Below are 115,343 nucleotides of genomic sequence, written 5' to 3' on the forward strand. Positions count from 1 at the left end.
AAGTCGAAGAGTACAAAAAACAAATCATCGATGGCGACATCAAAGTCCCAGCGACAGACGACGAGTACAAAGAATACGAAGCGTCACTGAAATAATAATGAAAGCGGGGGTCGCTAGCATTGCGGCTCCCCCTTTTAAACTAAACATGGGAGTGGATTTTCTTGGAATACGTCATTGAGATGCTAAACATCAGAAAAGAGTTTGGCAGTTTCGTCGCAAATGATAACATCACGCTCCAGCTTCGGAAAGGTGAGATTCACGCTTTACTTGGTGAAAACGGTGCCGGAAAATCGACGCTGATGAACGTCTTATTTGGTTTGTATCAGCCTGAGGCTGGAGAAATTCGTGTACGTGGTGAAAAAGTCAATATTACGAGTCCGAACGTCGCGAACGATCTTGGAATCGGTATGGTGCACCAACACTTCATGCTCGTTCAAAATTTCACTGTTACTGAAAACATCATTTTAGGTGCAGAGCCGCGTGCCGGAATTAAGATCGACCGTGCGACTGCACGTGAGAAGGTACGCCAGATTTCTGAACAGTATGGTCTTGCTGTTGATCCTGATGCAAAAATCGAGGATATCTCAGTTGGAATGCAACAGCGTGTTGAAATTTTGAAGACGTTGTACCGTGGTGCAGACATCTTGATCTTCGATGAACCATCTGCTGTCTTGACACCACAAGAGATCAAGGAATTGATTCAAATCATGAATCGCTTGATTGCAGAAGGAAAATCAATCATCCTCATCACGCACAAACTGAAAGAAATCATGGAAGTAGCTGATCGCTGTACGACGATTCGCCGTGGGAAGTATATCGGAACGGTCGATATCGATGAGACGATGACACAGTCGCGTCTTGCTGAAATGATGGTAGGTCGTGAAGTCAACTTTAATGCGGAGTATTCCAAGGCAACTCCACAAGAACTCGTTCTCGACATCAAGGATCTAGTCGTCAAGGACAGTCGCGGTATCAAAGCCGTCGATGGCTTAAATCTCGACATTCGTGCCGGAGAGATCGTCGGAATTGCCGGAATCGACGGAAACGGGCAAACGGAATTGATTGAAGCCATTACTGGTCTTCGTAAAGCGGATAGTGGAGAAATCTTCCTCAACAATAAGTCGATCAAAAACTTGAAGCCACGTAAAGTGACGGAATCAGGTGTCGGTCATATTCCGCAAGACCGTCATAAACATGGACTTGTTCTCGATTATTCAATCGGACATAACATGGTCTTACAAACGTACTACAAACAACCGTATTCAAAAGCAGGCATCATGAACTATAAACAAGTCATGGAAAAAGCGAAAACGCTCATCGAGAAGTTCGACGTCCGAACTCCAAGTCCAGAGACGTTTGCTCGTGCCTTGTCAGGTGGTAACCAACAGAAAGCGATCATTGCGCGTGAAGTCGATCGTTCACCAGACCTATTGATTGCAGCACAGCCGACACGTGGTCTTGATGTCGGAGCAATTGAGTTCATTCATGAACAGTTGGTTCTCGAACGCGAAAAAGGTCGCGCTGTCTTGTTGATTTCATTCGAACTCGAAGAAATCCTTCAAGTATCAGATCGGATTGCCGTTCTTTACGAAGGAAAAACAGTTGCCTTCTTGGATCCAAAAGAAACGAATGAGATCGAGCTTGGCTTCTTGATGGCCGGCGGTAAGAAAGAGGAGGTAGGTCATTCATGAAGTTAGAGCGTTTTTACGGCATCCTCATTCCGATTCTTTCCATCATCCTTGGAATGGTCGTTGGGGCGATCGTCATGCTCATCGGTGGGTACGATCCAATTGCCGGTTTTGATCAGTTATTCTATGGTATTTTTGGCGAACCATATAGCATCGGTGAAACATTACGAGCAGCAGCTCCATTGATCTTTGCTGGTCTTGCTGTCGCGTTTGCTTTTCGTACTGGACTCTTTAACATCGGGGTCGAAGGTCAGGTTCTCGTCGGGTGGATGGTCGCAGTTTGGATCGGGATCGAGTTTGATCTACCGACAGCGATTCATTTACCGCTTGCTCTAATTGGAGCAGGTTTGGCAGGTGCACTTTGGGCATCGATTCCTGGTATTTTAAAAGCGAAGTTCCATGTGCATGAAGTCATCACGTCTATCATGATGAACTATATCGCATTGTATGTAACGAATGATATTTTACGTCACGTCATCGGAATTACGAACGAGCGGACGGAGTCAGTCAAGGAATCAGCATCCCTTGCGTCACCGTTCTTGCAAGAGATCACGGATTTTTCACGTTTGCATAACGGGATTTTCATCGCTGTCATCGCTGCTCTCGTCTTCTGGTTCATTTTGTGGAAAACAACGCTTGGTTATGAACTCCGAGCAGTTGGATTTAACAAAAATGCTGCAGAGTATGCAGGGATGGGCGTTAACCGAAACATCATCCTATCGTTCGTTATCTCAGGTGTGTTTGCAGGTCTCGCTGGAGCGATGGAGGGTCTTGGAACGTTCCAAAACATGACATTGAATGCGTCCTTCACTGGGGTAGGGTTCGACGGAATCGCGGTTGCCTTGTTAGGTGCGAATAACCCGATCGGTGTCGTTCTCGCGGCGTTACTGTTTGCGGGACTTAACATCGGTGGTCTGTCGATGCAACAGATCGGTATTCCGCCTGAACTGATCAAAATCATCATCGCATTCATCATCATCTTCGTGGCTTCAGGTTACGCGATTCGTCTCGTCATCGAGAAGTTCACCGTTAAGAAAGAATCTAAAAAAGCGAAAGGAGCCGGTCAATAATGGGCTTTCTTGAAGTACTTTATATCATCGTGCCAATCGCACTCGCCTATTCGGCTCCGTTAATCATTGCAGCACTTGGCGGCATTTTCAGTGAGCGTTCTGGCGTCGTCAACATCGCGTTAGAAGGATTAATGGTCATGGGTGCCTTCACAGGTGTCGTCACGGCATTGACTCTATCAAAAATAGGCTTAGGTGCTGCGAGTCCTTGGCTTGCGATGCTCATTGCGATCGTCGTCGGAGCGGTCTTCTCACTGTTCCTTGCGATTCCAGCAATTCTTTTCCGGGCTGATCAAACGGTCCTTGGAGTAGCAATCAACTTGCTTGCAGTCGGTCTTGCAATCTTCCTCGTCCGGGCGCTTTACAATAAAGGACAAACGGATTCGATTCCAAACCGGATTTCAAAAGAGAACGTGCCATTCTTGTCCGATATTCCGGTCTTGAAGATGTTCTTTGCGAACGTCTACTACACATCGTATATCGCGATCGTTCTCGCATTCGTCGCATGGTACATCATCTTCAAGACACCATTCGGTCTTCGCTTACGTTCTGTCGGAGAACACCCGATGGCAGCGGACACGATGGGAATCAACGTCACGAAGATGCGTTTCATCGGCGTCATGATCTCTGGTGGTTTCGGTGGTCTTGCTGGTGCTGTCTACGCGACGTCGATTTCATTGAACTTCAGTGTGACGACGATTCTCGGTCAAGGCTTCCTCGCGATTGCGGCGATGATCTTCGGAAAATGGAACCCACTCGGTGCCATGGGGGCAGCCCTCTTCTTCGGGTTCGCTCAAGCGATTTCGATCATCGGTCAGCAATTGCCGTTACTCGATCAAATTCCACAAGTGTATCTGTTGATTGCGCCGTATTTATTGACGATCTTAGCACTCGCTGGTGTCGTTGGTCGTGCGGATGCACCAAAAGCTGTCGGTGTACCGTATATCAAAGGAAAACGTTAAATTTTTACTAATCATAGACCGGATGTTGCCAATTGGCGATGTCCGGTTTTTTTAGATGATTGATAGATTGGATGAGAAAAAGTCCAATAAAAAAAGATGCTTCGCGAGGAAACATCTTTTTTTATTCACTTATTCGAATTTTAACGCATCGCCATCGAACGATTCATCTGCTACTTTGATTGAATCTGTCGGGCAACCTTCGAATGCATCAATCATATCGTCGAATAATGCTTCTGGAATTTCGGCAGTACCATTGTTATCATCAAGAATGACATACGCCAAACCCTCATCATCATAATCATAGATATCTGGTGCCGCTGCTCCACAAGCACCACAAGCGATGCAAGTATCTTTGTCGACAATCGTAAATTTAGCCATTGAACGGTCTCCTCTCTATACGAAAACATTATTGAAACACGCTGTTCTCATCTATATGTCATTGTATCGGACTCATCGTTGCATTTCAATGACGAAGCACAAGTGACAGCAGAAAATGTATATATCATCACATGCCCGCAAACGCTCTCTCTAAAACGTAACGATGAAGCAGGCGTAAAATATCATCTTTGATTTGGAAACGACATACAGCAGGAGGGAGCGTGACATATGGAAATTTCTTTACTCGAGCGTATTTTCCTGGAATCGATCCAGCGCCTTCGAAATGAACGATCTGACCGGAGTCTTTATCATGTTTTTCAAGGAAAAAAATCAGCGACTTCTCTGCAAGATGCTCATTTTTATGATTTAGAGTCGGTATTCGGTACTGTATCAGTCAGTAAACAGCGATTCGAAACAATCTTGGCTGAACTTGCGCAGAAGAATTGGATTGAGCGGCAAGAGACACTGCGACTGACGCATGAAGGTGCGCGACTAGTAGAGCAAACGGATCGTGCGATCATTGATCAACTAGGTGGTGAACTTCGCGGTTATGCTGAGGTGATGTGGAAACGACTCAGCCTTTTGGTTCAAACGATGGTTTGTTTGGAAGCAAAACAACCGTTCATACCTGTGCAACAGGAAACCATTGTTCGTGAATGGGTAAAAAGTGTTCTTCCGACCATCTCGAATCGAGCGGAATGGTTACGTCATATGCAGCAAGAGTTGATTTTTCTCCTTGAGCACTTATCAGAGCGAGATGCGACATTGATTAGTTACCGCTTGTCTGGCGTGCAAGCAGGATGGTCTTATCCGCAATTAGCTCAAATGATGAAAACGGATGTGGAGAGTGTCCAATATGAATTTACGATCGCTTGGCGAAACTGCATCGATGACTTAGAAAAGACACCACTTCTAAAGCAAATAGGCGCTGATCTACACACGTCAAAAATGACGCAATCTGCGCAAACGACATGGGAGTTGTTGCAACAGGGATTAACCGTTGAAGCGGTTGCGATCCGAAGACGATTAAAAAATAGTACGATGGAAGACCATCTTGTTGAGATTGCGATGTATGCTCCTTCGTTTCCACTGGATCATTTTGTCACGCCATCTCAGCAAGAAGAGGTACGACGGATTGCTCAGCGACTTAAAACCTACGCGCTGAAGCGGATCAAGAGTGAGATGCAATCCGAGATATCTTATTTTCAAATTCGATTGGTGTTAGCGCGTAGTAAATGGGAGGGGATTTAATGGAAGCGTTATTGCATCGTCATTTTGGCTACGAAGCATTTCGACCTGGACAACGCCAAATCATCGATTCCATCCTAAACAGAACAGATACACTAGCAATTTTGCCGACAGGTGGAGGAAAGTCTGTTTGTTATCAATTTCCTTCGTATGTACAAAATGAAGGGCTGACGTTGATTTTGTCCCCGTTACTCTCGTTGATTGAAGACCAGGTCATGCAAATCAAGCGCAGAGGAGAGCGATCTGTCGCTAAATTAACTTCTGTCGAGACACGAGAAGAAAAGGAACAGATCTTATCTGTACTCGAACATCTACGATATCTTTACTTATCACCGGAGCAACTGGCGCTGCCGCAGATTCGGGCTCGGCTAAAACAGATTAATATTGCGCTCTTCGTCGTCGATGAAGCGCATTGTATCTCCCAATGGGGACACGAATTTCGACCGGAGTATGCAAGACTTGGTCACATTCGACAAGAACTTGGTCTTCCGCCATGTCTTGCCTTAACGGCAACAGCGACGCGTGCTGTTGAGCAAGATATTCGAACACAATTGCGTATGCACGATCCACAAATCATCCGTCATTCTGTCAACCGACCAGAAATCCAATATGTTGTCGATCGCGTTGATCGAGAAGAAAAGGATGCGGCAGTCAATCGGTGGATGGAACGCATCGTTCGCCCATGCGTCATCTATACGACGACTCGTAAAGAAGCGGAACGAATTGCTGGAATCATTGACGGCGCGACCTATTATCATGCTGGGTTGACGATAGAAGATCGCCAGCTTGTTCAACAGCAGTTTCTTCATGATGAGATTGATTGTCTCGTGTGTACGAGTGCATTCGGAATGGGTGTCGATAAAGGCAACGTTCGGACGGTCATTCACTATACGATGCCTGCGACGATCGAAGCCTACATGCAGGAAGTCGGACGTGCCGGTCGTGACGGTAAAGAGGCGACTGCGATCTTACTCTACGCTGCTCAAGATGAACAACTACAAACGTACTTGATTGACACGCAATATGCACCCGTCTTGTGGATCGATCAATTGCGACAAGGAATGAATCAAGGCGAATCCTATGCCAAAATCGAAAGTCGTTTTCGTTTTAATCCGGAAGATCCGGCATACCGCTTACTCAAATCACAACTCGAGAATGGGTGGTCGAAAGAACGCATCATCCAGTGGCAAACGGAACGTAAACAATTGAAACGACAAGAGATCAACCAGATGATGGACTACGTTCACCGGAACGAATGTCGCCGTTCAATGTTGTTGCATCATTTTGATGAGCAGGCAATCGTACAACCGCGTTGTTGTGATATATGTGGAACGATTGAGTGGGAAAGTCCGGTGCAGAGAAGGACACATCAACCGGTAGATTGGAAAATGCGTTTAGAACAAGTCTTTTTTTCATCACCAGATTCGGTGTAAACTAGACAATATCGTTATATTTTTCAAGAAAAGGTGATGAACATTGAGTAAACAAGATCAGAGACGGTTGCATCAGAACGAAGAGGGTCAGTCACTTCCACCGCGTTCTTCGCGTATCGAACACGTTCGAAACGAGCGATTAAAACAACCATTTCGAAAAAATCCGTTAGCCATCACGCTGACGGTGCTCATGATCACGATCATCATCGCCTTCGTCTCCATCGGTTTCATGATGTAAGGGCACATTGTGAACGGAGATTTTTTTCCTTTCAGCGTATACTAGAAAGGAAGGGGAAGGAGGCACGATGCATGGATCGTGGGAAATATAATATCAAAGCAGTCGCTGCGTTAGTGGGACTCAACCCGACGACCATTCGTGCTTGGGAGCGGAGATATCAGGTGCTCGATCCGGATCGAAGTGAATCCGGACATCGAATTTATAGTGATAACGACGTCGCGAAATTACGCTGGATTGTTGATAAACAAAAAGAGGGATTGTCTGTCTCTAAAGCAATCCAGTTGTATGAGATGCCTGTTAATCGGGCTGAAGTCCCGCACGATTATGGAGTCGAACTGCGAGATCAGTTATTTCAGGCATTGACGAACTTTGAAGAACGACATGCGCACGACATCATGAATAAAGCATTCTCGATGTTTAGCTTCGATAAAGTCATTCAGGACATCGTCGGTCCACTTTTGCATGAGATTGGAGTGAAGTGGGAGTCGGGTGAGATTACGATTGCGCATGAGCATTTTGCGACGGCATTTCTAAGAGCCCGTCTCTCGACATTGTCGTTACAGATGCCGATCAATCCGTTCTTACCACGAATCGTCTGTGTCTGCGCGCCGGAAGAAGAACACGAACTTGGACTACTCTTCTTTACACTTTATTTACGACAATCTGGATTTGATGTCATTTTCCTCGGTTCCGGTATACCGGTTCAGGATTTGGTGACGGTCACACATCAGCTGCAACCGAAAGCCGTTATTCTTTCCTGCACGTTATCGGATCATTTGCCGTTGCTCGATGAAGCGCTGGCACGTTTGATGGCTGATTTTCCGGATCTTGAGATTGGTCTTGGAGGTTATGCGGTCGATCAGTTGCCGGAACGGTATGGTCCACATTTACTCGGTGCAGACGATCAATCTTGGAAAAGTTGGTTAAGTCGACTCACTCCGACAACTGGTGTATAGTATGATTCATAGCGAACGGAGACATCAGGTTTCCGGTTTTGACTGGAGGAGTCTATATGAGGTTTGAACAAATGAAACAAGGACACCTTCGTGTCTTCATCACAAAGCAGGAGTTATCGCTTCACGACGTTCGACCAGAAACGTTGGCTGTCGGGAAGGGACAAGCTTTATTGCGTAATCTATTAGAAGAAGCCGAATCGAATTTTGGTTTTCAAGCAGCGGGAACACTCGAATTTTTCGTTACATTCTTTCCGAATGACGGGATGCTCGTTGATGTACGCCGTGAAGGCGATTTGCCAGAAGAGATGAACGAGGAGTTCGATCAAGTCGAAATCCGTATGACAGTCGATATCGTCCATCATGTTTTATATGCTCTACAATCGCTAGAAGACGTCATTCAAGCGAGTCATGGATTATTGCGACATATGCCTCGTACAGAGACAGGTGGTAGCCTTTACTTCTTCGAGGGAAGCTATTATCTCTATTTCCAAGAACGAATGAATGAGGCGCTTGAGCAGACGGTGACGACGATTTTGTCTGAATACGGTGAACCGAGCCCGAAAAGTCCACTCGTCATGGCGGAGTATGGGAAAACGATTCAGGCGGAACATGCCGTCGCAACGATAGCTGAACAGTTTAATATGTAAAACATCAGGTGCGACATTCCCTCATAGGGGGATGCCGCACCTTTTTGTCTTCTGCTGGAAGTGGCACCATTTTGTATTTTTTCATCGTCAGAAGGATGGTATGATAATCATTGAACGTAAGAAGAAGGAGTGAAGTAGGATGAAAGTGGCAGTATTATACGGTGGGACTTCAGGAGAACGGGAGGTTTCATTAAACAGTGGAAAGTCGATCATGGAAGCATTAAACAGTAAAGGGCATGAGGTCACGGCTGTTGATTTCCACCCTGATCAAGCGCATGAACTCTTCCAGCTGGATGTAGATGTGGCTGTCATCGCTCTTCACGGGAAAATTGGTGAAGATGGACGCGTACAAGCATTGCTTGAACTGGCAGACATTCCATATACAGGTTCAGGTGTTTTAGCGTCAGCGCTTGCGATGGATAAGGCACGTTCGAAAGTTCACTTTGATAAAGCAGGCATTACGATCGCCCGTGATGTGCTCTTAGAGCGTGGAGATGATATCGAAGCAAAAATCGCAGAGTGGAATGGTCAATTTCCTTGTGTCGTTAAACCGGCACAAGAAGGCTCATCAAACGGATTGACGATTGCTCAAGACGAGACGATGTTACGTGAAGGAATCGCGAAGGCCTTTGAAGCGGACGATGCAGTGCTTGTCGAACAGTTCATTAAAGGGCGTGAAGTGACAGTCCCTGTCGTCGGTCATAAAGGTGCAGAAAAAGCACTCCCTGTCATCGAGATCATTCCGAAGAACGCCTTTTATGACTATGAATCAAAATATGCCATCGGAGGTTCAGAGCATATTTGCCCTGCTGAGCTGGATGAAGCAACGACAGAAAAACTTCAAGAATGGGCTGTTAAAGCACATCAAGTACTTGGCTGTGCAGGATACTCGCGATCTGATTTCCTTGTGCCGGAATCCGGAAATCCAGTCATCTTGGAGACAAATACACTTCCTGGTATGACTTCGACAAGTTTATTCCCGGACGGTGCACGAGCAGTGGGAATCGAATATCCGGAATTAGTAGAATATTTCATGGAATTGGCGATCGAACGACATCGTCAAACAAAACAACCAAATTAATAATATCCTGGGAAAAGAAGTGAGAAAGCGCTTACAAATATAGGCGTAACCCCTTTCATTACGTTCGAGAAAAGAGTATACTTTATCCGAACAAGGAAACGGCATAGGGGATGCCACTTATGGGGAGGAACGTTGGAATGATCACTGACCAACAACATGCGAATCACCGCAAGAACGTACTGGAAGCGACACAAGAAATCGTCAAGGAGGCGCTAGGGAAACTTGGTTATCCAGACGAGATGTACGAATTACTTAAAGAACCACTCCGGATGTTGACAGTCCGGATTCCGGTACGGATGGATGATGGTTCGACGAAAATCTTCACAGGATATCGTGCGCAACATAACGATGCCGTTGGACCAACGAAAGGTGGAATCCGTTTCCACCCGAACGTGACGGAAGTCGAAGTCAAAGCATTATCCGTCTGGATGAGTCTGAAGGCAGGTATCGTTGATTTACCATACGGCGGTGGTAAAGGCGGAATCATCTGTGATCCACGTGAGATGAGCTTCCGTGAAATCGAACGTCTCAGCCGTGGATATGTCCGTGCTATCAGTCAAATCGTTGGACCGACAAAGGATATTCCAGCACCTGACGTCTTCACGAACTCGCAAATCATGGCATGGATGATGGACGAATACAGTCGAATCGATGAATTCAACTCACCTGGTTTCATTACAGGGAAACCGCTCGTCCTCGGTGGCTCACACGGTCGTGAGACAGCGACGGCGAAAGGTGTCGCAATCATGATTCGGGAAGCGGCTGCTAAAAAGGGTATCTCGCTCGAAGGCGCACGTGTCGTCGTTCAAGGATTCGGCAACGCTGGAAGTTTCTTATCGAAATTCATGTATGATTTAGGTGCAAAAGTCATCGCGATCAGCGATGCGTACGGAGCACTCCATGATCCAAACGGTCTCGATATTCCATATCTACTCGATCGTCGTGACTCGTTCGGTACCGTGACGACATTGTTCAAAAATACGATCTCGAATAAAGAGTTGCTTGAACTTGAATGTGATATTCTTGTCCCGGCAGCAATCGAGAATCAAATTACAGAAGACAATGCGCACGATATCAAAGCAGCGATCGTCGTTGAAGCGGCTAACGGTCCGACGACGAACGAAGCGACGAAAATTCTTGCTGAACGTGACATCCTGATCGTTCCGGATGTTCTTGCTTCGAGTGGTGGCGTAACGGTCTCTTACTTCGAATGGGTCCAAAACAACCAAGGGTATTACTGGACGGAAGAGGAAGTACACGAGAAACTTGAAAAAGTACTCGTGAACTCGTTCAACCAAGTCTATCAGACAGCGCAGACGCGTAATGTCGATATGCGACTTGCTGCTTATATGGTAGGTGTCCGGAAGATGGCGGAAGCATCTCGTTTCCGTGGCTGGGTCTAATGTTATAATGAACGTCCGCTTCTTCTTTAGGAAGAGCGGACGTTTTGCATTGCAATTTCTTTCGTCTATGGTAGAGATTTGCTAAGATATAAAAAAAGCAACCGGAAGAGGAGATATTCGAATGTTAGATTGTATCGTAATCGGTGCAGGACCCTGTGGGTTATCGGCAGCGATCGAAATGCAAGATCGGGGACTAAACGTCGAAGTGCTCGAAAAGGGAAATATCGTCGAAGCGATCTATCGTTATCCGACGCATCAAACGTTCTTTTCAAGTAGTGAGAAGTTAGAAATTGGTGGTGTACCGTTTATTAATAAAGAATTAAAACCGCGACGTCTCGACGCGCTCGTCTATTATCGAGAAGTCGTCAAGCGAAAACAATTGACGATTCGTCCGTTTGAGACGGTCGAGCGGATTGAACGTCAAGCGGATCATTTTATCATCTACTCGGAGCGTTCCGGGGAAAAAAGAAGCCGAGAAGCTCGCTCCGTCGTACTTGCGACAGGTTATTATGGTTTACCGAACCGGATGGGTGTTCCTGGAGAGGAATTACCTCATGTCTCGCACTACTTTACGGAAGGACATCCGTATTTTGATCAAGATGTCGTCGTGATCGGTGGGAAAAACTCGAGCGTCGATGCAGCGATTGAACTTGAAAAAGCGGGAGCCCATGTGACCGTCCTTTACCGTGGACCGGAGTATAGTCCATCCATTAAACCTTGGGTGTTGCCGAACTTCGAATCTCTCGTTCGTTCGGAAAAGGTCAAGATGATTTTTGGAGCGTCAATCGAAGAAATTACGGAGCAAGAGGTCGTTTATCAAATAGATGGAGATAAACAGACTGTACGTGCTGATTTTGTTTTTGCGATGACAGGTTACACACCCGATGTCGGATTGTTCGCTGACACAGGCATTACGATTGATCGTAAAACAGGCATTCCAAGTCATGACGAAGAGACGATGGAATCGAATGTCCCGGGCATCTATATCGCAGGTGTCGTCGCAGCAGGATATGACGCCAATAAAATATTCATTGAAAACGGACGTTTTCACGGTGCAAGCATTGCCAACCATCTCGTTGAACGGTTACGTGGTGCATCGGTACAAGCCTAAACAAAACCTCTTGATTTGGAAGATAAATTTCCGGATCAAGAGGTTTTTTTCATTTATTCAACGCGGAATGATTCTTCGAGTTCTAGTTGTGAAGCATCGATTTCAAGTTCGACCATCAGTTTAAGGCGCGCTTTTTGTGAATTCAGTCCATTCGAGAAAATGACGCCGAGTTCTTTTAATTGTTGTCCGCCACCCGTATATCCGTAGACGTCTTGAACGATTCCGTTGAAGCAACGGCTGACGATGACGATCGGCATGACGGTAATCAATTCAGCGATGGCATCCACGATACTTGGTGGTACATTTCCTTGACCGAGGACTTCAAGGACGAGTCCATCATAACCGAGTTGTTTCACAGCAAGTAATAGGTCGGGCTCCATACCGGCATAGACTTTAAGAACGGCGACCCGTTTTGAGAGCGAAGTCACCATATGTGTTTGTTTTAAGAGCGGTGTATTGAATAAGTAGACATGATCCTTCGTTACCATCCCAAGATTTCCGAAATGAACGGATTTGAATGTATCGACGGATGACGTATGCGTTTTTGTGACGTTGAATGCCGAATGGATTTCCCCGTTGAAGACGACGAGGACACCTTTTCCGCGCGCAGCTTCACTGACAGCGACACGAAGTGCCGTAATCAGATTAAACTCACCATCGGATCCGACCTCATTGGAAGAACGCATGGCCCCTGTCAAAACGATCGGAACAGGTGCACCAAGCGTCAAATGTAAGAAATAAGCTGTCTCTTCCAGTGTGTCCGTTCCGTGAGTGATGACGACGCCGTCGTAATGTTCCTTCTTGAGCTCACTCTCGATGAAATGGGCTAGACGTAACATGATGTCTGGTGTCATATGCGGCGAAGGTAAGTTTGCGAAGTGACGCGTCGTAATATTGGCAATATCTGTTGCTCGCGGGAGTGAAGCGTCGAGTGGATTGATATCGTTTGGTAAGACATGACCAGAATGATCCTGTGCCATGGCGATCGTTCCACCCGTATGAATGAGTAATAATGATTTCATGCTAAAGGGTCCTTGTCTACAGACAGAAGACCTTCACCTACTTTCTATGACGGATTCGATTCGTTCTCCCATATTGTAACCTTTTTTCCTCTTGAAACAACGAGGACGTTTTCTTTTTTCCAAGAAACCTTTATTCTTATAAATGAGGAAGAAAGGGGGAGAGGAAGCGTGGTTCAAATCGTTTTCTCCGGAGTTGCCCCAGGCATCGCACTCCTAACTTATTTTTATCTACGTCACGAACATGAGTCGGAGCCAGTCGGCTATATCCTTCGAAGTTTCATTTTCGGTATTTTACTCGTCTTTCCCTTAATGTTCATCGACTATATCGTCCAGACCGAATTTGGCGGGCGTGAAGAGGTGCAGTTGATTCGAACAGCTGTCACGGAAGAATTCGCCAAATGGTTCGTCGTCTTTTATACGGTCTATATCCATCAACGGTTTAATGATTATTACGACGGGATCATCTACGCGGTAGCCTGTTCACTTGGATTCGCAACGCTTGAGAATATTTTATATCTGATGGTGAATGGAACAGTCGAACATATGCTGTTTCGGGCGCTCTTACCCGTATCTGGTCATGCTTTGTTTGCGGTCATCATGGGATTCTTCATGGGGATGGCGAAATTCTCGCCTCATCCTTATCGCTGGTTGTCCCTCTCGATTGCGCTTCCGGTATTTGCGCATATCTTATTTAATTTGTTAATATTGGAAAATGGTGGTATATCTTTTTTGCCAATCGTCTTCATGGTCATCTTATGGACGATTGGATTATTTCAAGTACGAGGTGCCAATCGTTTAAATCGACGATTCAAACGAAAAAAACAACATTCAGATGGCATCGAATAGAGAGTAGGAGCGAAGTAGTATGATGGAAATCGGGGATTTGGTAATGCTTTCGAATAGTGAGGATCGACAAGGTCGCTCAAAGGTGACGGCCGTGACGAATCGATTGATTTGGATTGAAGCACCGAGTGAGGTCGCGACACTCAAAACATTCATCTTGTCAGAGCAAGAAGAAGTTTCATTTTATTTCTTTAAGGAAAAAGGCAAATTATTTGGATTTGATACGGTTGTTGTTGAACGACAAAATGATCCACTTCGCGGTCAACGATATGCTTTGAAACGACCGAAGGATGATCAAATCGAACGCATCCAACGACGTCAGTTCGTCCGAGTACCGCAAATACTCGATGTTGCAGTACACCCTCATAAAACGCATTTCGAGCCGTTTACGACGGTGACGCTCGATCTATCGGCTGGAGGAATGATGATCTTGTCGGATCAATTACCGGTTCAAAAAGAGGAAGAGGTGGAAATGACATTCATTTTGCCTACAGGTGAGGGTATATCAAGTACATTAGATGTCATCGCTGAACTCGTTCGAATTGATCGGCGTGAAGAACGATATGAACTAGCATTCCAATTTACGATGATTCCCGACAGAAGTCGCGAACTTGTATTGCGTCACTGTTATCAAATGCAAATGAAAAGTTCAAGAAGGGGCATGAATCCATTCACCTGACCGCATTTTTTTGCTATGATAACGTTCGGAAGAATGAATCCCTATCAATCATAGGGAAGATGGAAGGACAGGATGGATGATGAGAAAGATTCAAATCGCTTTAGATGGACCAGCGGGTGCTGGGAAAAGTACGATCGCAAAACAATTGGCAGCGCGCCTTGACTATGTATACATCGATACAGGAGCGATGTACCGGGCCGTGACGCTGGCAGCACTTGAACAATCGCTTGACCTCAACAATGGGGAAGTGCTCGGAGAATTAATGAAATCGCTTGATATTCGTTTAACACCAGGCGAAAACGGGCAACGTGTCTTTATTGGTGATCGCGAAGTGACGGATGCGATCCGTTCCATCGAAATCACGAATAATGTCTCGTTCGTCGCTCGTCAAAAAGAAGTCCGGGTTGCACTCGTCACGGCACAGCGGAAATTAGCTGAACACGGCGGGATCGTCATGGATGGACGTGATATCGGCACAGTCGTATTGCCGGATGCAGAATTAAAAGTCTTTTTGACGGCAACTGTGGAAGAGCGTGCAGCTCGAAGACACCGTGAAAACATCGCGCGTGGGATGGACAGTGACATCGCGATTCTTCAAGAAGAGATCGCACTGCGTGATAAGCGCGACAGTGAGCGTGAAGTTTCGCCATTGCGCCAAGCTGACGATGCACTATATCTCGATACGACAGAGATGACGATCGATGAAGTCGTCGTCCGATTGATGGAGCTAGCAGAGGGTGTCCTAAAATGAGACGTCAAGATACCATTTACCGGATTGCCCGGTTTGTCGTCTGGGTCATCGCGAAAACAGTCTTCCGATTGAAAGTGACAGGACAAGAGAACATTCCAAAAGACGGTTCCTTACTCGTCTGTGCCAATCACAGTTCGAACTGGGACCCGGTTTTCCTCGTCAGTGCGATTCCGCCAAACCGCGCGGTGCGTTACATGGCAAAAGAAGAACTGTTCAAAGTTCCTGCCTTAAAACAATTAATGATTGCGGCAGGAACATATCCTGTCGGTCGCGGTCAAGGAGATCGTCAAGCTTTGAAACGGACGATTGAACTATTGAATTCAGATGAGACGGTTGGTATTTTCCCAGAAGGAACACGGTCCGCACCAGGTGAATTTACAGCAGCACAACCAGGAGTAGGGTTCTTTGCGTTACGATCGAATGCGCAGATTTTACCGATTGCCATCATCGGATCATACCGCCCGTTCAAACGAATGCACGTCGCGATCGGAAAACCGGTTGATATTTCGGATTTACGTGACCAGCGGGGCGCAGCGAAATCGATTTCTGACCGAATCATGGACGAAATCAAATCCGTCTACTTCAATCACGCTTAATACCTTGACAAATAGTCAGAATTGTAAGAAGTTAGAAGCAGGATAAACGCATTGACACGTGTCAGGCGTTTCTTGTACTCATCGTGAGGAGGTTGTTTTGGAATGGTCGAAGAAATGAAAGATATGCCTGATTTTGAAATTCATCGGGACCAGGTAGTTACCGGAATGGTCGTGAAAATTGAAGACAAGCAAGCACTCATTGATATCGGATATAAAACAGAAGCCATCTTACCGATCAGCGAAGTATCGAGTCTTCATCTCGATGATATTCGCGGCGTGCTGAACGTCGGAGATGAACTACAAGTGAAGGTCAAGAAAATCACGGATGAAGAGGTCGTCGTCTCGAAACGAGAAATCGACGCGCTCAAAGCGTGGGAGCAAGTAGAAGAGAAGTATAAATCAGGTGAGATCTTTGAAGTTGTCGTCAAAGACATCGTCAAAGGTGGACTCGTCGTTGATATCGGTGTCCGCGGATTCATTCCAGCGTCACTCGTCGAACGGCATTATGTCGAGGATTTCTCGGATTACATCGGTCGTTCGATCGAAGTCAAGGTCGTTGAACTCGATCAAGAGAAGAACCGTGTCATTCTCTCGCACAAAGCTGTCGTTGAAGGCGAATTGAACGCGAAGAAAAAAGAGACACTCGAAAACTTAGAAGTAGGTCAAATCCTCGAAGGTACAGTCCAACGTTTAACGGACTTTGGTGCTTTCGTTGATATCGGTGGCGTCGACGGTCTCGTTCATATCTCGGAGATGGCACACCACCGTGTCGAGCGTCCTTCGGATATCGTCACGGAAGGTCAAAAAGTCGAAGTCAAAGTACTTGGTGTCGACCGTGATACGGAAAAGGTCAAGTTGTCGATCAAGGAAACACAACCTGGTCCATGGCAACAGATGGAAGGGAAGATCGAAGCTGGCGATATCGTCAAAGGACGTGTACGTCGTCTCGTCCAGTTCGGAGCCTTCATCGAACTTGCGCCGCAAGTAGAAGGACTTTTGCACATTTCGCAAATCGCGAACCGTCATATCGGTTCACCTTCGGAAGTACTCGAAGAAGGACAGGAAATCGAGGCAAAAGTACTTGAAGTACGTCTTGATGAGCATAAGATTTCGCTATCAACACGTGTCCTTGAAGAGGAAGAATCGTCCGCTGACGATTACTCGGATTATACGAATCAATCAGAAGGATTCTCGGTCGCTGACTTGACTGAGGACGATTCTGATCAGAAAGAATAAGCAATGACACAAAGCGGACACAAGCGTGTCCGCTTTTTATATGCGGTTTGTTATGGTATATGACAGTTTGATTTGATACAATAGAACGGCTATGAAGCGAGAGAAGAGAAAGAAGGTGTTGGGATGGCAATTCCAGTCGTGGCGATCGTAGGTCGCCCAAATATCGGAAAGTCGACGATTTTTAACCGGGTGATTGGAGATCGGGTTTCAATCGTAGAAGACAAGCCAGGCGTTACCCGCGACCGTATTTACGGAACTGGAGAATGGCTGAATCGTCATTTTCATTTGATTGATACAGGTGGAATCGAAGTCGGGGATGAGCCCCTACTTCAAATGATGCGTCATCAGGCGGAGCTCGCCATTGATGAAGCGGATGTCATCATTTTCATGGTGAACGGACGCGAAGGAATCACAGCAGCGGATGAGGAAGTCGCGAACATGTTATTCCGTTCGAACAAACCAGTCGTCGTAGCTGTCAACAAAGTCGATAACTTTGAAATGCGTGATTTAATGTATGAATTTTACTCCCTTGGATTCGGAGACTTGTTCCCGATTTCTGGTACACATGGTCTTGGTTTAGGTGACTTACTCGACCGTGTCCTTGAACTCGCACCAGATAAAGAAGAATTAGAATATGACGAAAGTACGATCAAGTTTGCCTTGATTGGTCGTCCGAACGTCGGAAAATCAAGTATGACGAACTCGATTCTCGGTGAAGAACGCGTCATCGTCTCGAACATCGCTGGTACGACGCGCGATGCGATCGATACACCGTTTACGCGGGATGATCAAGAATACGTCATCATCGATACGGCCGGGATGCGAAAACGCGGGAAAGTCTATGAATCAACAGAACGTTTCAGCGTCATGCGTGCACAAAAAGCAATCGAACGGGCAGATGTCGTCTGTGTCGTGCTTGATGGCGAAGAAGGCATCATCGAGCAAGATAAAAAAGTGGCGGGATATGCGCACGAAGCAGGTCGCGCGGTCATCATTGTCGTCAATAAATGGGATGCTGTCGAAAAAGATGATAAGACGATGAAAAAGATGCAAGAAGAGATTCGGGAAGAATTCCGTTTCCTTGACTATGCACCCATCGTCTTCGTCTCAGCGAAAACAAAACGTCGTTTGCAGACGTTGTTACCGGTCATTCAACAAGCAGCGCACAGCCATGCACAACGGATTCAGACAAGCGTCTTGAACGATGTCATCGTTGACGCTGTCGCGATGAACCCAGCGCCGACGGATAAAGGGGTTCGTCTTCGGATCAACTATGCGACTCAAGTCGCGTCACGGCCGCCAACGTTCGTCTTGTTCGTCAATGATCCAGAATTGCTGCACTTCTCTTATAAACGATATCTTGAGAATCGGATTCGGGAAGCATTTGATTTTACAGGTACACCAATCCGGATTTTAGCTCGTCAAAAACAATAATGAGGTGAGTCAGTATGACCAAAATCGCTGTCATCGGAGCGGGAAGCTGGGGAACGGCGCTCTCGCTCGTCCTAGCCGATAATGATCAGGAAGTCATGCTTTACGGTCGTGAACAAACAACGGTCGACCGCATCAATGAACATCATGAAAATGCGCAATTTTTGCCGGGTGTCATGTTACCACAGTCATTGAAGGCGACGACGGATCTTAAAGTGGCGGTTGAAGGCGCAACACACATCTTGATCGTCACACCGTCCTCTGCGATTCGTTCGGTTTCCCGACAATTGAATGAATTGTTGACGGAACCAGTCGTTCTGATTCATGCGTCAAAAGGAATCGAGCCAAAGACCCATCTTCGGTTGTCAGAATTAATCGAAGCAGAGGTCGATCCTGCGAAACGCAAGGCGGTTTGTGTCTTGACGGGTCCTTCGCATGCCGAAGAGGTCGCGTTACGTAAACCAACGACAGTGACCATCGCATCGGATGATTTAGAAGAGGCTGGTCGTGTACAGGAGCTGTTTACGAATGAAAACTTCCGCGTCTATCTGAATGCGGATATCATTGGAGCTGAACTCGGTGGGGCGCTCAAAAATATCATTGCGCTTGCCGCAGGTATGACGGATGGTCTCGGTTACGGGGACAATGCCAAAGCAGCATTGATTACGCGTGGAATGGTCGAAATCGCACGTCTCGGTACGATGCTTGGAGCTAACCCGATGACGTTCACTGGATTGACAGGAATGGGTGACTTGATCGTTACTTGTACATCGGTTCATAGTCGAAATTGGCGTGCGGGGAATGCCATCGGTCGCGGTGAAAAATTAGAGACGGTGCTAGAAAACATGGGAATGGTCGTCGAAGGTGTTCGCGCGACCCAAGCGGCGTATGATTTGGCGGAGACGAAACAGTGTGAACTCCCAATCACTTCCGCCCTCTACCATGTTCTCTTTGACGGTCATACACCGGAAGAAGAAGTCAAAAAGTTGATGCAACGACCACAGAAAAATGAGATCGAGCATCTCTTCACGACGAAAGATTAACGGAGTGGGGTGGAAACCTTGAGTCCAGGATTAATAAAAATGTGGATCTCGTTCGCTGGCATTGGACTCTTTGCGATCAGTGTCTTGCTGGTCACGGTCAGTCGGACGAAGTTGAAGGGGATATGGCAGGTTCTCGTATCGACTTTGGCATTCGTATGTTTCATCGTTGCGTCGATCATCATGGTATTCATCGTCATGGCGGGGCCAAGCGCATGAAGAAGTGGTTCGTGATCCTCATGCTCATTCCGGTGACGTTGTTATCGGGTTGTCTGTTTCCAGACAGTCAGAAACCGTCGAACCGCGTACCGTATCCGCAACAGTTGCGTACCGTACAGGATGCTGTCGATGCGTATCAAAAAGACACGGGTGTTTTGCCCATCAAGACGATGGAAGCAGATACTCCGCTTATGGAGCGTTATCAAATCGAATTAGGGCGGCTCATTCCGCGTTATATGAGTGATCCACCATCGAACAGTTTTGAAGGTGGCGGAACATTCATCTACCTGTTAGTCGATGTCGACACGAAACCGACTGTTAAGTTGATGGATTTACTTGTTGCAGAAGAGTTACAGAAGCTCCAAGTTCGGATTGATGCATATCGGAAGAAGAACGACAAATATCCGTTTAAAGGATCGTTCGGAAAAAACCAGTTTACGCTTGACTACAAAAAACTATTCATCAAAAAAGAACCGACTGTCCCAAGTCCGTATTCAGATGAAAAGTTGTCGATCTATGTCGATGGTCAAGGACGCCTCTTCATCAACTATTTACCTGAGTTGAAGAAAGCTGTTCAAACTGCGAAGAAAAAGCCGAAAGTCGGTCAAGATATTCGGTATTTGCTCTATGAAGATCAACCTTTTGTTCCTGCCTATTCTCAAAGCTACACGATAAACGAAAAAGGCGAACCTGTGTTTTCAGAGGAATCGATCGAAGAATCTGAAAATTGAACGTTATTTACACGAAAATGTTGTAATAGCAACGTTTATGGGGTATGATTACCCTCGAAGAAGTGATTGGGAGGGGGTGAAAGTAATGAACAAAACTGAACTCATTCAAGCAGTCGTCGAAAAATCAGGTCTTACAAAAAAAGACGTGACGAAAGTTGTTGAATCAACATTCGAATCGATCACTGAGACACTTCAGTCTGGAGAGAAAGTCCAATTGATTGGATTTGGTAACTTCGAAGTCCGTGAGCGTGCAGCCCGTAAAGGTCGCAACCCACGTACGAAAGAAGATATCGAGATTCCAGCAAGCAAAGTACCTGCCTTCAAACCAGGTAAAGCATTGAAAGATGCTGTGAAGTAATCCGGCTACATAGTCGCCCGAGATTTTCTCGGGCGGCTTTTTTGTGGACATTCAGAAGCGTGAAAGCCCGCCGATTATGGTATATTAAAAAAGAAGAACGTCCATCAACGAGATGGCACTGGAGATCGGGGGGTAAAAGCATGGAACAACATGAGCTGCGCGTGGATGAAATCATCACTGCACTCACCACTAAACAAACGACACGATTGGCTCGACATGTGGATTTCCCTTCCATCGATCGTGAACAGATCAGTTGGTTGATTGATGTCGCTCAACATGACACGCTGGATACGGAAGCACTCGTCAAAGCGATTCATTTCGCACAAGTAGCGCTACGTCTGCATGAGCGTGTCAATGAAACGCTACGCGGTTCGAAGGAGCGACAGTTGCTTGTATTAGCAGGGGATTTATTCTCGAGCTACTTTTTCGAACAGCTAGCTGGGCTACCAAAAGAGATTCTCGTTTCACTCGGACGGACGATTCAACGGGTTAACGAGGCAAAGTGTGCCCTTCACGAAATGAATTATGCATCGACGGAAGAACGGGTTCTCTTATGGTTAACAGCAGAGTTCGGATTAATGCAAGGACTCGCGGCAATCACGAAACGAGAATGGCTGACACGACAGGGGCGGCAGATCATTCAACAACAGGCAGAACAATTGGATCTGGTCGCACAGAAATTACTGTTATCGCATCTCGAGCAGATGGCGGTAGCATGAGATCTTGGAAAGGGTGAGCGGTGTGCAGGCAAAAGATAAAGAAAAAAAAGTATATGAAGTGTTTCAATCGATATCAACGAACTATGATCAAATGAATTCAGTCATCAGCTTCCGACTGCATAAACTATGGAGACGCGAGACGATGCGCCGGATGCAAGTCTTCCCGGGCGCTAAATGTCTCGATCTTTGTTGTGGAACAGCAGACTGGACGATTCAACTAGCGAAAGCAGCCGGTCCGACAGGCGTCATCAAAGGACTTGATTTTTCAGAAAACATGCTAAGAGTCGGCGTGGAGAAGGTAGAAGCGCTCGATATGAAAAATATCGAATTGATTCACGGAAATGCGATGGATCTACCGTTTGGTGATAACTCATTCGATTATGTGACGATCGGCTTTGGTCTACGCAACGTACCGGATTATCTACAGGTCATCAAAGAGATGCATCGTGTCTTAAAACCAGGTGGAACGGTCGTCTGTCTCGAGACGAGTCAACCGACAGCACCGATTTTCCGCGAAGCATATTCATTGTATTTCGGAAAAATCATGCCACAAGTCGGACGATTGCTTGCGAAATCATACGATCAATACAACTGGCTACAAGAATCGACGGAAGTGTTCCTCGACCGCGTCGAACTGAAACAACTCTTCGAACAGGCAGGCTTCATGCAAGTGGAAGTCAAGGCATTCGCGGGTGGGGCTGCTGCAATGCACCTTGGGAAGAAGTGGTGAGATGTCACTGCATTCCATATACCGTGATGTCACGAAGGAAGTTAATTTAGTCGATCGTTTTCTGATCAATCATATCGCTTCTGAGGAACCAACGATTGATGCGGCTGGAAAGCAATTATTGAAGGCTGGTGGAAAACGGATTCGACCGGCGTTCGTATTGTTAGCGTCTAAATTCGGTGAGGCAGATCGAGATGAGCTGATTCGTGTGGCTGCCAGTCTTGAACTTGTCCATATGGCGTCACTTGTTCATGACGATGTCATTGATGATGCGGAACTACGACGAGGAAAACCGACCGTCATGCAATACTTTGATGAAGAAGTAGCACTGTATTCCGGGAACTATCTGTTTGGAGAGGCGATTCGATTGATTGGTGAAGTCGGAAAGCCGGAACTTGTCCAAGTGATGGTCCATACGATGCGTGAAATTTGCGAAGGTGAGATTGAACAAATCTATGACCAATATGATTGGGAACAGTCGATTAAACGCTACATCAAACGGATTGAACGAAAAACAGCCATTCTCATCGAAGCGAGTTGTCATCTAGGTGCCATTGTTGCGAACTGTTCTGCAGCCGATACGAAAGCGTTACGGTTGTTTGGACGAGATATTGGACTTGCTTTTCAAATTGCTGACGATTTGCTTGATTTCACAGCGAATCGCACAGAACTTGGTAAGCCCGTAGCAGAGGATTTGCGTCATGGACACAAAACATTACCTGTCTTTTATGGTGCAGAAGATGCTGTCTTTTATGAACGTCTTTCAAAAATCGAGAGTATGCCAACACATGAAGAAGTCGCACCCTTATTGTCGTTTCTTCAAACTTCGGGTGCTCTCGAACGAACGCAACAAACAGTTGATCATTACATTCATCGTGCCATTAAACGTCTCGAACCATTACCTAAATCCTCTGCGAAGCGATCGCTTGAAGAAGTTGCGCGCTACGTTGGAAAACGAAAAGGTTGAAGATTGTCAAAAATTTCTTGCTGTTCTTCTTAAAAGCCAGTAAACTGACTATGTAAGCGCTTTTCTAAAAGCATTTCATAGGGGGAACTAGAGATGGAACAGACATTTTTGATGGTCAAACCGGATGGCGTAGAACGTGGATTGATTGGGGAAATCATTGGACGGATCGAACGCAAAGGATTCATCATTCGTGAAATGAAAATGATGAACGTCACAGAAGAGCTAGCAAAAGCACATTACGAAGAGCATGCGGAGAAACCGTTCTTTGGAGAGTTGGTCACTTTCCTCACATCGGGTCCTGTCGTTGCACTTCGTGTCGAGGGTGCAGACGTCGTTGCCGTCTCGCGTTTGATGATCGGAAAAACAAAACCACTTGAAGCAGCACCTGGAACGATCCGTGGTGATTTCGCGAACACGATGAGTGAGAACGTTATCCATGGTTCAGATAGTGTCGAGAGTGCGGAGCGTGAGCTTGCCCTCTGGTTTCAAGGACAGCCAGTCAACGCGTAATACGTGAATAGAAAGACAACGGGGAAGGGATTCGATTTGATCGAATCCCTTTTGTCGTGTTCTTGTAAAACGGAATGACCCAATTGTCGAATTGCTTTTTGGAATGCCTATAGCTTTATGCTACTATAGAAAATAAGTTGAACCGGTCATGGAAATGACCATTCGATATCGAGAGTGAGCGAGGTGTGCCAATTGGAAGATTATGAACTTTTTATTCAACGATTCAAGACCAAATCAGGGATTGATCTCGGTCAGTATAAAGAAGCACAGATGAAGCGGCGATTGACGGCGTTACGTGACAAAAAAGGATATAGTACATTTGCTTCTTATATGCAGGCAATGGATAAGGACACATCGTTATACGACGAGTTTTTAGACCGAATGACGATCAATGTAAGTGAATTTTTCCGTAATCCGATTCGTTGGCAACAATTGGAACAAGATATCTTACCGATCCTAGAGTCGCGAGCACATGGACGAATCCGGACGTGGAGCGCAGCTTGTTCGACCGGAGAAGAACCATACTCTCTCGCGATGATTTTAAGTGAACGGCTCGATCCATCCGCCTTTACGATTCAAGCAACGGATTTGGACGAACTCGTCCTTGAAAAAGCCAAGCTTGGTCGATACGGAGCTTCTGCATTGAATGAAGTCGTCGAAGCGCGTAAAAAGAAATACTTCATCGAGCAAGAGCAAACGTTCGAAGTCGTTCCGGAAATCAAACGACTCGTTCGTTTCAGTAAACATAATCTGTTAGGAGACCGGTACGATACGGGATTTGATTTAATCATCTGCCGCAACGTACTGATTTATTTTACAGAAGAAGCGAAAGCGCACGTCTATCGTTCGTTCGTCGAGGCCTTAAAGCCAGGCGGAATCCTATTCGTTGGTGGGACGGAACAAATTTTCCAACCCGAACGGTTTGGATTAAAGATGAAACAGAGCTTCTTTTACGAAAAAATCGGTTGAACAGGAAGGGATGAAGCGAATGCGTTACATGACAGCAGGAGAATCACACGGAAAAGGGTTGACCGTCATCATCGATGGGATGCCAGCAGGACTCACGATTGATTTCGAAGCCATCCAGCGTGAAATGACACGTCGCCAAGGCGGATACGGACGCGGACGACGCATGCAAATCGAACAGGATCAAATCGATGCACGTGGCGGGATTCGTCATGGATACACGACGGGATCACCGATCAGTTTATTCATCGAGAATAAGGATCATACGCACTGGACACAAGTCATGCAAGCGGAACCGCTCGAAGAACAATTGGAGCGCCCGCGGACGTTGACGCGTCCACGTCCCGGACATGCGGATCTCGTTGGTGGATTGAAGTATGGTCACCGCGATTTACGCGATGTACTAGAACGTTCTTCCGCTCGTGAAACGGCAGCACGTGTTGCCGTCGGCGCCTTCGCTAAACAATTACTGCATGAACTCGGGATTGAAGTGTTTTCGCACGTACGGTCGATTGGTGGCATCGATGCACCGTGGAAGGATCCCGTCGAACATCAGGAAACGATTGATGCTTCACCCGTTCGATGTGCTGACGAACAAGCAGGACAACGGATGATGGAAGAAATTGATGCGGCCAAAAAAGAAGGGGATACACTCGGCGGTGAAATTGAAGTCGTCGTGACGGGCATGATGCCAGGCGTCGGATCCTTCACCCAAAACGATTTAAAGCTCGACAGCCGGATTGCGCAAGCTGTCATCAGCGTCAATGCGATGAAATCAGTCGGTTTTGGTGACGGATATGAACTCGGTCGTCGCAAGGGGAGTACCGTCCAAGATGAAATCGTCCATGATGCATCCGGCTATCATCGGCGGACGAACCATCTAGGCGGAATCGAAGGCGGGATGTCGACAGGCATGCCGATTCGCGTCCAAATTGCGATGAAGCCGATTCCGACGCTCTATCGTCCACTGCAATCGGTCGATATCGAGACGAAGGAAGCATTCACAGCACAAATCGAGCGAAGTGATGCCTGTGCCGTTCCGGCCGCATCGGTTGTTCTAGAAGCCGTCGTCGCGTTTGAGATTGCGGTCGCTATCCTTGAAATGTTCGGGACATCGACACTCGATCGCCTTCAGGCTGCCGTCGCTGCTTATAAAGAGGAGGTTCGGACGTTTTGATCGAATTTGATATCCGGTTGAACACGTCATATCCAGTACTTATCGGAAATGGGGCATTAGCCCGGTTATCGCATCTTTCCGCGCTGAACGAGGCGGACCGCATCTGGGTCATCACGGATGAAACGGTACATCACTTGCAGATGGATCGATTGCAGGCTGCATTAGCGGATGCATCGCCGTCGATCGATGTTCATATCAGCATCGTTGCGCCTGGGGAGAATAGTAAGTCGCTTGCCGTTTATGGCGCTCTACTCGAAGAAGGGGTTCGGTATGGGATGACACGTCATAGCCTGATCCTTGCGTTCGGTGGTGGAATGATTGGTGATTTAGCGGGATTCGTCGCGGCAACCTTTTTGCGCGGCATCCCGTTCATTCAAATTCCGACGACACTGTTAGCGCACGATTCAAGTGTTGGTGGAAAGGTTGGTCTCAACCTCTCCCTCGGTAAAAACTTAGTCGGTGCATTTTATCAGCCAAGTGGTGTCGTATATGATTTAACGCTCCTTCAGACATTACCAGACCGGGAATGGCGAAGTGGCTTCTTTGAGTTAGTCAAGCATGGGTTCCTTTCGCGACCATCATTTGCGGATTCGTTACTCGATATTTCGCTGGATGCTGTCAAAGGACTCGATTTAGAAGACTGGCTCGCACGGGGGATCAATGTGAAACGGGATATCGTCGAACAAGATGAGACGGAGCAAGGGATGCGTGCGTTCTTGAATTATGGACATACATTTGGTCATGCCGTTGAATATGCAAGTCCTGGTCTTGCGCATGGCGAGGCCGTAGGGATCGGACTTGTCTTCGTCAAGTTCTTGGAAGGAAATGACGAACAGGCGAAGCAGCTCGGGCAATTGCTCCACCGTCTTGGGACGGAATTGCCGGATCGACAATCGTTTAAGACATACCTTGAACTGATGCGTCGTGACAAGAAGAACCACCAAGCAACGATTCGATTCGTCCTTGAAAAAGAAGGACGCTTTATTTTAGAAGCGATCAGCGAAGAACGATTGCGCCAAGCATTCAATCAAACAGTGAGGTGTCTAGAATGGGCTTAAGAGGAACAGTACAAGTACCAGGTGATAAATCAATGACGCACCGCGCATTTCTGTTCGGTGGAATCGCCGAGGGAACGACACGCGTCAGAAACGCACTTGAAGGGGCCGATTGTCTTGCTTCACTAGAAGCGATGCAGGCGCTTGGTGCACAAATCGATCGAACACCAACGGAAATTCGGATCACCGGAACGGATACGTTCCAAGAAGCGACGATCGATTGCGGAAACTCGGGGACGACGATTCGGCTCTTGAGCGGTATCCTAGCAGGCGGTCAAGCGACGTATGCACTCGATGGCGACGCTTCCTTACGTAGACGTCCAATGAAACGAATCACAGAACCGCTTGCCTTGTTCGGAGCGGACATCACAGGTGAGACAGCGCCGCTTCATATCACAGGAACGCCGCTTGTCGGAACGACGTATACGTTGCCAGTTGCAAGTGCACAAGTGAAAAGCGCCGTGTTGCTCGCAGGTCTGCATGCGACGGGTGAGACGACGGTCATCGAGCCGATCCTGTCACGCGACCATACGGAACGGATGTTGCCGCAATTCGGCGTTGACGTAGCGATTGATGAGCGCGAGGATGGTCGGCACATTCGTGTTCAAGGTCCTGTACGCTTACGAGCAACGTCACTCGACATTCCAGGTGATCCATCGTCAGCAGCGTTTTGGTGGACGGCAGCAGCAATCGGGCAGGATAGTCGCATCACGACGACCCACGTCTTGATGAATCCAACACGGATCGGTTTTTTACAGACGTTACGCCAGATGGGTGCAAGTGTCGAAATCAATCATCGCTCAGAAGACGGTGGAGAGGAGACGGCAGATGTGACCGTCGAGACGACATCATTACAAGCAATCACGGTCGAAGGTGATCAGATTCCATCCTTGATTGATGAGATCCCACTACTCGCTTTGCTTGCGACGCAAGCGGAAGGACGAACGATCATTCGCGATGCACAAGAGCTTCGTGTCAAGGAAACGGATCGGATTGAGACCGTTGTGACGGCATTACAGCGCCTTGGAGCGAACATCGAGGCAACGGATGACGGCATGATCATCGAAGGACCGACACCTTTGCAAGCAGCGGAAGTCGACAGTGCAGGTGATCACCGGCTCGCGATGATGTTGACGATCGCGGCGACGATCAATCCAGAAATTATGGTTCATGGACGCGAAGTAGTTGAAGTCAGCTACCCAACGTTCTATGATGATTTAAAGAAACTTCAATCCGACCAATCTGAGTAAGCAATAGGCGGATGACAGAAAGTGGGGCGTTTGCCTTGAATGAACAACTATTGAATGGCATCATCGAAGAATTAGAACATGGTCACACCTCAGAAGCGTTAGCAGCATTAGAAAAACTCGAAAAGACAGGAACGGATGAGGACCGCCTCGCCGTTGCCGATCTCTATATCGAACTCGGTTTGTCTGACCGGGCGGTCGATCTCTTGGCGCCGCTTTACGTCGAATATGCGGGTAACGCGGGAGTCGCCTTGTTACTAGCAGAGTGTTATATCGATTTGGATCGCGAAGAAGAAGCGATCTCCGTCCTCGAACAGGTCGACACAACAGACACGGAACATGGTCCACGTTCTCTCGTATTACTCGCTGACCTCTATCAGTCGCAAGGTCTTGACGAAGTAGCGTTAGCGAAGCTGAAGGAAGCGCGTAACCTTGCACCGGACGAACCGTTACTAGCATACGGTTTGGCTGAGCTCTACATGACGCTCGGTGCGTTTGATCAGGCGGTACCGTTATTCGCCGAAATCGCGGAGCGACCAGAGTTACGTGCTGAATTGCCGCTCGATGCCCTTTACGCGGAATCACTCGCGATGACAGGACAATTTGAAGATGCGATTCCACTGTACGAACGTGCTGTCGCAGAACGCTCCGACCTGCATACGCTGTTTGGTCTTGCGATGACGGCTCACCGTGTCGGTCAACATCAAAAAGCGGTCGAGACATTCCAGCAATTGATTGCACAGGATCCTGACTATACGTCGGCGTACGTACCATACGCGGAAAGCCAAGCCGAACTTGGTTTGACAAAAGAAGCACTGAACGTCATCAAACAAGGAATGGAGCGCGACGATTACAATGATGAGTTGCGGACGATGGAAGCCTTGTTCCTTCTAAAACTCGGCGATCGCGCTGGAAGCGTCCAAGCGCTACGTGAGGCGCTTGCCTTGAATCCGGAATCGATCGTCGCAGCGGAACGTTTGCTGTCGTTACTCGCTGAAGACGAGGACCACGAAGCGATGATCGAGACGATCTCTGCCATCGAAGAACACGTCACGGCTCCGATTCTAACATGGTACCGGGCACGCGCTTTGTATGCCTTAGAGGAATACACACAAGCGATGGAGAATTATGCGATAGTCGAAGGTGCATTCACGGAAGATGCGCTCTTCTTGAAAGAGTACGGATTTGCACTCGTCGAGGAAGGACGGCGTGAAGAGGGACAACGTCTTCTCCGCCGCGCTGCTAAGTTGACACCAGAAGATAACGAACTCGTCGACTATGTTGAACGAATGGATGGATGACTTCACGGGAGAAGGGAGTAGGATTGAGATGATAGAGAGAAAGCAGCGATTCTTACGCCGCATCTTGACCTATTACACGTTAAAGCGACGGGAAGCGAAATGGATCATCGATTATTGGCTGCGTAATGAGGCAAAACTCGAGCAAGTACACTTCGTCCAAAATGCGACCTTCGCTCCGAAGGCAATCATCATGACGACATACGGGTTCGATGCGGAACCGTTTCTCTTCAAAAAAGGGGATGTCACAACGTTAGATCCAGAAAAAGCGTATCATGACATCCGCCTGACCTCGGAAGATATCTATATCGAGTTGAACTTCCAAGGTATGATGATGGATGACGAGTATTTGTCTTTACTAGAAGAAAATCCGTTTCGCCCAGAAGTTGCTGTTGAACCGCGCTTAGCGGATGAAGCGACACATTTCATCGCGGTCACGGTCAATCGGCAGGAAGAAGAACGTTTAGTCCGCTTGATTGATGAAGCGCTGGATGCACGCGATCAACATCGCTTCCACTCTCTTTCCGAACAGTTACGGCTCGTTCGAAGTCAACTTCCTTAACAGAAGGACTCTATTGCCCAGCAGAGGTAGTAGGGTCCTTTCGTATGTGAAGATTTGTGCAAAATATGAAGAAAAATAGAGTGGAATTTCATAAAACGTTCACATTAAGTGAGTAGGAGGAAATGCGGATATGATACATTAAATGTGACGAATTGTAAGTACGAAGAAAGGGGGAAATGACTTGCGTTTCAAACCATCCGACGTACAGCGGACACGAAGCGAGCAAGCGTACATCGATACGCTGATCGTGCCTTTGCTTCCGGTCGGTTTCGATGAGGCGATGCATGCTTACGCGGAATGCGCAGACATGACATTGACGGTGGCGTCCGAAGTCGAACGCCAGCTATCCGGACGGGCGTTGCTCGTTCCTGCTCTGACCTATATCGATGCACCGACGATCGAACAGTTGGAAGGATGGCGTCAAGCGGCTGCTTCCGGGCAATTCCGTTTCATCACCTTCATCACGGCTGATTTAAGATGGAAGGAGACTGCCGCCGAAGAGATTATCTACGTGCCACGTCTAGCTCTTGAGACGATGAGTCGTGACCAACAAGGTCAGATGGTCGGGAATTTTGTAGGACAAGTTCTCGAACAATTAGGAAACCGTTGGACCGCGCTATGAAGCGGTTGACGCAATGATTTTATTAAGATACTATTACCATGTGAGAAATTTGTGTGAAGTACTGTCGTCTTGGGGCACAGCGTACATCACAAGGGGGGATCGAGATGGCTCAAAACGGGTCTAACGTAACACGTCGTCAGTTCTTGACGTATACATTGACAGGCGTCGGCGGTTTCATGGCGGCGACGATGGTCATGCCGATGGTCAACTTCGCAGTTGATCCAGTCCTGAAGAAATCAGGAGCAGGCGATAAAGTAAAAGTAATGAAGTTGTCGGATATCACGACAGAACCAAAACGGGTCGACTTCAAGAAACAAACGCAAGATGCATGGTATGAGTTCGAAGAAACGTTGTCAGCTTGGGTGTTCAAAGATGATAAGGGAGAAATTTTAGCCCTCTCACCAATTTGTAAACACTTAGGTTGCCAAGTCAGCTTCGGTTCAGATCCGACGCACCCGGAGCAATTCTATTGCCCATGTCACTTCGGTCGGTACACGAAGGATGGCGTCAACGTTCCAGGAACGCCTCCGACGAAACCACTCGATGGTTATGAAATGCAGCAGAAAGATGGTTTCCTCTACCTTGGTAAACCAGTCGAAAGAGGTGCGTAAGCGATGATGCAAAAAATCTATGATTGGATCGATGAGCGCGTTGACATTACGCCGCTCTGGCGAGATATCGCCGACCATGAAGTACCGGAGCACGTCAACCCGGCACATAACTTTTCAGCTTTCGTTTATTGTTTTGGCGGATTGACGTTCTTTACGATCGTCATCCAGATTCTTTCGGGGATGTTCTTGACGATGTATTATGTACCGGACATCATCAACGCACACGCGTCCGTCTACTATCTTCAAAATGAAGTCGCACACGGACAAATCGTTCGTGGTATGCACCACTGGGGTGCGTCGGTCGTTATCGTAATGTTGTTCCTACATACATTACGTGTCTTCTTCACTGGTTCATACAAGAAACCACGTGAATTGAACTGGGTCGTCGGAGTTCTCTTGTTCTTCGTCGTCTTAGCTCTCGGTCTGACAGGATACCTATTGCCTTGGGACATGAAAGCGTTGTTCGCGACAAAAGTTACGATTCAGATTGCTGAAAGTATTCCGGTCATCGGTGGTATCGCGAAGACCCTCCTTGCGGGTGGAGAAATCGTCGGCGCAAGTACAATCGCTCGATTCTTTGCGATTCACGTCTTCTTCCTTCCTGCAGCATTGTTCGTCTTGCTCGGGGCCCACTTCATGATGATCCGTAAACAAGGGATCTCTGGACCACTTTAAACCGACTATCATCTAGACAACAAAAAAGGGGGAGAACACGATGCATCGTGGTAAAGGAATGAAATTCGTCACCGATTCACGGGTGTCGATCAACAACCGGATGCCGAACAAGTCGAAAGACTACTCGGAATATCCAGGTCGAACGGAAGCGTTCTGGCCAAACTTCTTACTTCGCGAATGGATGGTTGGAGCGGTCTTCTTGATCGGCTTCATGACACTGACAATCGTAGAAGCAGCACCACTTCAAAACATTGCCGATCCGACGAATACGTCGTACATTCCACTTCCGGACTGGTACTTCCTATTCCTCTATCAGCTCTTGAAATACCAATTCGCTGCAGGTCCATACATCTTGATGGGAACGGTCATTCTCCCAGGTCTTGCGTTCACAGCACTTCTCGTCGCGCCATGGCTCGACCAAGGTCTTGAACGCCGTCCTGCGAAACGTCCGATCGCAGTCAGCATGATGCTCCTCGCAGTCGTCTCGATCGTCTTCTTGACTTGGGAATCTGTTCAAACGACTCACTGGGATACAATCCATAAACAAGGTGAGTTGACGATGAACGAAGGACCAGAAATTGATACAGCGGCAAAAGGATACGAAATTTATTCGAATCAGTCATGTGTCAACTGTCACGGTAAAAACCTCGAGGGTGGAGCAGCAGCTCCGGCACTCGTCGGTACGAAGAAGACAGAAGAAGAGATTTATGAAATCGCAGATAAAGGGATCGGTTCGATGCCTGCTGGTCAGTACAAAGGATCAGATGCGGATCGTAAAGAACTCGCGAAATTCATCGCTTCATACGGTGAAGGCGGCGAAAACAATAAATAAGCCAAAAGCCGGGGGAGCAATCCTCCGGCTTTTGTCGATGATGAGGTGAAACGATTGCAAGGTATTTTGACATTACTCCGACATAAAGCCGTACTCTGGATTGTCGGGTTGATCAACTTAACAGGCACATTATACGGTTACTACTGGTATGAACCACAACTTGCGACATCGAAGTGGTATTACTACCCATTTATTCCGGATAGCCCGACAGCATCCCTGTTCTTTACGATCATCGTCTTTCTCTGGATTTTCGGACGACGTTCCCGACTATTTGAAGCGCTCGCGTTCGTGACATTGATCAAATATGGGGTCTGGGCAGTCGTCATGAATGCGTTGATGTTGAATCAACTCGGAACGGAGGATCCAATCTTAACAGCAATGGCACTGATGTTGATGGTGTCGCACGGAGCGATGGCATTCCAGGCGTTGTTATACAGTCCGCTGATGACGTTTCGCGTCAAGGAGCTTGTCCTCGTCGCCATCTGGGTCATTCACAACGATGTCGTCGATTACGTCCTTGGTCAGTGGCCGCGTTACCCAGCGCTTGCAGAGCATATCCAGTGGATCGGCTATGGCTCCTTCTGGTTGACCGGATTGTGTCTTTTGATGGGATATCTGCTTGTCGCGCGCGATTCAATTGACAATAAGATCACTTGAACATAAAATAGACCTATAATCAAAAAAAGAAAGGAACGATGTCTCGTGGCAAACTATTTGATCTATCTCGCGATCATCATCATCGTCCCGATCTGGGCTCAGATGCGGGTGCGGAGCACCTATAAAAAATATCAAGATGTTCCGATTCAGAGTGGGGTGACGGGAGCGCAGGTCGCCGACTTCATCATGAAGCAGAACGGGATCACGAACGTTCGTCTCGAGCCGATCGGTGGAACGATGTCCGACCATTATGATCCAACGAACAAAGTCGTTCGTTTATCGGAAGACGTCTATTACGGTTCGACGGTCTCAGCCGTTTCGATCGCAGCACACGAAATCGGTCACGTCATTCAAGATGCGACGGATTACAATATGATGCGTGTCCGTCACCGGATCGCACCTGTCGCGTCAATCACATCGAACTTATCGTTCCCGCTGTTGTTGATTGGTCTGTTCGCTGGTTTCAGTGGTCTTGCGATGCTTGGTGTTGTCTTGATGCTCGGTGCCGTCATCTTCCAACTCGTCACGTTACCGGTCGAGTTTGATGCCTCGAATCGAGCGATGGCGCAGTTGACGGAGCATGGTATCATTGATGCCGAAGAAGAACGTGGTTCACGTCGTGTCTTGAACGCAGCGGCTTGGACGTACGTCGCAGCAACACTCGTTGCTGTCGCCGAGTTCCTTCGTCTCGCACTGCTCGTCTTCAACCCGTCAAGTGATGACTAAAATGAAAAACACGGATTGCTCGTTTGAGCGATCCGTGTTTTTTTACGTTTCTTTGATTGGGACTCGATTTTCGTCGAACGTGAATCCTTCTCCCGTTACTTCATAGACATCATGCAACGTGATGAAGGCGTGCTGGTCGACACTTTTAACGAGCGTCTTCAAGCGATTGATCTCATTGCGAGCGACGACGACGTACAATACTTCGAGATCTCGTCCAGAGTAACCGCCTTTTGCGATTAGACGGGTCGTGCCACGATTCATCGTCGCATGAATGCCGTCGGCAATCTCCGTCCGGTGATCACTGATGATCATCGCTGCTTTACCGGCATACGTGCCCTCTTGCATCCAATCGATGACGCGGGCACCGACGTAGACGGCAAGTAACGTATACATTGCCTGCTTATAATCGAGATACGTCAAGGATGCGACGATGACGAAGAAATCGAAGATCAAGAATGTTCGACCGATCGACCAACCGAAGTAGCGTTTCGTCAAACGCGCGATGATATCGACGCCACCTGTCGTACCACCGTTGTTGAAGATGATACCAAGACCAACGCCGATGAATACACCGGCAAAGAGCGCCGCAAGCACCATATCGTCGCGCAGATCGATGACGAGTGGGGAATATTTGGCAATCAATCCATACCAGAAGGAAAAACTAAATGTACCGATCAACGTGTAGACGAAGGTCGTCCGACCAAGAATTTTATAACTGACGAAAAAAAGTGGAACATTCAATACTAAGTTCGTGATCGATGGTGATAACCCGAACAGCCCTTTTAGAATCAGCGTGATTCCGGTGAAACCGCCTTCTGCTAACTCATTTTGAACGTTAAAATGATAAATACCAAAAGCAAAGATGAACGATCCGACTAAAATCCAGAGGATGTTCTGGATCCGAATCGGAAATTGGAATGGAGGTGCCATTTCCGTATGCTCCTTTCAAATCAAGACTCTTTCTCTAGGGTAACGGCACGGTCGGAAAAAGACTAGCTTTTCCTATGAAAATCAGTCGAAAAGTGATCAGTATGGTCATTCCGATTGATATTGCTTAGAATAGAGACGAATAGAAGTCATAAAGAGAGTGTGGTTTTATCATGAAAAAAGCAATTGGGATTCTTTGTTATCCATCCGTCGGCGGGAGTGGGGTCGTCGCGACGGAGCTCGGTATGAAATTAGCGGACCGTGGACATGACGTCCACTTTATTACGTCGAGCATGCCGTTTCGCCTGACGGAATATCGACCAAACATCACGGTCCACTTGGTTGAAGTCAACCAATATTCCGTTTTTAAATATCCACCATACGACATTACGTTAGCGTCAAAAGTCGCAGAAATCATTGATTTATTCGATCTCGATGTCATCCATGCCCATTACGCCGTTCCGCACGCGGTCTGTGCAGATCTCGGACGAAACATGGCAAAGAAAAAAGGCGTCGCCGTCGTGACGACGTTACACGGAACGGACATCACCGTCATCGGGCAAGACTTAGAGATGCAACCGGCCATTCGGTACGGTATTGAACGGTCAGACGCGGTCACGGCCGTCTCCGAGAGTTTAGCGCTTGAGACGAATGCGACGCTCAATGCACACTACGACATCGATGTCATTGCGAACTCGATTGATGAGAGTGTCTATTATCCGATGCGGGATGAACGCTTGAAGCGGCATTACGGCATCGAAGCAGACGAAGTCGTCGTCATTCATATCTCGAACTTCCGACCGGTCAAACGAATTGATGATACGCTTGCAGCGTTCGCCATTGCAGCGAAAGACCGGAAGATGCGTCTGTTGCTCGTCGGGGATGGTCCAGAGATGGGACAAACGAGACGTCGCGCAAAGGAACTCGGCATTTACGACAAAGTGATCTTTGCAGGTAAACAGGAACACGTCGCGCAATTGCTCGCCATTAGTGATATTCATGTCCTGTTGTCAGAAAAAGAAGCGTTCGGGCTCGTCGTCCTTGAGGCGATGGCAATTGGGGTCCCGAGTGTCGTCTCGACAGCAGGTGGCTTACCGGAAGTCATCCAGGACGGCGTCACCGGATATATCGTTCCGACTTACGATGTCAAAATGGCTGCGGCACGAATCGGTGAACTCGCAGATGATCCGATGTTACGGGAACGGATGGCAGAAGAGGGCATTCGCGACACGCGTCGACGTTTTGATTCGAATGAGATCGTTCGTCGTTATGAACAAGTCTATGAACGGGTGTGTGCGCGTCATGAACTTGCTTGAAGGGGCACATCATATCATCCAGACGATCGAGGAGGCCGGTGGTGAAGCGTATATCGTCGGTGGTGCCGTTCGTGATATGTTGCTCGACCGGACACCGGGAGACTATGATTTAGCGAGCTCGATGTTACCGGAACAGATCATCGATTTATTCCCTGTCGTCATTCCGACAGGACTCGAGCATGGAACCGTGACGGTCGTTCTCAACCACGTGCCGTACGAGATCACGACGTTCCGCTCAGAAGCAACGTACAGCGATCGCCGGCGACCGGATGTGGTGACGCTTGGCGTTAGTTTAGAAGAGGATTTAACCCGGCGTGACTTTACGATCAACGCGATGGCACTCAGACCAACGGGTCGCGTCGATCTGTTCGGAGGAGCGCATGACATCGAAGAGCGAATTATCCGGACGGTCGGCGAACCAGCTGAACGTTTTAATGAAGATGCGCTTCGGATGATGCGGGCGTTCCGCTTCATGAGCCAACTGGATTTCTCGCTTGACGAAGCAACTGAACAAGCAATCGTTAAACTCGCTCCGCATCTAGCGGCCGTTGCGATTGAGCGGATCGCGATCGAGTTCGAGAAGCTCTTACTTGGTCCTGGAAAACAGCAGGCGTTACAGGCGATGCTCCGGACAGGAATCGAACGCTACCTCCCCGATATGACTTCAGAAATCGTCAAAGGGCTCGCGCAGCAGTCGTTTCAGGGTGTCTCAAAAGATGCCGTCTGGACACTCGTACTCGATGCCGGTCTTGCGAAAGATCAATTGACGCGCTGGAAACGATCGAAACATCAAGTGCAGCTCGCAACGCGTTTAACACCTCTGTTACACCGACCATTACAGGACTGGGATCGTTATCAGTTGTCGGACGAGGAACTGATGATTCTTCAGGAAATGACCGGAACGGATTATCCAGAGCGATCAGACTTACCGATCCGCAGTCGCAAAGAGCTCGCTGTCGACGGAAAAGACATGATCCACCTCGGTCTTCAAAAACAACAGATCAAGGAAGCACTTTTGCATTTGGAATACAGTGTCGTCACGCGTGCTTGCCCAAACGACCGCGTGACATTACTGAAGGAGGTAGATCGATGGCGCACTCAGTCCGAGAACAAATCTTGATCGCACTTCGTCAGCGGACGTGGTACTCCGGACAGGAATTAGCAGAGACGTTAAATATTTCACGTACCGCTATTTGGAAACATATGCAAACCCTAAAGGAAGAAGGGTACCAAATCATCTCGAATAAAAAACAAGGCTATCAATTAGTCGATGAAGGCGACTTGCTGACGCCGATTGCCATTGAACAATGGTTAACGACAGCGCGTCTTGGTCGCCACATCCTTCATTTCGAAGAACTGGACACGACGCAGCGGATTGCACATGAGCAAGCGCAACAGCAAGCGCCGGAAGGAACACTCGTCGTATGCGATCACCAGACGAATGGACGCGGACAGCTAGGGAGAACGTGGCATGAAGCGAAAAATGAAGGCATCGCGATGAGTCTACTCGTCCGACCGGATGTACCGATGCACCAAGCAGGTCAATTAACGCTCGTAGCAGGTATTGCACTTGCCCAGTCTCTCCGGACATTCGATGTTCCGGTTACGATTAAATGGCCGAACGATATCTTGATCAACGGTCGTAAAGTGGCAGGCATTTTGACGGAAATGCAGACCGAGGCGGACCGAATCAGTTCAGTCATCATTGGCATCGGGATCAATGTGCATCACGAGCAGTTTCCGGAAGGGATTAAAGATCGTGCTACCTCGCTCGTCCGAGAATCAGGAAGGAATTTCCGACGTGCGGAGGTCGTCGCGACTTTTTTGAATCGATTTGAACGACTATACACACAATGGCTCGAGCTAGGGTTCGGATCTTTCGTCTCCGAGTGGGAAACACTCGCAGATCGTTTACATGAACGAGTGACGCTACGGACACGTCAGATGACCGCTTCCGGAACATTGCTTGGTATTGACGAGACGGGCACGATTCGGATTGAGACGGAAACGGGGGAGACCCGTTTCCATTCGGCAGAGCTGATTTACTGGGAAAAAGAATAAAGGTTTGAATCAGACGGTTTGCAGAGAGCTTTTCCCGTCATGTATAATAAAGCCACGGATGGTATCCGCTTGCCGGAACCATACCGAATTGACAGGTGCCAGTTTTAGCTGTTTCAACTGCCTTGATCTTAACGGACAGGGACAGAAGGACGATATTCAATTATTCCGCCTTCTTTTCCGCATGCATTTATTTTGGAGAAGAAGGCGTTTTCCTTTTGTCCTCCCTACACACGTAAGGAGAGAACACGATGCACACAATGGGTCCATTACTCAAAAAACAACAAGCTGGAGAGAAGCTCGTCATGTTGACGGCGTATGATTATCCTTCAGCAAAACTTTCGGAGGCAGCAGGAGTTGATATGTTGCTCGTCGGCGATTCCCTCGGGAACGTCATCCTCGGCTATGACTCAACGATTGCTGTCACGGTCGACGACATGGTTCATCATGCGCGCGCGGTACGCCGCGGCGCACCACAGACGTTCATGATCGTCGATATGCCGTTCGCAAGCTATCACGGTTCATTTGATCGCACGCTTGAATCAGCAGCGCGTATCTTCCAAGAATCGCAGGCAGATGCCTTGAAGCTGGAAGGGGCAGGGGAGATTTTAAAGACGATTCGTCGTTTGACGGACGCTGGGATGCCTTGTGTCGCGCATCTCGGATTAACACCACAATCCGTCGGTGTCCTTGAAGGATTCAAAGTCCAGGGGAAATCACTAGAAGCAGCCGAACAACTGATTGCAGACAGTTTGGAAGCAGAGCGTGCCGGAGCGAAGATGCTCGTCCTCGAATGTGTGCCGCATCCGCTCGCGAAACGGATTCAAGAGCTCCTCTCGATTCCGGTCATCGGCATCGGTGCCGGTGCAGATGTCGCCGGCCAAGTACTTGTCTATCACGACATCTTGACGTATGGTGTCGGTCGTTTACCGAAGTTCGTTAAAGCGTATACGGATTGGAATACTTCAGGAACGGAAGCCATCGCTGCTTACGTCAAAGACGTCAAAGCCGGTGCCTTCCCTGAACTAGCACATTCGTTCCAGATGGACGAAGAATTGATTGGTGCGCTTTATGGAGGGACTAAAGAATGAAAATCATCCAGGACGTCCAGACGTTACGCGAATGTTTAGCGGGAGCCGGTTCAATCGGTTTTGTACCGACGATGGGATTCTTGCATGAAGGGCATGCCTCCTTGCTCAAACAAGCACGACAAGAGAATGATGTCGTCGTCTTGAGTATTTTCGTCAACCCGACACAATTCGGACCAAACGAAGATTTGGATCGTTATCCACGAGACGCGGAACGCGATCAGAAGATCGCGGAGGCAGAAGGGGTCGATTATCTGTTCTATCCGACGAACGAGACGATGTATCCGCTGGATATGGCCCGTGTTACGGTCCGCTCCGGTGATGATGTCTTATGCGGTGCATCACGACCAGGACATTTTGATGGAGTCTTGACGGTCGTCAGCAAACTATTGAACGTCGTCCGTCCAACCCGTGCATATTTCGGTTTAAAGGATGCACAACAGCTCGCATTGATTGAAGCGTATGTCGCGGATTACTTCGTTCCGGTTGAGATCGTCCGTTGCCCGATCATTCGCGAAGCGGATGGTCTAGCGAAATCGTCACGTAATGTCTATCTATCGGAAACAGAGCGGGCGCAAGCACCGGGAATCCAGCAGGCGTTGCAACAAGCGAAACAAGCACTCGATCAAGGGGTGCCTGTTGAAACGGTTCTCGAGCGGACGCGCAAAGCACTTCAATTCGAAGGGACGACGATCGATTACGTCGAAGCCGTCGACTATCCATCACTACGACCCGTTACGGAACAAACGACGACGATTCTCTTAGCTGTCGCCGTGCAATTTGCATCGGCACGCTTGATCGATAATTTACTATATACGAGAGGAGCATGACGATGTTACGCACATTCATGCACGCTAAACTACACAAAGCCCGGGTCACCGAGGCAAACTTACACTACGTTGGTTCGATTACGATCGATGAGGATTTACTCGATGCTGTCGGGATCCTTGAAAATGAAAAAGTCCAAGTGACGAACAATCAGAACGGTGCACGGATTGAAACGTATGCGATTAAAGGTGCTCGCGGTTCAGGTGTCATCTGTTTGAACGGTGCGGCAGCTCGCCATTTCCAAGTCGGAGATGAGGTCATCATCATGGCGTACGCGCAACTATCGACGGAAGAAATCGCGACACATGTTCCAAAAGTGGCTGTTCTAAATGAACAGAACGACATCAAACAAATGTTGTCTCAAGAAATCGCCCACACGATCTTATGAAATTTTAGAGACCCGATCATGTCAGCGGGTCTCTTTTTTTGTTAAGATGAAGAATGAGATGCCATCCGGTCATGGAGAGGATGGATAAAAGGTGGAGGATCAGTGTTGAAGAAAAAGTACGTCGTAGTCGACCTGGAAACGACAGGTCATTCCATAAAGGCTGGCGATGAGATGATTGAGATCGGCATGGCGGTCATTGAAGATGGACAGTTGACAGAACAATTGTCTGCCTTCGTGCGTCCGACCCAACCGATTCCTCCATTCATTTCCCAGTTGACGGGCATCACGGATGAGGATGTCAAAGAGGCCGAGACATTCGATGTCATCGCACCGCGTGTCTTATCATTGCTCGATGGTGGTGTCTTCGTCGCACATAATGTGCAGTTCGATTTAAACTTCTTAAACGATGCGTTAGAAGAGGAAGGATACTTGCCATACACAGGTCCTGTCATTGATACAGTCGAACTCGCACGAATCTTACTTCCGACAGCAGAAAGCCACGCGCTGTCGCATCTGTCAGAGTCATTACATCTTGCCCATCAAGAAGCGCACCGGGCAGGGAGTGACGCTTCGGCGACGGCTGAATTGTTGCTTGAACTACTCAAACGACTACATACGTTGCCGCTTGAGACATTGAAGCACTTAAGACGGTTATCACCACGCCTGTTCAGTGCCGTCGAAGAGGAAATCGACCATGCGATTCGCTCGGTCGGTATCGAAGAGGATGGACGATTCGATCGTTTTCGAAAAATCGCTTTGAAAAAGCGCCAGACGATCGAACGCTTGTCGCATCCGCCCGTTCTTGAACCGTTCGGACCATTCGTTGATGAATTGAATGCCGTGACGTTCCCTCGTCTATTCGAAGGATATGAAGAGCGACGTGGGCAGCTCGAGATGATGCGTCACGTCTATCAATCGCTCGATCAAGAAACGCCGTTACTCGTCGAAGCGGGAACGGGAACCGGGAAATCGCTCGGTTATCTTGTTCCGGCAGCGCATTACGCGCTCGAGCATGAAGTCCCAATCGTCGTCAGTACGCACACGATTCAGTTGCAGGAGCAACTGTTCGCCCGTGATTTACCGCTCTTGCGTCAGCTGTTCGATGCACCGGTCCAGATTGCATTGCTTAAGGGACGAAGTAACTATATTGATTTACGGAAATTTGAATTTTTCTTGAATGATCAAGAGGATGCCTATAACTTCACGCTCGCCAAAGCGATTCTGCTCGTCTGGTTGACGGAGACGGAAACGGGAGATTTAGAAGAAGTCAGCTTACCAGGCGGTGCAGCGTAAGGCAATATCGGGATCAAACAGTTGATCCAGTCTGATAGCCAATCGCAGCTCGGACGATTTGATCCGTGGTACAGCCGGGACTTCTTCCAACATGCGATTCGCCAAGCAAAGGATGCGACGATCATCGTCACGAACCATGCCTTGTTGTTTAGTGACCTGCAGTTCGAAGCAGGGGTCTTACCGAAAGGAAGTCCGTTGATTCTTGACGAGGCACACCAAATCGAAGAAGTCGCGAGCCATCATTTTGGTCTTGTCTTTGATGGACATACGTTTGATCGTCTGTTCCGACAACTCGGGTATTCATCTGACAAAAAATTATTACACCGCTTGCTCGATTTGTCGGAAGAATGGGACATCGCTGAGATGGTCGAAGCCCATAGTGAGACGGTCGATGAGGCGCTGACGACGTTGCTCGAAGAGGCAGACGGTCTATTGATGATCATTCAAGCGTATGGGCTTGAACTGGCTTCCCGCAAAGCACGACGGGAAGGAATGGTCAGCATTCGCTTCAAGCGACTCGACCGTTCGATGCGTGCCGTCCAGGAAAGTGCCAAGCGGGTTGAATTGGTGTTGCGGCGTTTGCGTCAAGCAATCCGGGCGATTCATAAACTGTTCCATGAACACCGGGAGCAGATGAGTTATCGCGAGCGTTCGCTCGTCGCAGATTTAAAAGCGATCACGTCACAAATCGAAGAAGCGGAGCTCGCCATCTTCGAGACGATGCTTGCTCCGCACGACGACACGGTATCTTGGATTGAAACGTCCGTTAAGAATCGAAAACTGACACGGGTCTACACACAACCAATCGACATTTCAGAGCGACTGCGTCGCGATGTCTTTTCGAAACGGACGTGTATCCTGACGTCTGCGACGTTGACTGTCTCGAATAAGTTCCAGTTCATTGAGAACCGTTTAGGGCTCGATGCGTTTGAGACACGTCGTTTCGTCGTTCCATCGCCGTTCGGATATGCTGATAACGTGCGATTGATGATTCCGACGGATCTTCCACTCCTACAGGACGTACCATTGCCGGAATTCGCAGAGACGATTGCGGAAGCCATCTTACAAATCGCAGAGGTGACGGAAGGACGGATGCTCGTCTTATTTACCTCAAATGATTTACTTCGACTGACGCATGAAGCGACGAAGCCGTTACTACCTGACCGGTTTACGTTACTCTCACAAGGGGTCACGCAAGGTTCACGGCAACGACTGATGAAACAGTTTAAGCAACTCGACGCCTGTATCTTGTTCGGAACGGCTAGTTTTTGGGAAGGAGTCGATATTCCGGGAGATGATCTCAGTTGTCTTGTCATCGTCCGACTACCGTTCGCGCCACCGGACCAACCAATCGTTCAGGCACGCTCGGAACGGATCGAGAAACTCGGAAAATCATCATTTTTCGAATACAGCTTACCGCAAGCGATCATTCGCTTTAAGCAAGGCTTTGGCCGCTTGATCCGGACGACGAACGACCGAGGTGTCGTCTTCGTACTCGATCGCCGGATCGAGACGACGCGTTATGGAAAACGGTTCGTCACGAGTCTGCCGAAAGTACCTGTTTTATCAAAACCGCTTGATGAACTGACGGCAGAACTAGAATTGTTCTTGAATGATGGCGATTGAGTCTATTCAGATAAACCCTATCGCATTATAATAGATAGAGAAAAATGAGGGAGGACATACAGATGGATTCAAAAATTGAAACACTTGCGACCGTCAAAGTGAACCGCCATGACGATACGTATAAAATCGTCGACTTGTTGAATCGGACACTGAAAACGGAAGATTTAATGTTCGGTCTTGCTCTCGATGAAAAAGACAAGGAGCAGATGGTCTTTACCATCTACCGCACATGAAGTGGAAAATCACGCTTGGTCTGCTAAGTGCACTCATCCTTTTGACTGTACTTGGCACCGCCGTTTATCAGGTGACGATCGCTGAGGCAAAAGACCGGGAACAGAGCGTCGCCGAACAAGCAGAGGCGCGTCTGAAAAAAGAACTCAAACCGACGGACGTCCGGTTCGAATCTGTCTTTAACGGGAAACGTCAATATGTCGTTTTTAAGATGAAGCAGAACGGACAGGCGGTACGGGCGTTCGTACCGAAAAAAGGAACGATTGAGACACGACCAGTTGCTGATGGTATTGCCATCAAAACGGTCATCGCAGATCATCCGGAACTAGGAGACATCGTTTCTGCTAAGTACGGCTTTGAGGATCGTGCTGTCATCGAGATCGTTTCAAAGACGACGACAGGCTATGATTATTCGTATTACACGTATCAAGAAGGTTCTTTCATCAAACGATTACGAATCAAGTAAAGGGAGTGGGCGACATGTTATCGAAACGCGTACGACAATTGACACCATCTACGACGCTAGCCATCACAGCGAAAGCCAAGGCACTACGTGAAGAAGGTCAAGACATCATCGGTTTAGGTGCGGGAGAGCCCGACTTCAATACACCGGAATTCATCATCCAAGCAGCATTCGAGGCAGCAGAAGCGGGCGATACGAAGTATACGCCGTCCGGCGGAACGGTTGCCTTGAAGGATGCAATCATCGAAAAGACACGCCGTGACTTATGGATGCCATACGAACGCTCAGAAGTCATGGTCGCTTCAGGCGCAAAGCATGCACTATCAACGTTGTTCCAAGCGATTCTCGATCCAGGCGATGAAGTCATCGTCCCGGCACCATACTGGGTCAGTTATCCAGAGCAAATTAAACTCAGTGACGGCGTGCCGGTCATTTTAGAAACGGACGAAGCGTCTCGCTTCAAAGTGACACGGGAATTGCTCGAGCAACACATTACCCCAAAAACGAAAGCACTCGTCTTGAACTCACCATCGAATCCGACAGGAATGGTCTATTCGAAAGAAGAGCTCGAGATGGTGGCAGATGTTGCGATCAAGCACGATCTACTCGTCATCAGTGACGAGATTTATGAAAAGTTGCTCTATAACGGTGCGACACATATCTCGATTGCGTCCTTGCCAGAGATGCGCGAACGGACAGTCATCATCAATGGTGTCTCGAAGTCCCATGCGATGACAGGCTGGCGGATCGGATATACAATCGGACCGAAGGAAATCATCTCAGCGATGACGAACTTAGCGAGCCATTCGACGTCGAACCCGACATCGATTGCGCAAGCGGCATCGGTTGCTGCGTATGCAGAAGGTGATGCACCGGTCGAAGCGATGCGTGTCATCTTTGAAGAACGACTTGAAAAAATCTATGCACGACTCATTGAAATCGAAGGATTGACGTGTCTGAAGCCAGAAGGGGCATTCTACTTGTTCCCACATGCAAAGCAAGCTGCCGAGATGTGTGGATTCGATAATGTCGATGACTGGTGTACAGCTGTTTTATCTGAAGCGAAGGTCGCCTTGATTCCAGGTTCAGGATTTGGTGCACCGGACTATGTCCGCCTATCTTACGCGACGGATCCGGCACGTGTCCTAGAGGCACTCGACCGGATTGAAGGATTCATCACGGCACATACAGCCGTTTAATAGAGAGAGGATGTTGACTGTTGAAAGCAATGATTCGAGATGTAAACAAATTTGTAGGAGAAGAAGTGACGATCGGGTGTTGGTTAGCAAACAAACGCTCAAGCGGTAAAATCGCCTTCCTCCAACTTCGGGATGGCTCTGGATTCATGCAGGGTGTCGTCGTCAAAGAAACAGTCGGCGAAGACTTGTTCAAACAAGCAAAAGGCTTAACGCAGGAATCATCACTATGGGTGACAGGTGTCATCAAATCAGATGGCGGTCGGACAGCGATCGGTCATGAAATGGAAATTTCAAAAATCGAAGTCATCCATGAAGCGATCGATTATCCGATCACACCAAAAGCACACGGAACAGACTTCTTGATGGATAACCGTCACCTCTGGTTGCGTTCAAAGCGCCAGCATGCGGTCATGGTCGTTCGGAACGAATTGATTCGTGCGACGTACGAATTCTTTAACCAAGAAGGATTCATCAAAGTGGATCCGCCAATCTTAACAGGTAGCGCACCAGAAGGAACAACAGAATTGTTCCACACGAAATATTTCGATGAAGATGCGTACCTTTCACAATCGGGTCAGCTTTACATGGAAGCGGCAGCAATGGCACTTGGAAAGGTCTTCTCGTTCGGTCCAACGTTCCGTGCTGAAAAATCAAAAACACGTCGTCACTTGATCGAATTCTGGATGATGGAGCCGGAAATGGCATTCCACGATCACGAGATGAACCTCGAAGTCCAAGAAAACTATGTTTCGCACCTTGTGCAATCGGCACTGAAGAACTGTCGTGCAGAACTTGAATTGCTTGGACGTGACTTGACGGTCCTTGAAAACATTAAAGCACCGTTCCCGCGCGTCAAGTACACGGAAGCAATCGACATGCTCAAGGAGCAAGGATTCGACGATATCGAATTCGGCGATGACTTTGGTGCACCACACGAAACAGCAATCGCAAACAGCTTTGCACGTCCTGTCTTCATCACGCACTGGCCAAAAGCAATCAAACCGTTCTACATGAAAGAAGATCCGGAAAACCCAGACTTCGTCTTGTGTGATGATTTGATTGCCCCTGAAGGATACGGGGAAATCGTCGGTGGTTCACAACGTGAAGAAGATCATGAAAAACTCCTCGCAGAGATGAAGAAACATGGTCTTGACGAGACAGGTGCTTATAAATGGTATCTCGAAACACGTCAATACGGTTCTGTTCCACACAGTGGCTTCGGTCTTGGTTTAGAGCGGACAGTCGCTTGGATCACAGGTGTCGAGCACGTTCGGGAAACGATTCCGTTCCCACGTTTGCTGAACCGCCTCTATCCATAAGCAGTAAGGAAAAACATCGACCCATCGTCTCGACGGGTCGATTTCTTGTTTAGACTAGAGAATCGAGGAAATACGATGAATCATAATTTAGTGCAATTATTCGAGGAAGGGACGGTCGTCTTACCGAAACGATTGTTCACCGAGGCAAAACGGTTAGGCATCAGTTTTGTCGAGTTCACGTTGATTGGTCAATTGTTTGCTTGCCGAGCAGAAGGCATGGAGATGCCGTCACCGGAAGAGTTAAGTAATCGACTTGGACTATCCGAGACGGAAACGATCGAAACGACACTCGGTTTATTACAAAAAGGATTACTGGCAATGGAGAACGTCAACGGGTCTGAACGTTATTCGCTTGTTCCGCTTTACGAAAAGCTGATGGCACCACCGGAACAGGAAGCACCGAACTTTGATACGATCAACCCGTCCGTCTTCCAACAATTCGAACGGGAACTCGGGATGATGTCACCGTTTCAGATGGAGCAGATCATTCAGTGGCTGACGATCGAGAACATTTCGGAGGAACTGGTGCTTGCTGCACTTCGAGAAGCGGTCTACCATAATGTCCGCAAAATGACCTATATCAATCAAATTCTGCGGACGTGGGAACGTGAAGGGATCAAGACGCTTGAGGATCTCGCAGGGCGGGGAGGTTAAGGAGATGTTACGAAAAGCAGAAATCGATCGGATTGAAGCAACGTTAGAAGAGATGTTTCCGGATGCATTTTGTGAGTTGATTCATCGTAACCCGTTTGAGTTGGTCGTAGCGGTTGCACTCAGTGCACAAGCGACCGATGTACTTGTCAATCAGGTGACGCCTGGGTTGTTCGCAGCGTATCCGGATCCTGCTTCGCTTGCTGCGGCACCCGGCGAGGAAATCGAGGACAAAATCAAACGACTTGGATTGTACCGAAATAAAGCCAAAAACATCAAAGCGCTTGCGGCACAACTCCTTGCACAACACGACGGAGAAGTCCCGTCGGAACGCGCCGGGCTCGAAGCCTTACCTGGCGTTGGACGCAAGACGGCAAACGTCGTCCTGTCTGTTGCTTTCGATGTACCGGCATTTGCGGTTGATACACATGTCGAACGTGTCTCGAAACGCCTCGGGATCTGTCGCTGGAAGGATAATGTCACGCAGGTCGAAGCGACACTGATGCGTCGCTTCAAACGGGAGCGGTGGTCAAAGCTCCATCACCAATTCATCTTCTTTGGACGTTATCACTGCAAGGCACAACGTCCGAACTGTGAAGCGTGCCCGTTACTCGACATGTGTCGAGAGGGGAAAAAACGGACAAAAGGAATAGCTACACCATAAAAAAAAGTGGATCCGAGACCGGATCCACTTTTTTTTGCATATCATCCATTCCAAGGAGTATCGGACCATTCACGACGCTTTTTCGTGATCGGTACTTTTTTGAAGCCCCAGTTTCGGAAATCTTGGTCCGGACTATCGCGTCGAATGTAAATCTTATCTTTGATGGCTTTAAAAATCCGGTTTTCGTCCCCATAATGGACAAACCGTGGTTTTACCTCGATGACACCACGACGGACGCGAGATAAAGGTAAGCAGACCAAGTCGGCAATCTCAAGACCAGATTGGTAGAGGTCGCTGTCTTTTTCAGCAAAGATGAAGCCTTTGATTTTTTGACGACTTTTTTCGACGTCGAGATGGACCGTTCCCGAATTGAAGATATCGAAGAACGCCTTTTGAATGAGCAAGTTTTGATAATCATCACGGCTTTCAAGAACGACACGCGCACTCGTTGCTTCTGTCTCATCAAGGAAGGAATAAAACGACTTCATCAGATGAGCGAAGGCAACGACATACGGATCCTTCGGTGTCGAGAAGAAGTCTTGTAGCTTCTGTTTATCGACTTCGACGCTGACGATCGTACAATCGATATCAACTAAAAATTCCGGCAAGGCGATCCAGAAATGTCGTAACATATCGATCGTGATACCATCTTCTTTACCATACGGATGCTCAGCTTTTAAAATTTCCTTCAGATGAAGGGGAATATGCGGATCTTCAAAAACTTTTGCCTTAAAATCCATCAAACGTTGACGAAGCGGACTTGGTTCACCGGTCTCGTCCGAATCGATGGCATACTTATATTCCATCAAGACACCCGTTAAATTGAATTGTGTATTACCCTTCGGTGTCCCAGTTTCGTCGACGAACATGATGTATTTCTTCGGGGCAGGGGTTGAATTCTTAGGAAATCCTTTGACGTCAACGCCTTTGACGTTCGATTGTACCCGTTTGTTCAAATGAATCTCCTCCAATTGCACAATAATTACACAGTCTTTTCGAAAGAAATGCTCTTGATGCCACTTTACACGCTAGGCGGCTGAAAAGCCATAGCCTGATAAGTGAAACCGTAGAAACATTCCCTCGTATGATTAGGTGTTCGACTTAAGGAAGATAATTCCTGTTTTTTAATCGTTATTCTTCACCATTCATCAAGCGATCGATATAACGAACGGATTTAATCGTTTCATTGAAGCGTTTCAGACTCGTTTTCGGCTGAAATGCTTGAACGGAAATTTGCTTCAGTTGATCAACGGCGCTTTCGACCATGCTAGGTCGTAAGTAAGGACTATCTTGGGCATTCGTTTGCCACTGTGCAATCAGTTGATCCGCTCGTTCAACGAACGGTACGACGTCTCGATTGAAGTCATATTCGGTTCCGGCACGTCCTTCTTGATAAATACGTTCAATCTCTTGTAATAACGGTTCAATTGTCATTGGTTTTTAACTACTCCTCTCGGCCGATACGGTACAATCACATATCATGGTACAATAAACGCGATAGGAGGGGAATCGTTTTGAATTACCCGAATGGGAAAAAATTTCAAAAGCCACTCGAGTCGCATGGAACCCGAATCAAGAAGGCGCGATCAACCGATTCCACCTTTTCGAATCGAGGGATGACGCTCGAAAAATTATTGAATGAAAGTAATACGTTTTACCTGACTCATAATAGGGCAATCATTCACAAGAAACCCACTCCGTTACAAATCGTCCAAGTTGATTATCCGAAACGGTCGGCAGCGGTCGTCAAGGAAGCCTATTTCAAGCAACCGTCGACAACGGACTATAACGGTGTTTATCGCGGAAAATATATTGATTTCGAAGCGAAGGAGACGACGAATAAAACGTCCTTCCCGATAAAAAATTTTCACCCCCATCAAATCGCACACATGCGTCAATGTGTCGAACATGGAGGAATTTGTTTTGTCATCATTCGTTTCAGTCTGTATAATGTGCAATATGTGCTTTCAGTCGAGCACGTGTTCCCCTGGTGGGATCAGCTAGAAAGCGGACGAAAATCAATTCCGCTGACGGTCATTGAACGAGACGGTATCAAAGTCGAGACTGGCGCGTACCCTGCCATCGATTATTTAAAGGCAGTGGACGAACTATATTTCAATTCAGACACTTTTTGATTGAAGGAGAAGGATAGCATATGGAAAGAAGTCGTGTCGCACGTCGTGAAGAGACGAAGTCATCTGAGAAAAAGATGAAACGGACGAAACGTCCCCAAAAGAAAAAGTCAGGTGGAGGTTCCGGTGGGAAAGGTCCACTTTGGAAAAAGTTATTGCTGATCGCTACCGGATTATTCATCGTCATGATGTTGGTCGGAGGCGGATTTGCCGCTTACGCGATTGCTACGGCCCCTGAGCTCGATGAAACAGAACTTCGAGATGCTTTGCCATTGAAAATCTATGCGAGCAATAAGGAAGAGATTACGAAAGGCGGAACGAGTCGAGAATATGTGTCAATCGATGAAGTACCGGAAGTCGTTAAAGACGCATTCATCTCGATTGAGGACCGTCGTTTCTATCAGCACAACGGAATCGATTTCCGTCGTCTGGGCGGAGCCATCATCGCGAACGTGACGGATGGTTTCGGATCGGAAGGAGCGTCGACGATCACACAACAGGTCGTCAAACAATCATTCCTTAGCTTCGATAAAACGGTCACGCGGAAAGTCCAAGAACAATGGCTCGCAATCCGGTTAGAGCAGGACTACACAAAAGATCAAATTTTAGAGATGTACTTGAACAAAAACTACTATGGTCAAAACTCGTTTGGGATTCAGACGGCTTCAAAAGCTTACTTCAACAAATCAGTTGATAAGTTGAATTATGCGGAAGCCGCGATGCTCGCAGGACTGCCACAACGTCCGACGGCATACGATCCAATTAAAGGAGATCCAAAACTGACGAAATGGCGTCAGACACAAGTTCTTGATGCGATGTTGACGACAGGCGTCATCTCACAAGCGCAACGAGATAAGGCAGTCAAACAACCGATTTCAAAATTAATCAATCCAGCGCCGAAGTCGACGAAGGATGAATCGTACGACAGCGTCATCTTCGATATGGTATCAAAAGAGTTAGAAGATGATTTTGGTTTAGAAGGAAAAGACATTTATGGTCAAGGGTTGAAGATCTATACTTCGATCGATAAACCGATGCACGACTATATGAATGAAGCGATCAAGAAAGACCAAATCGTTCAGTTACCGGAATATGCGGAAACAGCTGCGACAGCGGTCAACACGCAAACTGGAGAAATCCTTGCGGTCGTTGATGGTAAAAATCCAGGTAAAGGCACAGCGCGACGAAACTTTGCGAATGAACCGCATCAACCGGGATCGTCCGCAAAACCATTCTTCGCTTACGGACCAGCGATCGAAAATGATAAGTGGTCGACTGCGAAACAATTGACGGATAAACCGACAGAAGTCAACGGAAAAGAGATTGGTAACTATTACGATGGATACCGTGGCACGAATACGATCCGCCACTGGTTAAAAATCTCGGCAAACACACCGGCCATCCAAACGTATCAAGAAATCGGCGGTGATTCAGTCGAGGCGTTCGCTGAAAAATCCGGCTTGAAGATGAAAGACGATGAGTCGATTTCGCCTGCGTATGCGATTGGTGGGATGAAACACGGTTTCAATACGACACAGATGGCAGGAGCGTATGCCACACTCGGTAATGGTGGCGATTATATCAAGCCACACGTCATCAAATCGATTGAGTACAGTGATGGATCGAAAATCAAATCACCGATCAAATCGAAAAAGGCAATGGAAGACTATACAGCGTATATGTTGACGGACATGTTGCGTGACGTCTTAAAACCAGGTGGTACGTTCCCGAGTGCTGGATTGTCATTTGATGCAGCCGGTAAGACAGGAACGACGAATGCCTATAAAGATGTCTGGTTCGCAGGATATACGTCGGATGTCTCAATCAGTGTCTGGACAGGAACGACGAAATCCGGAAACAACAATGGAGCCGGGCTGAGCGGTCCGTACAACAGTACGATGGCACAGCAAATCTGGAAAGATTTCATCACGAAGACACGTGATCGTACGCCAGCACCATTTGAACAACCTAGTTCTGTCCTCAGTATCGGAAACGAATTGTACGTGAAAGGGACGAAGGAACCTGTCGTTGAAAAAAAGACAGTACCCGCTCCGACTGGATTACAAGCATCTTACGATGAAGACACAAAGAGCGGTGAACTGACATGGAACTATAATGACGCTGCGCTTCGTGCCAATGGGTATGACGATGTATCGTTTGAAGTGACGATGACAGATGCTGACGGTGAAACATCAACGATTGGTACGAGCACGACGAATCGAATTGCCATCAATGGTTTAAAACCAGGACGGTCAACGTTCCAAGTCGTAGCGAAAGCGTCTGGAGAGGAATCAGGTCCGGTCTCGACGACGGTAACGGTTACCGATCCTGAAGCAGAAGAACCGACGACGGATGAACCAACGACGGATGAACCGGCGACGGACGAACCGGCGACGGACGAACCAACGACGGATGAACCGACGACGGACGAACCGACAACGGACGAGCCGACGACGGATGAACCAACGACGGACGAACCGGCGACGGACGAACCAACGACGGATGAACCGACGACGGACGAACCAACGACGGACGAACCAGCCACAGATGCACCAAATTCGAATGATGGAGCAAACGCGCAAAACAATTCGAATGGTTCGACGGAACGAAACAATTCGAATGATAATGGAAATAATGGTCGTGGAAACGACGCTACGAATTCTACAACACCATAAGCACGACTTTTAAAGAAAGACAAGACCAAAGACGAGTAGTTCGTTCTTTGGTCTTGCCTCTTTTTTTGTATAATGAGAAGTGGAAGGAAGTGAAGGCATGCAAGCGAAACAAACGCTCGTTGCATTTCTCGAAGAATTGAAACAGGACCGCTCGTTCATGGAGCGGATTACGTATATGAAAACGATGGAAGCGACAGCTGGGCGCTATGTCGATTTTCCAGAACGACTACCGGAGCGTTTACGACAAGCCCTTCGCACACGTGGGATCACACAATTGTACCGTCACCAAGGGTTAGCGTTTGAACGTGTACAAGCGGGAGAGTCGACAGTCATCGTCACGCCGACTGCCTCTGGAAAGACCTATTGTTTTAACTTACCGGTCCTATCGCACCTGCTCGAGCATCCGAACGCGCGGGCATTATATCTCTATCCGACAAAGGCCCTCGCACAGGATCAAAATAGTGAATTACTTGAACTGATCGATCAATTAGAAGCGCCGATCCGATGTTTTACCTATGACGGAGATACGTCACCGACGATTCGAACAAAAGTACGAAAAGCCGGTAATATCGTCATCACGAATCCGGATATGCTACATTCAGGCATCCTACCACACCATACGAAATGGATCGAACTGTTTGAGAACTTGAAGTATATCGTCATCGACGAGCTTCACACCTATCGTGGCGTGTTTGGCAGTCATGTCGCCAATGTCATTCGTCGCCTGCGACGGATTTGTCGGTATTATGGTAGTGATCCCGTCTTTATCATGACGAGTGCGACGATTGCCAATCCCAAGGAACTGGCAGAACGTCTGACGGAAAAAACAGTCGGTTTGATTGATGACAACGGTGCGCCAACAGGACGTAAACATTTTCTCGTCTATCAACCACCAATCGTCAACGCACAACTCGGCATTCGACGTTCAGCGACGCTTGAAACGAAACAACTGGCGATGCGCTTCATCAAGAAAAAGTTCCAAACAATCGTCTTTGCGCGCTCACGTGTCCGCGTTGAAGTCTTGCTGACGTATCTACGAAGCATCTATCCGCATGAGCTTGGTCCGCGATCGATTGAAGGCTACCGGGGCGGTTATTTGCCGAGTGAGCGACGGGATATCGAACGACGGTTACGTCAAGGAGAGATCACCGGTATCGTCTCGACGAACGCTCTCGAACTTGGTGTCGACATCGGTCAACTGCAAGTCTGTATCATGAATGGTTATCCGGGAACGATTGCTTCGCTTTGGCAACAAGCAGGACGCGCAGGGCGCCGTCAAGATGATGCACTAATCATCCTCGTCGCCTCATCTGGTATGCTCGATCAATATGTCGCAGAACGACCAGAGTTATTTTTGAATCAATCCCCGGAAGCAGCTCGACTCGATCCGGATAATCTAATCATTGCCGTCGATCACGTCAAATGTGCGGCGTTTGAATTGCCTTTTACGAAAGGCGAATCATTTGGAACGCTCGAGACGGAGGATATCCTCGAATACTTAGTCGAAGAGCGTGTCCTGCACGAACGGGGCGATCGATTTTATTGGATGAACGATGCATTTCCGGCTCATGGAATATCGCTTCGGTCGAGTGATCAAGAGAACGTCATCATCGTTGATCAGACCGAGGTACCGAATCGGGTTATCGGTGAAATGGATACGTTTAGTGCGATGACGTTGTTACATGACGAGGCCATCTATCTTCACGGCGCCGATCAATACCAAGTGGAGCATTTGGATTTCGAAGAGAAAAAAGCATTTGTCCGTGCCGTGGACGTCGATTATTATACAGATGCTAATTTTTCAGTCGACCTTTCCGTACTCGAAGAAGATGAACAGTATGCAGAGGGAGAATATAGTGTTGCGCGCGGTGATGTCAGCGTCCGGGGGATGGCGACGATGTTCAAGAAGATTAAGTTCGGTACGCATGAGAACATCGGGTCTGGTCCGATTCACCTACCGGAACGAGAAATTCATACGACAGGTGTCTGGTTCACGTTACCCGATCACGCACGCTCTTCGACAGAGCTCGAACAAGTGTTAGAAGGGGTTGCGAATAGTCTCAGACGTGTCGCACCGCTTTATTTGATGTGTGATGCAAGTGACGTCTTCGTCGTACCGCAAGTCAAGGCGACACACACGCAACAGCCGACTGTCTATTTATATGATCGTTACCCTGGAGGTGTCGGTCTCGCGGAATCGATTTATAAGCAACGCGGTGTCATGTTACGTGCCGCCCGTGATTCGATCGTCACATGTCCTTGTCAGGACGGTTGTCCAGCTTGTATCGGTATGGTTGGTGTCGCGGATGAGAAAGAACGAACGATTCAGTTGTTGGCAGAAATGGAGAAGGAACTATCATGAAAAATCGTCTTAGACGTATGTTGAAATCTACATCAGACGCCGCACCGGAGGATCAAGTGTCCTCCGCACCTGAAGTGGAAACGCTGAAGCCATCAATCGGATGGACTGACGAACAGCAAGCCTGGATTGATCGCGGGGCCGATATCTTGACGTTCGAGGAAGAGTGGATCGTCAGGATTGACAAGCGATATGCATTAACGGATCGGCATGGAGATCGGAGTTTTGCTGAAGTGTATGAGTCCTTACAGCTTCCCCATCCACCGCTTGCACTGGATGTTCCACTTGAGCAAGTCATTTTCTTCGATACGGAGACGACAGGATTACGAGGAACCGGAACGACGATCTTTTTACTCGGGTTCGCGCGCTTTGAGCAGGGTGGATTGCTGATGCGACAGTATTTCTTACCACATCCGCACTTTGAAGCTGCCTTTTACCATCACTTCCTGCATGATATCGGAGATGATGTCCGCTTTGTGACCTATAACGGGAAAAGCTTTGATTGGCCGCAAATCAAGACGCGTCATGTCTTCGTTCGGGAACGTGTTCCGCGATTACCGAAAGTCGGTCATCTTGATTTACTTCATGTCGCGCGACGAATCTTTAAAGGAATGTATGATTCCTATCGATTGACAGCGATGGAAGAGCGAATTGGATTTGAACGGCAAGGGGATCTACCTGGATTTTTGGCACCGATGCATTACTTCCAGTACGTCGAACATCAGCATCCGGATATCATGACAGGGGTCTTGCAACATCACCAAGATGATTGTCTGACGCTTGTCGGACTGTATGATGCGTGCAATCGACTCGTCACACATCGAGCGGAGGCACCTTCTCCGATTCAAGAAAACATCGCGATTTGGCTGGCAGACCTCGGAATTCACGAAGGATCACACGCTCATTTTCAGCAAGTCAAAGAACTATCAGCAGAAGGATGGTTGCGGCAAGGTTATTTGCATAAAAAAATGAAGAACTATGAACAAGCTCGAGATTGTTTCTTGAAGAGCGACAGTTATTTAGGGTATATCGAGCTTGCGAAGTGGGCAGAGCACATTGCAAAAGATCCAGTGCTTGCTTATGATTATACGGAACGAGCACGACAACACGTCGAGCGACAGCATTGGTTGATTACGAAAAAAGAACGAATCTTGGCAGAGCTGGATCATCGAGGACGTCGGTTGAAAAGGAAGTGTGACGCGTGAAAGTTGTCGCCATCACAGGATACAAACCCAATGAACTAGGTATTTTTGATCAAAAACACCCTGGTATCCGGATCTTAAAGGCAGCCTATCGAGAGCGGATCATTCGCTTAATTGAGGATCGAGGCACAGAGTGGTTTATCACGAATGCCTCACCGGGTTGCGAAATCTGGGCATGCGAGGTCGTGCTTGAATTAAAGGAAGAGTATCCTCATATTCGTCTCGGTATTCTTTTACCGTTCTTGGAACAGGAAGCACGCTGGAAAGAGCCCGTTCAAGCGCAGTACCTTGCCATTCTTGAACAAGCTGACTTCGTCGAAGCAATCAGTCAGAAACCGTATACGGATCCATCGCAATTACGTAATAAAACCGAGTTCATGATTCAAAAAAGTCAAGGATTATTGTCGGTTTTTGATGAAGAACATGGAGGATCAGCGAAATTTTTAGTAGAGCGTGCTAGAATAGAAATGGAACAATCCGATTATCAGTTATTTTTAATTACACAAGATGATTTATCTTGGCTCGAACAAGAATTACAATACAATGATCAGTGGGAGTGAAGAGGATGTATAAGCCATTGTTGACAGCGGACGATATTTACAAAAAGGAATTCAAAACCGGCCTCCGTGGCTATGTCATCGAGGATGTCGATGGATACTTGGATCAAATCATTAAAGATTATGAAGGATTCGAACGTGAGATCGAACGTCTGAAGAAAGAGAACGAGGCGTTAAAACAAGCACCCGCACAACCGGTAAAACGTGAAGAGCGCCGCGTCGAACAGGCGGAGCCACAAGTATCAAGTTCATCGAACTATGACATGTTACGTCGTATCTCGAATCTAGAGAAGGCCGTTTTCGGACGTCCGCACCAAGACTAACGCATCAAAAAAGACATTTCTGTCAGATCAGAAGTGTCTTTTTTATTTCCTTCTTTTTGAAAGAATCGTCATCTAAACGAAAACGGTGTTAAGATAACTAATAATACATACTACAAAGGATGATGAACCATGTTACAAGTCATGACTGCTTCTGTTCCTCAACCACCGCGTCGTCGTTTTTTTGCAAGTAAACAAGTGAGTACGACGACGAGTGAGACGGATGCACTCTGTAATGAAATCCGTCATGTTTGCCGTTTTGATTGGATGTTGTTTGATCGGATTCGTCTTTCTGACACGATTGTCATTCCGTTTGCGCTGATCGGACCAAAAGGATTGTTCCTCGTGTTACAAAACGATGCGGTCGTAGAATGGATGACGGAGGAATCTTGTCATGTCATGGATACTGAGCATGGAAGAAAAGTGTTTGCACCTCACCCCATCCATCAGTCGAAACAAATCGTTCAAGCGGTTCGAAAAACGCTAAAAGAACAAGGAATCATCATTCCGATTCATGGCATCACACTTTTTCCGAATGCACCACAGATGCGGACGGAACGAATTAAATTCCCGACGGGGCACAGCTTTAAAGATGTGCGGGCGTTCATCGTCTCAAAGAAATCCTCCCCTGTTCAAGAGCAAGAACGAAAACAAGTTGCGTTTTATCTCGCGCAGCAACAGGAATGAACAAAGGCAGTGAAGCGCTCGCTTCACTGCCTTTTCGTTTGAATTCATCGTCTTGGTCGAGACGCAAGAATGTCTTCAGCTTGATCCAAGTCTTCTTTCAAGACATACACCGCTACGCGATCATCCAAGTCTTTACTGAAACGTCGAAATAAAAACGAAGTTTTGACGCCGCGTTCGACTCGAATCTCTAAGTCAGCTGCTTCGAGTCGCGCAGCGTCCTTTAATAAATCTTCTCCTTTTTCACCAAATGCTTCCCCAATCAGTGACCATCGAAGGTTTTCCTTCGTTCGTCTGCTGACGATGACGAGAAATGCAATGACTAAAAGAATGATTAAAACCGTTCGAACTAGCTGTATATCCATCTTTGCCTTCACCTCACCTACTATCATACCGAGTTAACGCGCATAAAGTAAACGTTCAACATAGCGGGCGAACGATTTACTTTTCAAACCTTGTTGGCGATACGCGATATAACCGTCAGGGCGAATTAAATATAATCCAGATTGCTTGATGCCAAAGCGTCGTGCCAGTTCACCGCCTTGATCGACGACACCATCCTCTTTCAGGGATTGATGGATCGGTACCGTCTCAAATAGATCAGGATAGGTATAGGCGAGTTCCTTGAATGGTTCAAGAAGATCATCGGTTGCATTTTTGGGTAAGAACAGCAGCAATAAGAAATTCCGATCGGCACGACGTAACAACAGTTCATTCTTTTTCGTCCGCGGGTGAACAACTTCACTATAAGGCATCGGTTCACCTGGTTTTGGTGTCAACGGACTAAAGTGTCCTTGTGTGACGAAGGTCGAACTCGCTGGGTAGTGGCTGTTGAGCTGTGCAATCCGGTTCGTCACGAAATGATGTAAGGGTGCGATCTTGAGGCTATTACGAATGACTTTTTCCTGCAAGGGTAATAAAAAAGGAATATTGATTTGCAAGAGTTCCGTCGCAAGATTGGTTGATCTTAAGATACCTTGTGCCGCTTCTCGACGTTCAACGCTGTAAGAGTCAAGTAACGGAAAACTCGCCTTGAACTGATGGACACACCATAGTTTCCAAGCGAGGTTCATCGCATCAGCAATTCCGGTATTCATTCCTTGACCACCGACGGGTGAATTAATGTGCGCTGCATCCCCGATCAAATAAATCCGGTGGTGACCAAATTTCTCGATGATCCGATTATGGACACGAAACATCGAATACCAATGGACTTTTTTGAGCTCAAACGGTACTTTTGCTCGATTTTGTAAAAAGTCATCAATCGCTTTATGATCGGTCGGAACAGGTCCGCTCGTTAGATTGCCGGTAATCCGGAACAAGTTCGACTGGAGAGGAAATGACTCGATGACGCCATGATCAGAGAAGAAGATATGAACCTCTTCAGAAGAAAGCGGCCAGTCAACCTCGATGTCGGCCAGAGCCCACGACTCTTTGAACGACTTCCCGCTGAACGGAAGCCCAAGTTCACGACGGACGAAACTGTTTGCACCATCTGCTCCGATGATGAAGGAAGCGTCGACCGTCTCTGTTTCTCCTTTATGTTGTAAGGATGCTGTAACGAAAGTTGGAAATTGAGCAAACCCTGTTAATTCTGTTTCGCGCTCGACTACGTGTCCATATGTGGCGAGTTGCGCTTCAAGAATCCGTTCCGTCTCACTTTGAGGCAACAGCGTGACGAACGGAAAAGGTGTATTCAAATCCGTAAAATCAAGTTTTGCCTGCCATGCACCATTGACATAGAGGTTTCCTTGATTGATTTTGATTGCATTCTCCATCAAGTCTTCTGCAACACCCAGTCTTGCGAACAACTCCAGAGAACGCGCTTGAATCCCGATCGCTTTTGAGACGACGGATGGTCCGCTTGCACGTTCGACGATGCGAAAGGATAATCCATAGCGCGAGAGTGCGAGTGCGAGTGTTAAACCGGTTGGTCCGGCACCGATAATGAGGACATCTAATTTTTTATTCACGGATAACCCCCCTTAATTTACATCTTAGCCAAAACTCGTTACCATTAAACTATTGATGACACGCTAGACGTGTGAAAGGATGAAACTTGTGAACGAACAACTTTTTACGACAGAACGATTGATTGCGAATTTTAAAGAATATATCCGTCAGAATGAGGCACATCTGACGAAACGACATGCGTTAAACGCCTATTACAAGACGGTAGCAGGATCGATTTTATCGGATCGGATTGCTAAAAATGCGGATCTCATCGTCCGTATGCGCCATCTGGAAGAGGCGTACCAACACGTTGCACAAGAAGGGCGATGAAACAGGTGAACTTAGCCGATATCCGAAAGCATTACGTAGATTCAGAAGAACGTTTACCTCGTCATGCGGCAGCTGTACTCGTTCCGTTAGTCGAACAGGATGGCGAAGTCTATTTGTTATTTCAAGTGAGAGCCAAGACATTACGTTCGCAACCAGGTGAAATCGCTTTTCCGGGTGGTCGGATCGATGGCGGTGAATTACCGAAAGCAGCAGCTGTCCGCGAAACGGTCGAAGAATTAAATGTCAGTGCTTCTGAGATCGAAGTGATTGGAACGCTTGAACCACTCGTGACACCGAACCGGTCGATCATTTACCCGTATCTTGGTATTCTCCATGCGACGGACTTTAATCCTTCGCCTGCCGAAGTCGATCATGTGTTTCTCGTGTCATTAACGGAATTGATGACTTCGAAGCCGATTAAAGGAGATATGGAGTGGCGGATTCGCCCTGGTAAGGAAGTACCGACCGAACGCATGGCGAATCGAGAAGCCTATCTGGATCGTACGTATACAGTCACGGAGCACTTTTATGAGCACGGGGATTATCTGATTTGGGGATTAACCGCTAAAATCTTGCGCCAGTTCTTAGCTCAATTGACGCGTGACTAGCTTTTTCGGTCGTTATTTTATATGATTAACTGTAATTGAACGTGTCAGGAGATGAGTCAAATGGAAGAAACAGAAGAGTTATTCGATTATATCGTTGGAGATATGGTAAAAACGAAAGAAGGCTGGGTAGCGGAAGTAACGGCAGTATTGACAAATACGGTCGTTGGTGATGTATCCCACACGAAAAACTTTGAGGCACTCGGCTTAGAGTTTGAAAAACAAGTCTTATTAAAGTCAGAGATTGAATTGTTAGAACGTAAAACAAAATAATACATGAAAGCACACCACATAATTGGTTTGCTCAGACTTAAGACAAAGCGTAATTTTTCTCTTAATGAGAAAGATTGCGCTTTTTTTGTTCATCTCGAATCGTTTTCCTGGGACAAGCATCGCGCCGCTTCGCTTCACTGCAGGGTCGCTCCTGCTTGTTTTTCCCTAGGAAGCGATTTCGAGTGAACAAAACGCTTCTCTCCTCTTTCTTTCGGTATAAAAAAGTAGAAACGAAGAAGGAGGAGGACTTTCAATGATGGGTAAGAGAGATCACCATCATATTGGAACAACTGGTTCCGCAGGACCATCTTGTTTGCGAACTCAGCACACCACATGTGGGTGTGTTTTTTTATGTTCATCCAGCAAACTGAATAATAATGAAATCTTACGTTCTTTTAATTTTTAAAGAATTGGACAAAATGACTGAAAACATCGAAAAGATACATTTATTACAAAAGAGTAACAAAAGTTAATTCGTAACAGAACGGTTACAAAATATAAAAACGTTGATACACAACGATTGAGAGCGTTTTTTGTAAGCGTGTAACCATTTCGTTACTTTTTAACAGATATATTTCAATTCATAGTGTTCGCTTTTCAAACTATTTGTCACCGTGATACGTTGTGCGGGTCGTAAAACGGCGAGAAAGGTTGGCATCAACATGAAACGAACATCATTCCTTTTATCCCTTTGTATAGCGGGATTCATATTTATTCTTTTGCCGCAACATGAAGCGTCGGCAGCACAAATCGGGATCGGTACGGAGAAAACGATCGTCCAAAATCCATTAGAGATGAAACGTCAAGCTGCTCAAGAGAAGCGCGAACAAGCAGAGGCGAAAAAACAAGCGCGTCTAAAAGCCTTGGCTAAGCAAAAAGCAGAAGCAGAGCAAAAAGCAAAAGCAGAGCGAAAAGCAAAAGCAGCACAAGAAGCCAAAAAGGAAGCACGACAGATAAAGAAACAAAGTCGAACACAAGCAAACGCTGATCGTTCCACAAAGCATACGGAAACGTTTGAGACGACAGCATATACGACGAATCCAGAAAACAATGGAAGCCGTTTGTATAATGGTCGCGCCTTAACGGCATCGGGTTATGACGTCACGAATACGATTACATACGAAGGACGTCGCATCGTTGCTGTCGATCCATCGGTCGTACCGCTTGGAACTAAGGTACATGTAGAAGGTTTCGGCGATGCGATTGCGCTCGATACAGGTGGTGCGATCCGCGGAAAAATCATGGATCTTCTTGTCGGTTCAAAACAAGAAGCCTTAGAATGGGGTCGCCGTCAAGTTACGGTGACGTTCGAATAAGAGACGTATATGGTTAGGCGATGGATAGTTTCCATCGTCTTTTTTTGATGAAAAATAAAAATAACGATCTGTTCGATGAAGGATTTAGAAAACAGGGGAAAGAGTGGATGGAATAGGTTTTAGAATGTCCAAGAAAGGGGAATTTTACAAAGATAATAAACTGGGAAACGAGGGATGGTTCGTGATTGAATTCAAGGATGTCGGCAAAACGTATGCAGACGGAACAAAGGCAGTGCAACACGTGAATTTTACGGTTGAACAAGGCGAGATTTTTTGTTTGATTGGTCCTTCAGGGTGCGGTAAAACAACGACGATGAAAATGGTCAATCGATTGATTGATCATACGGAAGGACAAATTTGGATCGATGGTGAACCGATCATGTCGATCAATGAACATGAACTCCGTCGGCGAATTGGCTATGTCTTACAACAGATTGCCCTCTTTCCACATATGACGATTGAGGAGAACGTCAGCGTCGTGCCAGAGTTATTGAAGTGGAATAAGGAGAAAGTAGTACAACGGGTCGATGAATTATTTCGGTTGACGGGGTTAAACACCTCACTTAAGAAAAAATATCCAAGTGAACTCTCTGGTGGACAGCAACAACGTGTTGGTGTTATGCGGGCACTCGCAGCAGAACAAGACGTCATCTTGATGGACGAACCATTTTCTGCGCTTGATCCCATTTCACGGGAACAACTACAAAATGATTTATTGCATTTAAACGAAGAGCTTGGTAAAACAATTTTGTTCGTCACGCACGACATGAACGAAGCGTTAAAACTAGGGAGTCGCATCTGTCTGATGAACGCTGGAGAGATTGCTTTCATCGGTACGAAGGACGAGGTACTAGCAAGTAACGATCCGTTCGTTCAAGAATTCATGCGTCAAGTCAGGGGGAGTGTCGAATGAATGGACTGATCGAAACGTATCAAGACCGGAAGACTGAATTGCTTCAGGCGTTGATCGAACATATCCAATTATCTGTCATCTCCTTGCTCATTGCCTGTGTGATCGCTATTCCGCTTGGGATTTACTTATCACGTAACAAACGTTTGAGTGAGTGGTCGATTGGTGTTACCTCAGTCATCCAAACGATTCCATCACTCGCATTACTTGGTTTGATGATACCACTTGTCGGAATCGGTACAGTACCGTCAATCATTGCACTAGTCTTGTATTCTTTATTACCGATCGTTCGAAACACTTATACAGGGCTTGCCGAAGTCGATCCTTCAATTAAGGAAGCGGCACGCGCATGTGGGATGACTCCGATGCAAAGCCTTTGGAAAGTCGAGCTCCCACTAGCTTTACCTGTCATGATGGCCGGGATTCGGACCGCGATGGTACTGATCATTGGTACAGCGACGATTGCCGCCCTGATCGGTGCTGGAGGATTAGGCTCGATCATTCTTCTCGGGATTGACCGTAATGATAACTATCTATTATTGCTCGGTGCGATTCCAGCAGCCCTGCTCGCACTTTTATTTGATGGCTTATTACGTCAAACGGAAGTAGCGACTCGTAAACGACAAACAGTACGTCTCGTAACGGCAGTTGTCTTAATGGTTGCGATCGTCGTCGCACCTTTTGCCTTCGGTCGCAGTGAACGACCAGATCTCGTCGTCGCTGGAAAACTAGGTGTAGAACCAGAAATTTTAATGAACATGTATAAGATTGTCATTGAAGATGAAACGGATTTGACGGTACAAGTCAAACCGAACTTCGGGAAGACGACCTTCGTCTATAAGGCACTCGAATCAGGTGATATCGATGCGTATCCAGAGTTTACAGGAACGGTGCTCGCTAGTTTGACGAATGAAAAACCGAAGTCGAATGATGCAAAAGAAGTGTATGAACAGGCAAAAGCCGGTCTTGAAAAACAAGATTTAGCCTTGCTACCACCGATGAACTATAACAATACCTATGCTGTAGCTGTTCCAAAGAAATTAGCAGACCGTTACGATTTGAAGACGATCTCTGATTTAAAACAGGTCGCGAATCAGTTGACGGCTGGATTCACGTTAGAATTTAAGGACCGACAGGATGGGTATAAAGGGATTCAAGATAAATATGATGTTAATTTCCAGAAAGTCGTCACGATGGAACCAAAATTGCGCTATAAAGCAATCGAGTCAGGTGAGATCGATGTCATTGATGCTTACTCGACAGATCCGGAGATTGCGAAATACGACATGGTCGTCTTAAAAGACGATCAGCAACTATTCCCTCCATATGAAGGAGCTCCTCTTCTGCGACAAGAGACGATCGAGGAGTATCCAGAAGTAAAACAAGCACTTGAGCAATTGTCAGGTAAAATTTCAGATGAAGAGATGTCAAAAATGAATGAAGCTGTCGCATACGGTGGAAAGACGGCGAATGAGGTCGCTCGTGATTACCTGAAGAAGGAAGGCGTCATTCAATGAAACTTTTACTGATCAGTAACCCGACAGCCGGGACGAACGGCACCGGGTTACTTGGAGAAGTCATCGAACCATTAAGTACATTATTCGATGAAATCGTCATCAAGAATACGAAGCAAGCTGGCGATGCGATGCAATTTGCGGAAGATTCGTCCGCATTTGATGCGGTCGTCGTCATCGGTGGAGATGGAACGGTGTTCGAGACAATCAACGGAATCGCAAAACTGGATGATCGCCCGATACTAGGCATCATTCCTGGAGGGACCTGTAACGACTTCGCTCGAACGCTTGGCTTACCGATGGCTCCTCGGCTTGCTGCAGAAGCGATTGCGATGCAACACGTTGTTCAGGTCGATCTCGGACAAGTCGAAAATAGCTATTTCTTGAATTTCCTTGGTGTCGGTCTTGTCGCAGAGGCATCGATTGGCATCGATACAGAAGAAAAAGCACGCCTCGGGAAGATGGGATATTATCTATCAACGATTCGCTCAAGTCTAGAAGCACAACCCTTTGAATATGAACTGATTTTAGATGAAGGTCGTCACATGACCGGCGAAGCGGTTCTCATTCTTGCGGCAAACGGAGAATCGCTCGGTGGAATCGAGACGAACTTATCAGATGGAGCCTATAATGACGGGAAACTTGATTTAGTGATCGTCGATGAAGTAAATTTGACAACCATTCGAGATGTGATTCTTCAAAAAATTGGTCTTGCCAATGATCCTTCCTTTACACATATCTTGACGAGTGGGTTTCAGTTGAAAACAAAAGACGCAAAAGTGATCGATACAGATGGTGAGAAAGCGATCCATACACCGGTTACAGTTAAAGTATTGCCGGAGTATCTGCGCATGTATGGAGGCACACAATAATAAAGTATTGAATGAAAAGAAGGTCGTCATAAAAAACGGTCTTCTTTTTTATATGTTTCATTACATATATGCGGTTATGCTTTGACGCTTTAAAGAAAATATTTGATAAAGGATGACTTTCAATGATTCTTTCTGTACAATGAAAAAGTATTTTGAAAAGGAGGTGGAGCACCATGAAAGGAAACGCATGGGCTTCAAAAGTTGGATTTATTTTAGCAGCAGCGGGATCCGCCATTGGTCTGGGGGCCATCTGGAAATTCCCGTACACGACTGGAACGAACGGAGGAGGCGCGTTTTTACTCTTGTTCCTCGTGTTTACCTTATTACTTGGACTGCCCGTTTTAATTGCCGAGTTTTTAATCGGTCGTACGAGTGGAAAAACAGCACTTCAAGCGTTCTCTGCACTTGGTCATAAGAAGTTCACATTCATTGGTGTACTTGGTGTCATCGCCTGTTTCTTGTTGCTTTCTTTCTACAGCGTCATCGGAGGATGGGTCTTGATTTATACCATTCTTGGTTTCACAGGTCGCCTAACGACGATGGACGGTGGTGCGCTTGGTGAATTGTTCGGAACGATTTCCGCCTCGCCGTTATATGTTATTTCAGGGCAATTGATTTTCCTCGCTTTGACATGTTGGATCGTCTTACGTGGTGTTCAATCCGGTATTGAAAAAATGAGTAAAATCATGATGCCATTATTATTCGTGTGCTTCATCATCCTTGTCGTTCGATCATTGACACTTGATGGTGCAATGGAAGGTGTTAAATTCTTTATACAGCCTGATTTTTCGGTCCTCAACCGAACTTCTGTCCTGAGTGCGCTTGGTCAAGCGTTCTTCTCCTTATCGCTCGGTGTATCGGCGATGCTGACATATGCTTCCTACATGAAGGAACGTGGCGAGATTAATCGTTCCGCCGCATGGATCGTCGCGATGAATGTCGCCGTCTCATTATTAGCTGGATTCGCGATTTTCCCAGCTGTTTTTGCTTCGGGTCTTGATCCTGCAGAAGGACCGGCATTGCTTTTCATCGTATTGCCGACTGTTTTCAGTCAGATCCAGTTTGGCTCGTTGTTCCTAACACTGTTCTTCCTTCTATTTGCTTTCGCATCGATCACTTCATCGATCGCTATGCTTGAGGTCGTTGTTTCTTCATTAACGGATCGTAAGGAGAATGCGACGTCGCGTGATAAAAAGCGGACGACATGGTTCGCGACACTTGCGATTGCGATCGTCGGAATTCCGTCCGCACTCTCGTTCGGTATGTTGAGTGATGCTCAATTCATGGGAAAAACGTTCTTTGACAGCGTTGATTTCCTTGTCTCGAATATTTTAATGCCGATTGGTGCTTTACTGATTTCGATTTTTGCTGGGTACAAGCTCGATCGAGCTCTTGTCGAACAGGAACTCGTGACGAGTCCATTCATGAAAAAAATCGTGCCTGTGTGGCGTGTGAGTGTTTGTTACTTGAGTCCAATCGCGATTTTGATCATCCTTGTATGGCCATTGTTCGGATAATAGATCACTTTTTCAAGGTAGTCGACAATTTTGTTGGCTACCTTATTTGTTGTAAAAAAAATCATGCGAAAGAAAGAACGGACAGCTCATTCTTCGGTCTGATGCGATATTTTTAAAAGTATGTTGAAATATAAATACACGAGGCGTAACATTTCGGAAAAACGGGAAACTTTTTGTTAGACGTTACGTAATGTTAAAATAAAGACACGTAAACCTGATAGAAGAATCAGTACGAAGGAAGAGGGGATGACATGAAGTCTTCATGGTGGATATTTGGTTCCATCGGTATGATGTTCGTATTTCTACAATTGGCCGATACGTTCAACTTCTCGGGAATCTTCATCGCTCTTGGTTTGTGGTTCATTTGGAGCGGTTATCGAACAAAACCAGGTCGACGATATCGGACAGAACGGAAATCGACCGAAATCAAGCGAAAAAATGTGAAAAAGAAATTACTACTTGATGACGAAGATGAGTTCGTCGGAAGTGTCATTTTAAAACCGGAACGGGCGACACGCCGATTTGAAGAGACGGATGATTTAGAACTTCAAGTATTGCAACGGACGATCGAAGAAGGATTCACAAAAATCCAGACGTACGATCAAATCGTTCCCTCCATTCGAGATAGTGAAATCAGAAGTGAGATGCGAATCGTCTCACGGGAAGCACATGTCTTGTTCGAGGAGTTATATGAAAGTCCACGCGACGTCAAAAAAGTTCGGGACTTCTTTACGTTTTATCTGGATTCCTTATTGTCGATTTCAGAAAAATATGCCGATTTGGAACGCCGTGGCGCTCAAGTTCAATTGGATACGAAAAATCAATTGATTTCGAACTTGAAAATGATCGGACAAAAATTAAAGCAACAACAAACCTTGTTGCTTGAAGGGGATACCGTTGATTTAGAACGGGAACTCTTGACGATTGAAAAGGTATTGACGCAAGAGACTGAACAACGAAAACAGGAGGAGAGTTACCGACATGACCCATTCTGATAAAGATACATGGCAACAATGGCCTGATGAGCAAGATCAACCGACGATTTCTGATCCGTCGGTGGATTTAAACGTAGCGGAAACACCGCCCAAAATGCCGGCTCGCCCTGTCGAAGAAATGATTCCTTCGGATGTTCCGGCAGAACAACGACAAAAGATCGAACGTCTACTGCAGGTGATCGATCTACAAAAAACGGATGCCGTCATGCAATTCGGAGCGCCTGTCCAGCGTGAACTATCCCAATTCTCGGATCAAGTCTTAAGTGAAGTGAAGATGAAGGACGGTGGGGAAGCAGGGAAATTGCTGAGTGACTTAATGCAGCGTGTCCGCCAAATGGATCCAGATACGCTTCAAGAAAAAAAGAGCTTCTGGTCGAACGTGCCGGTCATCGGTCGGGCGAAGAAAAAAGCCGAAACGTATTTCTTACAATACGAGAAAATGAGCGCTTATCTCGAAGAAGTCGTACACAATCTTGATCGATCAAAATTTGGGTTGATGAAAGACATCACGTTACTCGATCAAATGTATCAAAAGAATAAGCGTTATTTTGAAGAATTAAACGTTTATATTGCGGCTGGCGAGACGAAAATCGCTCACGTTCGTCAACATGAAATCGAACCGCTACGAACGGAAGTCGAGGTATCGCGGGATCAAACAAAGTTACAGGAATTGAATGACTTGATTCAATTGACGGATCGTTTTGAAAAGAAAATCCATGATTTAAAATTATCCCGAACGATTAGCTTGCAGATGGCACCGCAAATTCGTGTCATTCAACAAAACAACCAAATTCTAGCTGAAAAAATTGAATCAGCAGTCGTTAATACGATTCCGCTTTGGAAAAACCAAGTTGTCCTATCTTTGAGTCTGTCGCGTCAAAAGGCAGCGCTTGAAATGCAGAAGGATGTCACCAATACGACGAACCAGTTACTTGAGCAAAATTCGAAGTTGCTGAAGGAGTCGTCGATTGAAATTGCGGAAGAAAACGAAAAAGGCATCGTATCCGTTGAATCGTTAAAAGTGGCGCACCAAAACTTGATCGAGACACTGGATGAGACATTACGCATCCAACAAGAAGGAAAACAAAAGCGCCGCGACGCAGAGCATGAACTAGAGCGAATGGAGAATGAATTGAAACAAAAAGTCATCGAAGTCGCTTCAAAAAGCAGAGAATTACCGAATCGACCATACTAAGGAACACGATATTTCGTGTTCCTTTCCTTCATGAAAGGAGATTTTGAATGAATAACGAAGAGAAGCAGTTGAAATGGGATACGACATGGTTATTATTCGCACGGATGATGGCAGACCGTCATTCAAAATGTGCCTCAAAATCCGTTGCCTGTGTCATCGTCAAAGATGAAAAGCCGATTTCAATCGGAATAAACGGAACACCTAGTCAGCATGTGAATTGCAACGAAATTTACTTAAAGCAAGATGGTATTCTCTATACATCACGACCTGATCACCCGATTGTTGAAGAATCGGTTGAACGAAACGGAATTCTCTTTTATCGGTGCGAAAATCAGGAAGAACACCATGAATGGTCGAAGCAACACGAGATTCATGCTGAAATCAACGCGCTCGGTAAGCTAGCAGCCGATTCGACGAGCGCGCGTCATGCAACAGCTTATGTCACACATAGTCCGTGTCATGCCTGTAGTTTAGCGCTCATCGCTTCTAAAATCGATCGTGTCGTGTATTCGACAGGGTATGAATATGGAGACGGATTGAACCTTATGCGACAGAGTGGAATCGAAGTCATCCACTTGCCACTCGCAAACGAATATTTTCTTGAAAAAATTTAACGAAAAAGGGTTGTAAACGCTTCCATAGCATTGTATGATGAAATCAAGCATTGCCATGGTAATTATTCACTCTTCCATTCGGACTGATTTTCAATCGAAAATCGGTCCACTTTTTTTTTAGAAAAGAATTGACAGGGCTTGAATAGTTTGGCATGATGACTATAGAATATGACGAAGCGGAACGCCGCATTTTCATACAAAACCAATCAAGGAGCTGGAATGCCAGGTCGTTGAATGAAAAATCCTGACTCACATGAGTCAGGATTTTTTTATGGATGAACAAGTGTCGCTTCCTTGAGGCGTTTAGCACGGATTGCACATTTTGTGGCGACCGCACCTGAAAGGATCGTCATGAACCGCTGACAGAGGATGTCTGGTTGTGATTGATGTAAAAACAGTTGATGTAATAGTCGGTTGAAGGCGGCGTCTAGTGAGGACAAGTGCCGTTTGATTGCAGTGGGAGACATATCTTGAATTTCCTCTGCTTGATAGCCAGAATCACTTTGGAAAGCAGAGAGGATGAGAAGCTCTGTTTGCGCATCAGCCAACGTTAGCCCTTGTTCTTGGACATAATGACAAGCCTCGCGCAATTCATGAATCAACAAATGTTCCAAAGCATACGACGTATGCATTTGATATGGATCGTACAACTGGACTGCTTGCCGAATTTGATCGCGGGTCACGATTTCCGATACCGTCCATTGATCGAGTGTGCCAACAGCTTCACTGTATAGTTGAGTAAGTGGTCGAATCATCGTTTCTCCTCCTTAAACATAAAATGAACTTCCAGTTTCATCATAATTCATTTAGAAAACGCTTACAATATCTGTTTGCTAGTAGTCGTGATGAAATCGTGTCTGCTATGATATGAATGAAGAAAAAGGAGTGAGATGACGTGATTCAATTATTCAAAGCACTTCCGGAAATGACAATGCCTTCTAGTGGAAACGATGTTTTTCCCATCCAGCCATCGAATCAACCGATTGGACTTTCGCTAGAGACGCTCGTTCCGGGTGAACGAATCGAAGAAATGTTACTCGTTGCTTCGGGTGAAATCCGCACAGGTCAAACCGGACGAGAGTGGCTGCAGTTCACGTTCAATTCGCCCGCTGGATCTTGTAAGGGAAAACAATGGATCAATCAAGGAACAGCAGAAGAAGCACTCCGTCCATATCTCGAGACACGAATTGTTCGGGTCGAGGCGAAGGTAGAGGAGTATCCGCCGCAATCCGGAAACAAATCATTGATCGTTCAACGTGTCACACCGATTTATGATGCCTCACCGACGCAGTTCTTGCCGCAACTATCAGCAGATGAATCGCTTGAAACGTATCGTGATCAGTTGCTTGGACTAGTCGGTCAACTTGATTCTCCTTACCAAGAAATCGCGCTCTCGATTCTGCGACAGTACTGGGCGGACTTTTCAACACGACCGGCTGCGCTGTTTCATCACCATGCCTATATCGGTGGGTTGCTGAAACATACTGCTTGTATGATGACGATTGGTCGAGGAATTTGTGATAGTGAACAACCATACTTGACGCTACTCAAATGTATTCAAGAAGCAGAAGCCGATCATAAAAATGAACTCTTCCAAGCAGCTGAACGAGAGATACGTCAATTTTCTTGGGATGACAGTTTTGATGCCCTCTATCAAGCAGCAAAAGGGATTGCTCTGTTAGATCAACGACCGAATCCGAATGAGTTGTTGCTCGGTATTTTATTGCACGACATCGGAAAGCTATGGGAGTATACGCATGCGGGTGCATCGACAGATCGTTTTTCAAGACTGTTGCACGTAACAGAGGAAGAGGAAGAACTGGCAGGTATTGCGCTTGATCCGGACGGTGTATTGATGGGTCACATGCCATATGGTTGTTTTGTTCTCGAACAAACACTTCGAGAAGAAGATATCCGATTACCGCGTGCTGTTTATCACCGTCTCATGCATATGGTATTATCACACCATGGTAAACGCGAGTGGGGATCAAGTGTTACGCCGCAAACGATAGATGCTTGGTATCTTCATGCGATTGATCTACTCGATGCACGAAAAGAAAAATGGCGTCAGCAACAAGGACGCTAAGGAGTGAAATCATGCAAGACAAAATACGTACGACCGTCATTACTGGTTTTTTAGGTGCCGGTAAAACTACGCTACTCAATCATCTCGTTTCTCATCCGACAGAAAAGTTTGCCTTGCTCGTCAATGAAGTAGGTTCTGTTCATATTGATGAAGCGTTGATTGAACGAAGTGACGAAGAGATGATCGAATTGACGAATGGTTGCATTTGTTGTTCGATTCGCGGCGATTTACGGGATGCGTTGCTACGGATCGCAAAACGCCGTCGAGATGGAGAGTTATCGTTTGATCGATTATTGATTGAGACGACAGGCGTTGCGGATCCAGGGCCGATTCTACAGACATTCTATTTCGAGCCGGCTGTTGAACAGTCCTATCAGATTTCCAGTGTCGTTACGGTCATCGATGCGTATCACTTGGAACGTCAACTGACGTTCCAAGAAAATGTGAAACAAATCGGCTTTGCTGACGTCCTGATCTTGAATAAAATGGATTTGATCGACGAGTCAAAGCGCGAAACGTTGTCCGCTTTACTGCGCGAACGAAATCCTTCTGCAGCTATCATTGAAACGGAACAGGCTCAACTTGAATCGGACCGACTGTTTGAAACGTTCCATTTTCCAAAAGAAGAGCAAGTACGACTCAGTCAACAAACGGCTCAGATTCATCAATCGGTTGAGGATTTCACGGCATTGACGATCGTCGAGGAACGACCCTTGAACCGAAATCGATTCGGCATGGTCCTACGTGAGGTGTTAGAAGCGTATGCGGAAGATCTCTATCGCTATAAAGGAATCATTCATTTTGCAGATACGGATCGAAAGGTCATTTTACAAGGTACTGGTATGATTTATGGCACAGCAATCAGAGAACCATTTAGCGAACAACCAAAGACGACGCTCGTCTTCATTGGTAAAGGGCTGGATGAACAAGCGATACGAAAAGGAATCGAGGCGGCAATTGAACATGGTTGAACTTTATTTTGATGGTACGGTCCGTCCTTCAAATGATGAAGCGGCGGTTGGGCTGTTTAGTAAAAATTCCGAGGGCGAAGTCACGGAAAAAATGTATCAAATTCAAGCAATCAATAATCATGAAGCAGAATTTATTGCTTTTGCGAAAGCCGTCGAATGGGCGCACGAACTGATTGCACAAGGCGAGAGCGTCATTTCGTTTCGGACGGATTCAGAAGCTGTTGCACTCGCAGTCGAACGCGAATTCGTCAAGAATAAACGAACGCAGACGATTTTTGATCCTGCCTTTGCGCGTTATCAACTCTTACCACTCGCTTTCGTGAAGTGGATACCACGGTCGGAGAACAAAGCAGATCGTGTCGCACGAGAGGCGTTACGATTATATGAAGCATGATTGACGACAAACACCCCTATCCTCACGGTAGGGGTGTTTGTTCATGTTCGATGCGCTCGATCAGAATTTGGTCGACGCGTCGTCCGTCTAAATCAACGACTTCAAACCGGTACGGTCCAATTTCGACAGTACTCCCGCGGGAGGGGACATCACCTAACGTATATAGAATCAAACCAGCAACCGTATGATAGGCGTTCAACTGTTCACCGGGTAAGTCTTCTGTATAACCGAGGGTCCGCTTTAAATCATCGATGTGCAATAGACCATCCGCGAGGAAGGAGCCATCCTTTCGCATGACGAGTTCCGGTTCTTCCTCAACGCTTGAAATTTCGCCAACGAATGCTTCGAGGATGTCGAATAAGGTAATCATGCCGAGGAAACCACCATATTCATCAAGAACAAAGGCGATGGATACCGTCTCTTTGCGCATCCGCTCGAGCAAGACGGTTGCTTTCAATTGACGAGGCACGATGAGTGGGGATTGAATCAGTCGTTCGAGTTCTTGAACAGGTTGTTCCGCTGATAGCACCTCTTTCGCATCAATAAAGCCGACGAAGTGATCTAAGTCACCATGACCAACCGGTAAGTTTCGATGTCGCGCTTGCCGGAGCTCTTGTAAGATCGTATCGGAGTCATCCGCTAAGTCAATCCATTCGGTAACGGTACGCGGCTCCATCAGTTCGTACGCATACAAATCATGAAAATCAAACACACGAGAGACTTGCTCCGCTTCAGACCGATTGAAGGTTCCTTCTTGCGTACCACGAATCAGTAATTGTCGAACTTCGTCTTCCGTCTCATCTTCTGTTTGCAGTCGATCCAGACCAATCAAACGGAAGATGGAACTGGTCGACTTACTTAGAACCCAAATGAATGGTCGAAGAATAATTGAGAAAAATCGCATCGGTGGGGCAAGCCACATCGTGACCCGTTCTGGACTGACAAGGGCGACACGCTTAGGAACGAGTTCACCGATGACGAGCGAAATATAGGTGATGATCGTCACGACGAGAATATAGCCGATCGTACTGGCATAAGGGGCGAGCCATGCGAATTGAGCAAGCCAATTGATGACCGGTCCTGAGAGAGCGGCGCCTCCAAAAGCACCGTTGACGATGCCGATTAACGTGATGCCGACTTGAACAGTCGATAACAGATCGGTTGGTCGATCGAGTAACTCTAACGCAACATGGGCTGACTTTTTGCCATCATTCGCTGCTTTCTCTAATTTCGACCGTTTTGAGGAAAGCAAAGCGAGTTCAGTCATCGCAAAAATACCGTTTGCTAGAATCAAAAGCAGTACAATCGTTAAGTTAATCAACCACATGAAATCTTCACTCCTTTTTCGATAATAAACTATTCCCCAAAACTGTCTCTCTCATTCCCATTACGTCTACTTTTGCGTTAAACTAAAAGAGAAATAATCAAAAGGGGGAATTTGTTTATGGAATACCGTGTAGAACGTGACACGATGGGGGAAATTCGTGTACCAGAAGCGCAGGAATGGGGCGCACAAACACAACGTAGTCTGGAGAACTTTAAGATCGGAACGGAAAAAATGCCGATTGAAGTCATTCGTGCCTTTGCAGTCCTGAAAAAAGGAGCGGCGCTTGCGAACCGCGACTTGGGCGTGCTTGAGGCAGAAAAAGCGGGTGTCATCGCTGAAGTATGTGACGAAATCATCGCGGGGAAATTCGATGATGAGTTTCCACTTGTCGTTTGGCAAACGGGTTCAGGTACACAGTCAAATATGAACGTCAACGAAGTGATCGCTCGGGTCGCGACACGCAAGTTGAAAGAACAAGGCAGTGAGACGACGATTCATCCGAATGATGACGTCAACAAATCACAAAGTTCAAATGATACATATCCGACAGCGATGCATTTAGCGGCGAAGACAGTCTTGTTGGAATCACTATTCCCAGCAATCGATGCGTTGCATGCGACACTTGACGAAAAAGCGAACGCGTTTGCGGATATCGTCAAGATCGGACGGACACACTTGCAAGATGCTACACCCATCACACTCGGTCAAGAAATCAGCGGTTGGGTCCGGATGCTTGCACTTTCGAAGCAGATGATCGAGCGGACGCTTGATCCGTTAACGGAATTAGCAATCGGCGGTACGGCAGTCGGGACCGGCATCAATGCGCATCCTGAGTTCGGTGATTTAGCAGCGAAAAAGATGAGTGAAGAGACTGGTTATGAATTCACGAGTGCGGAAAATAAATTCCATGCTTTAACGAGTCACGATCAACTTGTCTTCACACATGGTGCCGTCAAAGCACTGGCGATGGACGCGATGAAGATCGCAAACGACGTTCGCTGGCTCGCATCAGGTCCACGAGCAGGAATCGGCGAAATCACGATTCCTGAAAATGAGCCGGGAAGCTCAATCATGCCGGGGAAAGTCAATCCGACTCAAAGCGAAGCGTTGACGATGGTCGCTGCGCAAGTTCTTGGAAACGATGCGACAATTGGTTTTGCTGCAAGTCAAGGAAACTTTGAACTAAACGTCTTCAAGCCGGTCATCATGTATAATTTCATACAATCTGTTCGTTTACTGACAGACGCCTTGCATTCGTTCAATGACCACTGTGCGATTGGAATCGAACCTGAACAGTCCGTCATCGCTGAGAACGTCGATCGTTCGTTGATGCTCGTCACTGCACTCAATCCGCACATTGGATATGAGAATGCAGCGAAAATTGCAAAGGCAGCGCATCAATCCGGGTCAACCTTAAAAGAAGCAGCACTTGCGACTGGTCTACTAACAGAAGAACAATATGATCAATGGATCGTACCAGCAGATATGGTCCGTCCGAACTTAAAAGCGTGAGTTGAAAAAGCGGGGGAATTCCCTCGCTTTCTCTTTATCCGAGGACGGTTCTTCGGATGTATGGAAAGAGAGGGGATTGAATGGAACGGAGTCGAAAACGGATAGAAAAACAACTGCAACAGACGATCATCATGGTGGAGACGTTACTTCGGATGCCAACCGTGCCACGTACAGAATTACTTGCATTAGCAAGCTGGCTTGAAGGGCTTGGGAGAGAGGAACTATTTAAAGGGCTTGCTGATCAAGTGAGTCGGGAAAAAGCGACGTGGGAACAAATGAATGCGGTCATCACGCAGCCGATCGTTAAAGAATTACTGCAGCCCATCGTCGATCAGTTGTCGGAACGCTCTCGCGCCAATCGGATTCGAAAAGAATTGGTCGTCACTGTGACAAGACGTTTTCTTGAGAATATCAAATGGAAGAAATCGCTCGAACAGGAGCGCTATATGTCACGATTCTTCAGTTCGGTAGAAGACACGTTGTCGATATCACATGATATTGCTATGGATGCTGTCATCATCGACCATGCATCTATCGTGGAATCCTTAGAGTTGACTCAAAAACTGATCAAACAAATGGAGTCAGCATTCGTTCCCGTCATCATCGTAGGTCCGAACCGGTCTGACATTCGTCAAGTCAGCTATGAGATGGGAGCCGATGACTACTGGGATGAGACGGTGACGAATGAAGAACGGCATGTTCGTCTAGCGAGACTGTTACGAAAATTAAGGGTCGTATCTTCGACGATCTTGGTCGATGAACTGACGGGAGCTTACAACCGGAAATATCTCCAAAATGCTTTTGATCGTCGCGTAGCACGTCTCGAACGTGAACAGCGGACATTTGGGTTAGCGATTTTTGATATCGATCATTTTAAGCGGATCAATGATTTACATGGACATCCAACAGGGGATTTGGTCCTCTCCGAATTAGCTACCGTCGTTCAACAAGCTGCTCGTCTCGATGATGAATTCATTCGTTTCGGTGGTGAAGAATTCATCTTATTGTTTTCAGCAGAAACGGTACCGCAAGCCGTTGCGAGTATGAATAAAATTCGCGAACGTGTCGAGCGTCATATTTTTGCAAATGGATTAAAAGTAACGGTTTCAATTGGTCTCTCCTTTGCTTTTGATCTCCACACATCCCTGGCGCAAGCAACAGCGGAGGCAGATGAAGCTCTGTATCAAGCGAAACGTAACGGCCGTAATCAAGTGGTGTCCTATTCGACAGCGATATCGATCGAAAAAATACCGGTCTATATCCGTGTCGAGCAAGGACTCCTTAAACAGGTACATACGCTTGATATGCCGGATCATCCGAAATACCATATTGAGGTGATTTCGTTAGATGATCGACGGATGTCCCCAATACAATTGGCGATTCCTTCACTTGATCAGTTAGTAAAAGAGAACTTTGTGCGAGTAGAGGAGTGGAGACAACAACGGGAATCGATCATTGATATTTTGATCGTGACGGATCAAGAAGACGATCATTTAGCCAAGGCGCTATCCTGCGGTGCGACAGACTATATCATGACCTCACAAATCGATTCTGATATGGAGGAATGGATTGCTGAATGGATCATGCAAATTCCTTAAAAAAACAGCCACATTCGTCCGTCATACGGAGCAATGTGGCTGTTTTTTAGTTACTGATCATATCGACGAATGATGAACGGATAATCGTTTCCCTCGACCGCATCATAATGTGTTTCGGAAGTAATCTGAAATGAAGATGGGATTTCGGGATAATGTACATCTCCAGAAAGAACCGTATCAATTTCAGTGACATACAAGCGGCGAGCAAGAGGAAGCGTTTGAGCAAACAACTCTCCACCACCAATCAAAAAAACTTCTTCTTCTGAATCGACGTATGGTTGTAAAGCAGATAAATCATGCCATACCGTTACACCTTCGGCTGCAAACGTCTGATCGCGCGTAATGACGATGTTCTCTCGACCGGGCAACGGTCGTCCGATGGATTCGAACGTCTTTCGTCCCATGATGATCGGTTTGCCAATCGTCGTACGCTTGAAGTGAGCCAAATCAGCTGGAAGATGCCAAGGCATCGCATTGTCACGACCGATGACATGATTTTTCGTATACGCTACGATATGTGTGATCATACGGCTACCACACCTTTAATGTGCGGATCAGGATCATAGCCTTCAATGATGATGTCTTCGAAGCGGAAGTCTTCGATACGATCGACTGTTCGAGCGAAGCGAAGCGTTGGTAATTTTTTCGGGGTACGCGTCAACTGAAGATTGACTTGCTCAATATGATTCGAATAGATATGAGCGTCACCGAGCGTATGAACGAAGTCACCAACTTCAAGTCCACACACATGTGCAATCATATGTGTCAGTAACGCATAAGAAGCAATATTGAATGGTACACCTAGGAAAACATCAGCTGAACGTTGATACAATTGGCATGATAGTCTTCCGTCAGCGACATAAAATTGGAACAAGAGATGACAGGGCGGTAATGCCATCTCATCGACTTGTCCAGGATTCCAAGCACTGACGATCAAACGACGAGAATCCGGATTCGTCTTAATCTGTTCAATGACTTGTGCCAGCTGATCGACTGTCGTGCCATCTGGACGTGGAAATGAGCGCCATTGTGCCCCGTAAACAGGACCTAGATCTCCGTTCTCATCGGCCCATTCATTCCAAATCCGCACACCATTTTCCTGTAGATAACGAATATTCGTATCACCCGAGATGAACCAAATCAACTCATGGATGATCGACTTCATATGTAACTTTTTCGTCGTAATGAGAGGAAAGCCATCTTGAAGGGAGAAGCGCATTTGGTGACCAAACACGCTGAGCGTCCCCGTTCCCGTCCGGTCTTCCTTTTTTGTTCCGTGTTCCAAAATGTGTTCGCAAAGTGCATGATATTGTTCCATCGGATGACAGCTCCTTTTCAAAAAATCCAAATTTCATTGTACCATAAATTAAGATTTTGAGGATGTCGGTAAATGTCTTGCGAACAGATAACGGAATAAACCAAAGAGCGGAATCACGTCTTGCCAATTTAATGACTGTGCATTCCGAAGACGAATGCGCCGAAGCAAATAGACTTGCAGAATATAGAATAGTAACAAATCGACGGTCATCGTTCGAACGAATTGATTGGTCTCAAAGTAGATGCGGAATATACTCCAATCAGATCGAGCAAGAGCAATCCAAAGCAATAATGTCGTCACGACGCTAAGTAAAGCGACGACGGTCGGAATCCACCCGCGACGGCGAAAAGGAAGAAACGTTTTCCTTGGAATAGCGAGGGCGACATAAGGCATCAATACGAAGGCGCCTAAGAAGAACGATCCAATACTTGCGACGAGCGGTCCGGGTCGCATGAATCGTTTCTCATCTAGAAATAGTAAAAAGAATGCGAACGGATAAATACCGAGTAAGGCAAATAAACTTAACGCGGATGTATCAAATTGACTTTGGTCGAAGCGTAAAAACGAAATCAAGAAACCTTCTGGGAAGACACGATTATTTCCAAATAATAAGATGAAGACAATAGCAATCGCCCAGACAAGGAAGAGCAAATATCGACGATACACGTGTCCACACTCCTTTCTCATACCTTTCTTTCCCATCATCTTAGATGTAGTAAACACCTGTATTTCATATTTCATGATATCAAATATGTGAAGGTTCTTGCTTGAGCACCTCTCATGGACATGTTAAGATGACGTTGTGATAATTGAAAGCGCTTTTACAAATTGATGCAATCGTTTGCTCAATATGTAGCACGTTACGTACATAAAAGAGGAGAGTGTTGAGGATGGAACGTAAATGGTGGCATGATAGTGTCGTTTATCAAATTTACCCACGTAGTTATAATGATTCGAACGGGGATGGAATCGGTGACTTGAACGGAATCATCGAAAAGTTGGATTATTTGAAGACGCTTGGTATCGACGTCATTTGGCTAAGTCCTGTCTATGATTCACCGAATGACGATAATGGTTATGATATTCGTGATTATGAAGCCATCATGAAGGAATTCGGAACGATGGATGATTTTGATCGTCTTCTAGATGAGGCACATGCACGAGATATCAAAATCGTCATGGACCTCGTCATCAATCATTCGTCAGATGAACATAAGTGGTTCGCGGAATCGCGTCAAAGCAAGGACAATCCATATCGAGATTATTATATGTGGCGACCGGCAAATCCAGACGGTTCACTACCAAACAACTGGGGATCGATTTTCTCTGGACCTGCCTGGGAATATGATGAAACAACGAATGAGTATTATTTACACTTATTCTCGAAGAAGCAGCCTGACTTGAACTGGGAAAATGAACAGATGCGTCACGATGTGTACGGGATGATTCGTCGCTGGTTGGATCGAGGGATTGATGGTTTCCGAATGGACGTCATTAACTTGATTTCGAAGACACCCGGCTTACCAGATGCGACGGTCCATCCAGGAGCACTGTATGGAGATGGTGGGGAACATTATATCAATGGACCTCGTGTCCATGAATTTTTACACGAGATGAATGAAGCTTCCTTCGGTAAATACGATGTCCTGACAGTCGGTGAGATGCCAGGAGCGACGACGGATGATGCCATTCTTTACACGGATCCGGCACGTAAAGAGGTCAACATGGTCTTTACGTTCGAACATATGGATCTCGATTCAGGTCCGAATGGGAAATGGGACGTCATTCCGTTCGATTTACTCAAACTCAAGCAAAACTTTACCAAATGGCAGACGGCCTTACATGAGACGGGCTGGAACTCACTCTATTGGAATAACCACGATCAACCACGCGTCGTTAGTCGATTCGGAAATGACACGACGTACCGCGTCGAGTCAGCTAAAATGCTTGCTACATTGTTGCATTTGTTAAAAGGGACGCCATATATCTATCAAGGCGAGGAAATCGGCATGACGAACGTCGCTTTTGAAGACATCGCGGACTATGAAGATATCGAAATTCGGAACATGTGGAAAGAACGTACGGAACAAGGAGCATCACCGGCTGAACTACTACGTTCCATCCATATCAAAGGACGCGACAATGCGCGGACACCGATGCAGTGGGATGCGTCGGAGAACGCTGGTTTCTCGACGGGAACACCATGGTTGAAGGTCAATCCGAACTATCCGGAAATCAACGTCGAACAGGCGCTTGCAGATGAGCAATCCATCTTTTATTACTATCAACAGTTGATTCGTCTACGACATGACCATGAGCTCGTCGTCTATGGTCGCTATGAACTCTTACTCGAAGATCATCCAGAAGTTTACGCCTACTCACGAACGCTTGAAGGGGAGACATGGTATGTCTACTGTTCGTTTGCGGATCATGATGTGAATATTCCGTATACGCATGATATGTCAGACCGCGTCATCGGAAACTATGATGGGTCCGTTGTTACCGACGAACTCACGCTTCGACCTTATGAAGCAGTCGTCTTCCGTACGTTTGAAGGTTGATTCATCTAGGCATAAAACAGAGAGCTGACTCAAAAAAAGAATGACGCGCCTTTTCACGCCGCTTCCTCAGGCGAGACACAAGACCCGGTTTCCTGCTTGAATGAAGCAGGAAACCGGGTCTTGTTTGTCTCTGAAGCGCATAAATGCGCTGTTTCCTATAGAAGTTGCGTGAGACGCATCATTTTTTTACGAGAAAAGGGTGGCAAATCATCATTCTGCCACCCTTTCCTTATAAATTATCGCTCCAATTGAGCGACTTGTTTAACTTGAGCGATGATCGTATCACGATCAGTCGTTGACGGATTGAGGCGGATGCCATACAGTCTTTCGGGACCCACTGGCTTCTCATGCAATAGCTGACCTTCGATGCACAAAGGTTCTTGACCCTCAATCAATGAGAATTCAACAACAATTTTCATTGATTTGAGGAGTGGAAGTTTTAGTTCTGTGCTGATTGCTAGTCCGTTCGGTGAGATATTATGGATTTTCATCAATCCATTAGGAGTACGCTGGTCATTTTTCAATAAATGAAATTCACCTGTTATTGGTTTTTTAAGCGTATATCGAAATGGTTCATTCCGTTTGATTTTCATGTAGGCACCTCCAATCCCATTATCCGACAATTTCGTCAAGTCTTCTAGTTTTTTTTAGGTCATGCAGCAGCGTCTGTCGATTGTTTCGTTGGGTGGATACGTTTTGCTAAATACATGAATGGTGTCGCGAACCAAGCGACGACGAATTTCGCGAGATACGTCGTAATGAAGATCTGCCACCAGATGGAGAAGGGCATATCGTGAAAGGCGATCGCACAAAACGTCAACGTATCAAGCAATTGACTTAATACAGTTGACCCTGTCGTCCGTAACCAAAGTTTACGTTCGCCTGTCTTCTGACGGATCTTTGAATAAATAAAGACATCGAATAGTTGCGAGACAAGATAAGCGGCAAGACTACCGACAGCAATCCATGGTAAGAGTCCGAACAATAAATGCAAGGAATCGGATGTTTCGAGTGCAGCCTTATCAGCAAGTGGTGTATATAAAAGACTGAACTGCATCAGGACGGTCGTCGTGATCAGGGAGAAGAACCCCATATAGACGCCTTTACGAGCGACCTGCTTTCCGTATTTTTCATTGAGGATATCTGTCGCTAGATAACAACTGCCATATACGACATTCCCTAACGTAAAGACGAAACCAAAAATATCGACGGTTTGTGTGACTTGGATGTTTGCAATGATTGTTGCGATGGCAATCCACATCAACAATCCTGTCTTACCAAATAAATAATAACTGAAAATCAATAATCCCATCGTTAAGAAAATGGAAGGGATCCATAACCATTCGTTCATGAGATGTACTCCTTTCTGTTCATACAGATGAAAATTGTACGCTGAAATCGATCAACTGTCAAAGGTGATGAAGCGATGAGGGCATTAAAAAAAGACCATGAGTTTCATGGTCTTTCGCACGGTCTTTAGCCCATTCGTTGCAGCGAGTACCGACGACGTCTTCCTTTGACGTAATAGTTCTCTGTCGATGTAAAATCATTCGCTTCTAAAATACGTTTTGCAAACGAAGCGTGCGGTGATTGTTCAAGGACACGCGCGCGTACTTCGTGACGATTTAGTACCCCAGAATACGTCAATGCTTCAGCAACTGCTTGAGTAGCTAGACCCCGACGCGTATAGGGATCAAACACCATGAAGTCGAGTTGGAAGTAGTGACCCATTTTTAAGAGCAAAACCCGCCCCACGATCGTATCCGCTTCAACGATATCAAAGTAATAATCTTCAGGATAACTGTGCTCGACGGAATCAAAAGCCCGCTCTTCTCCAAGCTCATGGTCATACCCTTTGATTTCTTGCGGAGTCAGTCCATATGCTTGCTCGCCATACTTCAAGAAATGATCGTACTCAGCTTGATCGACATGACGTAATGTTCGACGTCTCAATTCCATCACAAAATCCTCCCTCATCCCAATTGATGCTTCGTTTACATTATAGCGATACCCTCTGTGCAATTGCAAAAATTAACTGGAATCGATCCGCAGGAAGAAATCTAAAAAAAGTCATTCTGTAATCATCTTGTGATTGTTTTAATTACCTCGGAATATGGTAAAGTAATGATGTAGACAACTGCATACTGGAAGGGGCTGGAAAACGTGTTCACAGAACGTGACGGAATCAAATTGCGTCTAGAGCAAATCGAACGATTGTATTCGGACTTGAATCGTGAAGCGAAACAATTGACGGAACGCTTACGCCAATTAGATGAACAAGGGGATGAAGTTCAACATGATCTTTCCCTTAATAAAGAAGACCGCGATCATTTGAAGTCAAGCATCGATGAGACGCTTCAAGCACTCATGAAGCGGACGACGGTCGATGCAAAAGTCGAACAGGAAAAGCAAGAAGACCTGATTTCGAAAAAAGCATTGATTGAAGATATCGAAGGATTATTGAAGAAAAAGAAATGAGCTAGCTCCGGCTAGCTTATTTTTTTATGGAGGAACACATTATGAAACCAACCATTGGACTGACGACATGTCTTCGTCCGACTGACGACGTGCATCATCGTGTGAAGCAGTTGTTAGCGGATGAGACGATACATTTTATCTACGTCGTGCGTCAGAAAAAAAGCATAGAACACTTGCAACAGGAGACAGGATTACCGGTGCTTGTCGTCGATAAACAGCGACTTGATTTATATCCACTAGGCGAGACGACATCGTTCTTTTTCCATCCTTCGAGTGCGGTGTTTCGTATCAAACAAATTGATGCAGGAGGAGGCGATCCTCTCGTTACAATCGGACGCTTATCGGAAGGGATGCGTGTGCTTGACTGCACACTTGGTCTTGGAGCAGATGCCATCGTCATGAGTCATGCCATCGGAGAGCGAGGGCGGATCACCGGCTTAGAAAGCCGGGTTGAGACAGCATTTGTCATCAAGAACGGATTAAAACGATGGGAAGAATCCTACGAACCGATCAATCAAGCGATGCGACGAATTGAAGTGAAAGTCAAACACCATCTCACCTATTTGAAAGAATGTCCGGATAATTCCTTTGATGTCATCTATTTTGATCCCATGTTCGAACAGACCGTCGAAGAATCGACGCATCTCGACGCTCTACGAACGCTTGCGAATTATGAAGCCTTATCCGAGGAAGCGATGGTAGAGGCGAAGCGTGTGGCACGTCAGCGCATCGTTTTAAAAGCACATTATGAGAGTCCCTTGTTTGAACGGTTTGGGTTCGAACGAACAAAGCGGAAAACGTCGAAGTTGCATTATGGCGTGATTGAACTGTAAGTCAAAAAAGACCTCTGCCGATGTTTCGGCAGAGGTCTTTTTTGTTATTCGCTGATTATTGAACAGCGTCTTTTAATTCGTCTTCCATCTCTTCAAACGTTTCCTGAACGGCATTGACCGGTTGTTTCGTCATCAAGCTGACAACGACCGTAAAGATCAAGCTTGTGAAGAATCCAGGTACCATTTCATAAAGCGTCGTACTAAGTCCGAGTTGAACCCAGATGATGACAGTCAAGGCACCTGAGATAATACCAGCCAGTGCACCTTGCTTCGTCATCCGTTTCCAGTAGAGAGAAAGCAAGATGATCGGACCAAAGGCAGAACCGAATCCAGCCCATGCATAACCGACAAGTGCAAGAATCGTCGCTGACGGATTCCACGCGAGAATACTTGCGATGACGGCAACGACAAGAACAGCAATTCGACCTGTCAGGACGAGTTCTTTATCTGATGCGTCTTTTTTCAAGAACGTCTTATAAAAATCTTCTGTCAACGCACTCGAAGTAACGAGTAATTGTGATGAAATCGTCGACATGATTGCTGCAAGAATCGCAGCCATTAAGAATCCTGTGATATACGGGTGGAATAGTACATCCGAGAAACGGATGAAGACTGTTTCCGGGTCACCGAGTCCATTGCCTTGTCCTTCAAAATAAGCAATTCCGACAAGACCTGTCATCATCGCACCGATGATTGAGACGAACATCCAGCCGATCCCGATGCGACGAGCACTTTTTAAATCTTTAACAGAACGAATCGCCATAAAGCGGACGATGATATGGGGTTGACCGAAGTAACCAAGTCCCCAGGCAAGGAATCCAATGATTCCAAGAATCGTCGTTCCTTTAAGTGGATCAAACAGTGTAGGATCTAAGTTTTCAGCGTAATTGTACGCACCGTCGATTCCACCAACGTCTGTCAATGCGACGATCGGTACGAGAACGAGTGCGACGAACATGATACAGCCCTGGACGAAATCGGTCCAACTAACTGCGAGAAAACCGCCGAAAAGTGTGTAGGCGATTACGACCGCAATCGTCAAGAGCATACCATAGTGGTAATCAAATCCAAATGAGCTGACGAACAATTTTCCGCCAGATACGATTCCAGCTGATGTGTAGAACGTGAAGAAAATGATGATAACGAGTGCTGATACGGTACGAAGCACGCGTGATTTGTCTTCAAAACGATTCTCTAAGAAGTCAGGGATCGTAATTGAGTCATTTGCCATTTCCGTATAGAGACGGAAACGTGGTGCGAGTACGATATAGTTTACGTAACATCCAATCAATAAACCGAGTGCGAGCCAAAGGGCTGATACACCTGTTGCATACATGGCGCCGGGAAGTCCCATGAGCATCCATCCACTCATATCCGATGCACCAGCAGAGAGTGCTGTGACACCTGGACCGAGATCGCGTCCGCCTAACATGTAATCTTCTGTATTCGTCGTTCGTTTGTAGGCAAAATAACCGATTGCCAACATGAGAACAAGATACAGGATGATCGAAATCCATTCTTGCGTCATAAAGTAAAATCCTCCAAATGCAATAGTTTTTTCAGCGATCAAGCATGTATTGCCTTGTTCGCCAAATGATATGTTCCCCACCTTACAGGGGATAAAACGACTTTGCAAGTCACTTCATTTTCATGAAAAGTGCCGCCATGCCTAGTGCCTTAAGGGATTGGGACGGTTTTAGTCCCTGTTAAAGTTCATCAATTAGAAATATTCTGAATAATTAAATAAAACATAAATGATCCCAATAAATTAGGATCATTTATGTTTTATTAATTGGTCCAAAACCGTTGGTATGCGGTGCTTAAACGGTCTAATGCCTGATTTAATTGTGCACGAGGACAGCCGATATTTAAACGTTCAAATGTTTCTCCGCCAGATCCAAACGAAGAACCGTGCGTTAAAGCGATTTTTGCCTCCTTGACGAGCCAATCGGATCGTGTTTTACTATCTAGTTCGAGTGCTTTAAAGTCGATCCACAACAGGAAAGTTGCTTCTGGAATGACAACGTCTAATTTTGGCATTTCTTGGCGAATCCGACGGATGGCATGGTCACGATTTCCTTCTAAATACATAAGTAATTGTGACAGCCATTGCTCACTCGCAACATCTCCATACGCTGCTGTAATCGCAGTCGAAGCTAATGCATTCGGGTGAACGAAATGACGTTGCTGGATACGCTCGATCTGTTGACGAATCGAGATGTCAGGTACGATCAAATAAGACGCATATAGCCCCGGAATATTGAACGTTTTGGATGGTGCACTCACTAAAATGAGTTTTTCATAATCCAAATCGAGAATAGGGGTGTGAGCGGAACCTGTATAGACGAGGTCCGCATGAATCTCATCGGATACAAGATAAACATCATGTTGCTTCGCGAGTTCGACGATTTGTTGTAATTCTTCTCTCGGATAAACTTTACCGCTTGGATTATGCGGGCTACAAAGAATCATCATACGTGCTGTTCGCATTTGCCGTTCGAGAAGTGGAAAGTCTGTCTGATATGTCTCACCGTCTAAAAGAAGCGGATTTTCAATGAGTTGTCGTTGATTAGACTGAATGATTTGATGAAATGGAGGATAGACCGGTGTCTGGATGATGATTTCATCACTCGGTTCCGTCAATGCGAGGACCGTATGTGCAAGTCCTGGAACGACACCACTTGAGTAGAGAATGGAATCAGTAGTGATTGTGACGTCATATCGCTTTTGAAACCATTGTTGAATTGCTCGTTTGGCTTCGTCTTCAAACATCGAGTAACCGAAATGACCTGTAGCAGCACGTCTAGTCAATCGTTCTGTCAAATGGTGTGGTGGACGGACGTCCATGTCGGCGACCCACATCGGAATCAGCTCGTCTGATCCATATAGCGAAGGGAGCCCGTCCCACTTGACGGATCCTGTATTTCGTTTCTCGATCGTTTCATCAAAATTGATTTGTTCCATCAGACTTCACTCCTGTTCTTCAATAGTTGAATGACTCCATTTCACCATAGCGGATAGAGAGAGTGTGGGGCAAGTTGAAAAAAATAAAGGTTTAACATTTATACGATCAGGTAATTATTAAACTCGAACCTACCATAACGAAACGGAGTGATGATCATGTTGCATTCTAAAGTAGTCGTCGGGCGATCGCCTGAGGAATTAGAGGAGAGACTAAATGAATTTTTTGAAAATAATGGGGTCGGATCAAACGCCATCATTACATTAAAATTTTCAACATTCGTTGCGTCTAAAGCGGATGAACATTATTCAGTTTTAGTCGTCTATGATAACTCGTTAACGAAAACTACATTGTAAATTAGTGACAAGAAGTTGAGCTGAAAAGCATCGACTTCTTGTTTTGTCTTTTTTTATAAGTTATACTAGAATCAGGTTTTACAAGCTTCCGTAGGTTAATGGCAGACCTCAGCAATGGTAATGCTGCAGTGCGAGTTCGATTCTCGCCGGAAGCATAGACACGTCTTCCGTCTCAAGTGATATATACTTGAAACGGAAGACTTTTTTCATGAGTTCGATATTTTTGATTTGAGGAGTGACCTCTATGCATCCAGTCATTCATTCTGTTGGTGATAAAATCAAGCAAGAACGAAAAAAACAAGGAATGACACAAAAAGCACTTTGTGAAGGAATTTGTAGTCAGGCTGAAATCAGTAAAATTGAAAATGGTCGAAATTCCCCAACGATTGATTTGTTACAGCAGATTTGTCGAAGACTACGCATTCCGATTTCATTGTTTTTTGAAGATGAAATCGTCTCACAAAAGTTAAATGAAATTGATCAAAGAATGTTGCGTCATATGAGAGAGAAAACTTACTCAACTATGGAGAAGGATTTAGAAGAATATGCAAAATCAAATACTGAATTTGAAATTCAAGTGTTAATTCGATATCATCAAAAGCTGTTATTACATGAAAAAGGAAACATCGATTTTAGAACATGTATTTCTGCGTTATTAAAATTAGTCATTGAAGAAAGTTTAGTTGAAAAGTCATTTCTTCTCTATACCAGAATTCAGATGGCAATTGCTGTTTTATATACGAATCATGATGATTACACGCATTCTCATCAAATTTATGAAGCGCTATTAAAACTACCTTACCGTACACGCGAGTATAAAAAAATTAAAATGAAAATCATATATAATTACTTACGTAACACATATCGGTTAAAGCGATTCGAGGAAGGGTTAAAAGAAGTTGAACACGCGATAAAAGAAACCAAAGAGCTAGAAGATTTAACATACATTGGTCACTTTTATTATCAAAAAGGCTTCTTTTTAGAAGCGTTAAACGCTTCCGAGAAAAGTATTAAAGAAGCGTATACAATTGCTTACTCATTTTTCACTGCGACGAATAATCACGCATACCGAAAAATTCTTGAAACACATTTATCAGATCTATTGCTATTTCCTGTAGATGAAAGTGAGTGAGGAAAGATAAAGATGGATGATTTAACTTCGTCAATCGGTGCAAAAATCAAACAATTGCGTATCGAAAAGCAATTGACTCAACAAGCACTATGTGAGGGTATTTGTAGTCAAGCTGAGATTAGTAAAATCGAGAACGGCTTAAATTCACCAACCGTAGAATTATTGCAAAAAATTGCTGCTCGTTTAAATAGTCCGATTGCACTTTTATTCGAGAATCCTCAAGCTAATGAAGAAATAGATTTTTTTGATAAATTTATTTCAGATCAACTTCGAGAAGAGAATTTTGATCAAGTCATACAATTCATTTCAAAGTATGATCATAAAGAGAATATGAATTTAATCATATTAAGTGCTTACTTTAAAATCATCGTGGAGATGAAACAAAATAGATTTGATTTTAGAACAGCCACTTCCTTATTAAGTAACCTTTTAAACGAGTATGATGTTTGGAACGAATCCATTTCGTTATTCATTCGGATTAAAACGGCAATTGCAAATATATATGCTGAACATGAGTTATATCATTTAACTACGGGTACTTATTCCGATATTGAAACGCTATTAGAGCAACTCAAAAGTTCCCAATATATCACTTCTTTGATAAAAATCTATTTTAATCATGCTCAAATTCTTTTATATCAAGATTTATTTGAAGAAGCGAACGTGTTTATTCAAAAAGGAATTAATTTATGCTTAGATTCTCAACAGACTTTTCTATTAGGGCATTTTTATTTTCAATTAGGAAATTATCAAGAAGCTGTCGGTAACGCTTTATTTCAAAAGACATATACGATAGCTTATACATTGTTACACGCATTTGAATTTCAAACGACGAAACAATTAGTCGTTGACCTAAAGAAAGAACATTTATTGTTTACTTTTGAGTATACCTTTAAACACGAAGCATGATTCAAAACACAGTGAGACGTTTTAAGATATTTGGAGGATTTGATAGAATGGTTAAAGCTAATCCAATTGGAGAAAACTTAAAACGATTTCGTGTTCAAAAGGGGTATTCTCAAAAAGAACTATGTGCTGATTTATGTAGTCAGGCTGAAATCAGTAAAATTGAAAACGGCTTAAATTCTCCGACAGTTGATTTATTACAACAACTTGCTGTAAGGTTGCAAGTTCCCATCTCTTTATTATTTCAAGAACATACCGATGAGGAAAAGTTCTTTCAACTAGATCGATTCTTATCCGATTTGCTTCGAGAAGAGAAATATAAAGAGGCGTTAGAGCGAATTCACCAGCAAGAAAAGGATAGCATCGTCGAAGTCGACATTTTAAAAAGCTACATCAAGACGATCATTGAACTAAAGCAAAATCGAATCGATTTTCGGACAGCTGCAAGCCTACTCAGCAACTTATTGATTGAAAAAGAAGTCTGGTCTCAGTCCATTCAATTGTTCATTCGAATCAAGATGGCGATTGCGAATATGTATTCAGAGCAGGACCTATTTCATTTAACGGAATCCGTGTATCAGGAATTAGAAAATGAAATTGAAGTTCTTCAGTCCACTACCCATCTAAATGCGCTGTTGAAAATTTACTTCAACCATTGTCAGATTCTTGAGTACCAAGGAAAGTCTGAGGAAAGCATTGTCATCGCCAAAAAAGGATATGAGTTATGCTTGAAACATAATCATACATTTTTATTCGGGCATTTCTATTATCAACTCGCTCAATATAATGAACATCTAGGTGAGAAAGATACAACACTCCAAAAACAGTACTCAGTCGCCTATGCACTGTTTCATGCGTTTGAACACGACGTTCGGAAAAAGATGATTCTTCGTATGAAAGAACAGTATATATTGTTTGTACTTTAATTATAAAAATGCTTATCGGTGCTAAAAAATACCTTGTCGGTCTAAAAATCACCGGACAAGGTATTTAAGAGAGTCTTCAAATAGAAGATGGTCATTTCTTAGGTCACTTTTAGTTTCAGCGAAGATTCTTCCCCACTTAAAACTTACGACCGAATTGTCGGCACTCTTGCAGTGCTTGTTCGATTAATTCAGAGGCACGTTCCGGGTATTGCTGATGTCCTTCGAGAATGACAGTCGATACATCATCAATTCCGAAAAATGCTAATAGATCGAGCATGTAGCGAACAGCGTGTTCACTCGGTGCTTTCTCTTTCGTCGAGTAATCACCACCGCGTGAATGAATCAACAGGACTTGTTTGTCTTCAACAAGTCCGATTGAACCTTCTGCCGTATATCGAAATGTTTGACCAGCTTGAGCAAGGTAATCCATATAATTGTGCAGCGGTGCCGGAACCGTCAAGTTCCACATCGGAAATGAGAAGACGACCTTATCGGCATCTAAGAAACCGTTTAAATACTCCTGAAGTCGCTGTGCATGTGTCGCATCCTCTCCAGTTAATTCCTCGCCTTTAAAGAGACGACCTGCTGCGCTCGCAAGTTTCAAGTCAAAGAAGGGAAGACGTTCTTCGAATAAATTCAAAACCGTAACTGTATCATCCGGATGTGATTTGCGATACGCGTTCAAAAAGGCATCGTTCAATTCAGAGCTAATGCCTTTTTTTTGATGTGTGCTATCGTTCGCTTCAATGAATAGTAAATGTGACATAAACATTACTCCTTTCTATACTTATCTATTCCCATTCTGCTCAAAATCATGACTTCTCCACATTTTATTATTTTTAGAAAATTCAGGTTTTATTTTGGTTCTGATAAGGAAAATAAACGACAGGAACTAGAAAGAGGGGATGGCGGTGAATACACAGCGACGTTCTTCCGATAGTCTGCAATATCATCGAGAAATTCGGGCAAATTATCAGTTGTTCGGGATGATCATTTTTGTGTTGACGAGTTGTGGTGCCGTTTTATACATTGTGGCGAATATATTTAGTCGCTCCGGTTTAGATGGAGCCGATTGGGTGCGAGCAATCGTCATTGCAAGTGCTGGAATCGTGCAATATTTCATTGGTAAAAGTACATTGTCGGATCGATTGAAGCCACATATGATGTCGAGTATTTTCTTATTAATTCCTTATATTTATTATCCATTCATTGATCGAGGCGTTCAGTCCGTTTGGGCATGCGCGCTACTTTTCATTTTAGCGTCTCTTGTTGTTATTAACCGAACGATGTTGTTATACGCAACGAGCATCACGACGATCTCCCTGCTCTATATCTGGTATCAAACCCCTTCATTAGAAAACGTTACGATGTTTGCATCTGATCATATCGCACGAATTGGACTTATCTTAATTGCGACGATCATCAGTTTATTGATCCACAATCAATACGTCACCCGTCTTGAACGTAATATTGACTACTTAGCACGTTTACAAGAACAAGCATTTACGGATCCTGTGACAGGTTTGTCGAACCGTTCTTCTTTTGTCATAGAAGTGGACAAGAAAAAACGAGAAGGCGACATGATTTGTCTTGTTGATCTGGATGATTTTAAAACCGTCAATGATGCTTTTGGTTACCGGACAGGTGACCGCACTTTGCACATCATTGGTCGTCGATTAATGAATCGCTTTCCGGATTTTACGATTGCGAAAGCGAGTGGAAGTGCTTTTTTACTGCATGCTCCAAACCATTACGATGCACGAACTCTTTGTGACGATATTTTATCGAGTGTATCAGAGCGCGTTCAAATTGACTTTAAACAGATTAACGTCACTGCAAGTATCGGTGTTTCCTATGTAAATGACGAAACGACGGACCATGTCATTAATGATGCGGAGATTGCCTTGTTCACAGCTAAATCCAATCGGAAAAATACGTATGCCATTACAGATTTAGCGACACAAAATGAACGAAAACGGGCGCTTCAATTAACACGCGACTTGTACGATGCAGAGCTGGATCGGGACTTTTTTATTTTATTTCAACCTCAGGTCAATGCGCGGACACGTCAAATTACAGGAGTCGAAGCATTAATTCGTTGGAATCATCCGGAATATGGTCTCGTTCCGCCAAATGAGTTCATTCCGCTTGCGGAGCGGACACGTTTCATTGAGACATTAGGCGTTTGGGTCATGCGTCAAGCTTGTTTCCAAGGAAAAGCATGGTTGGAAGAGGGGAAGGAGCCGTTAACGATTTCCGTGAATGTCTCACCGTGGGAATTACGTCAATCTGATTTTATGGATCGCGTATTGGCGATCTTAAAACAGTCTGGCTTTCCTCCATCATTACTCGAAATCGAGATGACAGAACATATCTTCATTGAAGGAACAGAGCAAATCATCGAGACATTAAATGCCCTCCATTTATACGGGATCCGGATTGCGCTCGATGACTTCGGAACAGGCTTTTCATCAATGCAATCATTAGTGGAGTTACCGTTCGATCAATTGAAGATTCCAAAAGAAATCGTTCAAGAAGCCATTCATTCAGAGAAAAAACGAGCGATGATCGAGACGATCATTCAGTTAGGGAAGCGATTAGATATGACAATCGTAGCTGAAGGGATTGAGTTGGAAGAAGAGGCGGCATTGCTCGAGCGACTGGGATGTCATACGTTGCAAGGATATCTCTTCCATCGCCCGTTACAACCAAGACAATTAGAACACTTTTTGACGATGTATCGAGAAGGTTGACGATATGATATATCAAAAAAAGAAAGTAAACAGGCGATGGACATAGTCCATCGCCGTTTGTATAACTGTATATCAATGAATCACAGATACCGCGCAAAACGACGTTCGAGAACCTCTTGAATGACTGCGATACAAGAACAGATTCCCCAGTAAATGAACGCAACGACAAAATAAACGGTCATATAATCGAATTCGCGCCCACCGACAATTTTTGCTTTTTGAAAAATCTCGGGAACTGTAATCATGGCAGCAAGCGATGAAGCTTTAACCAGATCAAGCAAAACGTTTGAGAGTGGTGGGATGGCAATCCGGATTGCTTGTGGCAAAATGATACCAACAAACGTACGATACTTGGATAAACCGAGTGACGCTGCCGCCTCTTCTTGACCACGATCAATCGACAACAAGGAGGAACGAATGATCTCCGCCATGTACGCGGCACTGTTCAAACTAAAACCGGTGATGGCTGCTGTTAACGCGTCAAGTTGAATATTGATGACCGGCAGACCAAAATACAACATGAACAGCAACACGAGAATCGGCACACCTCGCATGAACGAGATGTAGGCGCTCGCTCCAATACGCAATACTCGAAAACGAGACAGACGGCAAAGGGCAAGGATTAACCCGATTCCGAGACCAATGGCCATGCTGAGCAAGGAAATCCATAGCGTCTGTCCCAGTCCACTCAAAATATAAGGAAACGATTCGACCGCCAATTCCGGATTGAAGACGGACCGCCAATCAATCGAAGACATCGTTAATTCACATCGACGATCGTCGTTTTGACGTCAGGCATTTGGGAAACATCTTTTCCGGCATAGAATTGCTTCGAAATTTCCTTTAACGTGCCATCTTCCTTCATTTTATCGAGTTGTTCGTTAATGTTGGATTGAAGTTCCTTGTTATCTAAATCCATGATTAAACCAACTTGACTTGGATTATAAGCGATATCAGGATGAATCGTAATATCGAAGTCCTTGAAGAAATCGACAGCGAGTGTTTGCAAGTAGTAATCATTCAAGATGACGTCTGTTCGACCATTTGAGACATCTCGTAGATACTGATCGTTCGTCGCGTTATCGTACGTGACTTCTTTTGCACCGTATTTTTTAGCAATCTGCATATATGTCGTTGTAGCTTCTCCGGCAGCTTTTTTCCCTTTCAAGTCTTCAAGAGACTTGATGCCTGACAAATCACTTTTACGGACGATTGCCGTACCATACGTATATTTATATGGTTTTGAGAACGCGAATTTTTCTTTACGATCATCGGTGATCGTAATGTCGTTAGCGGCAAGGTCAACTTGACCCGTATTAACGCTTGTCAACATACCGTCAAATGACATCTCTTTGAATTTCACTTTCAAATCAAGACGTTTTGCTACTTCTTTGACGACTTCGACATCAAATCCAGTCAACTTATTGTTTTTCTCTTCATGATAAGATGTCGGATAAAGTGTACCGGCCGTCGCGACGACGATCGTTCCTTCTTTTTGAATCTTGTCATATGCGGTTGCCTTCTCCTCTTGCTGACCACATGCGCTTAATAAGATCGAGCTTCCTGCGATCAAGAGACCCGTAAATTGCATTGTTTTTTTCATTGTATTATTCCTCTCTTTATTTCAAAGATCAATAACTCTTTTCATAGTTAAAAATACCACGGAATCATATGTTCGGGCAAAGTAATACGCGCACAAAGTGTAGAATTCAACCAAAAAAAATATTGAATGAATATCCAAGTTTATGTAAGCGTTATCAATGTTGATATATGGTAATTCTACCTTCAAAGGTTGAACAAAATGGTGATTATGCATAGTAGCGAATAAACATAAAAGGGTGTAAAGTATAATTTAACTGAATATACAGAAAATTAAGAAGGCAAGGAGAGTGCTACTATGACATTTCATCAATACCCTGAACAGCAGGGATTATACGACCCTCGTATGGAACATGATGCGTGCGGGATCGGCGTTTACGCACATCAAACAGGACGAGCGAGTCATGAAATCGTTGAACATGCATTGGCCATGCTTTGTCAAATGGAACACCGTGGTGGACAAGGAAGCGATGCGAAGACCGGAGACGGGGCGGGTATTTTAACGCAATTACCAGATCGTTTATTTCGTGAAACGGTTCGTCACATTTCCTTCCCGAAAAAAGGGGATTATGGCGTTTTCATGATGTTCTTACCACGTGAGGAACGGGAACGGATGCGACTCGAACGAACGTTAGAGTCCATCATTTTGACGGAAGGTCAAGACGTCTTAGGATGGCGTACCGTACCTGTTCAGTCCGAAGTGCTTGGGTCGGGTGCCCGCCGCACGGAGCCAGTCATTCGTCAATGTTTCATTGGTGCACAGGCGATGGAAGGATTGACATTTGAACGAACACTCTTTTTGATTCGTCGCGCATTTGAACGTGAATCGGAGCAACTCGGTCTTGAACAATACGTCTTGAGTAGCTCGAGTGAAACAATCGTTTACAAAGGACTCGTGACGACGGATCAATTGCGCGCGTACTTCGATGACTTACGAGACGAGCGTTATCAATCAGGATTTGGTATCGTGCATTCGCGTTTTAGTACGAATACGTTCCCAAGTTGGAAACGTGCCCATCCAAACCGTTATTTGATTCACAACGGCGAAATCAATACGTTGCAAGGAAATATTCGGGCGATGCGCGGTCGAGAACGTCGACTTGCTGAGACGACGTATGGTAATCGGGCAGAGGAAGTGTTACCAATTCTAGATGAGACAGGTAGTGACTCGTCGATGCTTGATAATGCGTTTGAGTTTCTTCATCTGTCCGGACTCTCGCTCGCTGAGACAGCACTGATGCTCGTACCGGAACCATTCGAACATGCTGAGATCAGACCGGCGAAGCGCGCGTATTATGAGTACCACAGTAGCATGATGGAACCATGGGATGGTCCGTCTGCCATCGTCTTTACGAACGGGAAGCAGATTGGTGCGACGCTCGATCGAAACGGTTTACGCCCAGCGCGATATGTGCTGTTACGCGACGGACACTTCATGTTGTCGTCAGAAGCAGGTGTACTTCCTCTTCGTGAACAAGACATTCTGTACAAAAAACGATTGGCACCGGGTGAACTGCTTTTACTCGACTTTGCGTCCGGTCAGTTGATTGCAGACGAAGAGATCAAACGGGAACTCGCGACACGGCATCCTTACGCGGAGTGGCTCGCTCAAGAAGTCGTGTCCCTCTCAAGTAACGACTTCAAGGAGACACTCGTTGAACTGGGAACGAAACAACGGCATTTTGGATACACGCGTGAAGATATCGATCAATACTTGATCCCCCTCATTGAAGAACAAAAGGATCCGTTAGGTGCGATGGGAACAGATATACCGCTAGCGGTCTTAAGTGAACGCCCCCAATCGTTGTTCCGTTATTTTAAACAGCTGTTCGCACAAGTCACGAATCCACCGATTGACGCGTTACGCGAAGAGATCGTCACCTCGACGCTGACATGGCTTGGTCGACAAGGGGAGCTGTTGACGCCGAACCGCGCGAACTGTCGTCGTGTTCGCTTAGAGACACCGATTCTGCGACCAGACGAAGCCCATGCGCTTAAACAAAGTGGGCTTAAGCAAAAAACGATTTCGACGACGTTCACCGACTCGCTTGCAGAAGCGCTTGACATGATCGTTGATGAGGCTGTGACCGCTGCACGAAACGGGTATGAATTATTGACATTATCGGATCGTCTCGTACGTCCCGGCACATTGCCGATGCCCATCCTCTTAGTGACGAGTGCGATTCATCATGCGTTGATCCGTAAGGGATTACGTACAAATCTCAGCTTGATCGTTGAAGGGGGAGAGATTCGTGAAGTCCATCATGTCGCGACGTTGCTCGGATACGGTGCGGATGCGATTTATCCGTACCTGGCATATGCGACGCTTGAAGAAGCGGTAGGCGATCGTTTTACGGACGTCGACAAACGTTACCAAAAAGCAGTCACGGAAGGCGTCGTCAAAGTCATGTCGAAGATGGGCATTTCGACGGTCTTCAGCTACCGGGGGGCGCAAATCTTTGAAGCAGTCGGAATCGCTCGTTCCGTCATCGAGCAGCACTTCACTGGTACGGTCTCTCAATTGAGCGGGATGACGCTTGAACTGATGGAAGAAGAAGTCCGACGGGCACAACAGGTTGCAGATGAACGGATTCATTTAGAGTCCGGCAGTGTCTTCCGGTACCGTCAAGCAGGAGAACATCACGCCTTTAATCCGGCGACGATTCATTTGTTGCAACATGCATGCCGGACGAATGATTACCGGCTCTATCAAAAGTACGCTCAACGCATTCAGGAGGAACCGGCAACGGTGCTACGACATCTGTTGACGTTCAAGGAGACGACGGCGATCCCAATTGAAGAAGTTGAGCCTGTCAGCGAAATCGTCAAATACTTTAAGACGGGTGCGATGTCCTACGGCTCGTTATCAAAAGAAGCGCACGAGACGCTTGCGATCGCGATGAACCGCTTAGGTGGTAAGAGTAACAGTGGTGAAGGCGGTGAAGAGGAGGAACGATACGAACGGGATGAAAATGGTGACTTCCGGATGAGTCGGATCAAACAGATCGCTTCTGGTCGTTTTGGAGTGACGAGTCATTACCTCGTTCACGCGGACGAATTACAAATCAAGGTGGCACAAGGTGCGAAGCCCGGTGAAGGCGGTCAATTACCTGGTGAAAAAGTCTATCCGTGGATTGCGCGTGTGCGTGCATCGACACCGGGTGTTGGATTGATTTCCCCTCCTCCACACCATGATATCTATTCGATTGAAGATTTGGCGCAGTTGATTCATGACTTAAAACGCGCGAACGATCAAGCCCGGATTAGCGTCAAACTTGTCGCAAAAGGTGGCGTTGGGACGATCGCGGCTGGAGTTGCAAAGGGGCTTGCGGACGTTATCGTCATCAGTGGTCATGACGGCGGCACGGGTGCCTCGCCGAAGACGAGTATTCAACATGCCGGACTGCCATGGGAGCTTGGTCTTGCTGAGACGCACCAAACGTTGACATTAAACGGGTTGCGCGAGCGTGTCGTCCTTGAAACCGACGGAAAACTCTTGACCGGTCGCGACGTCATCCTCGCAGCGATGCTCGGAGCAAATGAGTATGGGTTTGCGACTGCGCCACTCATTGCCGTCGGATGCATCATGATGCGTGCGTGTCATCTCGATACGTGTCCTGTTGGTGTCGCGACGCAAGATCCAGAGCTCCGTAAGAAATTCACGGGATCTGCCGATGACGTCGTCCATTTCATGACGTTCATCGCTGAGGAAGTACGAGAACATTTAGCGAAACTCGGTGTAAGACGGTTGCAGGATCTCGTAGGGCGGACGGATTTACTCGAACCGTCAGAGCGACAACGGACGCATTGGAAAGCGAAGAGTCTTGATTTTTCGCGTCTCCTCGTCCATGTGACACACGGTCCGGCTGAACAACAACAGCATCATGTCGAGCGTTCCTTCGATGCCCGTGAAATCTCGCCGTATTTGGAGGCGGCAGATTTCAGTCAGCCTCAGACACTACGTTTAACGATTCAAAATACAGACCGTGCGATCGGAACACAGACCGGTGCCATGCTGACAAGACGGTTTGGGGCTCTTGGTCTGCCGACGGATCGATTGAAACTCGAACTGAATGGATCTGCCGGACAAAGTTTAGGCGCTTATTTACCACGTGGCGTAACGCTTGATGTCACGGGAGAAGCGAATGATTACGTCGGGAAAGGATTATCCGGAGGTATCATCGCCGTTCATCCTCCACGTTCGATTTCGTTCGTCTCGTCCGATCAGTCGATCATCGGTAACGTCGCACTTTACGGGGCGACAAGTGGAGAACTCTATGTCAACGGTCAGGCAGGTGAGCGATTTGCGGTTCGAAACAGTGGAGCCGTCGCCGTCGTCGAAGGAATCGGCAACCATGGACTCGAGTATATGACCGGTGGATCCGTCGTCGTCCTCGGCGATGTCGGAAAAAACTTTGCAGCCGGTATGTCAGGTGGTGTCGCCTATGTCTTACCGCGTCATCCTGAACAATTTTTACAGCGCGTCAACCGCGAACTCGTTTCGACAGGACCTGTCACGCATGTCGAAGAGATTGCGCGACTGAAGACGTTCATCGAACGTCACGTCGCACGGACCGGAAGTGAGCAGGGCGATGCGATTCTAGCGAACTGGGATCATGTCATTCATTCGTTCATCCGCGTCATTCCTTCGACGTATGAGAAAGTGACGACGTTGATGGCTGATTTCGCTAAACAAGGACACAACACCGAAGAAGCGATGTTGCTCGCATTTGAGACACATCTAGGGCGCAGAACAGGAGGGGTACGATGAAACGACGCGATCAATTCATGACAGTTGCTCGTTCGGGTGGGACGGAACGACATCCAAGCGAACGGGTGGGTGATTTTAAGGAATATAAGACGGCTTTGACAGAAGCAGAAGCGAGTCAACAAGCCAGTCGATGTATGGATTGTGGCACTCCGTTTTGCCATGTAGGGGAAGTATTTGATCAAGTGAAGATTGGTTGTCCAGTCTATAACTTGATTCCAGAATGGAACTTGCTCGTAGAAGAAGGACGTTTTCAAGAGGCACTCGATCGCCTTCTTGAGACGAACAATTTTCCAGAATTCACGGGTCGCGTCTGCCCAGCGCCATGTGAAGGATCGTGTACGTTGTCGATTCATGAACCTGCGGTCGCGATCAAAGATATCGAACGGACGATCATCGACATCGGCTTTGAAAAAGGATGGGTCGTGCCCCGAATTCCAGCAATACGATCGACACGTTCGATTGCCATCGTTGGATCTGGTCCTGCCGGTCTTGCGGCTGCCGATCAGCTGAATCAAGCCGGTCACCAAGTGACGGTCTTTGAGCGGGAAGATCGGATTGGCGGATTACTCACGTACGGTATACCAGCCATGAAACTCGATAAAGAGGTCGTACAGCGCCGTGTTGATTTGCTGGAAGCGGAAGGGATCCACTTCCGGACGAACGTCACGATTGGCGCAGATATCACTCTCGAGACACTTGAAGCGGAGTATGACGCCGTCATCTTATGTGTCGGCGCGACGGAACCGCGCAAATTAACGGAAGCGCCAACGCGTGGAGTTGGTTATGCGATGGATTATTTGACAGGGGTGACACGTCACGTGCTCTCGCAAGAACCGTTGTCTGCTGATCATGACGCAAAAGATAAAGATATTCTCGTCATCGGTGGAGGCGATACCGGAGCGGACTGTGTGGCAACAGCACTCCGTCAACGCTGTCGCTCCGTCGTCCAATTCGGTAAACATGAACAACCGGGTACGACGCGTGCGACAGGAAACATGTGGCCGGATACACCGTCACTTTACTCCATCGATTATGGGTACGCAGAAGCATTGCAACAATTCGGTCGGGATCCTCGTGAATATTTGATCGCCATCAAGCGCTTTACGACAAGTGAATCCGGGCAAGTCACGGGTGTCTGGACGATTCAGACGACGAAAACAAAAAATGAATCGGGAGCAGTGATCTTCGAGGAGATCGAAGGGAGCGATCGTTACTTCCCGGTCGATCAAGTCTGGATTGCCATTGGATTCAGTGGTGTCGAAGAGAATGTACTCGAACATTTAGCGGTCGCCTCGGAACGCGGGAAAATCAAGACGACGCGTTACGCGACGAACCGACCAGGCGTATTTGCCGCAGGTGACGCAAGACGGGGTCAATCACTGATCGTCTGGGCGATTCGCGAGGGTCGTGAAGTGGCGGAAGCCGTCGGACACTATTTAAAAGCAATGCAACAAACCGGCTAAATCACATGGTCTGGATTTTCTAGCATCATCAGAAATCCAGGCTTTTTTGTGTTTGGCAAAGAAATCTGCCAGTTCAAAAATAACTATTGATTTTGTTTCAAGGTGAAACACCGAAAATATTTCTGCTATTCTTATAAAATGAAGAGGAGGTATGACAGATGAATCCAGAAATCATCTATTTCGTATGCGAGAGTGGAATGGCGAGTAGTATCATGGGGGCTACGATTTTAAGAAAGCGCTTACTTGAGTGCGGTATTACGACAGACGTCAAGACATGTCGGATCGCAGAACTACCTGATCAAGCAACTTTTGTCGTCGGAGAAACGCAACTCGTCCATCGACACGTATGGAAAACACATTGTTCTGTTCATCCAGTCGATCGGATTCTTGATCCGACTGCATATGACGTCATCCTCGAATCTTGGCAGAAAAGAGTGAGGCTGCATGACTGAATTTACACCACGTGAACATGATATCTTATTTTTTCTCTTATCACGCGAGGAACCTGTTCAAATACAAGAGATTGCGGAAACGCTCGAGACATCGGAACGAACGATTCAACGTGAACGCGATCGTCTTGCCCAATCTTTAGAAGATCATGATTTGCGTTTGACCTATGTCCGCGGAAGAGGTCTCTTAATTGAAGGAACGGACGAAGCCAAACATGCATTACGGGACCAACTCTTGTTGTCACATAAACAATTACCGAACGCTGAAGATCGCCAAGTCGAGCTAGCGTATCGGCTACTACAAGAAGAAGGGATGGTCAAATTACAGGCAATCGCCCATGCGATGTATGTAGCTCCGAGCACGGTTAGCCAGGATTTAGAGCGGATTGATGAGTGGTTTCTACAATATGACCTTGAAATCAAGCGCAAAAAAGGGATTGGTGCCGAAGTCATCGGCGAAGAAATCAACAAACGCCGTTTACTGATTTCATTGATCTTTACGCAATGGGATGTTCTCGCTTTCTATCGCTTGTTACAAGGCGACGCCGAGCAATTACCTCATCTGTTACGCATGAATCGAACATCCTGGCTTGAGATGATCAATCAAGCGTACGCGGTCATAGCGCCATTGACGAAAGAAGGGCGTCTCAATGACCGACAAATCATGCGTGCGACACTCAGCTTAGCTTTACAAGCGTTACGCAAAGATCAGTTTCCGATGCGTTACGAGTTAAAAGCGTATCCGGTCGAAATCCTCAAATGGGTGGAACGCGTCGAAGAGCGATTACCTGACACGTTGTCGATTGCTGAACGCCAATGGTTATCAGAAGAATTGCGTGCTTTCTTTCAATCGGACGCAGGAGATACGGAAGAACTCGTCACGCGCCTTCGTGTAAAACGATTGATTGAGCATGTCTCCTTACTATATGGAACGAACTTTACGAAGGATCATGCGCTAGAACGCGGACTCGTCTCGCATATTCAATCGTACACCCGTCAAAATAGCGTCAATCCGTCCTATGTCATCAAACAGATCGAACGGGAATATCCGCGCTTGTTTGATGCGGTCAAACAAGCAGCACTGTCGATCTTCACCGATGCGACATTTGAAGACGTAGATTTAGCATTTTGGGTCATGCATTTCGGTGCCGTTCTCAGCAAACCGACACCAAAACTCCCGTATCGTGTTCTAGTCGTCTGCTCTGCTGGACTCGGTTCCTCGAAGTTGTTGATGAACCGGTTACGGCAAGAATTCGCTGAACTCGAGCACATCGATAACTCGTCCCTGTTTGGCATCGAACGGTTACCAATCGACTCGTACGACTTCGTTTTGTCGACTGTGCCGTTGCCTGACATTCGCCCACCACATCTTCTCGTCAACCCGTTGCTTCCTCAGGATGAGGTCGAACGGATTCGGAAATTAATTCTCGCCTTGCCTAAATCCTTTCAACCGGCACCACGGCAGACGAAAACGGAATGGCTCGATCTTGAGCAATTGCATCGGCTCGTTGCATCGTCCATTCAAGTATCGGACGGATTTCGAATGGAACGGTTAGAGCGGGTGGGAGATGGGATTGAATCGCTCTTGTTTGAAATCAGTACACGTATGGTCGAGCAAGGATTAGCGAAATCAGCTATTTCGCTCTCTGGACAATTGCTACGTCGTCATGAGATGTCAGGACTCGGTATTCCGGGAACACGGCTTGCGCTATTTCACGGACGCGATGCGACGATTCAACGAGGAGGATTTCTCATCTTTGAATTACCTGAACCGATCGACTTACTCGGGATGGATCAACAGTTACAATCCGTCGAACGACTCCTCGTCTTGGTCGCACCGGAAGAGACCTCGAATGAACTACTTGAATTACTCAGTTCGATCAGTGCTGCGATCATCGAGAGTCCCGAACAAATGGATCAATTCGAGTTCGGGGAGGAACAGACGATACGTCTGCTTTTGAATCGAACGTTTCGAACGGTCATTGATCAATTCCTAGGTCACACTTGAAAAATCCCTGTCACTCCATTCCTGAAGTGACAGGGATTTTTTCACGTCAAGCAGGCTTCTTTCCAGTCTGTCCAACTTCTTGGACAAAGACTGAACTAGGAAAGATTGAGTAAGCGCTTGCAATGCTTTTACAATAAGGGCATAGCAAAGCAATCATCTTATCAACTCATACACGAAATGGAGGCTAACGCAATGGCGACAGCTCAAAATGGAGCACGGGGCATCCGTGTACAAGTTCAACGGTTCGGAAGCTTTTTAAGCGGTATGGTCATGCCGAACATCGGTGCATTTATCGCCTGGGGGATCATCACGGCACTGTTCATCCCAACTGGATGGGCACCAAATAAGGAACTCGGTGAACTCGTCGGTCCGACGATCACCTATCTCTTACCGTTGCTGATCGGATACACGGGCGGGAAATTAATGCATGACGTCAGAGGGGGCGTCGTCGGGACGCTCGCGACGATGGGGGTCATCGTCGGAACAGAGATTCCGATGTTCCTCGGTGCCATGATCATGGGACCACTTGGCGGATACGTCATCAAAAAGTTCGATCAGTTGATCGAAGGAAAAGTCAAACCGGGTCTCGAGATGCTCGTCAACAATTTCTCGGTCGGAATCATTGGCGGTTTGTTGATGCTCGGTGGGTTCAAGTTATTCGGACCACTCATGACAGGTCTTGACGACATCATGGCTGCAGCAGTTGGTGCGATCGTCAGTGCTCACTTATTACCGCTTGCTAGTTTGTTCATCGAACCAGCGAAAATTTTATTCTTAAATAACGCCATCAACCACGGCATCTTAAGCCCACTGGGTCTCGATCAAGTGAATGAAGCAGGAAAATCGGTACTGTTCCTACTCGAAGCCAACCCAGGTCCGGGTCTCGGATTGTTACTCGCTTACTCGTTCTTCGGTTCTGGTGCAGCGAAGAAAACAGCACCGGGTGCCGCGTTCATTCAGTTCATCGGTGGGATTCACGAAATTTACTTCCCATATGTCTTGATGAAGCCGGTCTTATTGCTTGCGATGATCGCAGGTGGTATGAGTGGGATCCTCACATTCGTCCTATTTGATGTCGGTTTAGTTGCACCTGCTTCACCAGGTAGTATCATCGCTGTCCTTGCGATGGCATCCCGCGGCTCTTACGTCGGATTGATCGCCGGTGTCCTTGTTTCAGCATCTGTGACCTTCGTTGTCTCGACTGTCTTATTGAAAACAAGCAAAGCAAAAGAGACATCACTTGAAGAAGCAAGCGCCAACGTCAGTGCGATGAAAGGCAAACAATCGATTGCCTCGACACTCGTTTCAGCTGATGCTAAACCACTTGCGGAAGTCGAACATATCATTTTCGCTTGTGACGCTGGTATGGGATCGAGTGCGATGGGGGCATCCGTCCTTCGCAATAAAATCAACAAAGCGGGCTTACCGATCAAGGTAACGAATACGTCGATCAGTCAATTGCCGCAAAACGCTGAACTGATCATCACGCATCGTGATTTGACGGAGCGGGCGATGGAGCAGGTCCCAACGGCAGAACATCGATCAGTCGATAATTTCCTGAATGCCGGATATTATGATCAACTTGTCCATGAGATCGAAACAGCACGGAATAAGATTTCTTAAAAATAAAGATAGAGATATTCAAGGAGGAATAAACATGACAACGACAATGAACCTTTCACCGGAACTTGTATTACTGGACCAACAATTCGCAGACGAGACGGCAGCCATTACGGCTGCCGGTCAACTCCTCGTCGATCACGGATATGTCGAAGCGGGTTATATCGATTCAATGCAGGAGCGTCATGCTCTATCAACGGTCTACATCGGCAACCATGTCGCGATTCCACACGGAACAGAGTCAGCTAAATCACAGGTCAAGAAAACAGGACTATCGATTCTACAAGTACCGCAAGGCGTAGCGTTCGGAACGGAACAAGCACGACTCGTCATCGGCATCGCCGGCGTCGGGGACGAACACCTCGAGTTGCTATCGAATATCGCGGTCATTTGCTCCGACGAGGAGAACGTCGAGCGTATCGTGGCAGCGACGTCAAAAGAAGAAATCATCGCCTTATTGACAGCGGAGGTGTAACCATGAAAGCCATCCATTTTGGTGCCGGTAATATCGGACGTGGGTTCATCGGCTTACAACTCGTCAAGACGGGTTACGAAGTCTGTTTCGTAGATGTCAATACGACGGTCGTCGATGCATTAAAAGCACGACATACCTATGAGGTCGGTTATGCCTCTGAACAAGGGGGACGTGAACGGGTCGACGGCGTAACGGCGCTCAACAGTTTGTCTGAACCGGATCAAGTCATTGCAGCGATTCGCGATGCAGATGTGATTACAACGGCTGTCGGTCCGAGCTTGTTGTCGAAAGTAGCTCCTTTGATCGCGGAAGGGTTACGTCAACGTGATCAACAGACACCTGTCTACGTCATTGCGTGTGAGAACATGATCGGCGGGTCAAAACACTTGCAAGCAGAGGTAGCGAAACATCAGACGGTAGCGGAGAACTGGTATTTCCCGAATGCAGCGGTTGACCGGATCGTACCGCTTCAACATCACGTAGACCCGTTGTACGTCGAAGTGGAAGAATTCTTTGAATGGGTGATCGAGACGACTGGACTACCGGAAGCCTATCCACGGATCGAAGGTGTTACGTATGTTGAAAATATCGAACCGTTCATCGAGCGAAAACTATTCACCGTCAACACGGGACATGCGATCGCTTCGTACCTTGGAGCACTGTTCCGTAAAGAGACGATTGCTGAAAGTCTAACGGATCCTCGTATTCGTCGGGGAGTCCAGACAGCACTTTACGAAACAGGGTGGTTGTTACTTGAAAAGTACGGCTTTAACCCGGTCGACCATAGTGCATATATCCAAAAGAATATGAAGCGCTTTGAAAACCCGCGAATTCATGATGAAATCATTCGTGTCGCTCGTTCACCGATTCGTAAACTGAGTCCAAGTGATCGACTCGTCAAACCAGCGAAGGAATTGATGGAGCGTGGGATTGAAGCAGATGGATTAGCGCGCGGGATCGCAGCAGCCCTGACCTATTTCGATCCAAATGATTCAGAATCTTCTGAATTAAATGCATATATTACGAAACATGGAATTAAAGATGCGTTAAACACATATCTAAAACTTTCAGCAACGGATCCACTTGGATCTCGAATCATCGAACATTATGAAGCAATGCAACAACAAGTCAATTCAATTGCTTAATCATAAGTGTGCTTACCACCCTTCACATCACGTGAAGGGTGTTTTTGTATATCGAATAACATATAGTGCATCGTCATCGAAATAATCAGTTTTTATAAATCTTTTATCACAATTTGATTACAATTTGTATATTCAATTTGGAATATTCGAAAACGAATATTTAAAGATTAAAATACATTGTACGCTATATGAACGGAACATCTCTATTCCGATTTTTCAGGTAAGAGAAGGTGATCATATGTTGAATTATAAAGTGAACGTATATAGATTAAACGGAGCACGACCAAAAGTAACGAAAGGAACCGGACCAAAACATTTGATTTATTCAAGTCAGTTTTCTTCACGTACACCAGTCCATTTATTGCATCAACTCATCTTGAATCGTTTGTTGGTTGAACAAGAAAAAAACCTTGATTTGACGTACACGATCGAAGTAAATGCGGTACTTGATCAATTTGTGATCGACGTCCGTGTCTTTTCAACAGATACGGTCAGTGTCAAAGTAGAACGTGACTTGATTGAAATCATTGAACGTGAAGAAGTCCGTCATATCCCAGCGCTTGAAATCGGAAAACCGGATTTCGCGGAATTCGCCCACATCGTCTTAAAGGTCAAGGAAGGTGGACCACGACTGTCACAAGAGGATACGCAACGAATATTCAATGAGTCTGGAGTTCGAGGGCGAATCATCCTGCATAAGGAGCGAATCGATAGTCATGAACCGTCACATTCGATTCAGTTGTTGATCGGTGGGGCCGAGAAGTGTTTGTATAGTCTTTCGCAATACCAGCTTGATCCACTTTTCCGTAAACATGGGTTGACGATTCAATCCTTGAATCTGTTACCGTTTGACTTATTCTTGATTCGTGACAAAATCGCGATGCTGTCTTCGGCAGATGCTTCGCAACTGTGGATCGATGACATCACGACATCCAAGAACGGACGATCACATCAGATTTGTTTTAACGATGGGAATGAATGCATGACGGTCATCTGTGATCTTCATGGATCAATTCGTTCTTATAAGTGTTCGTGATGGTTTAACTCTTCTTCGAATAGGCTACATTCTTAACAGAGGTTCTAACGAAGGGGAGTCGAACAATCATGTTATCTAAACAACAGACGGAAGAATTCAAGCAACGATTATTAAAGGAAAAAGAAAAGACGACATCAAACATCGAACAACGCGATACGGATTACGATGAAGGTGAATTGTCGAGTTACGATAATCATCCTGCCGATTCCGGCGATGAATTGTTCTTGCGCGAACGCGATCAAGCGATTACGGATATGCAAGAGGATATGCTCTCTGATGTGGATCGTGCCCTAAAAGCGATCGAGGACGGAACGTATGGCATTTGTAAGGTCTGTGGAAAAGAGATTGAGATTGAACGTCTTGATATCATTCCGGAAACGCTATTATGTATCGAGCATGCAAAAGAAGAAGCAGAACAAAACGAGAACGATCCGAATTCGCGACCAAGTGAAGAAGATGTACTGGATCCATCTGTCACTGCCCGCGGGAAAGACATCGACGGTGATACGGATGGATTCTCAAAAGTAAGTGATTTCGGTAGTTCCGATACACCGTCTGACCAAGAAGACGGAATTGACCCGACACGGTCTTGACCGGCAAAACATCTCCCGAAAATGGAGATGTTTTTTTCTCGAAAAAAATCACAAATATTTACCGGAATTTTTTGACTTTTCATATAATTTTGGTACGATGGTATTGAGGGGGCTGTTTTAGCCTATATTAAAATGTAAGCGCATACAAGCATCCGTCTCACTGCTTGACCATTTTAGTTGAGGGAGGAAATAACGCATGATTTATGACATTCCGAACAAGCAAGGGTCAAAAGTACAGTACAAGGAACGGTATGAAAATTACATCAATGGAAAGTGGACGGCACCTGTCGGGGGAGAATATTTTGATAATGTCACACCTGTCACTGGTAAAGTATTGTGCCAAGTCGCTCGTTCCGGTAAGGAAGACATCGAACTGGCTCTTGACGCAGCACACGCGGCAAAAGAAGCATGGGGGAAAACGTCTGTAACGGAACGCTCAAACATTTTAAATAAAATCGCGAATCGGATGGAAGAAAACCTTGAGATGCTCGCTTATGCAGAGACACTTGAGAACGGGAAAGCGGTCCGTGAGACACTCAACGCCGATCTACCGCTCGCGATCGATCACTTCCGCTATTTCGCAGGCGTCATCCGTGCTCAAGAAGGTTCGGTCGGTGAACTCGATCAAGATACGGTCGCGTATCACTTCCATGAGCCACTTGGCGTCGTTGGTCAAATCATTCCGTGGAACTTCCCACTCCTGATGGCTGTCTGGAAACTGGCACCGGCTCTCGCAGCAGGAAACTGTGTCGTCTTAAAACCAGCAGAACAAACACCAGCGAGCATCATGGTGCTCATGGAACTTGTTGAAGATCTATTGCCACCTGGAGTCGTGAACATCGTCAATGGATTCGGTCTCGAGGCAGGAAAACCGCTCGCTTCAAGCAAACGAATCGCAAAAATCGCCTTTACGGGAGAGACGACGACAGGACGTTTGATCATGCAGTACGCATCACAAAACCTGATTCCAGTCACACTCGAACTCGGTGGGAAATCACCGAACATCTTCTTTGAGGATATCATGCAGGCAGACGATGCTTTCTTCGATAAAGCAATCGAAGGATTACTGATGTTCGCGTTGAACCAAGGAGAAGTCTGTACATGTCCGTCGCGTGCCTTGATTCAAGAATCGATTTACGAACCGTTCATGGAACGTGTTCTAGAGCGCGTCAAAGCCATCAAGATCGGAAATCCCCTTGATTCGGACGTCATGATGGGTGCTCAAGCTTCGAACGAACAGATGGAGAAAATCCTTTCATATCTTGAAATCGGTAAGTCGGAAGGCGCAGAATGTCTCATCGGTGGAGAGCGCAACATGCTCGAAGGAGATCTCGCAGAAGGATATTACATCCAACCAACGATCTTCAAAGGACACAATAAGATGCGAATCTTCCAAGAAGAAATTTTCGGACCGGTCCTATCGGTCACGACATTCAAGTCGGAAGAAGAAGCACTGGAAATCGCGAATGATACGTTATATGGTCTTGGTGCCGGCGTCTGGACACGTGATATGAACCGTGCTTACCGGTTTGGTCGTGCGATCGAAGCAGGACGCGTCTGGACGAACTGTTATCACCAATATCCAGCTCACGCGGCGTTTGGTGGTTACAAAATGTCAGGTATCGGACGTGAAAACCATAAGATGATGCTCAACCATTACCAACGGACGAAAAACCTACTCGTTAGCTACAACCCGAATAAACTCGGTTTCTTCTAAGTCGGAAAGGACGTGGGTGTAAATGGTGGAACGTGTTCAGGCGACAGCAGCTTGTCTAGAGTTAATCGACCAGTTGAGAGAAAAACACGGTCCGTTGATGTTTCATCAATCTGGTGGTTGTTGCGATGGCAGTTCCCCGATGTGTTTTGCGCAGGGTGATTTATTCCTAGGAGATCAGGATAAAAAACTGGGGGAGATCGGTGGTTGTCCGTTTTATATTCATGAAGATCAATATGAGTACTGGAAACATACGCAACTCATCATTGATGTCGTGGATGGTCGAGGCGGAATGTTCTCTCTTGAGGGTGTCGAAGGAAAACGTTTTTTGACACGCTCCCGTGCGTTCACGCAAGCGGAATACGCTGAACTATCAGCATCAAGCTAATGAATAATCAAACACGGTTTCGTCGATGCGACTTGTTCATTCAGGTCGCTTGTACGGAATCGTGTTTTTTGTTCGTATCACGACGTTCGAACAGGATAAAAGTTGGTAATGCGGCATAAGAACGGTATAATGAACTCATATTTTGACGAGAAGATAGTTTCACACTATGACATTATAGGGGGTCACCATGAAATATCCATTTTTAGGTTGGACAGGTCAAACGATCGGAGTGACGGCGCCCTCCTCTGGATTACGTGAACAGCAACAGGAATGGGTCGAACGAGCAGTTGAACAGGTACAAGCACGGCAAATGAACGTCCGTTTAGGTGAAACGATTTGGTCGCATCAACTTGCTGAGAGTGCACCGGTCAAACAACGGGCTGAGGAATTGAATCACATGATGACGGATGAGACGATTGATGCCGTCATCCCGCCATTTGGTGGGGAACGCGCCATTGATCTTTTACCCGAGTTGACGCTAGCAACTTACCAAACAAAATGGTTGCTTGGTTATTCCGATATCAGTACGTTATTGCTCAGTCTGACGCTTCAGACGGGAATTGCAACAGCACATGGTCCGAATTTCGTAGAGCTTCGAAGTGAAGAATGGGATGAGACGACAAGCGCTTGGCGACGGGTGCTCGCGACGCCAACTGGAGGAACCGTAACACAGTGGGCTTCCGATCGTTATCAATCCGAGTGGACTGATGAAGAACGTCCAGCAGATTCTTTATTTCAGCTATCGGAAGCGACGGAATGGAAAGCACTTGATGAGCGAACCGAGGTAACAGGACGTTTACTTGGTGGGTGTCTGGAGACGATTCGCCATCTGATTGGGACACCGTATGGAGACGTACAGCGTTTCCAGCGTGAAGAGATCAACGGAGAACCGATCCTCTGGTACTTCGAGGTGTCTGAAGCGAATTCTGCAGAGGTGCACCGGACGTTACGACAAATGGCGTATGCTGGGTGGTTCGACCATGCGGCTGGCTTTTTATTCGGGCGCACGTCTGCAAGGATTACAGAAGACCTGACATGGCTAGACGTGTATCAATATCTAGCGGATGAGACGGGCTTACCAGTCTTATACGATCTTGACATCGGTCATCAGCCGCCACAGTTGACGTTAATCAATGGAGCGACGGGTACGGTTCGTATTCAAGGAAAAGATTCACGAATCGATCTGACGTTCAACTAAAAAGGAGAGCACGCAATGGCACGTCGTAAGTTTCAAGCATTAGGCGTTTATAAACGCGTCCATATCAATCCGGAGACCCGTCGTATGACGTTACCGGAACCATTTTACGATGCACTTCGTCTAGAAGATGAATTGCTGATTGCACAAGTCGGAGATGTTCTCGTCATGCGACGTCCGGGGGAGGTCGTTGAGACAGAAACAGATTTATTGAGCGAACTCGTAGAAGATGGATTCACGGGTACAGAGCTTGTCCAAGAGTTTGCCTACCGGCGTCAGCAACAAGAACAACGATTACGTCAACAAGTCTTGCAGGATGAAGAGGATGACCATGCTGCTCAACTGAAGATCGAGCTATAACGGAAAGAAGGAGTGGGGCAGATGCGTCGCAGAACAAAAATTGGAATCGGAGTCATTGGATCCGGATTAGTAGCAGCGAGTTATTATTTTTATGAGATGGCAATCGCTACGAATCCAAAGCCATTCTTATCGAATAATCGAGATTTGAGTGACGAGATGGTCCGATTGATGCAACCTGGTCAGACGTGGATCAAGGAGCAACCGCTTGAGCGGATCGAGATTGAAGCGAAAGACGGCTTAACGTTACGCGGGCATTTCCTTCCGTCACCTGTTCCGTCAGATCGGATCGTCATTCTCGTGCACGGGTACGGAGGCGTCGGAACGGATTTAGCCGGATTCGCCTATCTGTACCATCAAGCCGGTTTCCATGTCATGATGCCCGATAATCGTGGACACGGGATGAGTGACGGTCACTATATCGGATTCGGGTGGCATGACCGGGAAGATTGTCTCAGTTGGTCGAACTATCTGATTGAACGGATCGGACAGGAGGCGAAACTGTTCTTGCATGGAGTGTCGATGGGAGGGGCGACCGTTTTGATGACGAGTGGCGAACAACTCCCACCACAAATCAAAGGAATCATTTCTGATTGTGCCTATACGTCTGTCAATGCTGTCCTTGCGTATCAGATGAAGCGGATGTATCGTCTGCCACACTTCCCGTTCTTAGGGATGACGAGCGTATTGACGAAGCTAAAGGCAGGTTATACGTTCCGTGAAGCATCAGCGCTGAAACAAGTCAAAAAAGCGCAGGTGCCGATTTTGTTCATCCATGGTGGGGCGGATACGTTCGTACCGACAGACATGGTGTATGAGCTGTATGAAGCTTGTCCAACGGAAAAAGAGCTCGTCGTCATTCCAAATGCCGCTCACGCAATGGCTTATTTCGAGGATCCGGCATTGTATGATGATGTCGTCGAGAAGTTCGTTCGCAATATCTTGCGAAATGATTGACAACTCAGTTCGTTACCCGCTATATTAATATCATAAATCAACGTCGTCGTGGCGGAACTGGTAGACGCGCTAGACTCAGAATCTAGTGGTGGCAACACCGTGGAGGTTCAAGTCCTCTCGGCGGCATAAATGATTGAAGGAGGCAATCCCAACAAGGGGTTGCCTCCTTTTTTGTTGTTGAATAGAAAACGGTTACAACGAATAAAAATTCAGAAAAGTTTATCTTTTTAGAACTTTTCTGGTAAAATACGTTTTAAAGAGGGTACTCTTCAGGGAAAGTACTAAGTGGAGTTAACAATCTTTAACACATAGGAGAGGGGAAACAAAGATGAAAAAAGGGAGTATCTTGTTAGCGCTCTTGATGAGCTGTGTTCTCGTGCTTGGTGCGTGTAGCATCGGTTCGAAAGAGGAAGAGTCGTCAGAAGGAAAGACGTACAAGGTTGGCATTGACGTCACGTATCCACCATTCGAATATAAAGACGGAGATACGTACAAAGGAATCGATATCGATCTCATGAAAGCCATCGCGAAGGATCAGAACTTCAAGATTCAATTTGAAGCGATGGACTTTAGCGGCATCATTCCGGCACTCCAAGCCAATCAATTGGACGTTGCCATTGCCGGTATGAGTATTACGCCAGAACGGAAGAAAGTCGTCACATTCTCAGATCCATACTTCAAAGCTGGTCTTATTCTAGTCGTCAAAGAAGATGAGAATGGTATTAAATCCGTCAACGATTTAAAAGGGAAAAAAGTGGCCGTCAAAAAGGGAACGACGGGTGCGAAATATGCAACGGATAACGCAGATAAGCTTGGCTTTACAGTCACACAGTTCAATGACAGCCCAGCGATGTTCCAAGAAGTGAAGAACGGTAACGCTGCTGCTTTGATTGAAGATTATCCTGTCATCTCATATG

At 46.4% G+C, this 115,343-nt stretch carries 117 protein-coding genes and 2 tRNA genes (2 of these 119 only partly in view); 99 read left to right on the forward strand and 20 right to left on the reverse strand.

What is annotated here, in order from left to right:
• From ITJ88_RS04825 to ITJ88_RS04840, 4 genes are all read left to right on the forward strand, one after another.
• A protein-coding gene (locus ITJ88_RS04825; RefSeq protein ID WP_195864798.1) for a BMP family lipoprotein crosses the window boundary here: on the forward strand, nucleotides 1-95 show its final stretch. The gene continues 979 nt to the left of window position 1, outside the view; 95 of the gene's 1,074 nt are visible here — the last part of the coding sequence; its start codon lies beyond the left edge, outside the window; it ends in the stop codon at nucleotides 93-95.
• A 66-nt stretch (nucleotides 96-161) separates the two neighbouring features.
• Entirely contained in the window at nucleotides 162-1,691 is a 1,530-nt protein-coding gene (locus ITJ88_RS04830) for an ABC transporter ATP-binding protein (RefSeq protein ID WP_023468664.1), read from the forward strand.
• The gene (locus tag ITJ88_RS04835; protein WP_053453751.1) at nucleotides 1,688-2,758 is read left to right on the forward strand and encodes an ABC transporter permease; all 1,071 of its coding nucleotides are present in this window, start codon (nucleotides 1,688-1,690) and stop codon (nucleotides 2,756-2,758) included. Before ITJ88_RS04830 ends, ITJ88_RS04835 begins: the two co-directional genes overlap by 4 nt.
• Nucleotides 2,758-3,717 (forward strand): ABC transporter permease, encoded by a 960-nt coding sequence (locus ITJ88_RS04840; RefSeq protein ID WP_195864799.1) that lies wholly within the window; start codon nucleotides 2,758-2,760, stop codon nucleotides 3,715-3,717. Before ITJ88_RS04835 ends, ITJ88_RS04840 begins: the two co-directional genes overlap by 1 nt.
• A 129-nt stretch (nucleotides 3,718-3,846) precedes the next feature.
• Here ITJ88_RS04840 and ITJ88_RS04845 read toward each other — a convergent pair whose 3' ends face one another.
• Nucleotides 3,847-4,095, reverse strand: a complete 249-nt coding sequence (locus ITJ88_RS04845) for a ferredoxin (RefSeq protein ID WP_023468661.1) — start codon at nucleotides 4,093-4,095, stop codon at nucleotides 3,847-3,849.
• A gap of 228 nt (nucleotides 4,096-4,323) precedes the next feature.
• On the opposite strand from ITJ88_RS04845, the gene ITJ88_RS04850 reads away from it, so the two are divergent.
• From ITJ88_RS04850 to ITJ88_RS04885, 8 genes are all read left to right on the forward strand, one after another.
• The gene (locus tag ITJ88_RS04850; RefSeq protein ID WP_195864800.1) at nucleotides 4,324-5,346 is read left to right on the forward strand and encodes a YpbB family protein; all 1,023 of its coding nucleotides are present in this window, start codon (nucleotides 4,324-4,326) and stop codon (nucleotides 5,344-5,346) included.
• Nucleotides 5,346-6,776 (forward strand): RecQ family ATP-dependent DNA helicase, encoded by a 1,431-nt coding sequence (locus ITJ88_RS04855; protein ID WP_230088527.1) that lies wholly within the window; start codon nucleotides 5,346-5,348, stop codon nucleotides 6,774-6,776. The genes ITJ88_RS04850 and ITJ88_RS04855 overlap by 1 nt, the downstream gene beginning before the upstream one ends.
• A 43-nt stretch (nucleotides 6,777-6,819) precedes the next feature.
• Nucleotides 6,820-7,014, forward strand: coding sequence for a hypothetical protein (locus ITJ88_RS04860; RefSeq protein WP_152995552.1), 195 nt, complete (start codon nucleotides 6,820-6,822; stop codon nucleotides 7,012-7,014).
• A gap of 71 nt (nucleotides 7,015-7,085) precedes the next feature.
• Nucleotides 7,086-7,970 carry a MerR family transcriptional regulator gene (locus ITJ88_RS04865; RefSeq protein ID WP_195864802.1) on the forward strand — a complete coding sequence of 295 codons (885 nt, stop codon included), beginning with the start codon at nucleotides 7,086-7,088 and terminating at the stop codon, nucleotides 7,968-7,970.
• Nucleotides 7,971-8,026: 56 nt separating this feature from the next.
• Nucleotides 8,027-8,617 carry an adaptor protein MecA gene (locus tag ITJ88_RS04870; RefSeq protein WP_195864803.1) on the forward strand — a complete coding sequence of 197 codons (591 nt, stop codon included), beginning with the start codon at nucleotides 8,027-8,029 and terminating at the stop codon, nucleotides 8,615-8,617.
• A gap of 139 nt (nucleotides 8,618-8,756) precedes the next feature.
• Nucleotides 8,757-9,698 (forward strand): D-alanine--D-alanine ligase, encoded by a 942-nt coding sequence (locus tag ITJ88_RS04875; protein WP_195864804.1) that lies wholly within the window; start codon nucleotides 8,757-8,759, stop codon nucleotides 9,696-9,698.
• A gap of 137 nt (nucleotides 9,699-9,835) precedes the next feature.
• Complete coding sequence (locus ITJ88_RS04880; protein ID WP_023468654.1) at nucleotides 9,836-11,101, forward strand: Glu/Leu/Phe/Val family dehydrogenase; 1,266 nt, start codon at nucleotides 9,836-9,838, stop codon at nucleotides 11,099-11,101.
• A gap of 121 nt (nucleotides 11,102-11,222) precedes the next feature.
• Nucleotides 11,223-12,212 carry a YpdA family putative bacillithiol disulfide reductase gene (locus tag ITJ88_RS04885; RefSeq protein WP_195864805.1) on the forward strand — a complete coding sequence of 330 codons (990 nt, stop codon included), beginning with the start codon at nucleotides 11,223-11,225 and terminating at the stop codon, nucleotides 12,210-12,212.
• A gap of 53 nt (nucleotides 12,213-12,265) precedes the next feature.
• On the opposite strand, the gene ITJ88_RS04890 is transcribed toward ITJ88_RS04885, so the two are convergent.
• Nucleotides 12,266-13,234, reverse strand: coding sequence for an asparaginase (locus ITJ88_RS04890; protein WP_195864806.1), 969 nt, complete (start codon nucleotides 13,232-13,234; stop codon nucleotides 12,266-12,268).
• A 168-nt stretch (nucleotides 13,235-13,402) separates the two neighbouring features.
• Between ITJ88_RS04890 and prsW the strand changes: the two genes are divergently transcribed.
• The 26 genes from prsW to ITJ88_RS05020 all read left to right on the forward strand — a co-directional run bounded on the left by prsW (nucleotide 13,403) and on the right by ITJ88_RS05020 (nucleotide 34,469).
• On the forward strand, nucleotides 13,403-14,080 hold the full coding sequence (gene prsW / locus ITJ88_RS04895; protein ID WP_023468651.1) for a glutamic-type intramembrane protease PrsW: 678 nt from the start codon (nucleotides 13,403-13,405) through the stop codon (nucleotides 14,078-14,080).
• A 19-nt stretch (nucleotides 14,081-14,099) separates the two neighbouring features.
• Complete coding sequence (locus ITJ88_RS04900; protein WP_050677445.1) at nucleotides 14,100-14,756, forward strand: flagellar brake protein; 657 nt, start codon at nucleotides 14,100-14,102, stop codon at nucleotides 14,754-14,756.
• Nucleotides 14,757-14,832: 76 nt separating this feature from the next.
• Complete coding sequence (cmk, locus tag ITJ88_RS04905) at nucleotides 14,833-15,507, forward strand: (d)CMP kinase (protein ID WP_195864807.1); 675 nt, start codon at nucleotides 14,833-14,835, stop codon at nucleotides 15,505-15,507.
• Nucleotides 15,504-16,103, forward strand: a complete 600-nt coding sequence (locus ITJ88_RS04910; RefSeq protein WP_195864808.1) for a lysophospholipid acyltransferase family protein — start codon at nucleotides 15,504-15,506, stop codon at nucleotides 16,101-16,103. The genes cmk and ITJ88_RS04910 overlap by 4 nt, the downstream gene beginning before the upstream one ends.
• 102 nt (nucleotides 16,104-16,205) lie before the next feature.
• Nucleotides 16,206-17,339 carry a 30S ribosomal protein S1 gene (gene rpsA / locus ITJ88_RS04915; protein ID WP_023468647.1) on the forward strand — a complete coding sequence of 378 codons (1,134 nt, stop codon included), beginning with the start codon at nucleotides 16,206-16,208 and terminating at the stop codon, nucleotides 17,337-17,339.
• A gap of 123 nt (nucleotides 17,340-17,462) precedes the next feature.
• Nucleotides 17,463-18,773 (forward strand): ribosome biogenesis GTPase Der, encoded by a 1,311-nt coding sequence (der, locus tag ITJ88_RS04920; protein WP_023468646.1) that lies wholly within the window; start codon nucleotides 17,463-17,465, stop codon nucleotides 18,771-18,773.
• A 14-nt stretch (nucleotides 18,774-18,787) separates the two neighbouring features.
• Nucleotides 18,788-19,813 (forward strand): NAD(P)H-dependent glycerol-3-phosphate dehydrogenase, encoded by a 1,026-nt coding sequence (locus tag ITJ88_RS04925; protein ID WP_058704888.1) that lies wholly within the window; start codon nucleotides 18,788-18,790, stop codon nucleotides 19,811-19,813.
• A gap of 39 nt (nucleotides 19,814-19,852) precedes the next feature.
• Nucleotides 19,853-20,029, forward strand: coding sequence for a DUF2768 domain-containing protein (locus ITJ88_RS04930; protein ID WP_034786022.1), 177 nt, complete (start codon nucleotides 19,853-19,855; stop codon nucleotides 20,027-20,029).
• Entirely contained in the window at nucleotides 20,026-20,760 is a 735-nt protein-coding gene (locus ITJ88_RS04935) for a hypothetical protein (RefSeq protein ID WP_195864809.1), read from the forward strand. Before ITJ88_RS04930 ends, ITJ88_RS04935 begins: the two co-directional genes overlap by 4 nt.
• Nucleotides 20,761-20,845: 85 nt before the next feature.
• Nucleotides 20,846-21,118: an HU family DNA-binding protein gene (locus ITJ88_RS04940; protein WP_012370671.1), complete on the forward strand. Its 273-nt coding sequence runs from the start codon at nucleotides 20,846-20,848 to the stop codon at nucleotides 21,116-21,118.
• 140 nt (nucleotides 21,119-21,258) lie between these two features.
• Complete coding sequence (locus ITJ88_RS04945; RefSeq protein ID WP_023468642.1) at nucleotides 21,259-21,837, forward strand: heptaprenyl diphosphate synthase component 1; 579 nt, start codon at nucleotides 21,259-21,261, stop codon at nucleotides 21,835-21,837.
• Nucleotides 21,838-21,859: 22 nt separating this feature from the next.
• Nucleotides 21,860-22,567 carry a demethylmenaquinone methyltransferase gene (locus tag ITJ88_RS04950; protein WP_023468641.1) on the forward strand — a complete coding sequence of 236 codons (708 nt, stop codon included), beginning with the start codon at nucleotides 21,860-21,862 and terminating at the stop codon, nucleotides 22,565-22,567.
• Nucleotide 22,568: 1 nt separating this feature from the next.
• Entirely contained in the window at nucleotides 22,569-23,531 is a 963-nt protein-coding gene (locus ITJ88_RS04955) for a polyprenyl synthetase family protein (RefSeq protein ID WP_195864810.1), read from the forward strand.
• 93 nt (nucleotides 23,532-23,624) lie between these two features.
• A complete protein-coding gene (gene ndk, locus ITJ88_RS04960) occupies nucleotides 23,625-24,041 on the forward strand; it encodes a nucleoside-diphosphate kinase (protein ID WP_023468639.1) in 417 nt (138 codons plus the stop codon).
• Between the two features lie 192 nt (nucleotides 24,042-24,233).
• Nucleotides 24,234-25,010: a CheR family methyltransferase gene (locus ITJ88_RS04965; protein WP_023468638.1), complete on the forward strand. Its 777-nt coding sequence runs from the start codon at nucleotides 24,234-24,236 to the stop codon at nucleotides 25,008-25,010.
• Between the two features lie 19 nt (nucleotides 25,011-25,029).
• Nucleotides 25,030-26,184 (forward strand): chorismate synthase, encoded by a 1,155-nt coding sequence (gene aroC / locus ITJ88_RS04970; protein ID WP_195865513.1) that lies wholly within the window; start codon nucleotides 25,030-25,032, stop codon nucleotides 26,182-26,184.
• The gene (gene aroB / locus ITJ88_RS04975) at nucleotides 26,181-27,242 is read left to right on the forward strand and encodes a 3-dehydroquinate synthase (protein WP_195864811.1); all 1,062 of its coding nucleotides are present in this window, start codon (nucleotides 26,181-26,183) and stop codon (nucleotides 27,240-27,242) included. The genes aroC and aroB overlap by 4 nt, the downstream gene beginning before the upstream one ends.
• A complete protein-coding gene (gene aroA, locus ITJ88_RS04980; RefSeq protein ID WP_195864812.1) occupies nucleotides 27,233-28,489 on the forward strand; it encodes a 3-phosphoshikimate 1-carboxyvinyltransferase in 1,257 nt (418 codons plus the stop codon). Before aroB ends, aroA begins: the two co-directional genes overlap by 10 nt.
• Nucleotides 28,490-28,500: 11 nt before the next feature.
• Nucleotides 28,501-29,787: a tetratricopeptide repeat protein gene (locus tag ITJ88_RS04985; RefSeq protein ID WP_230088528.1), complete on the forward strand. Its 1,287-nt coding sequence runs from the start codon at nucleotides 28,501-28,503 to the stop codon at nucleotides 29,785-29,787.
• A gap of 28 nt (nucleotides 29,788-29,815) precedes the next feature.
• Complete coding sequence (locus ITJ88_RS04990) at nucleotides 29,816-30,346, forward strand: ReoY family proteolytic degradation factor (RefSeq protein ID WP_029342003.1); 531 nt, start codon at nucleotides 29,816-29,818, stop codon at nucleotides 30,344-30,346.
• Nucleotides 30,347-30,527: 181 nt separating this feature from the next.
• Complete coding sequence (locus ITJ88_RS04995) at nucleotides 30,528-30,968, forward strand: DUF2487 family protein (protein WP_195864813.1); 441 nt, start codon at nucleotides 30,528-30,530, stop codon at nucleotides 30,966-30,968.
• 104 nt (nucleotides 30,969-31,072) lie between these two features.
• Entirely contained in the window at nucleotides 31,073-31,579 is a 507-nt protein-coding gene (locus tag ITJ88_RS05000) for a ubiquinol-cytochrome c reductase iron-sulfur subunit (RefSeq protein WP_023468631.1), read from the forward strand.
• Nucleotides 31,580-31,582: 3 nt separating this feature from the next.
• A complete protein-coding gene (qcrB, locus tag ITJ88_RS05005) occupies nucleotides 31,583-32,254 on the forward strand; it encodes a menaquinol-cytochrome c reductase cytochrome b subunit (protein ID WP_012370658.1) in 672 nt (223 codons plus the stop codon).
• A gap of 40 nt (nucleotides 32,255-32,294) precedes the next feature.
• Nucleotides 32,295-33,086 (forward strand): menaquinol-cytochrome c reductase cytochrome b/c subunit, encoded by a 792-nt coding sequence (locus ITJ88_RS05010; protein ID WP_058704896.1) that lies wholly within the window; start codon nucleotides 32,295-32,297, stop codon nucleotides 33,084-33,086.
• Nucleotides 33,087-33,131: 45 nt separating this feature from the next.
• The gene (locus tag ITJ88_RS05015; protein ID WP_370567761.1) at nucleotides 33,132-33,743 is read left to right on the forward strand and encodes a DUF1405 domain-containing protein; all 612 of its coding nucleotides are present in this window, start codon (nucleotides 33,132-33,134) and stop codon (nucleotides 33,741-33,743) included.
• Between the two features lie 45 nt (nucleotides 33,744-33,788).
• Entirely contained in the window at nucleotides 33,789-34,469 is a 681-nt protein-coding gene (locus ITJ88_RS05020) for a zinc metallopeptidase (RefSeq protein WP_023468628.1), read from the forward strand.
• A gap of 42 nt (nucleotides 34,470-34,511) precedes the next feature.
• Here ITJ88_RS05020 and ITJ88_RS05025 read toward each other — a convergent pair whose 3' ends face one another.
• Nucleotides 34,512-35,399 (reverse strand): YitT family protein, encoded by an 888-nt coding sequence (locus tag ITJ88_RS05025; protein WP_035396836.1) that lies wholly within the window; start codon nucleotides 35,397-35,399, stop codon nucleotides 34,512-34,514.
• Nucleotides 35,400-35,569: 170 nt separating this feature from the next.
• Between ITJ88_RS05025 and bshA the strand changes: the two genes are divergently transcribed.
• From bshA to nth, 14 genes are all read left to right on the forward strand, one after another.
• Entirely contained in the window at nucleotides 35,570-36,712 is a 1,143-nt protein-coding gene (bshA, locus tag ITJ88_RS05030; protein WP_195864814.1) for an N-acetyl-alpha-D-glucosaminyl L-malate synthase BshA, read from the forward strand.
• Nucleotides 36,699-37,832, forward strand: coding sequence for a CCA tRNA nucleotidyltransferase (locus ITJ88_RS05035; protein ID WP_230088529.1), 1,134 nt, complete (start codon nucleotides 36,699-36,701; stop codon nucleotides 37,830-37,832). The genes bshA and ITJ88_RS05035 overlap by 14 nt, the downstream gene beginning before the upstream one ends.
• Nucleotides 37,802-38,773, forward strand: a complete 972-nt coding sequence (locus tag ITJ88_RS05040) for a biotin--[acetyl-CoA-carboxylase] ligase (RefSeq protein ID WP_195864815.1) — start codon at nucleotides 37,802-37,804, stop codon at nucleotides 38,771-38,773. The genes ITJ88_RS05035 and ITJ88_RS05040 overlap by 31 nt, the downstream gene beginning before the upstream one ends.
• A gap of 248 nt (nucleotides 38,774-39,021) precedes the next feature.
• A complete protein-coding gene (panB, locus tag ITJ88_RS05045) occupies nucleotides 39,022-39,861 on the forward strand; it encodes a 3-methyl-2-oxobutanoate hydroxymethyltransferase (protein WP_050677432.1) in 840 nt (279 codons plus the stop codon).
• On the forward strand, nucleotides 39,858-40,688 hold the full coding sequence (gene panC, locus ITJ88_RS05050; RefSeq protein WP_195864816.1) for a pantoate--beta-alanine ligase: 831 nt from the start codon (nucleotides 39,858-39,860) through the stop codon (nucleotides 40,686-40,688). The genes panB and panC overlap by 4 nt, the downstream gene beginning before the upstream one ends.
• Before the next feature lie 2 nt (nucleotides 40,689-40,690).
• Entirely contained in the window at nucleotides 40,691-41,074 is a 384-nt protein-coding gene (gene panD, locus ITJ88_RS05055; protein ID WP_029341994.1) for an aspartate 1-decarboxylase, read from the forward strand.
• A gap of 105 nt (nucleotides 41,075-41,179) precedes the next feature.
• Nucleotides 41,180-42,367, forward strand: a complete 1,188-nt coding sequence (locus tag ITJ88_RS16245) for an exonuclease domain-containing protein (protein ID WP_230088530.1) — start codon at nucleotides 41,180-41,182, stop codon at nucleotides 42,365-42,367.
• A 21-nt stretch (nucleotides 42,368-42,388) separates the two neighbouring features.
• Nucleotides 42,389-43,993, forward strand: coding sequence for a helicase C-terminal domain-containing protein (locus tag ITJ88_RS16250; RefSeq protein ID WP_230088531.1), 1,605 nt, complete (start codon nucleotides 42,389-42,391; stop codon nucleotides 43,991-43,993).
• 62 nt (nucleotides 43,994-44,055) lie between these two features.
• Nucleotides 44,056-44,226, forward strand: coding sequence for a YpmA family protein (locus ITJ88_RS05065; RefSeq protein ID WP_012370646.1), 171 nt, complete (start codon nucleotides 44,056-44,058; stop codon nucleotides 44,224-44,226).
• Entirely contained in the window at nucleotides 44,223-44,690 is a 468-nt protein-coding gene (locus tag ITJ88_RS05070) for a hypothetical protein (RefSeq protein ID WP_195864817.1), read from the forward strand. The genes ITJ88_RS05065 and ITJ88_RS05070 overlap by 4 nt, the downstream gene beginning before the upstream one ends.
• Before the next feature lie 14 nt (nucleotides 44,691-44,704).
• Nucleotides 44,705-45,886, forward strand: coding sequence for a pyridoxal phosphate-dependent aminotransferase (locus ITJ88_RS05075; protein WP_195864818.1), 1,182 nt, complete (start codon nucleotides 44,705-44,707; stop codon nucleotides 45,884-45,886).
• Nucleotides 45,887-45,915: 29 nt separating this feature from the next.
• Nucleotides 45,916-47,205: an asparagine--tRNA ligase gene (gene asnS, locus ITJ88_RS05080; protein WP_195864819.1), complete on the forward strand. Its 1,290-nt coding sequence runs from the start codon at nucleotides 45,916-45,918 to the stop codon at nucleotides 47,203-47,205.
• Nucleotides 47,206-47,280: 75 nt separating this feature from the next.
• Entirely contained in the window at nucleotides 47,281-47,859 is a 579-nt protein-coding gene (locus ITJ88_RS05085; RefSeq protein ID WP_023468616.1) for a DnaD domain-containing protein, read from the forward strand.
• Nucleotides 47,860-47,863: 4 nt separating this feature from the next.
• A complete protein-coding gene (gene nth / locus ITJ88_RS05090) occupies nucleotides 47,864-48,520 on the forward strand; it encodes an endonuclease III (RefSeq protein ID WP_195864820.1) in 657 nt (218 codons plus the stop codon).
• Nucleotides 48,521-48,561: 41 nt separating this feature from the next.
• On the opposite strand, the gene ITJ88_RS05095 is transcribed toward nth, so the two are convergent.
• Together ITJ88_RS05095 and ITJ88_RS05100 are read right to left on the reverse strand one after the other, a co-directional pair.
• On the reverse strand, nucleotides 48,562-49,476 hold the full coding sequence (locus ITJ88_RS05095) for a DUF3800 domain-containing protein (protein WP_023468614.1): 915 nt from the start codon (nucleotides 49,474-49,476) through the stop codon (nucleotides 48,562-48,564).
• A 175-nt stretch (nucleotides 49,477-49,651) separates the two neighbouring features.
• The gene (locus tag ITJ88_RS05100) at nucleotides 49,652-49,954 is read right to left on the reverse strand and encodes a DUF1798 family protein (RefSeq protein ID WP_023468613.1); all 303 of its coding nucleotides are present in this window, start codon (nucleotides 49,952-49,954) and stop codon (nucleotides 49,652-49,654) included.
• A gap of 74 nt (nucleotides 49,955-50,028) precedes the next feature.
• On the opposite strand from ITJ88_RS05100, the gene recU reads away from it, so the two are divergent.
• The 7 genes from recU (at nucleotide 50,029) to ITJ88_RS05135 (ending at nucleotide 58,452) form a co-directional block, all read left to right on the forward strand.
• Nucleotides 50,029-50,655, forward strand: coding sequence for a Holliday junction resolvase RecU (recU, locus tag ITJ88_RS05105; RefSeq protein WP_035396916.1), 627 nt, complete (start codon nucleotides 50,029-50,031; stop codon nucleotides 50,653-50,655).
• A 20-nt stretch (nucleotides 50,656-50,675) separates the two neighbouring features.
• Nucleotides 50,676-53,327 carry a PBP1A family penicillin-binding protein gene (locus ITJ88_RS05110; protein ID WP_195864821.1) on the forward strand — a complete coding sequence of 884 codons (2,652 nt, stop codon included), beginning with the start codon at nucleotides 50,676-50,678 and terminating at the stop codon, nucleotides 53,325-53,327.
• 97 nt (nucleotides 53,328-53,424) lie between these two features.
• Entirely contained in the window at nucleotides 53,425-55,689 is a 2,265-nt protein-coding gene (locus ITJ88_RS05115) for a DEAD/DEAH box helicase (protein WP_023468610.1), read from the forward strand.
• A gap of 17 nt (nucleotides 55,690-55,706) precedes the next feature.
• Nucleotides 55,707-56,891 carry a ribonuclease H-like domain-containing protein gene (locus ITJ88_RS05120; RefSeq protein ID WP_230088532.1) on the forward strand — a complete coding sequence of 395 codons (1,185 nt, stop codon included), beginning with the start codon at nucleotides 55,707-55,709 and terminating at the stop codon, nucleotides 56,889-56,891.
• Nucleotides 56,888-57,448, forward strand: a complete 561-nt coding sequence (locus tag ITJ88_RS05125) for an SLOG family protein (RefSeq protein WP_195864823.1) — start codon at nucleotides 56,888-56,890, stop codon at nucleotides 57,446-57,448. The genes ITJ88_RS05120 and ITJ88_RS05125 overlap by 4 nt, the downstream gene beginning before the upstream one ends.
• 5 nt (nucleotides 57,449-57,453) lie before the next feature.
• Nucleotides 57,454-57,768: a cell division regulator GpsB gene (gene gpsB, locus ITJ88_RS05130; RefSeq protein WP_023468607.1), complete on the forward strand. Its 315-nt coding sequence runs from the start codon at nucleotides 57,454-57,456 to the stop codon at nucleotides 57,766-57,768.
• A gap of 129 nt (nucleotides 57,769-57,897) precedes the next feature.
• The gene (locus tag ITJ88_RS05135; RefSeq protein WP_195864824.1) at nucleotides 57,898-58,452 is read left to right on the forward strand and encodes a nuclease-related domain-containing protein; all 555 of its coding nucleotides are present in this window, start codon (nucleotides 57,898-57,900) and stop codon (nucleotides 58,450-58,452) included.
• 44 nt (nucleotides 58,453-58,496) lie between these two features.
• On the opposite strand, the gene ITJ88_RS05140 is transcribed toward ITJ88_RS05135, so the two are convergent.
• Together ITJ88_RS05140 and ITJ88_RS05145 are read right to left on the reverse strand one after the other, a co-directional pair.
• The gene (locus tag ITJ88_RS05140) at nucleotides 58,497-58,814 is read right to left on the reverse strand and encodes a hypothetical protein (RefSeq protein ID WP_023468605.1); all 318 of its coding nucleotides are present in this window, start codon (nucleotides 58,812-58,814) and stop codon (nucleotides 58,497-58,499) included.
• 33 nt (nucleotides 58,815-58,847) lie between these two features.
• Nucleotides 58,848-60,422 (reverse strand): FAD-dependent monooxygenase, encoded by a 1,575-nt coding sequence (locus ITJ88_RS05145; protein ID WP_058712938.1) that lies wholly within the window; start codon nucleotides 60,420-60,422, stop codon nucleotides 58,848-58,850.
• 79 nt (nucleotides 60,423-60,501) lie between these two features.
• Here ITJ88_RS05145 and yvfG point away from each other — a divergent pair, with 79 nt between their 5' ends.
• The 11 genes from yvfG (at nucleotide 60,502) to ITJ88_RS05200 (ending at nucleotide 70,543) form a co-directional block, all read left to right on the forward strand.
• A complete protein-coding gene (gene yvfG, locus ITJ88_RS05150) occupies nucleotides 60,502-60,732 on the forward strand; it encodes a protein YvfG (RefSeq protein ID WP_217448908.1) in 231 nt (76 codons plus the stop codon).
• Nucleotides 60,729-61,340: an NUDIX hydrolase gene (locus ITJ88_RS05155; RefSeq protein ID WP_023468602.1), complete on the forward strand. Its 612-nt coding sequence runs from the start codon at nucleotides 60,729-60,731 to the stop codon at nucleotides 61,338-61,340. Before yvfG ends, ITJ88_RS05155 begins: the two co-directional genes overlap by 4 nt.
• Before the next feature lie 60 nt (nucleotides 61,341-61,400).
• Nucleotides 61,401-61,610, forward strand: a complete 210-nt coding sequence (locus tag ITJ88_RS05160; RefSeq protein ID WP_023468601.1) for a hypothetical protein — start codon at nucleotides 61,401-61,403, stop codon at nucleotides 61,608-61,610.
• Between the two features lie 662 nt (nucleotides 61,611-62,272).
• Nucleotides 62,273-62,926 (forward strand): 3D domain-containing protein, encoded by a 654-nt coding sequence (locus tag ITJ88_RS16420; protein WP_195864825.1) that lies wholly within the window; start codon nucleotides 62,273-62,275, stop codon nucleotides 62,924-62,926.
• A 181-nt stretch (nucleotides 62,927-63,107) separates the two neighbouring features.
• Nucleotides 63,108-63,839, forward strand: a complete 732-nt coding sequence (locus tag ITJ88_RS05170; protein WP_035396921.1) for an ABC transporter ATP-binding protein — start codon at nucleotides 63,108-63,110, stop codon at nucleotides 63,837-63,839.
• Nucleotides 63,836-65,353 (forward strand): ABC transporter permease/substrate-binding protein, encoded by a 1,518-nt coding sequence (locus tag ITJ88_RS05175; protein ID WP_195864826.1) that lies wholly within the window; start codon nucleotides 63,836-63,838, stop codon nucleotides 65,351-65,353. The genes ITJ88_RS05170 and ITJ88_RS05175 overlap by 4 nt, the downstream gene beginning before the upstream one ends.
• Nucleotides 65,350-66,222, forward strand: coding sequence for a diacylglycerol/lipid kinase family protein (locus ITJ88_RS05180; RefSeq protein WP_195864827.1), 873 nt, complete (start codon nucleotides 65,350-65,352; stop codon nucleotides 66,220-66,222). Before ITJ88_RS05175 ends, ITJ88_RS05180 begins: the two co-directional genes overlap by 4 nt.
• Nucleotides 66,223-66,395: 173 nt before the next feature.
• Entirely contained in the window at nucleotides 66,396-67,739 is a 1,344-nt protein-coding gene (locus ITJ88_RS05185) for a sodium-dependent transporter (protein WP_195864828.1), read from the forward strand.
• A 251-nt stretch (nucleotides 67,740-67,990) separates the two neighbouring features.
• On the forward strand, nucleotides 67,991-68,734 hold the full coding sequence (locus ITJ88_RS05190; protein ID WP_023468595.1) for a 5-bromo-4-chloroindolyl phosphate hydrolysis family protein: 744 nt from the start codon (nucleotides 67,991-67,993) through the stop codon (nucleotides 68,732-68,734).
• Nucleotides 68,721-69,929 (forward strand): toxic anion resistance protein, encoded by a 1,209-nt coding sequence (locus tag ITJ88_RS05195; RefSeq protein WP_023468594.1) that lies wholly within the window; start codon nucleotides 68,721-68,723, stop codon nucleotides 69,927-69,929. The genes ITJ88_RS05190 and ITJ88_RS05195 overlap by 14 nt, the downstream gene beginning before the upstream one ends.
• A 47-nt stretch (nucleotides 69,930-69,976) precedes the next feature.
• Nucleotides 69,977-70,543 (forward strand): deoxycytidylate deaminase, encoded by a 567-nt coding sequence (locus tag ITJ88_RS05200; protein ID WP_195864829.1) that lies wholly within the window; start codon nucleotides 69,977-69,979, stop codon nucleotides 70,541-70,543.
• Between the two features lie 269 nt (nucleotides 70,544-70,812).
• On the opposite strand, the gene ITJ88_RS05205 is transcribed toward ITJ88_RS05200, so the two are convergent.
• Nucleotides 70,813-71,298: a hypothetical protein gene (locus tag ITJ88_RS05205; RefSeq protein ID WP_195864830.1), complete on the reverse strand. Its 486-nt coding sequence runs from the start codon at nucleotides 71,296-71,298 to the stop codon at nucleotides 70,813-70,815.
• A gap of 140 nt (nucleotides 71,299-71,438) precedes the next feature.
• On the opposite strand from ITJ88_RS05205, the gene ITJ88_RS16455 reads away from it, so the two are divergent.
• The 3 genes from ITJ88_RS16455 to ITJ88_RS05220 are packed head-to-tail and all read left to right on the forward strand — an operon-like array spanning nucleotide 71,439 to nucleotide 73,994.
• Nucleotides 71,439-72,629, forward strand: a complete 1,191-nt coding sequence (locus ITJ88_RS16455) for an HD domain-containing protein (protein ID WP_195864831.1) — start codon at nucleotides 71,439-71,441, stop codon at nucleotides 72,627-72,629.
• 11 nt (nucleotides 72,630-72,640) lie between these two features.
• The gene (locus tag ITJ88_RS05215) at nucleotides 72,641-73,600 is read left to right on the forward strand and encodes a CobW family GTP-binding protein (protein ID WP_195864832.1); all 960 of its coding nucleotides are present in this window, start codon (nucleotides 72,641-72,643) and stop codon (nucleotides 73,598-73,600) included.
• Entirely contained in the window at nucleotides 73,593-73,994 is a 402-nt protein-coding gene (locus ITJ88_RS05220; protein WP_064299690.1) for a reverse transcriptase-like protein, read from the forward strand. The genes ITJ88_RS05215 and ITJ88_RS05220 overlap by 8 nt, the downstream gene beginning before the upstream one ends.
• 22 nt (nucleotides 73,995-74,016) lie before the next feature.
• On the opposite strand, the gene ITJ88_RS05225 is transcribed toward ITJ88_RS05220, so the two are convergent.
• Nucleotides 74,017-75,321 carry a hemolysin family protein gene (locus ITJ88_RS05225; RefSeq protein WP_195864833.1) on the reverse strand — a complete coding sequence of 435 codons (1,305 nt, stop codon included), beginning with the start codon at nucleotides 75,319-75,321 and terminating at the stop codon, nucleotides 74,017-74,019.
• 117 nt (nucleotides 75,322-75,438) lie between these two features.
• Here ITJ88_RS05225 and fumC point away from each other — a divergent pair, with 117 nt between their 5' ends.
• Complete coding sequence (fumC, locus tag ITJ88_RS05230) at nucleotides 75,439-76,833, forward strand: class II fumarate hydratase (protein ID WP_195864834.1); 1,395 nt, start codon at nucleotides 75,439-75,441, stop codon at nucleotides 76,831-76,833.
• An 80-nt stretch (nucleotides 76,834-76,913) separates the two neighbouring features.
• Nucleotides 76,914-78,431, forward strand: a complete 1,518-nt coding sequence (locus tag ITJ88_RS05235; protein ID WP_195864835.1) for a diguanylate cyclase — start codon at nucleotides 76,914-76,916, stop codon at nucleotides 78,429-78,431.
• A 50-nt stretch (nucleotides 78,432-78,481) separates the two neighbouring features.
• On the opposite strand, the gene ITJ88_RS05240 is transcribed toward ITJ88_RS05235, so the two are convergent.
• From ITJ88_RS05240 to ITJ88_RS05250, 3 genes are read right to left on the reverse strand one after another with little or no spacing between them, the layout of a single operon-like run.
• Entirely contained in the window at nucleotides 78,482-78,958 is a 477-nt protein-coding gene (locus ITJ88_RS05240; RefSeq protein ID WP_064299692.1) for a dihydrofolate reductase, read from the reverse strand.
• Nucleotides 78,955-79,749, reverse strand: a complete 795-nt coding sequence (locus tag ITJ88_RS05245) for a thymidylate synthase (RefSeq protein ID WP_195864836.1) — start codon at nucleotides 79,747-79,749, stop codon at nucleotides 78,955-78,957. The genes ITJ88_RS05240 and ITJ88_RS05245 overlap by 4 nt, the downstream gene beginning before the upstream one ends.
• A 48-nt stretch (nucleotides 79,750-79,797) precedes the next feature.
• Complete coding sequence (locus ITJ88_RS05250) at nucleotides 79,798-80,415, reverse strand: hypothetical protein (RefSeq protein WP_195864837.1); 618 nt, start codon at nucleotides 80,413-80,415, stop codon at nucleotides 79,798-79,800.
• 224 nt (nucleotides 80,416-80,639) lie between these two features.
• On the opposite strand from ITJ88_RS05250, the gene ITJ88_RS05255 reads away from it, so the two are divergent.
• Complete coding sequence (locus ITJ88_RS05255; protein WP_195864838.1) at nucleotides 80,640-82,310, forward strand: glycoside hydrolase family 13 protein; 1,671 nt, start codon at nucleotides 80,640-80,642, stop codon at nucleotides 82,308-82,310.
• Between the two features lie 236 nt (nucleotides 82,311-82,546).
• On the opposite strand, the gene ITJ88_RS05260 is transcribed toward ITJ88_RS05255, so the two are convergent.
• From ITJ88_RS05260 to ITJ88_RS05270, 3 genes are all read right to left on the reverse strand, one after another.
• On the reverse strand, nucleotides 82,547-82,903 hold the full coding sequence (locus tag ITJ88_RS05260; protein WP_195864839.1) for a PilZ domain-containing protein: 357 nt from the start codon (nucleotides 82,901-82,903) through the stop codon (nucleotides 82,547-82,549).
• Nucleotides 82,904-82,962: 59 nt separating this feature from the next.
• Nucleotides 82,963-83,661, reverse strand: a complete 699-nt coding sequence (locus ITJ88_RS05265; protein ID WP_029341956.1) for a queuosine precursor transporter — start codon at nucleotides 83,659-83,661, stop codon at nucleotides 82,963-82,965.
• Nucleotides 83,662-83,786: 125 nt separating this feature from the next.
• Nucleotides 83,787-84,269 carry a GNAT family N-acetyltransferase gene (locus ITJ88_RS05270; protein WP_195864840.1) on the reverse strand — a complete coding sequence of 161 codons (483 nt, stop codon included), beginning with the start codon at nucleotides 84,267-84,269 and terminating at the stop codon, nucleotides 83,787-83,789.
• Nucleotides 84,270-84,473: 204 nt separating this feature from the next.
• Between ITJ88_RS05270 and ITJ88_RS05275 the strand changes: the two genes are divergently transcribed.
• Together ITJ88_RS05275 and ITJ88_RS05280 are read left to right on the forward strand one after the other, a co-directional pair.
• Nucleotides 84,474-84,788: a hypothetical protein gene (locus ITJ88_RS05275; RefSeq protein WP_023468579.1), complete on the forward strand. Its 315-nt coding sequence runs from the start codon at nucleotides 84,474-84,476 to the stop codon at nucleotides 84,786-84,788.
• A 41-nt stretch (nucleotides 84,789-84,829) separates the two neighbouring features.
• Nucleotides 84,830-85,621: a class I SAM-dependent methyltransferase gene (locus ITJ88_RS05280; RefSeq protein WP_230088533.1), complete on the forward strand. Its 792-nt coding sequence runs from the start codon at nucleotides 84,830-84,832 to the stop codon at nucleotides 85,619-85,621.
• A gap of 55 nt (nucleotides 85,622-85,676) precedes the next feature.
• On the opposite strand, the gene putP is transcribed toward ITJ88_RS05280, so the two are convergent.
• The gene (putP, locus tag ITJ88_RS05285; protein WP_064299697.1) at nucleotides 85,677-87,149 is read right to left on the reverse strand and encodes a sodium/proline symporter PutP; all 1,473 of its coding nucleotides are present in this window, start codon (nucleotides 87,147-87,149) and stop codon (nucleotides 85,677-85,679) included.
• Nucleotides 87,150-87,409: 260 nt separating this feature from the next.
• Nucleotides 87,410-88,585, reverse strand: a complete 1,176-nt coding sequence (locus ITJ88_RS05290) for a MalY/PatB family protein (protein ID WP_195864842.1) — start codon at nucleotides 88,583-88,585, stop codon at nucleotides 87,410-87,412.
• A 438-nt stretch (nucleotides 88,586-89,023) separates the two neighbouring features.
• On the opposite strand from ITJ88_RS05290, the gene ITJ88_RS05295 reads away from it, so the two are divergent.
• From ITJ88_RS05295 to ITJ88_RS05310, 4 genes are all read left to right on the forward strand, one after another.
• A tRNA-Thr gene (locus ITJ88_RS05295) sits at nucleotides 89,024-89,094 on the forward strand.
• 89 nt (nucleotides 89,095-89,183) lie between these two features.
• Nucleotides 89,184-90,071 (forward strand): helix-turn-helix domain-containing protein, encoded by an 888-nt coding sequence (locus tag ITJ88_RS05300; RefSeq protein WP_195864843.1) that lies wholly within the window; start codon nucleotides 89,184-89,186, stop codon nucleotides 90,069-90,071.
• A 12-nt stretch (nucleotides 90,072-90,083) separates the two neighbouring features.
• Nucleotides 90,084-90,980 (forward strand): helix-turn-helix domain-containing protein, encoded by an 897-nt coding sequence (locus ITJ88_RS05305; protein ID WP_195864844.1) that lies wholly within the window; start codon nucleotides 90,084-90,086, stop codon nucleotides 90,978-90,980.
• 47 nt (nucleotides 90,981-91,027) lie between these two features.
• Nucleotides 91,028-91,903 carry a helix-turn-helix domain-containing protein gene (locus ITJ88_RS05310; RefSeq protein WP_195864845.1) on the forward strand — a complete coding sequence of 292 codons (876 nt, stop codon included), beginning with the start codon at nucleotides 91,028-91,030 and terminating at the stop codon, nucleotides 91,901-91,903.
• Between the two features lie 136 nt (nucleotides 91,904-92,039).
• On the opposite strand, the gene ITJ88_RS05315 is transcribed toward ITJ88_RS05310, so the two are convergent.
• Nucleotides 92,040-92,669, reverse strand: a complete 630-nt coding sequence (locus ITJ88_RS05315) for an FMN-dependent NADH-azoreductase (RefSeq protein WP_195864846.1) — start codon at nucleotides 92,667-92,669, stop codon at nucleotides 92,040-92,042.
• 145 nt (nucleotides 92,670-92,814) lie between these two features.
• On the opposite strand from ITJ88_RS05315, the gene ITJ88_RS05320 reads away from it, so the two are divergent.
• Nucleotides 92,815-94,656 (forward strand): putative bifunctional diguanylate cyclase/phosphodiesterase, encoded by a 1,842-nt coding sequence (locus tag ITJ88_RS05320; protein WP_370567762.1) that lies wholly within the window; start codon nucleotides 92,815-92,817, stop codon nucleotides 94,654-94,656.
• Between the two features lie 80 nt (nucleotides 94,657-94,736).
• Here ITJ88_RS05320 and ITJ88_RS05325 read toward each other — a convergent pair whose 3' ends face one another.
• Both ITJ88_RS05325 and ITJ88_RS05330 read right to left on the reverse strand, forming a co-directional pair.
• Nucleotides 94,737-95,414, reverse strand: coding sequence for an amino acid ABC transporter permease (locus ITJ88_RS05325; protein WP_195864848.1), 678 nt, complete (start codon nucleotides 95,412-95,414; stop codon nucleotides 94,737-94,739).
• A gap of 2 nt (nucleotides 95,415-95,416) precedes the next feature.
• Nucleotides 95,417-96,259 carry a transporter substrate-binding domain-containing protein gene (locus ITJ88_RS05330; protein ID WP_058705360.1) on the reverse strand — a complete coding sequence of 281 codons (843 nt, stop codon included), beginning with the start codon at nucleotides 96,257-96,259 and terminating at the stop codon, nucleotides 95,417-95,419.
• Between the two features lie 294 nt (nucleotides 96,260-96,553).
• Here ITJ88_RS05330 and gltB point away from each other — a divergent pair, with 294 nt between their 5' ends.
• From gltB to ITJ88_RS05410, 16 genes are all read left to right on the forward strand, one after another.
• Nucleotides 96,554-101,026, forward strand: coding sequence for a glutamate synthase large subunit (gene gltB / locus ITJ88_RS05335; RefSeq protein WP_195864849.1), 4,473 nt, complete (start codon nucleotides 96,554-96,556; stop codon nucleotides 101,024-101,026).
• Complete coding sequence (locus tag ITJ88_RS05340) at nucleotides 101,023-102,489, forward strand: glutamate synthase subunit beta (RefSeq protein WP_195864850.1); 1,467 nt, start codon at nucleotides 101,023-101,025, stop codon at nucleotides 102,487-102,489. The genes gltB and ITJ88_RS05340 overlap by 4 nt, the downstream gene beginning before the upstream one ends.
• Before the next feature lie 158 nt (nucleotides 102,490-102,647).
• Nucleotides 102,648-102,941, forward strand: coding sequence for a PTS sugar transporter subunit IIB (locus ITJ88_RS05345; protein WP_195864851.1), 294 nt, complete (start codon nucleotides 102,648-102,650; stop codon nucleotides 102,939-102,941).
• Nucleotides 102,934-104,946, forward strand: coding sequence for a BglG family transcription antiterminator (locus tag ITJ88_RS05350; protein WP_195864852.1), 2,013 nt, complete (start codon nucleotides 102,934-102,936; stop codon nucleotides 104,944-104,946). The genes ITJ88_RS05345 and ITJ88_RS05350 overlap by 8 nt, the downstream gene beginning before the upstream one ends.
• Nucleotides 104,947-105,138: 192 nt before the next feature.
• Complete coding sequence (locus ITJ88_RS05355; protein ID WP_195864853.1) at nucleotides 105,139-106,569, forward strand: PTS mannitol transporter subunit IIBC; 1,431 nt, start codon at nucleotides 105,139-105,141, stop codon at nucleotides 106,567-106,569.
• A gap of 34 nt (nucleotides 106,570-106,603) precedes the next feature.
• Complete coding sequence (locus ITJ88_RS05360; RefSeq protein WP_200934376.1) at nucleotides 106,604-107,041, forward strand: PTS mannitol transporter subunit IIA; 438 nt, start codon at nucleotides 106,604-106,606, stop codon at nucleotides 107,039-107,041.
• Nucleotides 107,042-107,043: 2 nt separating this feature from the next.
• Entirely contained in the window at nucleotides 107,044-108,186 is a 1,143-nt protein-coding gene (locus ITJ88_RS05365; RefSeq protein ID WP_195864854.1) for a mannitol-1-phosphate 5-dehydrogenase, read from the forward strand.
• A 238-nt stretch (nucleotides 108,187-108,424) separates the two neighbouring features.
• A complete protein-coding gene (locus ITJ88_RS05370) occupies nucleotides 108,425-109,222 on the forward strand; it encodes a hypothetical protein (protein WP_195864855.1) in 798 nt (265 codons plus the stop codon).
• 68 nt (nucleotides 109,223-109,290) lie between these two features.
• Nucleotides 109,291-109,815 (forward strand): TraR/DksA C4-type zinc finger protein, encoded by a 525-nt coding sequence (locus tag ITJ88_RS05375; protein ID WP_023468557.1) that lies wholly within the window; start codon nucleotides 109,291-109,293, stop codon nucleotides 109,813-109,815.
• Nucleotides 109,816-110,011: 196 nt separating this feature from the next.
• Entirely contained in the window at nucleotides 110,012-111,532 is a 1,521-nt protein-coding gene (adh, locus tag ITJ88_RS05380; RefSeq protein ID WP_195864856.1) for an aldehyde dehydrogenase, read from the forward strand.
• 22 nt (nucleotides 111,533-111,554) lie between these two features.
• Nucleotides 111,555-111,917, forward strand: a complete 363-nt coding sequence (locus ITJ88_RS05385; RefSeq protein WP_195864857.1) for a DUF779 domain-containing protein — start codon at nucleotides 111,555-111,557, stop codon at nucleotides 111,915-111,917.
• 187 nt (nucleotides 111,918-112,104) lie between these two features.
• Nucleotides 112,105-113,115 (forward strand): S66 family peptidase, encoded by a 1,011-nt coding sequence (locus ITJ88_RS05390; protein ID WP_195864858.1) that lies wholly within the window; start codon nucleotides 112,105-112,107, stop codon nucleotides 113,113-113,115.
• A gap of 15 nt (nucleotides 113,116-113,130) precedes the next feature.
• Nucleotides 113,131-113,472, forward strand: coding sequence for a hypothetical protein (locus ITJ88_RS05395; RefSeq protein WP_023468553.1), 342 nt, complete (start codon nucleotides 113,131-113,133; stop codon nucleotides 113,470-113,472).
• A 21-nt stretch (nucleotides 113,473-113,493) separates the two neighbouring features.
• Nucleotides 113,494-114,426: an alpha/beta hydrolase gene (locus tag ITJ88_RS05400; RefSeq protein ID WP_055968447.1), complete on the forward strand. Its 933-nt coding sequence runs from the start codon at nucleotides 113,494-113,496 to the stop codon at nucleotides 114,424-114,426.
• Nucleotides 114,427-114,468: 42 nt separating this feature from the next.
• Nucleotides 114,469-114,552 (forward strand) — tRNA-Leu (locus ITJ88_RS05405).
• Between the two features lie 202 nt (nucleotides 114,553-114,754).
• Nucleotides 114,755-115,343: the 5' portion of a transporter substrate-binding domain-containing protein gene (locus tag ITJ88_RS05410; RefSeq protein ID WP_195864859.1), read on the forward strand. Its footprint extends 179 nt past the window's final position; only the first 589 of its 768 coding nucleotides appear in the window; the start codon lies at nucleotides 114,755-114,757; its stop codon lies beyond the right edge, outside the window.

It is taken from the genome of Exiguobacterium abrahamii (genome assembly GCF_015645365.1).
In the GTDB taxonomy this organism is placed as follows: domain Bacteria; phylum Bacillota; class Bacilli; order Exiguobacteriales; family Exiguobacteriaceae; genus Exiguobacterium_A; species Exiguobacterium_A abrahamii.

What these genes read in the sequence shown, in the direction of transcription:
- ITJ88_RS05225 (WP_195864833.1), bottom strand. Translation starts at nt 75,321, where the DNA reads ATGTGGTTGATTAACTTAACGATTGTACTGCTTTTGATTCTAGCAAAC.
- asnS (WP_195864819.1), top strand. Translation starts at nt 45,916, where the DNA reads ATGATTCGAGATGTAAACAAATTTGTAGGAGAAGAAGTGACGATCGGG.
- ITJ88_RS04850 (WP_195864800.1), top strand. Translation starts at nt 4,324, where the DNA reads ATGGAAATTTCTTTACTCGAGCGTATTTTCCTGGAATCGATCCAGCGC.
- ITJ88_RS05305 (WP_195864844.1), top strand. Translation starts at nt 90,084, where the DNA reads ATGGATGATTTAACTTCGTCAATCGGTGCAAAAATCAAACAATTGCGT.
- ITJ88_RS04845 (WP_023468661.1), bottom strand. Translation starts at nt 4,095, where the DNA reads ATGGCTAAATTTACGATTGTCGACAAAGATACTTGCATCGCTTGTGGT.
- ITJ88_RS05355 (WP_195864853.1), top strand. Translation starts at nt 105,139, where the DNA reads ATGGCGACAGCTCAAAATGGAGCACGGGGCATCCGTGTACAAGTTCAA.
- ITJ88_RS04935 (WP_195864809.1), top strand. Translation starts at nt 20,026, where the DNA reads ATGAAGAAGTGGTTCGTGATCCTCATGCTCATTCCGGTGACGTTGTTA.
- ITJ88_RS04880 (WP_023468654.1), top strand. Translation starts at nt 9,836, where the DNA reads ATGATCACTGACCAACAACATGCGAATCACCGCAAGAACGTACTGGAA.
- ITJ88_RS05300 (WP_195864843.1), top strand. Translation starts at nt 89,184, where the DNA reads ATGCATCCAGTCATTCATTCTGTTGGTGATAAAATCAAGCAAGAACGA.
- ITJ88_RS04925 (WP_058704888.1), top strand. Translation starts at nt 18,788, where the DNA reads ATGACCAAAATCGCTGTCATCGGAGCGGGAAGCTGGGGAACGGCGCTC.
- ITJ88_RS05220 (WP_064299690.1), top strand. Translation starts at nt 73,593, where the DNA reads ATGGTTGAACTTTATTTTGATGGTACGGTCCGTCCTTCAAATGATGAA.
- ITJ88_RS05025 (WP_035396836.1), bottom strand. Translation starts at nt 35,399, where the DNA reads ATGGCACCTCCATTCCAATTTCCGATTCGGATCCAGAACATCCTCTGG.
- ITJ88_RS05260 (WP_195864839.1), bottom strand. Translation starts at nt 82,903, where the DNA reads ATGAAAATCAAACGGAATGAACCATTTCGATATACGCTTAAAAAACCA.
- ITJ88_RS04855 (WP_230088527.1), top strand. Translation starts at nt 5,346, where the DNA reads ATGGAAGCGTTATTGCATCGTCATTTTGGCTACGAAGCATTTCGACCT.
- fumC (WP_195864834.1), top strand. Translation starts at nt 75,439, where the DNA reads ATGGAATACCGTGTAGAACGTGACACGATGGGGGAAATTCGTGTACCA.
- ITJ88_RS05315 (WP_195864846.1), bottom strand. Translation starts at nt 92,669, where the DNA reads ATGTCACATTTACTATTCATTGAAGCGAACGATAGCACACATCAAAAA.
- ITJ88_RS05370 (WP_195864855.1), top strand. Translation starts at nt 108,425, where the DNA reads ATGTTGAATTATAAAGTGAACGTATATAGATTAAACGGAGCACGACCA.
- ITJ88_RS05190 (WP_023468595.1), top strand. Translation starts at nt 67,991, where the DNA reads ATGAAGTCTTCATGGTGGATATTTGGTTCCATCGGTATGATGTTCGTA.
- ITJ88_RS05115 (WP_023468610.1), top strand. Translation starts at nt 53,425, where the DNA reads ATGCAAGCGAAACAAACGCTCGTTGCATTTCTCGAAGAATTGAAACAG.
- ITJ88_RS04900 (WP_050677445.1), top strand. Translation starts at nt 14,100, where the DNA reads ATGATGGAAATCGGGGATTTGGTAATGCTTTCGAATAGTGAGGATCGA.
- gpsB (WP_023468607.1), top strand. Translation starts at nt 57,454, where the DNA reads ATGTATAAGCCATTGTTGACAGCGGACGATATTTACAAAAAGGAATTC.
- panB (WP_050677432.1), top strand. Translation starts at nt 39,022, where the DNA reads ATGCACACAATGGGTCCATTACTCAAAAAACAACAAGCTGGAGAGAAG.
- ITJ88_RS05280 (WP_230088533.1), top strand. Translation starts at nt 84,830, where the DNA reads ATGAAACCAACCATTGGACTGACGACATGTCTTCGTCCGACTGACGAC.
- adh (WP_195864856.1), top strand. Translation starts at nt 110,012, where the DNA reads ATGATTTATGACATTCCGAACAAGCAAGGGTCAAAAGTACAGTACAAG.
- aroC (WP_195865513.1), top strand. Translation starts at nt 25,030, where the DNA reads ATGCGTTACATGACAGCAGGAGAATCACACGGAAAAGGGTTGACCGTC.
- ITJ88_RS04890 (WP_195864806.1), bottom strand. Translation starts at nt 13,234, where the DNA reads ATGAAATCATTATTACTCATTCATACGGGTGGAACGATCGCCATGGCA.
- ITJ88_RS04985 (WP_230088528.1), top strand. Translation starts at nt 28,501, where the DNA reads ATGACAGAAAGTGGGGCGTTTGCCTTGAATGAACAACTATTGAATGGC.
- ITJ88_RS05010 (WP_058704896.1), top strand. Translation starts at nt 32,295, where the DNA reads ATGCATCGTGGTAAAGGAATGAAATTCGTCACCGATTCACGGGTGTCG.
- ITJ88_RS05330 (WP_058705360.1), bottom strand. Translation starts at nt 96,259, where the DNA reads ATGAAAAAAACAATGCAATTTACGGGTCTCTTGATCGCAGGAAGCTCG.
- rpsA (WP_023468647.1), top strand. Translation starts at nt 16,206, where the DNA reads ATGGTCGAAGAAATGAAAGATATGCCTGATTTTGAAATTCATCGGGAC.
- ITJ88_RS05255 (WP_195864838.1), top strand. Translation starts at nt 80,640, where the DNA reads ATGGAACGTAAATGGTGGCATGATAGTGTCGTTTATCAAATTTACCCA.
- ITJ88_RS05085 (WP_023468616.1), top strand. Translation starts at nt 47,281, where the DNA reads ATGAATCATAATTTAGTGCAATTATTCGAGGAAGGGACGGTCGTCTTA.
- gltB (WP_195864849.1), top strand. Translation starts at nt 96,554, where the DNA reads ATGACATTTCATCAATACCCTGAACAGCAGGGATTATACGACCCTCGT.
- ITJ88_RS05360 (WP_200934376.1), top strand. Translation starts at nt 106,604, where the DNA reads ATGACAACGACAATGAACCTTTCACCGGAACTTGTATTACTGGACCAA.
- ITJ88_RS04875 (WP_195864804.1), top strand. Translation starts at nt 8,757, where the DNA reads ATGAAAGTGGCAGTATTATACGGTGGGACTTCAGGAGAACGGGAGGTT.
- ITJ88_RS05135 (WP_195864824.1), top strand. Translation starts at nt 57,898, where the DNA reads ATGTTACAAGTCATGACTGCTTCTGTTCCTCAACCACCGCGTCGTCGT.
- ITJ88_RS05195 (WP_023468594.1), top strand. Translation starts at nt 68,721, where the DNA reads ATGACCCATTCTGATAAAGATACATGGCAACAATGGCCTGATGAGCAA.
- bshA (WP_195864814.1), top strand. Translation starts at nt 35,570, where the DNA reads ATGAAAAAAGCAATTGGGATTCTTTGTTATCCATCCGTCGGCGGGAGT.
- ITJ88_RS05040 (WP_195864815.1), top strand. Translation starts at nt 37,802, where the DNA reads ATGGCGCACTCAGTCCGAGAACAAATCTTGATCGCACTTCGTCAGCGG.
- ITJ88_RS05325 (WP_195864848.1), bottom strand. Translation starts at nt 95,414, where the DNA reads ATGTCTTCGATTGATTGGCGGTCCGTCTTCAATCCGGAATTGGCGGTC.
- ITJ88_RS05400 (WP_055968447.1), top strand. Translation starts at nt 113,494, where the DNA reads ATGCGTCGCAGAACAAAAATTGGAATCGGAGTCATTGGATCCGGATTA.
- ITJ88_RS04940 (WP_012370671.1), top strand. Translation starts at nt 20,846, where the DNA reads ATGAACAAAACTGAACTCATTCAAGCAGTCGTCGAAAAATCAGGTCTT.
- ITJ88_RS05395 (WP_023468553.1), top strand. Translation starts at nt 113,131, where the DNA reads ATGGCACGTCGTAAGTTTCAAGCATTAGGCGTTTATAAACGCGTCCAT.
- cmk (WP_195864807.1), top strand. Translation starts at nt 14,833, where the DNA reads ATGATGAGAAAGATTCAAATCGCTTTAGATGGACCAGCGGGTGCTGGG.
- ITJ88_RS05265 (WP_029341956.1), bottom strand. Translation starts at nt 83,661, where the DNA reads ATGAACGAATGGTTATGGATCCCTTCCATTTTCTTAACGATGGGATTA.
- ITJ88_RS05385 (WP_195864857.1), top strand. Translation starts at nt 111,555, where the DNA reads ATGGTGGAACGTGTTCAGGCGACAGCAGCTTGTCTAGAGTTAATCGAC.
- ITJ88_RS05310 (WP_195864845.1), top strand. Translation starts at nt 91,028, where the DNA reads ATGGTTAAAGCTAATCCAATTGGAGAAAACTTAAAACGATTTCGTGTT.
- ITJ88_RS04910 (WP_195864808.1), top strand. Translation starts at nt 15,504, where the DNA reads ATGAGACGTCAAGATACCATTTACCGGATTGCCCGGTTTGTCGTCTGG.
- panC (WP_195864816.1), top strand. Translation starts at nt 39,858, where the DNA reads ATGAAAATCATCCAGGACGTCCAGACGTTACGCGAATGTTTAGCGGGA.
- yvfG (WP_217448908.1), top strand. Translation starts at nt 60,502, where the DNA reads ATGAAACTTGTGAACGAACAACTTTTTACGACAGAACGATTGATTGCG.
- ITJ88_RS05340 (WP_195864850.1), top strand. Translation starts at nt 101,023, where the DNA reads ATGAAACGACGCGATCAATTCATGACAGTTGCTCGTTCGGGTGGGACG.
- ITJ88_RS05245 (WP_195864836.1), bottom strand. Translation starts at nt 79,749, where the DNA reads ATGGAACAATATCATGCACTTTGCGAACACATTTTGGAACACGGAACA.
- ITJ88_RS04840 (WP_195864799.1), top strand. Translation starts at nt 2,758, where the DNA reads ATGGGCTTTCTTGAAGTACTTTATATCATCGTGCCAATCGCACTCGCC.
- ITJ88_RS05000 (WP_023468631.1), top strand. Translation starts at nt 31,073, where the DNA reads ATGGCTCAAAACGGGTCTAACGTAACACGTCGTCAGTTCTTGACGTAT.
- ITJ88_RS05270 (WP_195864840.1), bottom strand. Translation starts at nt 84,269, where the DNA reads ATGGAATTGAGACGTCGAACATTACGTCATGTCGATCAAGCTGAGTAC.
- ITJ88_RS04870 (WP_195864803.1), top strand. Translation starts at nt 8,027, where the DNA reads ATGAGGTTTGAACAAATGAAACAAGGACACCTTCGTGTCTTCATCACA.
- ITJ88_RS05290 (WP_195864842.1), bottom strand. Translation starts at nt 88,585, where the DNA reads ATGGAACAAATCAATTTTGATGAAACGATCGAGAAACGAAATACAGGA.
- ITJ88_RS05100 (WP_023468613.1), bottom strand. Translation starts at nt 49,954, where the DNA reads ATGACAATTGAACCGTTATTACAAGAGATTGAACGTATTTATCAAGAA.
- nth (WP_195864820.1), top strand. Translation starts at nt 47,864, where the DNA reads ATGTTACGAAAAGCAGAAATCGATCGGATTGAAGCAACGTTAGAAGAG.
- putP (WP_064299697.1), bottom strand. Translation starts at nt 87,149, where the DNA reads ATGACGCAAGAATGGATTTCGATCATCCTGTATCTTGTTCTCATGTTG.
- ITJ88_RS05120 (WP_230088532.1), top strand. Translation starts at nt 55,707, where the DNA reads ATGTTGAAATCTACATCAGACGCCGCACCGGAGGATCAAGTGTCCTCC.
- ITJ88_RS05365 (WP_195864854.1), top strand. Translation starts at nt 107,044, where the DNA reads ATGAAAGCCATCCATTTTGGTGCCGGTAATATCGGACGTGGGTTCATC.
- ITJ88_RS05200 (WP_195864829.1), top strand. Translation starts at nt 69,977, where the DNA reads ATGAATAACGAAGAGAAGCAGTTGAAATGGGATACGACATGGTTATTA.
- der (WP_023468646.1), top strand. Translation starts at nt 17,463, where the DNA reads ATGGCAATTCCAGTCGTGGCGATCGTAGGTCGCCCAAATATCGGAAAG.
- ITJ88_RS05350 (WP_195864852.1), top strand. Translation starts at nt 102,934, where the DNA reads ATGACTGAATTTACACCACGTGAACATGATATCTTATTTTTTCTCTTA.
- ITJ88_RS04955 (WP_195864810.1), top strand. Translation starts at nt 22,569, where the DNA reads ATGTCACTGCATTCCATATACCGTGATGTCACGAAGGAAGTTAATTTA.
- ITJ88_RS04945 (WP_023468642.1), top strand. Translation starts at nt 21,259, where the DNA reads ATGGAACAACATGAGCTGCGCGTGGATGAAATCATCACTGCACTCACC.
- ITJ88_RS05035 (WP_230088529.1), top strand. Translation starts at nt 36,699, where the DNA reads ATGAACTTGCTTGAAGGGGCACATCATATCATCCAGACGATCGAGGAG.
- ITJ88_RS05235 (WP_195864835.1), top strand. Translation starts at nt 76,914, where the DNA reads ATGGAACGGAGTCGAAAACGGATAGAAAAACAACTGCAACAGACGATC.
- ITJ88_RS05075 (WP_195864818.1), top strand. Translation starts at nt 44,705, where the DNA reads ATGTTATCGAAACGCGTACGACAATTGACACCATCTACGACGCTAGCC.
- ndk (WP_023468639.1), top strand. Translation starts at nt 23,625, where the DNA reads ATGGAACAGACATTTTTGATGGTCAAACCGGATGGCGTAGAACGTGGA.
- ITJ88_RS05345 (WP_195864851.1), top strand. Translation starts at nt 102,648, where the DNA reads ATGAATCCAGAAATCATCTATTTCGTATGCGAGAGTGGAATGGCGAGT.
- panD (WP_029341994.1), top strand. Translation starts at nt 40,691, where the DNA reads ATGTTACGCACATTCATGCACGCTAAACTACACAAAGCCCGGGTCACC.
- ITJ88_RS05160 (WP_023468601.1), top strand. Translation starts at nt 61,401, where the DNA reads ATGGAAGAAACAGAAGAGTTATTCGATTATATCGTTGGAGATATGGTA.
- ITJ88_RS04990 (WP_029342003.1), top strand. Translation starts at nt 29,816, where the DNA reads ATGATAGAGAGAAAGCAGCGATTCTTACGCCGCATCTTGACCTATTAC.
- ITJ88_RS04930 (WP_034786022.1), top strand. Translation starts at nt 19,853, where the DNA reads ATGTGGATCTCGTTCGCTGGCATTGGACTCTTTGCGATCAGTGTCTTG.
- ITJ88_RS04885 (WP_195864805.1), top strand. Translation starts at nt 11,223, where the DNA reads ATGTTAGATTGTATCGTAATCGGTGCAGGACCCTGTGGGTTATCGGCA.
- ITJ88_RS04835 (WP_053453751.1), top strand. Translation starts at nt 1,688, where the DNA reads ATGAAGTTAGAGCGTTTTTACGGCATCCTCATTCCGATTCTTTCCATC.
- qcrB (WP_012370658.1), top strand. Translation starts at nt 31,583, where the DNA reads ATGATGCAAAAAATCTATGATTGGATCGATGAGCGCGTTGACATTACG.
- ITJ88_RS16420 (WP_195864825.1), top strand. Translation starts at nt 62,273, where the DNA reads ATGAAACGAACATCATTCCTTTTATCCCTTTGTATAGCGGGATTCATA.
- ITJ88_RS05205 (WP_195864830.1), bottom strand. Translation starts at nt 71,298, where the DNA reads ATGATTCGACCACTTACTCAACTATACAGTGAAGCTGTTGGCACACTC.
- aroA (WP_195864812.1), top strand. Translation starts at nt 27,233, where the DNA reads ATGGGCTTAAGAGGAACAGTACAAGTACCAGGTGATAAATCAATGACG.
- ITJ88_RS05215 (WP_195864832.1), top strand. Translation starts at nt 72,641, where the DNA reads ATGCAAGACAAAATACGTACGACCGTCATTACTGGTTTTTTAGGTGCC.
- ITJ88_RS05065 (WP_012370646.1), top strand. Translation starts at nt 44,056, where the DNA reads ATGGATTCAAAAATTGAAACACTTGCGACCGTCAAAGTGAACCGCCAT.
- ITJ88_RS05140 (WP_023468605.1), bottom strand. Translation starts at nt 58,814, where the DNA reads ATGGATATACAGCTAGTTCGAACGGTTTTAATCATTCTTTTAGTCATT.
- ITJ88_RS05185 (WP_195864828.1), top strand. Translation starts at nt 66,396, where the DNA reads ATGAAAGGAAACGCATGGGCTTCAAAAGTTGGATTTATTTTAGCAGCA.
- ITJ88_RS04865 (WP_195864802.1), top strand. Translation starts at nt 7,086, where the DNA reads ATGGATCGTGGGAAATATAATATCAAAGCAGTCGCTGCGTTAGTGGGA.
- ITJ88_RS05070 (WP_195864817.1), top strand. Translation starts at nt 44,223, where the DNA reads ATGAAGTGGAAAATCACGCTTGGTCTGCTAAGTGCACTCATCCTTTTG.
- ITJ88_RS05155 (WP_023468602.1), top strand. Translation starts at nt 60,729, where the DNA reads ATGAAACAGGTGAACTTAGCCGATATCCGAAAGCATTACGTAGATTCA.
- ITJ88_RS05110 (WP_195864821.1), top strand. Translation starts at nt 50,676, where the DNA reads ATGGAAAGAAGTCGTGTCGCACGTCGTGAAGAGACGAAGTCATCTGAG.
- ITJ88_RS05375 (WP_023468557.1), top strand. Translation starts at nt 109,291, where the DNA reads ATGTTATCTAAACAACAGACGGAAGAATTCAAGCAACGATTATTAAAG.
- ITJ88_RS05240 (WP_064299692.1), bottom strand. Translation starts at nt 78,958, where the DNA reads ATGATCACACATATCGTAGCGTATACGAAAAATCATGTCATCGGTCGT.
- ITJ88_RS05180 (WP_195864827.1), top strand. Translation starts at nt 65,350, where the DNA reads ATGAAACTTTTACTGATCAGTAACCCGACAGCCGGGACGAACGGCACC.
- ITJ88_RS05175 (WP_195864826.1), top strand. Translation starts at nt 63,836, where the DNA reads ATGAATGGACTGATCGAAACGTATCAAGACCGGAAGACTGAATTGCTT.
- ITJ88_RS05390 (WP_195864858.1), top strand. Translation starts at nt 112,105, where the DNA reads ATGAAATATCCATTTTTAGGTTGGACAGGTCAAACGATCGGAGTGACG.